A 113,449-nucleotide genomic window follows, 5' to 3' on the forward strand; every position below is an offset into this window, starting at 1 on the left:
CCACCGCTGCCCCCGCCCAGGCGCCCGCGCCCGTGGCGACGTACGACACGGCTCGCGAGACCCGTGTCCCGGTCAAGGGGGTGCGCAAGGCGACGGCCGCGGCGATGGTCGGCTCGGCGTTCACCGCGCCGCACGTCACGGAGTTCGTGACGGTCGACGTCACCCGCACGATGAAGCTCGTCGAGGAACTCAAGCAGGACAAGGAGATGCAGGGGCTGCGGGTCAACCCGCTGCTGCTCATCGCCAAGGCCCTGCTGGTCGCCATCAAGCGCAACCCGGACGTCAACGCGTCCTGGGACGAGGCGAACCAGGAGATCGTCCAGAAGCACTACGTGAACCTGGGCATCGCCGCGGCCACCCCGCGCGGTCTGATCGTGCCGAACATCAAGGACGCGCACGCCAAGACCCTGCCGCAACTGGCCCGGGCGCTGGGCGAGTTGGTGACCACGGCGAAGGAGGGCAAGACCTCCCCCGCCGCCATGCAGGGCGGCACGGTCACCATCACCAACGTCGGCGTCTTCGGCGTCGACACCGGTACGCCGATCCTCAACCCCGGCGAGTCCGCGATCCTCGCGGTCGGCGCGATCAAGCTCCAGCCGTGGGTCCACAAGGGCAAGGTGAAGCCGCGTCAGGTCACCACGCTGGCCCTCAGCTTCGACCACCGCCTGGTCGACGGTGAGCTGGGCTCCAAGGTGCTGGCGGACGTGGCGGCGATCCTGGAACAGCCCAAGAGGCTGATCACCTGGGCGTGAGACATGGGGAAGGGGCCGGCGAGATCGCCGGCCCCTTTCTTTGTCGGTACGGGACGGGTTTCACGGGGTGGGGCGGCGGCCTGACGGGCAGGGCCCCGGGGGGCCGTGCGGTCAGGGCCGGGCGGCCTCGCAGGTGGGGCCGGGCGGCCTTGCGGTAGGGCTGGGGCCCTTTACAGGTACGGTCCGCCCGAGCGGCCGGCCGCGGGGCCCTCCTCGCCGTCCTGGCCGACGCCCGGGGGCAGGGCCCGGCGCATCTGCTCCAACTGCGCCCGCGCGGCCATCTGCTGGGCGAACAGGGTGGTCTGGATCCCGTGGAAGAGACCCTCCAGCCAGCCGACCAACTGAGCCTGTGCGATGCGCAGTTCGGCATCGCTCGGGGTCGCCCCGTCCGAGAACGGCAGTGAGAGCCGCTCCAGTTCCTCGACGAGCTCCGGCGCCAGACCGTCCTCCAGCTCCTTCACCGAACTGCGGTGGATCTCCTTGAGCCGGACGCGGCTCGCCTCGTCCAGAGGAGCGGCACGCACTTCCTCCAGAAGCTGCTTGATCATGCTGCCGATCCGCATGACCTTGGCGGGCTGCTCCACCATCTCCGTCACCGGGACCTCGCGGGAGTCGTCGTCCCCGGTGCCGCCGAGCGCCATTCCGTCCTGGCCCACGACCAGGATCTGGGGTTGCTCGGACGACCGTTCGTTCCTCGGCATCTCCATGCAGCCATTCTCTCGTACCGGTACACCTCACCACTGAGGTGCCCCCGGTGGAGGGTGATCCACCGTGCACGACGGGGTTGTCTCCGTCGGGGTGGAGGGTTCCGCGACCGGGACGGGGGCGGAAGGTTCGGCATTGGGCCAGACGCATGACACGGGGTCGAGCCCCGTTCACAGGCCCTGTTCAGCCCCGGATCACCGGCCCGGGCTGGGGCCCTCGCCCTCCGGGTCGGTGTTTCGGCGGCGCCCGGAATGCCGGAATCCGGGACCGGTGTGACGCTGGTTCCGTGACGCGATGGCTACGTGCGGTAGGCACTACGGGACTGCTGGTCGCCCTGGGGGCGGCGGGGACGTCGTGGGGCGCCGGGGGCTCATACGGCGCGGAGTCCGCGCCGAGTGGCCGACGGATCGTGGCGCTGGACACCGTGTCCCCCAGCGCCGAGCCGTCCCGTGCCGGGAGCCGGGCCGGTGAGGGGCGGGAGCGCCCCGGCCGCCGGGTGGACGCGGGTGCCGAGGAGGTGGGTGCCGAGGAGGTGGGTGCCGAGGCCGAGGCCGGGCGGCCTCCCGAGGGGGTCCCCACCGCCGTACCGCCCCCGACGCGGCAGGCCGTGCCCGCCGACGCCGTGCCGACCGGGCCCGTGTCCCGGGCCCAGCGGCCAGCCGAGCCCGTCCTGCGCATCCTCCCGCTGGGCAGCGGGCTGGTCCTGATCGGCCTGGGCCTGGGACTCGCGTTCATCGGCCTGCGGGTACGGCGGGGGTAGGAAGCTGCTCGGCCCGGCGTCCGGCGTGCCGGAGGCCGGGCTCGCGCCGCTACTCCACGACCAGCAGCACCTTCCCCACGTGCCCGCTCTCCTCCACCACCCGGTGGGCCGTCGCCGCGTCGCTCATCGGGATCTCCCGGTCGACGACCGGGCGGATGTGACCGCCGTCCAGGAGCGGCCAGACATGCTCGCGGACCGCCGCGACGATCGTCGTCTTCTCGGTCAGCGGGCGGGCGCGCAGCGAGGTCGCGCTGATCGCGGCCCGCTTGGTCAGCAGGGTCGAGATGTTCAGTTCGCCCTTGACGCCGCCCTGCATGCCGATGATCGCCAGGCGCCCGTTGACGGCGAGGGCCCGCACATTGCGGTCAAGGTATTTCGCGCCCATGTTGTCGAGGATGACGTCGGCCCCGGCACCGCCCGTGGCCTGCTTCACCTCGGCCACGAAGTCCTGCTCCCGGTAGTTGATCAGCACGTCCGCGCCCAGGTCCGCGCAGTGCGCCAGCTTCTCCTTGGTGCCCGCCGTGACCGCGACCTTCGCGCCGACGGCCTTGGCGAGCTGGATCGCCATCGTGCCGATGCCGCTGGAGCCGCCGTGCACCAGCAGGGTCTCGCCGGGGCGCAGGTGGGAGATCATGAAGACGTTCGACCAGACCGTGCAGGTGACCTCGGGCAGTGCGGCCGCCTGCCTCAGGTCGACCCCCTTGGGCACCGGCAGCAGCTGACCGGCCGGCACGACGACCTTCTCGGCGTACCCCCCGCCGGACAGCAGCGCGCACACCTCGTCGCCGACGGCCCAGCCGGAGACCCCGGGCCCGATCTCGGCGACGCGGCCGGAGCACTCCAGGCCGGGATACGGGCTGGAGCCGGGCGGCGGGTCGTAGAAGCCCTGGCGTTGCAGGATGTCGGCCCGGTTGACCGCACTGGCCACCACCTCGACCAGCACCTCGCCCTCGCCGGGCACCGGATCGGGGACCTCGCTCCACACCAGCGACTCGGGCCCACCAGGTTCGGGAATCGTGATCGCACGCATGAGGCGACGCTACTCCTCCGTCCCCGGTCGCGGCCCCCTCGGTCGTCGGACGGAGCGGACGCCGGTCAGGGGGCGGATCCACTCGGAAATCCCTGTGCGGAACCGATGAGTTCGAGCGACGGCAAAGGTCTCACCCTACGTAGCCCATGCACGCGTAGGCCCCAGCACGCGGAAGGAAACCCGACCATGAGCCAGCACACCTCCGGCCTGGCCATCGAGACGGCGGGACTGGTGAAGACGTTCGGCGAGACCCGGGCCGTCGACGGAGTGGACCTCTCCGTCCCGGCCGGCACGGTCTACGGCGTCCTCGGCCCGAACGGCGCCGGCAAGACGACCACCGTGAAGATGCTCGCCACCCTCCTGCGCCCCGACGCCGGCCAGGCTCATGTCTTCGGCCACGACGTCGTCCGAGAGGCCGACGAGGTGCGCGGCCGGGTGAGTCTGACCGGTCAGTACGCCTCCGTCGACGAGGACCTCACCGGCGCCGAGAACCTGATCCTGCTTGCCCGTCTCCTCGGCCACCACAAGAAGCCCGCACGCGAACGCGCCGCACAGCTCCTGGAGGCCTTCGGGCTCACGGACGCGGCGGCCAAGCAGGTCAAGCACTACTCGGGCGGCATGCGGCGCCGTATCGACATCGCCGCCTCCATCCTCAACACGCCCGACCTGCTGTTCCTCGACGAGCCGACGACCGGCCTGGACCCGCGCAGCCGCAACCAGGTCTGGGACATCGTGCGCGCGGTCGTCGCCCAGGGCACCACCGTGCTGCTGACCACGCAGTACCTGGACGAGGCCGACCAGCTCGCGTCCCGGATCGCCGTCATCGACCGCGGCAAGGTGATCGCCGAGGGCACCAAGGGCGAGCTGAAGGCGTCCGTCGGCGCCGGGTCCGTCCATCTGCGGCTGCGCGACCCGGCGCGGCGGCCCGAGGCCGAACAGGTACTGCGCCTGGCCCTCGACACGGACGTACAGCTGGAGCCCGACCCGGTCGCGCTGACCGCCCGGCTCGGCGGCACGACCAGCGACTCCGCGGCCGAGCAGGCCTCCCGCGCGCTCGCCGAGCTGTCCCGCAGCGGCATCACGGTCGACAACTTCTCGCTGGGCCAGCCCAGCCTGGACGAGGTGTTCCTCGCCCTCACCGGACATGACACGCGCGACGACACGACCGACACGCAGCACGCGAAGGACGAGGTGACGGCATGAGCACCGTGACACAGACCGAGGCCAAGGACCTCGCCCCCGTCAGCGCCGAGTCACTCGCCGCGCTGCTCGTCACCGGGGAGCGGCCGCCGCGGCCCAGCGCCCTGTCGGCCTCGCTGACCTTCGGCTGGCGGGCCGTCCTGAAGATCAAGCACGTGCCGGAGCAGCTCTTCGACGTCACGGCGTTCCCGATCATGATGGTGCTGATGTACACGTACCTGTTCGGGGGCGCCCTGGCCGGGTCCCCTAAGGAGTACATCCAGTTCCTGCTGCCGGGCATCCTGGTGATGTCGGTCGTGATGATCACGATGTACACCGGCGTCTCGGTGAACACCGACATCGAGAAGGGCGTCTTCGACCGCTTCCGGTCCCTGCCCATCTGGCGGCCGTCGACCATGGTCGGCTATCTGCTGGGCGACGCCCTGCGCTACACCATCGCGTCCGTCGTGATGCTCACCGTCGGCATGATCCTCGGGTACCGCCCCCACGGCGGGGTCGGCGGCGTCCTCGCCGGGATCGCGCTGCTGGTGGTGTTTTCGTTCGCGTTCTCGTGGATCTGGACCATGTTCGGGCTGATGCTGCGCACCGAGAAGTCGGTGATGGGCGTCAGCATGATGGTGATCTTCCCGCTGACCTTCCTGTCCAACGTCTTCGTCGACCCGAGGACCATGCCGGGATGGCTCCAGGCCTTCGTCAACAACAGTCCGATCACCCATCTGTCCTCGGCCGTCCGCGGGCTCATGGCCGGTGACTGGCCCGCCGACGAGATCGCCTGGTCGTTGGGGTGGTCGGGCCTGTTCGTCGCGGTCTTCGGGCCGATCACGATGCGGCTCTACAACCGCAAGTAGCGCTCAGTCCTGCGGCAGCGGGCGCACGTCGGGCGCGATCTGCGAGCCCGGCGTCGCCCGCACGATGGTGATCAGCCGGTCCGTCAACTCCAGTGATCCGACGGCCGGATCGTCGTAGCCGAGCACCCGGTGTCCGCGGACGATGCTCACCACCAGGTCCTCCGTGTCCCGCGGCCTCCTGCCCACCTCGGCCTTTATGACCGGCCGTTCGACGATGTCGAGCCCGCTGCCCTGCTGGATGAGGTCCTCCATCACCATGCCGGCGGCGGGACTCAGCACCGACAGTCCGAGGAGCCGGCCGGCCGCGCTGGCACTCGTGATGACCGCGTCCGCGCCGGACTGCTTCAGCAGCGGCGCGTTCTCCTCCTCACGCACCGCGGCCACGATCTTGGCGCTCTTGTTGAGCTGCCGGGCCGTCAGCGTCACCAGGACCGCCGTGTCGTCGCGCTGCGTCGCGATGATGATCTTCCGGGCCTTGTGCACCTCGGCCCGCTTGAGCACCTCGCTGCGCGTGGCGTCCCCGACGATCCCCGCGTACCCCTCGGCCGTGGCCGCGTCGATCACCTTGGAGCTGGGGTCGACCACCACGACCTGCTCCTTCTTCAGCCCCGTCGCACACACGGTCTGGATGGCCGAACGCCCCTTCGTGCCGAACCCGATGACGACGGTGTGCTCGCGCAAGGCGGACCTCCAGCGGTTCAGGCGCCATTCCTCCCGGGTGCGTTCGGTGAGGACCTCGAGCGTGGTGCCGACCAGGATGATCAGGAACAGCACTCGCATGGGCGTGATGACGAAGATGTTGATGAACCGGGCGGCGTCGCTGACCGGGGTGATGTCGCCGTAGCCGGTGGTCGAAAGGGTGACGGTCGCGTAGTAGAACGCGTCGAGAAGGTCGACCGAACCGTCGGAGTTGTCGTTGTAGCCACGGCGATCGGCATAGACGATCAGCGCGGTGCCGACCAGCAGCATCAGCGCCATGATGACCCGCCTGGCCACCTGCCGGAACGGGTGCTCCACGACCTTCCGCGGGAGTTTCACCCGATGGGTCACGAGATGTTCGTCCGCCTGACGGGCGATCGCGTCATGGCCCGGAAGTTTCACGTGAAACACACCTCGATTCCCGCCGACGCCCAGGGCAGGTCGAGCAGTTCGAGCTCCTGACCGGCCCGGGCGCCACCGGGGGGTACGACCGCCAGCGCGTCCGCCGCCGCGATCCCGCGCAGCATCGCCGGGCCGTTGTAGCGCAGCGGGAGGGCACTGTCACCGCGCAGGGCGACGGGGATGAGCCGGGTGTCGTACGGATGCCCGTGCGCTTCCTCCCGCAGGGGGAGGGTGTACGGCTCCAGGGCGGGGCGGGCCGCGAGCGTCCGCAGCAGCGGTTCGGCGAGCGTCAGCAGACCGGAGACGGCGGCGAGGGGGTTGCCCGGCAGTCCGACGAGGTGCTGGTTGTCCTTGACGCGGGCCAGCAGCATGGGGTGGCCGGGGCGCACCTTGACGCCGTTGACGAGGAGTTCGGCACCGATCCGCTTCAGGGTGGGGTGGACATGGTCGACGGGGCCCGCCGCCGTGCCGCCGGTGGTGACGATCAGGTCGGCGTCGGAGGCGGTGATCGCCTTGTGCAGGGCCTGGGCATCGTCCCCGAGCCGCCGGACGGCGATCACCTCGGCGCCCAGTGCGCGCAGCCAGGGCGGCAGCATCGGGCCGAGCGCGTCACGGATGAGCCCGTCGTGCGGGCGGCCCTCGGTGAGCAACTCGTCACCGAGGACGAGGACGTCCACGCGGGGCCGGGGGACCGCGGTGAGCGTGTCGTACCCGGCGGCCGCGGCGAGCCCGAGGGCGGCCGGGGTCACGAGGGTGCCGACGGGCAGGAGCTGGTCACCGCTGCGGCACTCTTGCCCCCGGGGGCGGATGTCCTGGCCGTGCCTGGTCTCGCGGGTGGCGTGCAGCCGGCCCTGGGTGTCCGTACGGCCGTGCTCACTGCGCAGGACCGCGGTGGTGTCCAGGGGGATCCTGGCGCCGGTGGCGATCCGCACGGCCTCACCGTCACTGAGCGGCCGCGGTTCCGCGTGCCCGGCCAGCACACCCTCCTCCCGGACGTCCCAGGGACCCGGCCCGGCGACCGCCCAGCCGTCCATCGCGGAGGTGTCGAAGGAGGGCAGGTCGGTGAGGGCGGTGAGAGGGGCGGCCAGGGTGAGGCCGAGGGCGGCGTCCAGGGGGACGGAGACGGGGGCCCGGCGCGCCCCGCCGCGGGCGGCACGTCCGGCGAGGTCGCGGGCCTCGGGCCAGGCGGTCGCCTGGTGGTCGGCAGCGGGTCGGGGGGCGCCGGGGGGTGGGGCGGGCGCGCGGTCGGCGGGTGCGTGGTTGGCGGAGGCGCGGTCGGCGGAGGCGCGGCCGTTGTCGCCGTTCACGAGGGCGAGCACCTCCTCTACGTCCAGATCCTCGGCGCCCCTGGCGATCCTGACGTCCCTGGCGTCCTCGGCGTCCTTGGCGTCCGCACCGGTCCGGGGGGTCATCCGGCGTCCGTACCGGGCTTGGCGCCGGGGACGTCCGGGGCCTCGGGGGCGACGGGGGCGGCGGCAGCCTCGGGGGCGGCGGGGGCGTCCGGTGCGGACTCCTCGGACCAGCCGAGCGCGAGGGCGGCCGCCCTGCGGGCGAGTTCGGCCACCTGCTCCGGACCTCCCCCGGCCTGTGCGGCCGCGTAACCGACAAGGAACGTGGTCAGCGGGGCCGCCGGCCTGGCCACGTTGTGGGCGGCGTCGCGCGCGAGGTCGAGCAAGGCGCCGGTGTCGACGTCGAGATCGATGCCCAGCTCGTCCTTGACTGCGGAAATCCATTCATCCAACACGTGCCCATGCTCCCTGATACGTGCCCTGGCGGTGGCGATGTCGTCCCAGGTGTCGCAGTCGAAGGACGCGACGGGGTCCGGGACCCGAGTGAGGTGCAGGCTTGCGGTGAGGCGACGGAGGGGGAGGCCGGAGAGACCTGTGTGATCGGGGACCCTGGCCGGAGAGGCGGCGGATGTGGGATCCGTTCCGACGACCGCGTGGCGGCCCGATTCGGGGGCGGGGGTTTCTGGGGTGGTGCGTGCCGTGGCCTGGTCGGCCGGTGCCGCGGCCTGCCCGGCGGTGAGCGCGGCCAGCTCGCGGCGCAGGGCGGACGCACGGTACGCCGCCACGAGCGGCTGGTCGCGGCCCTCGGCATCGGCGAGCAGCGCCCCTTCGGCGCCGGTCGTGCGCAGGGCGGTCAGCAGGTGCCGGACGGTGTCCGCCGCGAGGAAGGGCAGGTCGGCGGAGAGTACGACGACGTCCGGTGCCGTGGTGTGGTCGAGCCCGGCGCCCAGCGCGGCCAACGGACCACCGCCGGGCGGGTCCTCACGCGCCCAGGTCACGGGGCGCGCGGTGGGCCGGGGGTCGGCGACGACGACGGTCGTCCGGGCGTCGGCACAGGCCGCCAGCACCCGGTCCAGCAGCGCCCGGCCGCCCACCCGCACCCCGGGTTTGTCCGCACCGCCGAGCCGCCGGGCGGCCCCCCCGGCGAGCACGACGACGTCGTAAGCGGTCACCCCCCGAGTATGCGTGCCGTGGCGATCACAGGGAACGCAGGGGAGGGGGTGCGATCAGAGGGCGAGGCCACGCGGGGCGGCCGTGCGCTCAGAGCGCCCGAATCGCCCGACCGGACAGGCCCTTCACCCGAGTCCGACCCGTTGGCGGGGCCAGGACCTTGCCGGAGCCAGGACCTTGCCGGGGCCCGGCATCCGGCCCATCCCCGGAGACCGGCCCTTCCCCGGGCCAACCGTCGGCCCCGCCCGTACCCCCGGGGGACCGGCCCCTCTAACGGACCCTGACCACCCGCTCTCCCGGCAGCGGACCAGCGCCGAAACCCGCCCCACGCACCCGCACCCGCCCCCGCGCCGAAGCCCTTCCCCTCGATTCACCGGAACCGGAACCGGAACCGGAACCGGTACCGGACCCGGCCGCGCATGCCCAGGGTCCGGTCCGCTCTCACAGCGTCCGCAGCAGCACCGCCGGCTGTTCCACGCAGTCCGCCACGTACCGCAGGAAGCCACCCGCCGTACCACCGTCGCAGACCCGGTGGTCGAAGGTGAGCGACAGCTGGACCACCTGCCGCACCGCCAGCTCGCCCTCGTGCACCCACGGCTTGGGGATGATGCGGCCGACGCCGAGCATCGCGGCCTCGGGGTGGTTGATGATCGGCGTGGAGCCGTCGACGCCGAAAACCCCGTAGTTGTTCAGCGTGAAGGTCCCCCCGGTGAGGTCACCCGGCGTCAGGCTCCCGGTGCGGGCCGCCTCGGTCAGCCGCGCGAACTCCGCGGTCAGCGCCTCGGCGTCACGCGCGTGCGCGTCCCGGACCACCGGCACCACGAGCCCCCGCTCGGTCTGCGCGGCGAACCCGATGTGCACCTGGTCGAACTGGACGACCTCCCTGGCCGCCAGGTCCACCGTGGAGTTGAGCTCGGGGAAGCGGGCGAGGGCGGCCGTGCAGATACGGGCCAGAAGGGCGAGCAGGGAGATCTTCGGACCGCCGGCCGCGTTCATCGCGGTCCGCGCGCGCATGAGCTCCGTCGCGTCGGCGTCCACCCAGCAGGTCGCGTCGGGAATCTCGCGCCGGCTGCGCGAGAGCTTGTCGGCGACGGCACCGCGGATGCCCTTGAGGGGGGTCCGCACACCCCCGGCGGCCACGGCGGCGGCGGTCTCGGTGACGGCCGGCACGGGTGTGGTGCGCTCCTGGGCGGCGGCCGCGCGCAGCGCGTACTCGACGTCGGCCCGCAGGATCAGCCCGTCCGGCCCTGATCCGGTCAGCTCCCGCAGATCGAGGCCGTTCTCGCGGGCCAGCCTGCGCACCAGGGGCGAGATCACGGGGACCGGCCCCTCCACGATCTCGCGGACCACGGACCGCCCGTTCGCAGCGGGTGCCGGGGCCTCGGGGGACGCGGAGGGCGCCGCGGGCTTCCCCTGCGCCGGGCGCACCCTGCGCCGCCGCGCGGGCGCCTCGGACGTGCCGTACCCCACCAGGACGTTCCCGGAGCCCTCGCTCTTCCCTACGGCGCCTTCAGCGGAACCGGCGGCACCTTCAGCGGAGGCCGCACCCCCCGCGGACCCGCTCGCGACCGGCGCCCCGACCGCCACCGTGATCAACGGCGCCCCCACGGGCAGTTCCGTGCCCTCCTCGCCGTACCGGGCCGTGACGACACCGCCGTAGGGACACGGCACCTCGACCATCGCCTTGGCCGTCTCGACCTCGACGACCGGCTGGTCCACGGCGACCACGTCGCCGACCTCCACCAGCCAGCGCACGATCTCCGCCTCGGTGAGCCCCTCCCCGAGGTCGGGGAGCTTGAACTCCAGCACCTGTGCCATCAGCCCTCGGCCTCCCACTGAAGTCGCCCCACGGCGTCCAGGATCCGGTCCACGCCGGGCAGGTGGTGACGCTCCAGCATCGGCGGCGGGTAGGGGATGTCGAACCCGGCCACGCGCAGCACCGGCGCCTCCAGGTGATGGAAGCAGCGCTCCGTGACACGGGCCGCGATCTCCCCGCCCGGCCCGCCGAACCCGCCCGACTCGTGCACGACGACCGCGCGCCCGGTCCGTCGTACCGACGCGCAGACCGTCTCGTCGTCGAACGGCACCAGCGAGCGCAGGTCGACGACCTCGAGGTCCCAGCCCTCCGCCTGCGCCGCCTCGGCGGCTTCGAGGCAGACGGGTACGGACGGCCCGTACGTGATGAGGGTGGCGCTCCGCCCCGAGCGGCGCACCACCGCACGGCCGATCGGCTCCACGTCGGTGGGGTGCTCCGGGTTCCAGGAGTCCTTCGACCAGTACAGCCGCTTGGGTTCGAGGAACACCACCGGGTCGTCGGAGGCGATGGAGGCGCGCAGCAGGCCGTACGCGTCGGCGACGGTCGCGGGCGTGACGACATGGAGGCCCGGGGTCGCCATGTAGTACGCCTCGGAGGAGTCGCTGTGGTGCTCGACGCCGCCGATGCCGCCGCCGTAGGGGACGCGGACGGTGATCGGCAGCGGCATCGCGCCGCGCGTGCGGTTGCGCATCCGCGCGACATGGCTGATGAGCTGCTCGAACGCGGGGTAGGCGAACGCGTCGAACTGCATCTCCACGACCGGCCGCAGTCCGTACATCGCCATGCCGACCGCGGTGCCGAGGATGCCTGCCTCGGCGAGCGGGGTGTCGGTGCAGCGGTCCTCGCCGAACTCCTTGGCGAGGCCGTCGGTGACGCGGAAGACGCCGCCGAGGGTGCCGACGTCCTCGCCCATGACGTGCACGGTCGGGTCGGCGGCCATCGCGTCGCGCATCGCGCGCGTGAGGGCCTGCGCCATGGTGGCGGGCTTCACCGCGACGGTGGTCATGGAGTCTCCCCCTCGGCTTCGAGCTCCGCCTGCAACTGGGCCCGCTGCTCGCGCAGTTGCTCGGTCTGCTCGGCGTAGACGTGGTCGAACAGGTCCATCGGGTCGAGCGCCGGGTCCTGGTTCATGTGCGCGCGCAGGTCGGCGGCCATGGCCTCGGCGGCGTCCCGGGCGGCCTGGATGCCGTCCTCGTCGAGGAGCCCGCGCGCGGTGAGCTCGTGCTCCAGGAGCGTGATCGGGTCGTGCTGCCGCCAGGTCTCGACCTCCGCGTCACCGCGGTAGCGGGTCGCGTCGTCGGCGTTGGTGTGGGCCTCGACGCGGTAGGTGATGGCCTCGACCAGGGTGGGACCACCGCCCTCACGGGCGCGTCGTACGGCGTCGGCGAGGACCTCGTGCACGGCGGCCGCGTCGTTGCCGTCGACCAGGCGGCCCGGCATCCCGTAGCCGACGGCCTTGTGGGCCAGCGACGGTGCCGCGGTCTGCTTGGCGAGCGGGACGGAGATCGCGAAGCCGTTGTTCTGAACCAGGAAGACCACCGGCGCCTGCCACACCGCGGCGAAGTTCAGTGCCTCGTGGAAGTCGCCCTCGCTGGTGCCGCCGTCGCCGACCATGGCGAGCGCGACCACGTCGTCGCCCTTGAGGCGGGCGGCGTGCGCGAGGCCCACGGCGTGCGGGAGCTGGGTGGCGAGCGGGGTGCACAGGGGGGCCACGCGGTGCTCGCGCGGGTCGTACCCGGTGTGCCAGTCCCCGCGCAGCAGGGTCAGCGCCTGGACGGGATCCAGGCCCCGGGCGACGGCGGCGAGGGTGTCGCGGTAGCTGGGGAAGAGCCAGTCGCGCTCCTCGAGCACCAGCGCGGCGGCAATCTCGCACGCCTCCTGGCCGGTGCTGGAGGGGTAGACGGCGAGCCGGCCCTGCTTGGTCAGTGCGGTGGCCTGCGCGTTGTACCGACGGCCGCGCACCAGTTCGGCGTAGAGGCGGCGCAGCAGGCCGGGGTCGGCCTTGCCCGCGGCCTCCGTGCCGAGGACGCGGTACGGCTCCGCGTCGGGCAGCAGCGGCGCGGGGTCGGTACGGGGCTGCCAGGCGGGCGGCGGCGATGGCCGGTACGCGCCCCGCTGCTCCATGACCGTCATGACGGCACCTCCTCGTGGGAGCGGCTTCCGACGCGTCACGGGTTGTGATGCGCCTCACCTACCGATTGTTCGGTCGTCGGCACATTTTGGCTACAGGCACCCTCAGGCTGTGGACAAACGGTTCTGCACAGCCTGCAATGAACGCAGTACGTCCATGGTAGGGAGGCGGGGGGACATGGCACCTGAACAAATGGCCGAAAGCCGGGAGGGCGGCACCCCTCTGCCGCCACCGCGCCCGCTCGACGCCATCGATCAGGACATCCTGCAGATGCTCCAGGTGGACGGCCGCGCGTCGATACGGTCCGTCGCCGAACGCGTCCACGTCTCCCGGGCGAACGCCTACGCCCGCATCAACCGTCTCATCGAGGACGGCGTCATCCGCGGTTTCGGCGCCCGCGTCAACCACGAACGCGCGGGTCAGGGCACCTCGGCGTACATCACCCTGAAGATCGTCCAGAACTCCTGGCGCACCGTCCGCGAGCAGCTCAGACAGCTCCCCGGCGCCTCCCACATCGCCCTGGTGGGCGGTGACTTCGACGTGCTGCTCCTGGTCCACACCCCGGACAACCGGTCCCTGCGCGAACTGGTCCTCACCCGCCTCCAGGCGATCCCGGAGGTCCTCAGCTCCCGCACCCTGCTGGTGTTCGAGGAGGAGGACGTGAAGCCGCAGGGGTGAAGGGGCCCCGAGGGGGCGACGGCCGAGCGGACCGGCGGCACCGGCGGGAGCCGAACGGGAGCCGGCGGGCCGCAGGGGCCGGACCTCAGTCGGCCGGACCCTTCCTGCGCAAGCCCGAGAACACCAACTGCGCCACCGCGTCCGCCACCTCGCGCTCGCTCATCCCGCGCGCGTCCGGCCGGTACCACTCCACGATCGAGTTGATCATCCCGAAGACCAGCCGGGTCGCGAGCCGCACCTCCACGTCCCCGCGCACGTCCCCCTCGGCGGCCGCCGCCTTCAGCAGCTCGGCTACCCGGTGGTCGAAGTCGCGGCGCCGTTCCAGGGCCCAGCGCTCGGTGCCGGTGTTGCCGCGCACCCGCAGCAGCAGGGTGACGTAGGGCAGCTCGGCGATGAGGACCTCGACCATGCGGCGCACGACGTACTCCAGGCGCCCGGCGGCGTTCCCCACGCGCGCGTGCTCCTCGTCGAGGATGCCGAAGAGGCCGTCGAGGGCACGGCTGACGGCCCGGCGCAGCAGTTCCTCCTTGCCCGTCACATGGTGGTAGATCGAGGACTTGGAGATGCCGGCCGCCTTGGACAGGTGCTCCATGGACGTGCCGTCGTAGCCGCGCTCGATGAAGACCTGGACGGCGACGGACAGCAGCGTCTCGGGGGTGTACGTGTCGCGCTTGGCGGTGGTCATGAGGTGCTGCCCTCCCTCTTGTCGGTGGCGTACGCGTGGCGGTACAGCGCGAGGGAGGGCGCGTACCGCCCGGAGGGGTCGCGCAGGTGGAGATCGTCGAGGAGCGAGTAGGCCCAGTTGCGGCCGAGCTTGCGGCTCCACTCGAAGGGCCCCAGCGGGTAGTTGACGCCGAGCCGCATCGCGGTGTCGACGTCCTCCTCCGTGGCCACGCCCTTGGCGACCGCGTCGTGCGCGAGGTCGATGATCCGGGCGACCGTGCGGGCGACGATCATGCCGGGCACGTCGCCGATGACGCTGACGTCCTTGCCGAGCGCCTGGAAGAGGCCGATCGCCTCGCTGAGGGTCTGCGGGGCGGTGTCCTGGGAGGCGGACAGGGCGATCCGGGTCGCGCGCCGGTAGTCGAGCGCGAGGTCGAAGTAGACGACGTCACGGAACTCCACCGAGGTCTGGCCGTCGGCGAGCGCCAGCTGGCCGCCGCTCGGCAGCACCAGCCGGGTGCCGTGGTCCTCGTCGTCCTCGCGCACCGGGATGCCCGCCTCGCGGATCAGGGCGAGCAGCTCGGAGGCGGGGCCCAGGTCGCCCTCGGTGACGACGTACGCGGGCGCCTGCGCCGGTTCCGCGGTGTGCGGCTCGGCGGCCTCGGCGTCGGGGCCGTGGTCGTACCAGCCGTGTCCGCTCTTGCGGCCGAGGCGGCCCGACTCCACCAGCCGCCGCTGGGCGAGCGAGGGCGCGAAGCGGACGTCCTGGAAGAAGGACTGCCAGACCGAGTGCGTCACGGACTCGTTGACGTCCTGCCCGATCAGGTCGGTGAGTTCGAAGGCGCCCATCTTGAAGCCACCGGACTCGCGCAGCACCGCGTCGATGGTCGCGGGGTCGGCGCCCTGGGCCTCGTAGACCGCGAACGCCTCGGCGTAGAAGGGGCGGGCGATGCGGTTGACGATGAAACCGGGGGTGTCGGCGCAGGCGACCGGGGTCTTGCCCCAGGCGCGTGCCGTCTCGTACGCGCGCGTGGCCGAGGTGACGTCGCTGGCGAACCCGGAGACGACCTCGACCAGCGGCAGCAGCGGGGCGGGGTTGAAGAAGTGCAGGCCCACGAAGCGGCCCGGGTTGCGCAGGGCGCCGCCGATGGCGGTCACCGACAGCGAGGAGGTGTTGGTGGCGAGGAGACAGTCCTCGTCCACGACGTCCTCCAGCTCCCGGAACAGCTCCTGCTTGACGTCCAGCCGCTCCAGGACGGCCTCGACCACCAGGGCGCAGTCCGCGAGGTCGGCGAGGCTCTCGGCGGCCGTCAGACGCGCGCGCGCCGCGTCCCGGTCGGCGCGGGTGAGGCGGTCCTTCTCGACGAGCCGGTCGAGCCGGGCGCCGATCGCGTCGGCCGCGTCCCGGGCCCGCCCGGGGACGGCGTCGTAGAGCCGTACGGGGTGCCCGGCGACCAGAGCGACCTGGGCGATGCCCTGACCCATGGTGCCGGTGCCGACGACGGCCACGGGGCTGCTGAGGTCGAGTGCTGTCATGTGCGCGATCCTCCCGCACGGGGTTTTCCACAGATGCGGCGGACCCCCTTGTCCCGACCGATCGTTCGGTTACTCTAACTCCGACTGCCTGTTTCTGCCCATGTTTCGCCCAGGTCATGAGCTCGACGAAGAGTTCACAAGACGAGGAGTTGGTCCCGCATGGCCGCCGCCGAACTGACCGCACACGAGCTGATCGCCCAGCACCGGCCCACCCTCGACCAGGCGCTGGAAGCGATCCGTACGCGCGCGTACTGGTCGCCGCACCCGGAGCACCCGAAGGCCTACGGCGAGAACGGCAGCCTGGACGCGGCCGCGGGCAAGGCGGCCTTCGACGCCCTGCTGGGCACCCGCCTCGACCTCGGCCAGCCCGGCACGGACGGCTGGGTGGGCGGCGAGACGTCGCCGTACGGCATCGAACTGGGCGTCGAGTACCCGCACGCGGACGTCGACGTGCTCCTGCCCGCCATGAAGGCGGGCCAGAAGGCCTGGCGGGACGCGGGCGCGGAGATGCGCGCGGTGGTCTGCCTGGAGATCCTCAAGCGGATCAGCGACCGGACCCACGAGTTCGCGCACGCGGTCATGCACACCTCCGGCCAGGCCTTCATGATGGCGTTCCAGGCCGGCGGCCCGCACGCGCAGGACCGCGGCCTGGAGGCGGTGGCGTACGCGTACGTGGAGCAGGCCCGCACCCCCGACACCGCGGAGTGGACCAAGCCGCAGGGCAAGCGCGACCCGCTGGCGCTCACCAAGCAGTTCACGCCCGTCCCGCGCGGGATCGGCCTGGTCATCGGCTGCAACACCTTCCCGACCTGGAACGGCTACCCGGGCCTGTTCGCCTCCCTGGCCACCGGCAACGCCGTCCTGGTCAAGCCCCACCCGCGCGCGGCGCTGCCGCTCGCGCTCACCGTCCAGGTGGCGCGCGAGGTCCTCGGCCAGGCCGGCTTCGACCCCAACCTGGTCGCGCTGGCCGCCGAGCGCCCGGGCGAGGGCATCGCCAAGACCCTCGCCACCCGCCCGGAGATCCGGATCATCGACTACACCGGCTCCACGGAGTTCGGTGACTGGCTCGAGGCCAACGCCCGCCAGGCGCAGGTCTACACCGAGAAGGCCGGCGTCAACACGGTGCTCGTGGACTCGACGTCGAACTACAAGGGCATGCTCTCCAACCTGGCCTTCTCGCTGTCGCTGTACAGCGGCCAGATGTGCACGACCCCGCAGAACCTCCTGATCCCCCGTGACGGCATCCGCACCGAGGACGGCCCCCGCACCTTCGACGAGGTCGTCACCGACCTCGCCCGCTCGGTCGACGGCCTGCTCGGCGACGACGCGCGCGCGAACGCCCTGCTCGGCGCGATCGTCAACCCGGACGTCAAGGCCCGCCTGGAGGCCGCCTCCGGGCTCGGCGAAGTCGCCCTCGCGTCCCGGGAGATCGCCAACCCGGAGTTCCCGGACGCGGTCGTGCGCACCCCGGTCATCGTCAAGCTCGACGGGGCCAAGCCGGACGCCGAGGCCGCCTACATGAGCGAGTGCTTCGGCCCGGTCTCCTTCGCGGTCGCCGTCGACTCCTCGGCCGACGCCGTGGAGCTGCTGCGGCGCACCATCCGTGAGAAGGGCGCGATGACCGTCGGCGCGTACACCACCGACGAGGACGTCGAGCGCCTGGTGCAGGAGGCCTGCCTGGAGGAGGCGGCCCAGTTGTCGCTGAACCTCACGGGCGGGGTGTACGTCAACCAGACGGCCGCCTTCTCCGACTTCCACGGCTCGGGCGGCAACCCGGCGGCGAACGCCGCGCTGTGCGACGGGGCGTTCGTGGCGAACCGCTTCCGGGTGGTCGAGGTACGCCGGGAGTCCTAGGAGCGAGGGCCGGCCCCGAGCGGGCCGGCCCGACGCACGGTGGCCGTCCCAGAGGCCGCCCGTGGCGCAGGGCGGCCGCCCTGGAAGCCCGTCGCGCTCCAGTGGTACAGCGTCATCGCCACGCTCGTGGCGAGGTTGTAGCTGGAGACCTGGGGGCGCATCGGCAGGGACAGCAGATGGTCGGCCCGCGCGCGCAGGTCGGCGGAGAGCCCGCTGCGTTCCGACCCGAAGGCGAGGACGGCGTCGTCCGGGAGCTCGACGGCCCGGATGTCGTCGCCCTCCGCGTCGAAGGCGAACACCGGACCCGGCGGCAGCTCGTCGACGGACAGCCGCTCCACGGCGGTCGCGAAGTGCAGTCCGGCCCCGCCGCGCACGACCGTCGGGTGCCAGGGGTCGAGCGTGCCGGTGGTGACCACACCGGTCGCCCCGAAGCCCGCCGCCAGCCGGATCACGGCCCCGGCGTTGCCGAGGTTGCGCGGCTGGTCCAGGACGACGACCGGGGCGGTGCGCGGCATCCGGGCCAGCCGCTCCAGATGGTCCGCGCGGGAGGGCCGTACGGCCAGCGCGGCGACCGCGGTCGGGTGCGGGCGCGGCACCAGCGAGGCGTACGTCGGCTCCGGGACCTGCCTCAGCAGCGCGTCCAGGGCCGCGGTGACGTCCGGGGCGAGTTCGGCGGCCAGGGCGAGGGCGGCGGCCCGGTCGGTGGTGACCGCGACCGGGATCTCGGCCCCGAAGCGCACCGCGTGCTTGAGGGCGTGGAAGCCGTCGAGCAGGACGCAGCGGTCGGCGAGCCGGTGCCACGGTCCGGCGGGGTCGTTCATGCGGTGAAGCCTACGTGCGTCTCCTCGGCGCTCTCGGCTGCGCGCGGCTCCGGGACCGGCACCCGGTCCCCCCGCCCCCGCCTGAGGCGGCCACGCACGCGTGCGGCTCGTTCGCCGAGGCGGCGCAGGAACGGCGTCGGCAGGAAGACCGCGTCGGCGGCGATCATGGCCAGCGAGAAGAAGGGCAGCCCGAGCACGACCGCGATCACCGCGTGCTCGGTCATCATGACCGCCAGCAGGACGTTCTTGACCCGCCGGTTGAACAGGGCGAACGGGAAGGCGACCTGGACGAGGACCGTCCCGTAGGTCACCAGCAGCACCATGGTGGCGCCGGCGGACAGCGCGTCGGCGAGCGCGGGCCACGGCGAGAAGTAGTCCAGGTGCAGGGGGTAGTAGACGGCGGTGCCGTCCTGCCAGCGCGAGCCCTGGATCTTGTACCAGCCGGCCGTCGCGTAGATCAGACAGGCCTCGGCCATGATCACCAGCAGCGCGCCGTTGTGCACGATGTCGGTGATCACGTCGAGCAGGATCCGCGGCTGGTCCGAGCGCGCGAACCGCCCCACCGCCCACCGCACGCCGAGGGCCGACCACACGCCCCACAGCAGCGCGGGGACGAACACATCGCCCTCCAGCAGCCGGCCCGAGCCCGTCACCGCGACGAGCGCCAGGCCGAGCACGACCCACAGCACGGGCCCGGTCCGGTCCGTGACCCACTCCCCACGCGCGCGTGCCTCCCGCTCGCGCCGCTGCCTGCGGGCGTCCAGCGACCAGACCTGGCCGCAGCGCGTGAAGACGAGGTACACGCACATCAGGTGCAGGACGTTGTCGCCCCCGTCGCCCATGAAGATGGAGCGGTTCTGCAACGAGAGCACGCCGACCATGAAGAGCACCGACAGCGTCCGGGTCCGCCAGCCCAGCAGCAGCAGGGCACTGGACAGGACGGCGAGAGCGTAGACGATCTCGAACCACACCCGGCCGTCGGACCACATCAGCGCCGTGAAGGCGCCGTTGCCCGCGATCAGCTGCTCGGCGAGGTCCCAGCTCCACGGTCCGTCGGGCCCGTACAGCTCGTGGCGGTGCGGCAGCTCGCGCAACAGGAACAGCAGCCAGGTGGCGCTGAAGCCGATCCGGACCACGGCGCTCTGGTACGGGCCGAGCGCCGAACCGGTGACCCGGGCGATACCGGTCGACAGGGACAGGGCCAAGCGGTTCACCGGCCACCTCCGGGCAGGTCGGCCGGCGTGACCGACCACCAGGGCAGTTCGCGGTGGACCGGCTTGTCGGAGACCTGCTCCTGGCTCCATCTCGGCGGCGGCACGTTGGTGGTGCTGGAGCGCACCTGCACCCGCTCGACGCTGCCGTCGGACCCGGCGGCGCCGTCCCGGTCCAGCCGCATCATCACGATGCGGCGCAGATACGTCTCGGACAGGGCGCCGCGCAGCCCCACGGGGCGGTTGTCGGAGCCGTGGGTGGCGACGAAGAAGTCCCACGCGCGGCGCAGCTCGTTCTGCTGGGTGTGGCTGGGCAGCGGATTGCCGTCGATGGCCCGGCCGTCCTCGGCGGACAGGTCGTACCACCCGGTGGTGCGCACCGTGCCGTCCGCGGCAAGCACCTGGGCGCGCACCTGGACGGCGATGTTCTGCTGCAACGGGTTCGGCGCGAACAGCTTCCAGTTCTGCTCGAACTCCGGGTAGATCCAGTCGTCGATGGCCCGGCCGTGCTGCTTGGTGACCGCGTTGGCCGGCGCGACGTGCAGGAACGTCATGCCGAGATGGACGCAGACGGTGACCGCCACGATCGCCAGCGCGAGCGCGGCCACGATCTGATAGCCCAGCGAGAGCGCGGCCACCCCGGTGCGGGGTTCGGCGCCGGGGTCGTGGGGCGGCCGCGGGGGAGTCGGGGTCGAGAGGCGCTCGTACGACGGTGGAACCGCGCCGGTCGGTGGCTCGGGCGCTGGCAGGCCGGAGCGCGACCCGGCGCCGCCCTCCGGCGCCGCCGGTCCGTCGGCCGGCCCCTGCCGACCGCCCGAACCTGTGTCGTTCGCGTCCATTCCGCCCCGTTTCCCGATGTCCCGGCCGCTGCGCCGGCCGCGGGTGCCACCCCGCCCGCACGCGTCTTGCGGCGTTCGCACGGGAACGGTACTCACGCCCTCCCCGCCGCACACCCCGTCGGCGGGTTATCCACAGCGGTTGACACCTTACGGCGCCCGGCACACCATGGGATCGACGAACCGAACGATCGGTCGGGAGCCTGCTCCGGCAGGGCACAGGGTCGAGGGGGCCACATGGCAACAGCAGCACAGGCGTACGACCGCCAGGACGCCGTCGACCAGGACGCCCACGAGCGCGCCTTCGACGCCGCCGTCGCCGCCGACGAGCGCATCGAGCCACGGGACTGGATGCCGGACGCCTACCGCGCGACCCTGGTCCGCCAGATCGCCCAGCACGCCCACTCCGAGATCATCGGCATGCAGCCCGAGGCGAACTGGATCACCCGCGCGCCCTCGTTGCGCCGCAAGGCCATCCTCATGGCCAAGGTCCAGGACGAGGCGGGGCACGGCCTGTATCTCTACAGCGCCGCCGAGACCCTCGGCACCGGCCGCGACGAGCTGCTCGACAAGCTGCACTCCGGCCGCCAGAAGTACTCCTCGATCTTCAACTACCCCACCCTCACCTGGGCCGACGTCGGCGCGATCGGCTGGTTGGTGGACGGCGCCGCCATCACCAACCAGGTCCCCCTGTGCCGCTGCTCCTACGGCCCGTACGCGCGCGCCATGGTCCGCATCTGCAAGGAGGAGTCCTTCCACCAGCGCCAGGGCTACGAGCTGCTGCTGGCCCTGAGCCGGGGCACCCCCGCCCAGCACGCGATGGCCCAGGACGCCGTGGACCGCTGGTGGTGGCCCTCGCTGATGATGTTCGGCCCGCCCGACGACGAGTCCTCGCACTCCGCGCAGTCGATGGCCTGGAAGATCAAGCGGCACTCCAACGACGAGCTGCGCCAGCGCTTCGTCGACATCTGCGTCCCCCAGGCCGAGTCCCTGGGCCTCACCCTCCCCGACCCGGACCTGAAGTGGAACGAGGAACGGGGTCACCACGACTTCGGCCCGATCGACTGGACCGAGTTCTGGAACGTGCTCAAGGGCAACGGACCCTGCAACGAACAGCGGATCACCCAGCGCAGGCGCGCCCACGAGGAGGGCGCCTGGGTCCGCGAGGCCGCCGCGGCCTACGCCTCCAAGCACAGCGGCAAGCACACCGAGACGGGAGCGGCACACGCATGACGAACTCCGACTGGCCTCTGTGGGAGGTCTTCGTACGCTCCCGCCGCGGTCTCTCGCACACCCACGCCGGCAGCCTGCACGCGCCGGACGCGGAGCTCGCCCTGCGCAACGCGCGTGACCTGTACACCCGCCGCGGCGAGGGCATCTCGATCTGGGTCGTCCCGTCCGCCGCGATCACGGCCTCCTCGCCGGACGAGAAGGACCCGTTCTTCGAGCCGTCCGCCGACAAGCCCTACCGCCATCCGACGTTCTACGAGATCCCGGACGGGGTGAAGCACCTGTGAGCGTCGACCTGACCACGAACGCCGCCGCCCTGGCCCTCGGCGACGACGCCCTGGTGCTCTCCCACCGCCTCGGCGAATGGGCCGGCCACGCGCCCGTGCTGGAGGAGGAGGTCGCCCTCGCCAACATCGCCCTCGACCTGCTGGGCCAGGCCCGCGTCCTGCTGTCGATGGCCGGCGACGAGGACGAACTGGCATATCTGCGCGAGGAGCGCGCCTTCCGCAACCTCCAGCTCGTGGAGCAGCCCAACGGCGACTTCGCCCACACCATCGCCCGCCAGCTGTACTTCTCCACCTACCAGCACCTCCTGCACGCCGAACTGGCCGCGGGGGACGGCCCGTTCGCGCCGCTCGCCGCGAAGGCCGTCAAGGAGGTCGCCTACCACCGCGACCACGCCGAGCAGTGGACCCTGCGGCTCGGCGACGGCACCGACCTCAGCCGGGAGCGGATGCGGGCGGCCTGCGAGGCGCTGTGGCGGTTCACCGGCGAGATGTTCCGGCCGGTGGAGGGCGTCGACGTCGACTGGGCCGCGCTCGAGACGGCGTGGCTGGAGTCCGTCACGGACGTCCTGGGCCGGGCCTGCCTGACCGTCCCCGAAGGCCCCCGCACGGGCGCGTGGGCGGCCGGCGCGGGTCGCGAGGGCCTGCACACCGAGTCCTTCGGGCGGATGCTCGCCGAGATGCAGCACCTGCACCGCAGCCACCCGGGGGCGTCATGGTGACCGTGACCCCGCTGGAGGCGGAGCTCCTGGAGGTGGCGGGCTCGGTCCCCGACCCCGAACTGCCCGTGCTCACCCTGCGGGAGCTGGGAGTCGTCCGCGCGGTGCGCGTGCACGGCGCGGACACGGGCGAGACCGCCGCCGAGGTCGAACTGACCCCGACGTACACCGGCTGCCCGGCGATCGAGGCCATGTCCGTGGACATCGAGCGGGTGCTGCACGCGCACGGCGTCCGCGAGGTCACCGTCCGCACGGTACTGAGCCCCGCCTGGTCGACGGACGACATCTCGGCCGAAGGGCGCCGCAAGCTGCGGGAGTTCGGCATCGCGCCCCCGCGCGCGCAGCAGGCGGCGGGACCGGTGGCCGTGGCCCTGGGCCCCACCCGGACGCTCGACCCCGTCCGCTGCCCGCACTGCGACTCCGCCGACACCGAACTGCTCAGCCGTTTCTCCTCCACGGCCTGCAAGGCGCTGCGGCGCTGTCTCGCCTGCCGTGAACCGTTCGACCACTTCAAGGAGTTGTGATGGCCCGCTTCCACGCGCTCCCGGTGGCGGCGGTCGACCGGCTCACCGACGACTCCGTGGCGCTCACCTTCGCCGTGCCGCCGGCCCTGCGCGAGGCGTACCGGTTCGCGCCCGGTCAGCACCTCGCCCTGCGCCGCGCGGCCGACGGCGAGGAGATCCGCCGCACCTACTCGATCTGCTCCCCGGCGCCCGACGGCGCAGCACCGAGCGAACTACGGGTCGGCGTACGGCTGGTCGAGGGCGGCTCCTTCTCGACGTACGCGCTCAAGGAGATCGCCGTCGGCGACGAGCTGGAGGTGATGACCCCGGCCGGCCGTTTCACGCTGACGCCCGCGCCCGGGCTGTACGCGGCGATCGTCGGCGGCAGCGGCATCACCCCGGTGCTGTCGATCGTGTCGACCCTCCTGGCGCGCGAACCGCGGGCCCGGTTCTGCCTGATCCGCAGCGACCGTACGGCCGCCTCGACGATGTTCCTGGACGAGGTCGCCGACCTGAAGGACCGCTACCCCGAGCGCCTCCAGCTGGTGACGGTCCTGTCCAGGGAGGAGCAGCAGGCGGGGCTGCCGTCCGGGCGGCTCGACCAGGAGCGGCTGACCGGACTGCTGCCGGCGCTGCTGCCGGTGCCGGACGTGGCGGGCTGGTTCCTGTGCGGCCCGTACGGGCTGGTGCAGGGCGCGGAGCGCACCCTGCGGGAGCTCGGCGTCCCCCGGGCCCGGGTCCATGAGGAGATCTTCCACGTGGACGAGGGAGCGGCTCCGGCCTCCAGGCCCCCCGCGCCCGCGCACAGCACGGTGACCGCCCGTCTGGACGGCCGCGGTGGCACCTGGCCGGTCCAGGACGGTGAGTCCCTCCTGGACACCGTCCTGCGCAACCGCCCCGACGCGCCCTACGCCTGCAAGGGCGGTGTGTGCGGCACCTGCCGGGCCTTCCTGGTCTCGGGCGAGGTCCGCATGGACCGCAACTTCGCGCTGGAGCCGGAGGAGACGGACGCGGGGTACGTACTGGCCTGCCAGTCCCATCCGGCGACGGAGCGGGTGGAGCTGGACTTCGACCGGTGACCACGAGGAGCGGGGCGCACGCGCCCCGTTCCCTTCTTCTAGAACCTGTTCTATCTTGACGGTCCGTCAGATCGGCTCCCCGGCCGGTCTGCCGACCCGTCGGGAGGACAGGGACCGTGGACTTCACCTTCACCGAGGAGCAGCAGGCCGCGGCCGAGGCGGCGCGGGGTGTCTTCGCCGGGGTCGCGCCGGACGGGGTGCCCAGTCCGGCGCTCTCCGCGGGCGCCGTCGCCGACCACTTCGACCGCGCCCTGTGGGACAGGCTCGCCGACGCGGACCTGCTCAGCCTGCTGCTGGAGGAGGAGTACGCCGGGGCCGGTCTGGACACGGTCGCGCTGTGCCTGGTGCTGGCCGAGTCGGCGCGGGTGCTGGCCCGGGTGCCGTTGCTGGAGAGCAGCGCGGCCGCCGCACTCCTCCAGGCCTACGGCACCGAGGAGGTGCGGTCGGCCCTGCTCACCCGGGCGGGCCGCGGCGAGGTCGTCCTGACCGTCGCCGCGAGCGGCCGCACCGGCCACGATCCCGCCGAACTCGCCGTGACCGCCCGGCAGGAGGGCACCGACTGGATCCTGGACGGGGTGCAGACGGCGGTGCCCTGGGCGTACGACGCGGACTTCGTCCTCGTCCCCGCGCACACGGCCGGCGGGCGCACCGTGCTCGCGCTCGTCGCCCCGGCCTGCGACGGCGCCACCCTCGCCGAGCAGGTCTCCACCACGGGCGAGCGGCTCGGCGAGCTACGGCTGGAGTCCGCGCGCGTCACGGCCCGGGACGTCGTCGACGCGGACGGCGCCTGGGAGTGGCTGCGGCATCTGCTGACCGTCGGCACCTGCGCGCAGGCGCTCGGCCTCGGCCGTCAGGTCCTGCGGATGACCAGTGCGTACACCGCCGAGCGGGAGCAGTTCGGCTTCCCGATCGCCACGTTCCAGGCGGTCGCCGTGCAGGCCGCCGACCGCTACATCGACCTGAAGGCGATGGAGGCCACACTGTGGCAGGCCGCCTGGCGCACCGGATGCGGGACGCACGGGGCGCTGCCGGTCTCCGGCGAGGTCGCCGTCGCGAAGATCTGGGCCTCGGAGGGGGTACGCCGGGTCGTGCAGACGGCACAGCACCTGCACGGCGGATTCGGCGCCGACGTCGACTACCCGCTGCACCGGTACCACGCCTGGGCCAAGCACCTGGAGCTGTCACTCGGCCCGGCGGCGGCCCACGAGGAGGCCCTCGGCGACCTGCTGGCCGCCCACCCCCTGGCCTGACGCCCGGAGGCGGGGCCTACGGCACCGCTCGACTCAGAGGACGAACGCCGGCGAACCGTCGTCCGTCACCATGGGGCGGCCGGCGCCGTCCCAGGCCAGCATGCCGCCATCGACGTTCACCGCGTCGATGCCCTGCTGGACCAGATACTGGGTGACCTGCGCGGAGCGGCCTCCGACACGGCACATCACATAGGCGCGCCGCCCGTCCGCCACCGCCTCGGTCACCTCACCGAACCGGGCCACGAACTCACTCATGGGCACATGCAGCGCACCCTCGACATGCCCCGCGGCCCATTCGTCGGCCTCACGCACGTCCACAACGAGACCGTCGGCGGGTACACCGGCGACATCGACCGAGGGCAAGCCAGCTCCAAAACTCATGGCCAGAGGCTACCTGAGCGACCCCCGACCCCGACGCCCCACAGCCACCGGACCGGGCTGCCCCGCCCACCGGTGACGCCCGGACGGGCGTCCACCGCTGACGGGCTACGCAGCCCCCGGGCACCGGCTCACCGCAGCCACCGGCACGGGCCGACGCAACCACCGAAACGGGCTGTCGGGGCTGCCGGTGACGGCCGCCTGCCGCGCCCGCCGGTGACGAGCGTCCGCGTCCGCCCCTGACGAGCTACCGCAGCCACCAGCAACCGGCTCCCACCACGACCGCAGGGAACCGGCCCACCGCAGCCACCGACACGGGCCGACACAACCGCCGAACGGGCCGTCCCGTTCGCCGGAAACGGGCGACGGCGTCCGCCGGTGACGGCCCACCACGCCCGCCGATGACGAGCTTCCGCGGACGCCGCTGACGGCCCACCGCAGCCACCGGCACGGGCCAACGCAGCCCGCCACCAGCACAGGCCGCCGCAGCTACCGGCACGGACTGTCGCCCCTCCCGTGCCCCGGGCTACTGCGCGAGCAGCTCCGCCAACTCCCGCTCTCGCTCGGCAACCTGCGTCAGCAGTTGCTCGGCGATCTCCTCCAGGAGCTGGTCGGGGTCGTCCGGGGCCAGCTTGAGCATCGCCCCGATCGCGCTCTCCTCCAGCTCCCGCGCGACCACGCTCAGCAGTTCCTTGCGCCGGGCGAGCCACTCGAGGCGGGCGTAGAGCTCCTCGCTCGGCGTCGGCCCCAGCTCCGGCGGCTTCGGCCCCGCGGCCCACTCCCCGGCCAGCTCCCGCAGCAGCGGCTCGTCCCCCCGGGCGTACGCGGCGTTGACGCGGGTGATGAACTCCTCGCGCCGGGCCCGCTCGGTCTCGTCCTGCGCCAGGTCGGGGTGGACCTTGCGGACCAGTTCGCGGTAGAGCTTGCGGGCCTCGTCGCTGGGCCGCACCCGCTGCGGGGGCCGCACCGGCTGGTCGGTGAGCATCGCCGCGGCCTCCGGGAACAGCCCGTCCCCGTCCATCCAGCCATGGAACAACTCCTCCACGGCCGGCATCGGCATCACCCGGGCCCGGGCCTCGTCCGCCTTCCGACGGTCCTCGGGATCGCCGGTGCGCGCGGCGGTGATCTCGGCGATCTGCGCGTCCAGCTCGTCGAGCCGGGTGTACATCGGGCCGAGCTTCTGGTGGTGCAACCGGGAGAAGTTCTCCACCTCGACCCGGAAGGTCTCCACCGCGATCTCGTACTCGATCAGCGCCTGCTCGGCGGCCCGCACGGCCCGCTCCAGCCGCTCCTCGGGCCGGGGCGCGCCGTCCTCGGGCACCGCCCGCGTCGCGTCGGCGGCACCCCCCTGCTCAGCTTCCGGGGTCGTCACCCGACCAGCCTAGGCCACGGCCGCGGCGCCCTCTCGAACCCGGCGTACGTCGACCCCCGCGCACGTCCGGCCCGTCCGCCGGCACCCACCGCGCCACGAGGTCCCGGCAGGCGACAACCAGCGCCCCCGGCCGCAGTCGCCGTCGACATCGACCAACCCGCCTCCCACCGCAGCCCCCCTACGAGCCCCCGTCGAGCCCCACCTCTCACCGCAAGCCCCGAGCGCCCCCTCACCCCTCGCCCCTCACGCCCCCGTCTCCCCCGCGAGCCGCCCCGACCGCACCGCGGCCACCAGCTCCGCGTGATCGGCCTCCGTGCGGTCGGCGTAGGACACGGCGAACGCGGCCATCGCCTCGTCCAGTTCCTCGTTCTTGCCGCAGTACCCGGCGACGAGACGCGGGTCGACGCTGTGGGAGTGGGCGCGTGCCAGGAGCGCCCCCGTCATACGGCCGTAGTCGTCCATCTGGTCGGGAGCGAGCGCGGCGGGGTCGACGCTGCCCTTGCGGTTGCGGAACTGCCGCACCTGGAAGGGCCGCCCCTGCACCGACGTCCAGCCCAGCAACATGTCGCTGACGACCTGCATCCGCTTCTGCCCGATGACCACCCGGCGACCCTCGTGCTCGACCATGGGCGCCTCGAACCCGGCGGTCACCAGGTGGGGCAGCAGCGCCGAGGGACGGGCCTCCTTGACCTGAAGGATCAGGGGTTCACCGCGGTGGTCCAGGAGCAGCACGACGTAGGACCGGGTACCGACGCTGCCCGTGCCGACGACCCGGAACGCCACGTCCTGCACCGCGTGCCGGGACAGCAGTGGCAGACGGTCCTCGGAGAGCGAGTCGAGGTACTCCTCCAGTGCCCCGGCCACCGCCGCGGCCTCCTCGTCGGGGACGCGCCGCAGCACCGGCGGGGCGTCCACGAAACGGCGCCCGCCGTCCTCGGTCGCCTCCGTCGACTTCGCCGCGAACCGCCCGCTGGTGTTGGCCCGCGCCTTCTCCGAGACCCGCTCCAGCGTGCCGACCAGGTCATGGGCATCGGTGTGCGAGACGAGCTCCTCGTCCGCGATCGCGTTCCACGCGTCCAGTACCGGCAGCTTGGCCAGCAGTCGCATGGTGCGGCGGTACGCGCCCACCGCGCCGTGCGCCGCGGCGCGGCAGGTGTCCTCGTCCGCGCCCGCCTCCCGGCCGGCGAGCACCAGGGAGGCGGCGAGCCTCTTGAGGTCCCACTCCCAGGGACCGTGCACCGTCTCGTCGAAGTCGTTGAGGTCGATGACCAGGCCGCCGCGCGCGTCCCCGTACAGCCCGAAGTTGGCGGCGTGGGCGTCGCCGCAGATCTGCGCCCGTATCCGGGTCATGGGGGTGCGCGCCAGGTCGTAGGCCATGAGGCCCGCCGAGCCGCGCAGGAACGCGAAGGGGGTGGCCGCCATGCGCCCGACGCGCAGCGGGGTGAGTTCGGGCAGTCGGTCGCGGCTGGACTCCTCCACCGCGGTCACCGCGTCGGGCCGGGACCCGTCCAGGTCGAGCACCGCGTGCGCGCTGCGGGGGACACGGTCGCGCAGGGCCTTGCCCTCCCGCTTGGGCGAGCCCTCCACCGGCCACTCGGCGAAGCCGCGCGTCCGCGGCAGCCTGCGCACCGCGCCCACAGCGGCTTCGGCGGACATACCGCCCGAAAGTTCCGCACCGACCTCGGTCATACCGACCGCCTCCCCCGAACACCCACGAACCCGCACATCAACTCGTGCAGACCGTACAGCCGGTGGCCGAAACACGTCAGACCCTGTGGACAACTCCGCGGCTGTGAAAACCCCACCTCACGCCGGGCCGCCGCGGCACGCGCCCACCACCAGACCGGTCAACCGAGCCCACACCGACCCCCCGGACCGAGCCGATACCGACCGCCCCACCCCCGGACCGAGCCCGCACAGACCGCCCCAGCGCGCACCCCGCACCCCCCGCACCCACACCCCGCACCAACGCCCCCCAGGCCGCAGCCCGTCAGCACCCGCCCCCCTCCGGCAGATACCGCGCGGCCCACTCCTTCAGCTCCGCGAAGGCCGGCTCCAGTGCCGCCCCCGTGTCCGTCAGCCGGTACGACACCCGCAGCGGAGGGCCCTCGTCGACCTCGCGCACCACGAGCCCCGCCGCGGCGAGCTCGGTGAGGCGGTCGGAAAGCATCCGCTCGCTGATGCCGGGGATCGCCCGGCGCAGGTCGACGAAGTACGCCGGTCCCGGCGTCAGGACGGCCACGATCGGCCCGGTCCAGCGCTTTCCCAGCAGCTGGAAGACCCGGGTGATCCCGTCGTCCACCCGCTTGCACGCCTCTGTCCCGTGTCTCTCCTCGGCCGTCATGCCCTCAGGGTACTGCGCTCCCGTATGGGGATGAAAAAAAGTAAGTCGCTGTGTTATCAATAGTCGAGTACGAAGTCTTAGCAACACACCACTCCTCAGGAGACCCCCATGGCCACCCTTCTGCACATCGACTCCTCCGTGTTCCCCGAGGGCGCCTCCGCCTCGCGCTCGGTCACGGGCGCCTTCCGCAGGACCTGGGAGGAGCAGCACCCCGGGGGCACGGTGATCTACCGCGACCTCTCCGCCAACCCCGTGCCGCACATCACCGCCGACGCCCACACCGCCGCCTTCTCCGATCCGGCCACCCACACCCCGGAGCAGACCGCCGCCCTCCACGCGCGCGTGCGGCTCGTCGAGGAGCTGGAGGCGGCGGACGCCGTGCTGATCGGCGCCCCGATGTACAACTACGGGATCCCCTCGACCCTCAAGGCCTGGCTGGACAACGTGATCGTCATGGGCCGCACCGCGATGGCCGAGGACTCGAAGATCCAGGGCACTCCGGTCACCGTGGTCGCCAGCCGCGGCGGCTCCTACGCGCCCGGCACGCCGCGCGAGGCCAACGAGTACGTGCAGAACTACCTGGCGTCGGTCCTCGGCGAGACCCTCGCCCTGGACGTCGACTTCATCGTCCCGGAGCTGACCATGGCCCCGCACAACCCGGCGATGACCGAGCTGATCCCCCTCTACGAGGCCTCCCGCGCCCGCGCCCACCAAGAGGCGGAGACCAAGGCGAAGAACCTCGCCCAGCGCCTGGCCGCGTAAGCCCACCCCCAACCCGGCCACCCCACCTCGGACAGGCCGACCTCACGCGGTGTGATTGTCCTCACGGCCGACGCGCCGCGCGCCCCGCGCACTGCGCCCCGCAGTCCACAGCCCCCCACCGCCGCCATCGCCCCAGGCAACGCAAAAGCCCCGCAGGTCGAAGACCTGCGGGGCTTTCAGCTGTGCGCGAGGGGGGAGTTGAACCCCCACGCCCTTTCGGGCACTGGAACCTGAATCCAGCGCGTCTGCCTATTCCGCCACCCGCGCATTGGGTGTGTCCTCGGGCTCCGTTCCCCTTGGGGCCGGCGCCTTCCGACACCCAGAACATTAGCACGCTGGTGGGGGTGGGTTCACATCCCTTGTCGAGGGGCAGCCGCAGGGACAACCCCCCACCGGGGACGCGGACATCCCGCACCGAACCGCCCGCCCGACGGCCACGTATCGACGAGTGTCTGTTCACGTATCAACCTCGTACCGGTACCGCCCCTGTCCCCGGGAGCCGGTCGGGGTCCACAGCCGGGTGCGGGACACTTGTCTGCGGCCGCCTCTACGATCCTTGGCAGGACGAGTCGGCCGGGGGAGTTCGAAGAGGGACTCCACAGGGAACTTCGGAGGCGTCGACACCCGTCGACGAGGCCGACAGGGGGAACCAGCCGATCGACCGGCGCGTGGATACGATCAGTAAGCAGTACCAGGTAAGGCAGTACCCGCTCTGCGGGGTGCAGGACGGCAGCAGCTACGGAGGAGGTGCCCCATGGGAGTCCTGAAGAAGTTCGAGCAGCGTCTCGAAGGTCTGGTCAACGGCACCTTCGCGAAGGTGTTCAAGTCCGAGGTGCAGCCCGTGGAGATCGCGGGAGCGCTCCAGCGCGAGTGTGACAACAACGCCACCATCTGGAACCGCGACCGCACGGTCGTCCCCAACGACTTCATCGTGGAGCTGAGCACACCGGACTTCGAGCGGCTGAGCCCGTACTCCGGCCAGCTCGGCGACGAACTCGCCGGCATGGTGCGCGACTACGCCAAGCAGCAGCGCTACACCTTCATGGGCCCCATCAAGGTCCACCTGGAGAAGGCCGAGGACCTCGACACCGGCCTGTACCGGGTGCGCAGCCGCACGCTCGCCTCCTCCACCGACCAGCAGGCCTCCGCGCCCGCCGCCCCGGCCGGCCGCCCCGCGGCCCCCGGCGGCTACGGCTACCCGCCGGCCGTCGCTCCCGCCGGAGCACCGGGCGCCCCTCCCATGCCGGCCACGCCGCCGCCCGGCGGCCGCCCCGGCGGTTACGGATACCCGCAGCCCGCGAACGGTGCCCGGCCCCCGGCCGCGCCCGCTCCCGCGGCGGCCGGCGGCAGAACCCGCCACTGGATCGAGATCAACGGCGCCCGCCATCAGATCTCCCGCGCGACGCTCGTGCTGGGCCGCAGCACCGAGGCCGACGTGCGGATCGACGACCCCGGCGTCTCCCGCCGGCACTGCGAGATCCGGACCGGAACGCCCTCGACGATCCAGGATCTCGGCTCCACCAACGGCATCGTGGTGGACGGGCAGCACACCACCCGCGCTACGCTCCGCGACGGCTCGCGGATCGTCGTGGGCAGCACCACCATCATTTACCGGCAAGCCGAAGGGTGAAGCGGGGGCAATGTCAGAGCTGACCCTCACGGTCATGCGGCTGGGTTTCCTGGCCGTACTGTGGCTGTTCGTGATCGTGGCCGTGCAGGTCATCCGCAGCGACCTGTTCGGAACGCGCGTCACTCAGCGCGGCGCCCGGCGCGAGGCGGCCCGGCCTCAGCAGGCCCAGCGGCAGCAGGCGCCCCCGCAGCAGCGCCAGCAGCCCTCGGGCGGCCGCCGCGGCCGTAACGCCCCCAGCAAGCTGGTCGTCAGCGAGGGCACCCTCACCGGCACCACCGTCGCGCTGCAGGGCCAGACCATCACGCTGGGCCGCGCGCACGACAGCACCATCGTGCTGGACGACGACTACGCCTCCAGCAGGCACGCCAGGATCTACCCGGACCGGGACGGTCAGTGGATCGTCGAGGACCTCGGCTCCACCAACGGCACCTACCTGGACCGGAACCGGCTGACGACCCCCACACCGATTCCGCTGGGCGCGCCGATCCGCATCGGCAAGACCGTCATCGAGCTGCGGAAGTAGTGCTACATCATGAATAGGCGCGAGCGGAGCGAGCACGCGGCGTGGGCCCCCACCCCGGGCCCCGGCGCGCTCCCGACCGGAGGGTGGGCACCGTGCGGATGTACCCGGAGCCGACGGGCGAGGTGCGCATGAGTCTGTCACTGCGCTTCGCCGCCGGATCGCACAAAGGCATGATCCGGGAGGGGAACGAGGACTCCGGATACGCCGGTCCCCGCCTGCTCGCCATCGCCGACGGCATGGGCGGCGCCGCCGCCGGTGAGGTCGCCTCCTCCGAGGCCATCTCCACCATCGTCGCCCTCGACGACGACGTGCCCGGCTCCGACGTCCTCACCTCCCTCGGCACCGCCGTCCAGCGCGCCAACGACCAGTTGCGCGCCCTGGTCGAGGAGGACCCCCAGCTGGAGGGCATGGGCACCACGCTCACCGCCCTGCTGTGGACCGGACAGCGCCTCGGCCTCGTGCACGTCGGCGACTCGCGCGCGTACCTGCTGCGCGACGGCGTCCTCACCCAGATCACCCAGGACCACACCTGGGTGCAGCGCCTGGTCGACGAGGGCCGGATCACCGAGGAAGAGGCCACCACCCACCCGCAGCGCTCCCTGCTGATGCGCGCGCTGGGCAGCGGTGAGCATGTCGAGCCGGACCTGTCGATCCGTGAGGTCCGCGCCGGCGACCGGTACCTGATCTGCTCCGACGGCCTCTCCGGCGTCGTCTCGCACCAGACGCTGGAAGACACCCTCGCCAGCTACCAGGGCCCCCAGGAGACCGTGCAGGAGCTGATTCAGCTCGCGCTGCGCGGGGGCGGCCCCGACAACATCACGGTCATCGTCGCCGACGTCCTCGACCTCGACACCGGCGACACCCTCGCGGGCCAGCTCTCCGACGTCCCCGTGGTGGTCGGCGCGGTCGCCGAGAACCAGAACCACCTGCACGACCCGGGCCTGATGCAGACCCCGGCCGGCCGCGCCTCCGGGCTCGGCCGTCAGGTGCCCGGACAGGGCGGCGGCGAGTTCGGTCCGCCCGGCTCCGGCGACGTGACCGGGTTCATCCCGACCGACGGCTTCGGCGACTACAGCGACGAGGACTTCGTCAAGCCGCGCAAGGGCCGTAGGTGGCTGAAGAGATCCTTCTACATCGCGCTCGCCCTCGGCGTCGTCGGCGGCGGCCTCTACGGAGGCTGGCGCTGGACGCAGACCCAGTACTACGTGGGCGCCAACGGTGAGCACGTGGCCCTGTACCGCGGCATCAGCCAGGACCTGGCGTGGGTGTCGTTGTCGAAGGTCTCCAAGGACCACCCCGAGATCGAACTCAAGTACCTGCCGCCGTACCAGCAGAAGCTCGTCGAGGGCACCATCGCCGAGGGCGATCTCAAGACCGCCCAGAAGAAGATCGACGAACTCTCGGTGCAGGCCGCCGCGTGCCAGAAGCGCGCCGAGCAGCAGGCCGCCGAGAGCGAGCAGAACTCCAAGACCGGCGAGGGCGAGGCCGGAGGCACCACGGGAACCACCCGGACCTCCCTCACGTCCAAGGCGTCACCGACCCCGTCCACCTCTTCCTCACCGTCCCCGACCGCTTCCGCCACCCCGACCGCTCCCACTCCCAGCCCCGGCCCCACTCTCTCGGAGGAAGAGCAGAAGGTCGTCTCGCAGTGCGGAACGCAGTAGGCAAGCCGTGAGAGGCCCCGTCACACGATGAGCAGTACTTCCCACACGTCGACGCACCACACGTCCACGATCGGCTCCATCGGCACCCCGAGCCGACGCAACACCGAGCTCGCGCTGCTGGTGTTCGCCGTGGTCATCCCGGTCTTCGCCTACGCCAACGTCGGGCTGGCCATCAACGACCAGGTGCCGCCCGGACTGCTGGGCTACGGCCTAGGCCTCGGCCTGCTCGCCGGCGTCGGCCACCTCGTCGTCCGGAAGTTCGCGCCCTACGCCGACCCGCTGATGCTCCCGCTGGCCACCCTGCTGAACGGGCTGGGCCTCGTCATCATCTGGCGCCTGGACCAGTCCAAGCGCCTGCAGCGGAGCAACACCTTCGTCGAGGCGGCACCACGCCAGCTGCTGTACTCGGCGATGGGCGTCGCCCTGCTGGTGGTCGTACTGATCTTCCTCAAGGACCACCGCGTCCTGCAGCGCTACACGTACATCTCCATGGCCGGAGCCATGCTCCTCCTGGTGCTGCCGCTGATCCCCGGCATCAGCGCCCCCACCTACGGCGCCAAGATCTGGATCAAGATCCCCGGCCTCGGCACGCTCCAGCCCGGTGAGTTCGCGAAGATCGCCCTCGCGGTGTTCTTCGCCGGCTATCTCATGGTCAAAAGAGACGCCCTGGCCCTGGCCAGCCGTCGCTTCATGGGCCTGTACCTGCCGCGAGGCCGCGACCTCGGTCCGATCCTCGTCGTCTGGGTGATGTCGATCCTCATCCTGGTCTTCGAGACCGACCTCGGTACATCCCTGCTGTTCTTCGGGATGTTCATCATCATGCTGTACGTCGCCACCGAGCGGACCAGCTGGATCGTCTTCGGTCTGCTGATGTCCGCGGTCGGCGCGGTCGGCGTGGCGAGCTTCGAGCCGCACATCCAGACCCGTGTGCAGGCCTGGCTCGACCCGATGCACGAGTTCGAGCTCAGCCGCTCCGGCGTCCAGGACGGCATTGTCCACTCCGAGCAGGCCATGCAGGCCCTGTGGGCCTTCGGCTCCGGCGGCACCCTCGGCACCGGTCTCGGGCAGGGCAACTCCGACCTCATCGGCTTCGCCGCCAACTCCGACTTCATCCTCGCCACGTTCGGCGAGGAGCTGGGCCTCGCGGGCGTCATGGCGATCCTGCTGCTCTACGGGCTGATCGTCGAGCGCGGTGTCCGCACGGCCCTCGCGGCCCGCGACCCGTTCGGCAAGCTGCTGGCCATCGGCCTGTCCGGCGCCTTCGCGCTCCAGGTCTTCGTGGTGGCCGGCGGTGTCATGGGCCTCATCCCGCTGACCGGCATGACGCTGCCGTTCGTGGCCTACGGCGGTTCGTCCGTGATCGCCAACTGGGCCCTCATCGGCATTCTGTTGCGCATCAGCGACACCGCCCGCCGCCCCGCGCCGGCCCCCGCACCCAACCCCGACGCCGAGATGACCCAGGTGGTCCGCCCGTCATGAACAAGCCCCTGCGCCGGATCGCGATCTTCTGCGGGCTCCTCGTCCTGGCCCTGCTCGTCCGGGACAACTGGCTCCAGTACGTCAAGGCCGACGAGCTGCGGACCGACACCGACAACCGCCGGGTCGCCATCGAGCGGTACGCCAGCCCGCGCGGCGACATCATCGTCGACGGCAAGGCCATCACCGGCCACAGCGAGACCTCGGGCGACTTCAAGTACAAGCGCACCTACAAGGACGGCCCCATGTGGGCGCCCGTCACCGGCTTCGTCTCCCAGGCGTACGGCGCCAACCAGCTGGAGTACCTCGAGGACGGCATCCTCACCGGCAACGACGACCGGCTGTTCTTCCGCAACACCCTCGACATGATCACGGGCAAGGCGAAGGAGGGCGGCAACGTCGTCACCACCCTCAACGGCGCAGCCCAGAAGGCCGCGTACGACGGCCTCAAGGAGCGCGGCAAGGGTGCCGTCGTCGCCCTCGAACCGGCCACCGGCAAGATCCTGGCGCTGGCCTCCTACCCGTCGTACGACCCCGGCAAGATCGCCGGCGGCGGCGAGTCGGACGAGAAGACCTGGAAGTCGCTGGACAAGAAGAACAACCCCGACGACCCCATGCTCAACCGCGCGCTGCGCGAGGTCTACCCGCCCGGCTCCACCTTCAAGGTCCTCACCGCGGCCGCCGCCCTGGAGAACGGCCTGTACGACTCGGCCGACGAGAAGACCAAGTCGCCGCTGCCCTGGACGCTGCCCGGCACCCGGACCGAACTGAAGAACGAGGGCACGATCCCCTGCGAGAACGCCACTCTCCGGGTCGCCCTCCAGTACTCGTGCAACACCGTCTTCGGCAAGGTCGGCTACGACCTCGGCAACGAGAAGATGCTGGACGAGGCGAAGAAGTTCGGCTTCACCGAGGAGCAGTTCACGCCGGTGCGCTCCAGCGCCTCCGTCTTCTCCGACGACATGGAGGACTCGCAGGTCGCGCTCTCCTCCATCGGCCAGTTCAACACCGCCGCGACCCCGCTCCAGATGGCCATGGTCGCCTCCGCGGTCGCCAACAACGGCACCCTCATGAAGCCGTACATGGTGGACGAGCTCCAGGCCAGCAACGTCGACGTCATCGAGAAGACCGACCCGGAGACGTACAGCGAGCCGCTGTCCGCGAAGAACGCGCAGATCCTGCAGTCGATGATGGAGACCGTCGTCAAGGACGGCACCGGCAAGGCCGCCCAGATCGACAACGTCACGGTGGGCGGCAAGACCGGTACCGCCCAGCACGGCGAGAACAACAGCAAGAACCCCTACGCGTGGTTCATCTCGTACGCCAAGCTCAGCGACGGCAGCTCCCCGGTCGCCGTGGCCGTGGTCGTCGAGGACGAGGACGCCGTCCGCGAGAACATCTCCGGTGGCGGCCTCGCGGCCCCGATCGCGAAGAGCGTGATGGAGGCGGTCATCAACTCCAAGAAGTGACCCCGCTCACGTCCCCCTCACATCGGTGCACGTTGCGATACCGGTCCTGTATCGGGTGACGGGCTTGGCCAGGTCACACAAAGCCAGCCGGGTACGGTAGGCCCGGACGGCAGCCTCCGACCGCACACCAGTGCCGGTCGGGACCGACGGAGAGGGCTGGTAGGTAGCTATGGAAGAGCCGCGTCGCCTCGGCGGCCGGTACGAGCTGGGCCAGGTGCTCGGTCGTGGTGGCATGGCGGAGGTATACCTCGCGCATGACACCCGCCTCGGCCGCACCGTGGCGGTGAAGACGCTGCGCGCGGACCTCGCGCGCGACCCGTCCTTCCAGGCCCGGTTCCGCCGGGAGGCCCAGTCGGCCGCCTCGCTCAACCATCCCGCGATCGTCGCGGTCTACGACACGGGCGAGGACTACATCGACGGGGTCTCGATCCCGTACATCGTCATGGAGTACGTCGACGGCTCCACGCTCCGTGAACTGCTGCACTCCGGCCGCCGGCTGCTGCCGGAGCGCACGCTGGAGATGACGATCGGCATCCTCCAGGCCCTGGAGTACTCGCACCGGGCCGGCATCGTCCACCGCGACATCAAGCCGGCCAACGTCATGCTCACGCGCAACGGCCAGGTCAAGGTCATGGACTTCGGCATCGCCCGCGCCATGGGCGACTCCGGCATGACGATGACCCAGACGTCGGCGGTCATCGGCACGGCCCAGTACCTCTCGCCGGAACAGGCGAAGGGCGAGCAGGTCGACCAGCGCTCCGACCTCTACTCGACGGGCTGCCTCCTCTACGAGCTGCTGACGGTACGCCCGCCCTTCGTGGGCGACTCCCCCGTGGCCGTGGCCTACCAGCACGTCCGCGAGGAGCCGCAGCCCCCGTCGGTCTTCGACCCCGAGCTCACGCCCGAGATGGACGCCATCGTCCTCAAGGCCCTGGTCAAGGACCCCAACTACCGCTACCAGTCCGCCGACGAGATGCGCGCCGACATCGAGGCGTGCCTGGACGGCCAGCCGGTGGCGGCCACCGCGGCGATGGGTTCGGTCGGCTACGGCGCCTACCCCGACGACCAGGCGACCACCGCCCTGCGTTCCACGGACGCCGGCGCCACGTCCATGCTCCCGCCCATGAACCCGGACGACGGGGGCTACGGCTACGACGACCGCCCGGACCGCCGCCGCCAGCCGAAGAAGAACAACACCTCGACGATCCTGTTGGTCGTCGCGGCCGTGCTGGTCCTGATCGGCGCGATCCTGATCGGCAAGTGGGCGTTCAGCGGGAACGACAGCGCGGACGACCAGGTGGCGGTGCCCGTCTTCATCGGTGAGACCAAGGACAACGCCGAGCGGATGGCGACGAACAGCGACCTGAAGCTGTCCTTCACCAGCAAGCCCTGCGAGGAGCAGCCCAAGGGCAAGATCTGCGACCAGGACCCCAAGGACGGCCTGAAGGTCGACAAGCAGTCCACCGTCAACCTGGTGGTCTCCACCGGCGCCCCGAAGGTCTCCGTCCCCAGCGTCATCGGCGACCAGTTCGACGAGGCCAAGGAGAAGCTGGAGGGCGACGACTTCGGGCTCGTCGTCAAGAAGAAGTCGAAGGAGTCCACGGAGCCCGCAGGGTCCGTCCTCGACCAGAACCCCGTCTTCGGCAAGGAAGTCGAGAAGGGAACGACGATCACCCTGACCGTCGCCACGGAGATCCAGAAGTCCACGGTCCCGGACGTCAGCAAGCTCAGCTGTGACGAGGCCAAGGCCCGGATGACGGAGAGCAACCTCACCGGCAACTGCGTGACCGACACGGAGACCGACGACGGCAACCTGGTCGACAAGGTCATCAGCACCGACCCGCAGATCGGCGCCTCGGTCGACAAGGGTTCGACGGTGACGATCCACCTGGGCAAGAAGAAGGCCGAGGAGCAGGTCCAGGTGCCGTCGGTGATCCAGCAGACGCTGAAGGACGCCCGCAAGACCCTCGAGGATCTCGGTCTGTCGGTCAACGTCACCGGCTCCCAGGACGAGAACGCCATCGTCCTGGCCCAGAATCCGCAGCCCGGCGCCACGGTGCCCAAGGGCACCACGGTCAACCTGACCGCCATCGCCCAGCAGAACAACAACGGTGGCAACAACGGCGGCGACGACGGCGGCGGCTTCTTCGGCGGCGTGACCGGAACCGCGGCCCGCACCGAGGACTGATCCGACGCTCCTGAGCGACTGAGCCCCGGTACCCGTGAGGGTGCCGGGGCTCAGCCCTTTCCTGACGTCAGGTGTCGTAGATCACAGGCGATCATGGGGGCCTCGCCTGCTTTTCCACCGAGTTGACGATCTTGCCGCCCCCGGGGGCCCCACATATCTTCACGGTGCATTTGTCGTGCACACCCCCCTCATCTCCAGGAGATCCGGCATGCGCAAGACCATCTCTACGATGCTCGCCGCCTTGGCGCTGTTCATCGGCGGACTCGTCATGGCCCCCACAGCGAGCGCCGCAGGCTACGGCTGCTCCGGCAACCTGATCGACACCTACGACGTCAAGACCAGCAACGGCGTGAAGTACGGCGTGGTCTACCTCTACTACAGCACCGCGGACGGGGGCACCAACTGTGCCGTCACCGTGGACACCTACTTCGGTACCCGCAAGCACATGGCCATCTTCATCGACCGCTGCGCCGCCGGCAGCGTGGCCGGCCGGTCCTGCGCCTCGGACCAGTACGACTCCGACTCCGGCAACTACATCACGTACGCCGGACCCCGCCAGGTCACGGGCTCCGCGAACCGCTGCATCAAGCTGAACGGGGTCATCCACAACCCGTCCGGCTCCTCGCTGGCCCAGCTGGTCACGCTCGCGGTCCACTGCTGACCGTCTGATCCCCCGCAGACCGTGCCCCCGGTGCCGAACCGGGGGCACGACGGCGTCAGCGCAGTTCCCGCGGCGGCGTCCGCTCGCTGTCCACCTTCTCCACCCGCACCAGCTCCCCCCACACCACGTACCGGTACCGGCTCGTGTACACCGGCGTGCAGGTGGTCAGGGTGATGTACTTGCCGGCCTTCTTCTTCCCCGACTCCTTGGGGATCGCGCCGAGCACCTTGACGTTGTACTTCGAGGTCTCCGGAAGGATCGCGTACGTCTTGTAGACGTACCACTTGTCCTTCGTCTCGAAGACGATCGGGTCGCCCTTCTCGATCTTGTCGATGTTGTGGAACTGGGCGCCGTGGCCGTCACGGTGGGCCGCGAGGGAGAAGTTGCCGTCCTTGCCGGACATCGGCAGGGTCGCCTTGACCGGGTCGGTGTAGTAACCGGCGACACCGTCGTTGAGCTGCTTGGCCGACGTGCCCTTCTCGACCAGGACCTCGCCGTTCCTCATCGCGGGGACGTGCAGGAAGCCGATGCCGTTCTTCGTGTCCAGCGCACCCGGCCCGGTGTCCTGGGCCCAGGTGTCGCGGACCTTGTCGGCCTGCTTGCCCGCCGCGCGGTCGGCGATGACGTTCGTCCACCACAGCGAGTAGACGACGAACAGGCCGAGGATCAGCCCCGCCGTGATGAGGAGTTCACCGAAGACGCTGACGGCCATGGCGATCCGGCCCATACGGCGCCGGCGCGGGGCGGGGGCCGGTTCGGTGACCTCGTGCTGCTCCGTGGTCGCTGCCACTGTCTCATCTGCCTTACTGGACGAGCGCATCCGGCTTGCCCTTGCTGCGCGGCCGTTCCTCGACCATCTTGCCCCAGACGATCAGCCGGTACTTGCTGGTGAACTCCGGCGTGCACGTCGTCAGGGTGATGTAACGGCCCGGTTCGGTGAACCCGGACTGCGGCGGAACCGGGTTCAGCACGCTCGTGTTGCTCGGCGGCGTCACCGGCAGCGACGACGTCATCTTGTAGACGAAGTAGTCGTCCTGCGTCTCCACGACGATCTCGTCGCCCTTGGTGAGCCGGTTGATGTACCGGAACGGTTCACCATGGGTGTTCCGATGCCCCGCGAGCCCGAAGTTCCCGGTCTTCGCGCTCGGCATCGCCGTCTTGAGCGGTCCCTCGGAGTAGTGCCCGACCATGCCCCGGTCGAGCACCTTCTTGTTGCTGATGCCCTCCGCTATCGGCACGACCACGTCCAGCTTGGGAATGTGCAGCAGCGCGAACCCCTGCCCCGGCTCGAACTCGCCCGGCGCCCGCTGCCCGCTCGCCCACTCGTTCTGAAGGCTGCTCGCCTCCTTGCCGGCCTGCGCGTGCGCCCGCACGTTGGTCCACCACAGCTGGTAGGTGACGAACAGCAGCATCAGCACACCGGTGGTGATGAACACCTCGCCGATCGCACGGCTCGCCAGCACACCCGCGCTGGGTTTGCGCGCGCGGGCCTGCCGCCGGGCCTCGACCCGGGAGAGCGGCGCGGACGACTTCCCCTCCTCCGACGGCTCGGCCGCCTCGGCGGAGGGCCGCGCATGACCTCCATGACGCCCGCCACGCCGCTTGGCGGCCTTTCTCCGGGCCGCACGACCGCCGGTAGGGGTTCCGGTGGCTCTCGTGGCGGATGAGGCGTCAGAGGCCGTTCCCGGCCCCTCTATTCGGGTCGGCGGCGGCTCCGGTATCCGCAGAGCCACCGTCTCCTCGTCCACGGGCGGGACAAAGGGCTCGCCGGAGCCGGAGTACGACTGACCCGCGTACCACTCCCCAAGCGCACCGGTGTCCTCGTACGACTGCTTCCCGTACGAGGTCCCGGACTCGCGCTCGGGGCGCAGCGCGGTCACGCCGAGGCCCTGCCCACCACCGGGGCCAGCCCCGCGCTCCGCGCCACCGCACCCTGGTCGCCGCACTCCACCAGCCAGTTGGCCAGCATCCGATGACCGTGCTCCGTCAACACCGACTCGGGGTGGAACTGCACGCCCTCGACACGCAGTTCACGGTGACGCAGACCCATGATGATCCCGTCGTGCGTCCGCGCGGTCACCTCCAGCTCGGCCGGCACCGTCCCCGGCTCGGCCGCGAGCGAGTGGTAACGCGTCGCCGTGAAGGGCGTCGGCAGCCCCGCGAACACACCCTTGCTCTCGTGCTCGACCAGCGAGGTCTTGCCGTGCAGCAGCTCCGGCGCACGGTCCACGACACCGCCGTAGGCCACCTGCATGGACTGCATGCCGAGGCACACGCCGAAGACCGGCACACCGGTGGACGCGCAGTGGCGGACCATCTCGATGCAGACGCCCGCCTCCTCCGGCGTCCCCGGGCCCGGCGACAGCAGCACGCCGTCGAAGCCGTCCTGGGCATGCGCCGTCGACACCTCGTCGTTGCGCAGCACCTCGCACTCGGCGCCCAGCTGGTACAGGTACTGCACCAGGTTGAAGACGAAGCTGTCGTAGTTGTCGACGACGAGAATCCGCGCACTCACTGGTTGTCCACCGTCACATCGTTGAAAGGCAGCAGCGGTTCGGCCCACGGGAAGACGTACTGGAAGAGGACATAGACCACTGCGAGCACCAGCACGAGTGAGATCAGAGCCCTCACCCACGCGTTACCCGGCAGATGCCGCCAGATCCAGCCGTACATGCCGTCCCTTCCGTCGCACCACGGCACCAGACTCACGCCGTACAGCCACCAGACTAACGGCGCAGCGCCTGGGGCTTGCCTTCCTCCACAGGCTGTGTGGAGTCCAGATGCGCCCAGACGATCAGCCGGTGGCTGTGGCCCCATTCCGGATCGCACGTGGTCAGCGTGAGGTAGCGGCCCGACCCCGTGTACCCCGACTTACGTGGCACAGGATCGATCACCTCAACGTCCGTGGGCACGGTTTTGTAGGGCCCTTTGTCGATCCGATACGTGAACCAGGTCGTCCCGTCCGTGAGCACCACCGCGTCCCCGCGCCGCAGCCGCGGAAAGTCCTTGAAGGGATCGCCGTACGTGCGCCGGTGACCGGCCACCGAGAAGTTGCCCGTCTCCCCGAGCCGCGCGGTGCGCGCGTAGTGCCCGAGCCCCTTCTTGAGGGTGCCGACCGCCGTGCCCTCCAGCACGGGCTTGTTCCACGTGAAACCAAGCCGCGGGATGTACATGATCGCGAAGGGCTTCCCGCTCCGGTACGCCGCCGGCTCCCGCGCACCCGCGGAAGCGCCCGCCGACGGCTGCACGCTCCCCCTGGCCCACTGGTCCTGCAACTGGTCGATCTGCTCGCCCATGACGTCGTCGGCCTTCACGCCGGTCCAGAAGAGCACGTAGGCCACGAACAGCACGATGAGGGCCCCGGCGGTGATGCACAGTTCGCTGACGGTCCTGACGACGACACGCACCGGCGGCTCCAGAAGAGGCCTACTCCACAGGCTTGGCGTACTGCAGATCCACTGTGCCCGAGTAGCCGGGCAGAGTCACCGCTCCTTCGTCCTCGACTTTCCATCCGAGGCCGTAGACGTTGACGTAGACCATGTAGTTCTGGATGGCCTTGCTGGCCGCGAGCGATGTCTTGAGCCGCTCCGGGTCCCCGATGGCCGTGATCTTGTACGGCGGCGAGTAGACCCGGCCCTGGAGGATGAGCGTGTTGCCCACGCAGCGCACCGCGCTGGTGGAGATCAACCGCTGGTCCATGACCTTGATCCCCTTGGCGCCGCCCTGCCACATCGCGTTCACCACGGCCTGGAGGTCCTGCTGGTGGATGACCAGGTAGTCCGGCTGCGGCTCGGGATAGCCGGGGAGCTTGGCGGTGGCGTCCGGCGGGGCGTCGTTGAGCGTGACGCTGATCGCCTGGCCCTTCAGCTGCTGCGTGCCCGCCTGCTTCTCCAGCGCCGCCAGCTTGTCGTCCTCGGCCTTGGTGCTGCCGTCGTCCCGCTCGGCCAGTGCCTCCACGTCGTCCCGGAGGGCGCCGTTGGTCTCGTCCAGCTGCCCGTTCTTGTGACTGCGCTCCAGGATCAGGTCGGAGAGCTTGAGCAGCGAGGCGTCCGTGCGGATGTTGGTGCCCTTGGCCGTGTTGAAGCTGGTGAAGAAGATGAGTCCGGCGAGAGCGAAGACGGCCACCGTGAGCAGCCGCACGGGCCGGAAACCTCGCCTGCGGGCAGGGCTGGATCCCGTCCCGGGAGAGTCGGCAGAATTGCTCAACGTACCCTTATCTCCTTCGGCGCCGCGGAAGCACTACGCTAACGGACGCCCGGGGGAGCACCACGTGTCCCCTTGTACGCTGCCCCGAGCCCGACCTAGTTACCTGCGCGGCCACGCAGCGCATCGACAGGAGAGACCCTCGTGCCGAAGTCACGTATCCGCAAGAAGGCCGATTACACGCCGCCGCCGGCGAAGCAGGCGACCAGCATCAAGCTGAACAGCCGCGCCTGGGTCGCGCCCGTCATGCTCGCCCTGTTCGTCATCGGGCTGGCATGGATCGTCGTCTTCTATGTGACGGACGGGTCGCTGCCCATCGACGCGCTGGACAACTGGAACATCGTCGTGGGCTTCGGCTTCATCGCCGCCGGGTTCGGCGTCTCCACCCAGTGGAAGTAGCTCTGCCCCAAGCTATCCACTGAGTTATCCACAGCGTTATCCACACTGGGGAAAAGACAGACGATCTGTGGATAACCCTTCTGCTGTTGACGCCGGTACGACTGACACACCGGCGCTCGAAAGCTCGTTCGCCCCCCTGCCTGACCTGCGGAAACTCCGGTCAGTGACAGGGGGCACAGCTGTTCCCGCACCGTACGCACAGGCTTCGCCACCCACTGTGGACAACCGCAGCTCAGGTGAGCTGTGCGGTCCTCACCAGCGTCAGTACGACGACCACGGCGAGCACCAGGGCGCAGGTGCCGTACTGGACCAGGGAGCGGCGCTCGCGCGGGGCGTGCACCATGGCGTAGCCGATGACCAGGCCGCCCGCGAGGCCGCCGACGTGGGCCTGCCAGGAGATGCTGACCATGGGGTTGAAGGTGAAGAGCAGGTTGATCACCAACAGCGCGATGATCGGCCGCAGGTCGTGGTTGAGCCGGCGCATCAGGACGGCGGTGGCCCCGAAGAGGCCGAAGATGGCGCCCGAGGCGCCGAGGGTGGCCGTGGTGGGGGATTCCAGGAGGTAGGACAGGACGCTGCCGGTGAGTCCCGAGACCAGGTAGAGCGCGAGGTAGCGGGCCCGGCCGAGGGCGGCTTCCAGGGGGCCGCCGAGCCACCACAGGCTCAGCATGTTGAAGGCGATGTGCCAGTACTCCTGGTGCGTGAACATCGAGGTGACCAGGCGGTACCACTGCCCCTCGGCGACACCCTCGGTGGGCGTGAAGGGTGCCGGGGGCCAGACGCCGATCAGGACCAGGTCGCTCAGCAGTGACGTGGAAGCCTGGACGGCGATGAAGACGGCGAGGTTGATCCCGACGAGGATCTTGGTGACCCGCCGGGGGTCCGCCGCGATCATGCCGCCTGCCAGGGTGCGGGGCATGGCGGCGTCAGGGCGGTGACCGGTGCCGGAGCCGCCGCGGACACAGTCGGGGCACTGGAAGCCGACGGAGGCGCTGACCATGCACTCCGGGCAGATCGGGCGCTCGCAGCGGGTGCAGCGGATGCCGGTCTCACGGTCGGGGTGGCGGTAACAGCCCGGCAGACCCTGGGCGGGCTGGGTGCCCTGGTCCTCCGGGCCCTGCGGGCTGCCTGGCGCCTGGTCCATGGGGTCCCCTAAGTCGTCGTATGCAGTGAAACCGCCCCGCCCATCCTTACGGACGAGCGGGGCGTTTGGTTCCCTGTGCGGGGCCCGGTGCCGACGGGAGCCGGACCGCCCGGCCGACGGCTCGGGGACTCGGCGGTCTCGGCGGGTTAGGCGGACTCGGCGGTCGGTGGGAGCCGGTGATCAGCCTTGGCGGGTCTCGACGACGACCGACTCGATGACGACATCGTTGAGCGGGCGGTCGGTGCGCGGGTTGGTCTGCGTGCCCGCGATGGCGTCGACGACCTTCTGGCTGGCTTCGTCGGCGACCTCGCCGAAGATGGTGTGCTTGCGGTTCAGCCACGTCGTGGGACCGAGGGTGATGAAGAACTGCGAGCCGTTCGTGCCCGGCCCGGCGTTGGCCATGGCCAGCAGGTAGGGCCGGTCGAAGGAGAGGTCCGGGTGGAACTCGTCCTTGAACTGGTAGCCGGGGCCGCCGGTGCCGTTGCCCAGCGGGTCACCGCCCTGGATCATGAAGCCGCTGATCACCCGGTGGAAGACCGTGCCGTCGTAGAGCTTGGCCGCGGACTTCTCGCCGGTGGCGGGGTTCGTCCACTCACGCTCACCCTTGGCGAGCTCGACGAAGTTCTTGACCGTCATCGGCGCGTGGTTCGGCAGGAGCCGGAGCTCGATGTCGCCGTGGTTGGTCTTCAGGGTGGCGTAGAGCTGCTCAGCCACGTTCTGCCTTCCGTTGTCTTCCTGTGACCCCCCGATCCTCGCACGGGCCGCGCATCCCGGCGCCCGGCGCCCGTCCGCGAGGGCTGTCTCGGCGCGCACGTGCAGAAATCCGGTCGAGTAGTCCCGGGCCGGGAGCGCTTGGCGACGATCCGTGGCATTGTCGACGACAAGCTCCTGTTGCCCTGTATTCATCTGCTATTGCATGTGAACGCTCTTCAGCAATGCTTGATCGGAGAGGGGTTCGGCGTCAGCGTCCGTGACCCGGATGCCCGTCCGCGCATGCCCGACACGCGGTTGACAGGCATGATCCGTAAAAGGGTGGAAAGTCGAAATACCGTACGCCACCGAGGAGGAGGATTCCCGTGACCCGCATTGACAGCGTGCGCGCCGCGACCGGTTCGGCGAAGGACAGCGTGCTGCACGCCGCGGAAGTGGTGGCGCCCTACGCCGACACGGCCAAGGACAGGGCCGCCCACTACGCACACGAGGCACGCGTACGGCTCGCGCCGAAGGTGTCGCTGGCAGCCGAACAGGCCCGCGTCCAGTACGGCGCGTATGTCGCGCCGCGCGTGGAGCAGGCCCTGACGCATGTGCCGCCGAAGGTCGACCACGCCGCCCATGAAGCTGCCGTGCGCACCCGCAAGGCCGCCCGGCAGGCCGCCGACTATTCCCGTCCGAGGATCGAGCAGGCCGTGGCCGCGGCCACGCCGGTCAAGGACGAAGCCGCAGCCCGCGGCGCGGCCGCGCTGCTCGCACTGCGCGGTCAGGTCTCGCCCAAGGAGATCGAGAAGCTGGTCCGCAAGCACAACCGCCGGGCGCGGGCCGGCCGCCTCGCCAAGGCGCTGGCGGTCGCCGGTGTCGTCGCGGGTGGTGCTTACGCCGCCTGGAAGTGGTGGGACAAGCAGGCCAACCCCGACTGGTTGGTCGAGCCGCCCGCCGCGACGGAGGTCCCGGAGTCGCCCCGGCTGACGTCGGTGGACGGCAGCGGCCAGTCCGTGCTCGACCCCGAGGTCCAGGTCAAGGAGGCCGAGGAGGAGGCTGCCGACCGCGACGATCGTCGGTGACGTCCGACGCTCCGAACATCGCTGTGGGGCAGGAGACTTGAGGGTCTCCTGCCCCACAGCGATGTTTCACGTGGAACGGGGCGCGGGAACGGCGCATGCTTGCCGTGTGCACTGGGCGGATGCTTGCCGTGTGCACTCACGATGACGTTTGCAACGCTCCGGGTGGGCACGTTCCACGCGAGCCGGGTTGACGGAGAGCGTCACACCGGTGACAAGTGCGTGCTGACACCAGTCCCCACAAGGCCTCCACCAGCGGAATACCGTCCTCCGCCGACTCCTCACACATAGACGCGGCGGCCCGGTGCGCTACGCGCGCTTCTGCGTTTGCGCAAATAACTGCAACGCGCCCACGGGCCCGGAGTGAGCCACGTCACCTCCGGAGCCCTCTTTCGTCCACACCTGCCCCAGGGGCGCGTCCGGCGCGTGAAAAACCGGCACATGCGAGGACCGGCCGGCCGCCACGAGGGCGACCGGCCGGTCCGAGGTGTGGAGCCTAGGGGAGTCGAACCCCTGACATCTGCCATGCAAAGACAGCGCTCTACCAACTGAGCTAAGGCCCCGGAAGAGGAACGTCCGACCGGAAGCGACTCATACCGGCGGGCGTCGCAGACCAGAGTACCGGGTCGCCCCCGGTATCTCGCAAAAAGATTGGGGGTCCCGATGCACGACCACTCTCCGTAAGATGCTCGGCGTGGTTCGCTACAGCGAACCGCGGTATTTGGGGAAGCGATGGGGAGACGCAATGGACGCCGCACAGCAGGAAGCGACCGCGAGAGCGCGGGAACTGCAGCGGAACTGGTACGGGGAGCCGCTGGGGGCGCTCTTCCGTAAGCTCATCGACGATCTTGGTCTCAACCAGGCTCGTCTCGCGGGGGTGCTGGGACTGTCCGCGCCGATGCTGTCGCAGCTGATGAGCGGGCAGCGGGCGAAGATCGGCAACCCGGCCGTGGTCCAGCGGGTGCAGTTGCTCCAGGACCTGGCGGGGCAGGTCGCGGACGGCAGCGTCAGCGCGGCCGAGGCGACCGAGCGGATGGACGAGATCAAGAAGTCCCAGGGGGGCTCGGTGCTCAGCAACGCCACGACCACGACGAGCAGTTCGGGAGCGCCGACGGTCAAGCGGGTCGTCCGCGAGATCCAGTCGCTGCTGCGCTCGGTCGCCGCCGCGGGGGACATCATCGACGCGGCGGACACCCTCGCCCCGACCCATCCGGAACTGGCAGAGTTCCTCCGGGTCTATGGCGCGGGCCGCACCTCCGACGCGGTCACGCACTACCAGTCCCACCAGAGCTGACCCGCGGCCCGGTCACCGAAGGGGGTTCGGCAGCCGGGCCGACGGCCGTGAGCGGGACGCGGGGCGCGCGAGCTCTTCGCGGCACCGGTACGGACACGGGGGCCGTGACTCGTCCGGCGGGGCACGTGGGGGCGTGTCACCCGCCGGTCCGGGAAACGGGCCGTGCCGCCCGCCGGGAAGTGGGGCCAGCGGAACCGGGGGTGCCGCTCGCCGGGAGCGGAGCCGGGGGCGTCGCTCGCCGGCATCGGAGCCAGGGGTGTCGCTCGTCCCACCCGTCCCGACACAGCACGGCGGGAGTCGTACCGCGCGTGGCGGGGGAGGCAAGGGACGAGACCGAAGGGGGAGGAGCGACGCACAGCCATGGGTGAGGTCTTCGCCGGCCGGTACGAACTCGTCGACCCGATCGGACGCGGCGGTGTGGGCGCGGTCTGGCGCGCCTGGGACCACCGCCGCCGTCGCTATGTCGCCGCCAAGGTGCTTCAGCAGAGCGACGCGCACTCGTTGCTGCGCTTCGTACGAGAGCAGGCGCTTCGGATCGACCACCCCCATGTCCTCGCCCCCGCCAGCTGGGCCGCCGACGACGACAAGGTCCTGTTCACCATGGACCTGGTCGGCGGTGGCTCGCTGGTCCATCTGGTCGGGGACTACGGGCCTCTGCCGCCCTCCTTCGTCTGCACGCTGCTCGACCAGCTCCTGTCGGGGCTGGCCGCGGTGCACGCGGAGGATGTCGTGCACCGGGACGTCAAGCCCGCCAACGTGCTGCTGGAGGCGACCGGTACGGGCCGGCCGAGGCTGCGGCTGTCCGACTTCGGCATCGCGATGCGGCTGGGCGAGCCGCGGCTGACGGAGACCAACCTCGTGGTGGGGACGCCGGGTTACATCTCGCCCGAGCAGCTGATGGGCTCCGAACCGGACTTCCCCGCCGATCTGTTCGCCGTCGGGCTGGTCGCGCTGTATCTCCTGCAGGGCGCCAAGCCGGACGCCAAGGCACTCGTGCAGTACTTCGCAGCGCACGGGACGCCACGCGCCCCCCAGGGCATTCCCGAGCCGCTGTGGCAGGTCGTGGCCACGCTGGTGCAGCCGGATCCGCAGGCGCGGTTCCGCACCGCCACGGGGGCGCGCAAGGCGCTCGCCGCGGCCGTGGAACTGCTGCCGGAGCCCGGCCCCGACGACGAGTTGATCGAGATCTTCGACCAACTGGGGCCACTGCCACCGGGATACGGACCGCAGGGACCGCTCAAACCCGCTCCGGGGGTGCGGACGGAGTCCACCGGCGCGGTGGCGGGGTGGGGAGACGCGGGGTCGGGTACGGGCTCCCCGACACCGCCCGGACCCGCCGGGCACCTCGGCTCCCCCGGCGCGTCCAGAGCCCCCGGGCCCCCCGGACCGGGACCCTCGGCGCCACCGGGGCCCCCGGCACCGGCCCGGCCGTCCGGGCCCTTCAGGCAGGCCGGCGACTCCGGCTCCGGGTGGCCCGGCACCGGTTCCGTGCCAACAGATCCGCGTCGGGATCGCGCTCCCGGGGTCGTACCGCCTGATGAACCCCGCAGGGGTGAGCAGCCCCGCCCGTCGGCCTCTCCTGCCGAGGCCTCGGGCACCCCGCAGCCGCCCAGCATGTCGGACACCGGCAGCTTCCCCCTGCCGCCCCCACAGTCCACCGGCTCCTCCTCCCGGGCTCAGCGGCCACGCCCCCAGGCACCGCCCCAGACACAGCAAGGCGCGCTGCACGAGCCCGCCCACGGCTCCCCTCACGTCTCCCCGCATGACCCCACGCATGTCCTGCCCTCCCCCCGTCCGCTGGCGCCGCCCTACCCGAGCCCGCCCGTCGCGCCCCCGGCGCCCCAGCGCGCCGATGCCTCTACTGCTTCGTACACCGCTCAGGTCCCGCAGGTTCCGCCTCCGGGCCAGGAAAGTGCGCGACACGCCACCGGGAGAGCGGCGGCGCGCAGGGCACGGCGCCGACCCGGCCCTCCGGCCAAGGTGGTCGTGCCCCTGCTGCTGCTCGCGCTGGCCTGTTACGTCATGGGTTTCTGGGCTCTGACACGCATCTGAGCGTTGGCCGACGCCGCACGCCCGAGGAAAACCCCGGGACCCCGCCCGTCGTCCGTCCCCGGCCGGGTGGGAGCGGGTTCACCACCCGCCATGCGAGGCCGGGGATACGGCCCTACCCGGCGGCCGTGCCGACAGGGACCAGGTACACCGCCCCCTACCCGGCGGCCCCGGCCCCCCTCCGCCGAGCCGCCACCGTCCAGGCCCCCAGCACCACCAGCACCAGACTCCCGCCGCCGATCCCCCCGACAGCGAGCGCCTTCATCGCTGCGTCACCCCCCGCGCCCGCGGCCCCGCCTCCGGACGCCCCCTCCCCGCCCCGCGCCGCCACGTCGAAGAGGCCCCGCGGCTCGGGCTCCCCCGCGTATGCGGGCGCCGCCCCGGCCGTGCCGTCGAGGCGCACCCGCAGGGTCACGCCGTACGGCTGGTCGCCGTACTTCTCGGCCATCCGCGCGGAGAGGTGGACGGCGAGGACGTACGAGCCGGCGAACCGCATCGCGCTCACTTGCCGGGAGTGGGCGTAGCGGTTGGTGTACTCGGCCGGAGGCAGGGGGGCGAGGGAGCCCGTCTTCTGCGTGCCGCTGTAGCCGAGGGACACGTCGTCGACGGGCACGCGCGCGGGGTTGTACAGCGACGTGGTGAGGGCTCCGGCCACGAAGCCGCCGCGTGTCGTGCTGCCGAGTTCTGCGGTGACGTGGAGCTGCTGCCCCCAGCCGACCGGCACCGCGTAGAAGAGGGTCTGTCCGGGGCGGACGTCGGTGCTCCAGACCCCGTGTCCCAAGGGGGCGGCCTCGTCGAATCCGGCGCCGCCCGGGCGTCGTACGGCGGCGTTCGTCGGGGGCTGCGGGGGCGCGGAGTCCCATTCCTCGGGGGCTCTCGTGCCGGCGGCCCGCTCCAGGCGGGGTTCCGAGACCGGCGCCAGTTCCAGTTCCCACGCGTCCGGCGACGCGTCCGCCCCGTCGAGACGCTCGACGAGCACGTAGTACGCGCCGCCGCCCCGGCACGAGGTCCGCGGGGAGAAGCTCTCACGCGCTCCCCAGGCGACGATCGGCCGGGGGCTGCGACTCATCCCGAAGGAGGCGCTCTCGATGGAGCAGGAGCGGCTGTCGGCGTTCTGGAGGGACACCCTGATGCCCGCGGTGGGGGAAACCGTCGCGTCCGCGCGCGGGACGGCGGTGATGGAGACGTATGCGTCGGACGTCTCGTCGAGTGCGAGGGCGTAGTAGAGCTTGCCGCCCGCCGGGAGGGTGCTGCGGTACGTCTCGCCCAGGTCGAGGCGCCGGGCGTCCGTGGTGGTCGCGGCGCCGGTCACCGTGCGGGTGTCGGGGGCGAACGCGTAGGGAGGGGGCGTGTCCGCAGCCAGCGCGGCCCGCCCCGGCACCAGCACGGCGAGGGCCGTTCCCACGACGGCCGCGCACACGCCGCGCCACCGCGCCGTACGCCGCCGCCCCCGCACGCGTACCGTACGCCGCCCCATCACGCGCCCCCTCGCCGTCGCCTGGCCGTGGCTCATCCTGCCCGGCCGCGTCTCACGCAACACAAAACCCCGACCGCGAGGGCGGCCGGGGTCTGCTCAGAACCGTATGTCGGTGCTCACGAACCCGTGGGCACGGAGTCAGTCGCCTCCGTCCACAGATCCTGCTCGGCGCGATCCGCCTGGATCTGGCGGTACACGAGGAGCCCGCCGATGGCGGCCAGTGCGACCAGCAGAAGCTTCTTCACCGTGCGACCTCGTCTTTCCTTGACGTAGGGGACCTCTGGCGCCCGACTATACACACCGGCCGATACCGATCGGTGACCTGCGTCAGCCCCCTCAACTACCGCCCTGAGTACCGCAGTAGAAGCGGATGACACCGTTCCGATCGAAGGGTGATCACACCCACACGAACGGTGAATTCGAGGCTTCTCCTCCACTTTCCTCCGCTTTTCTGGCTCCTTGCACCCATCCGAGTGGTGTTCATCTGAAGATCGACGCGCCATGGGCGTCGGTCCGTGATTTCGCGGCGCTCATACACATCATGAGGAAAGTACGCAAATCGCCCAACCCGAAAGTGAGGGGCCATGGCCCAGAACAAGGTCATGAAGCTGTGGATCGCCGTCGTCACCGCCTTCCTGGCGCTGTGCACGACGCTCGGACTCATCACCACCACCGCCGCCGCGGCGGTACCGCAGACCGAGCAGACCCGCAACAGCACGGCGGAGGCCACGACACCGGCACCCGCCCTGTGGTCCTGGACCTTCACCAGGGCCCTGCCCCCCACGATGAAACAGCGCATCCGGGCCGAGGCCCACGGCAAGACCCCCAGCTGCCGCCACCGCCCGCCCGCGGACACGGACGCGGACATGGAACTCTCCGACGCCTCCTGCGAGGAGAACGCCGACACCACTCCCGCCGAGCCGGCCACGCCTCTCCAGCGCTGACGGCGCGCCGTCACCTCCACTCCACGACGTACAGGCGAACTTGCGTACACGCTGACTACGGCCGCAGCACGAACGCCCCTGGTCTGATCGACCGGGGGCGTTCGTGCTGCAAGAGTTTCCGGGACCTACTCGATGAGCGCGGGCTCAGGCGTGCTTGGCTGAGAGGCGCACGTCTTCTGGGGCAGCCCCCGACGGCTGGTGTCAACGGTTGGTGTCACCCGTTGATGTCACCCCTTGATGTCAAAAGACCCCCGGTCCTGGTGGACCGGGGGTCTTCTCGCTGGTGGGGCTAACAGGATTTGAACCTGTGGCCTCATCCTTATCAGGGATGCGCTCTAACCAACTGAGCTATAGCCCCGCCGCGCTTTGCGGTGTGTGTCCCGCGCGCTGACTCCTGAAGATTAGCGCACGACATGGGCAGTCCCAAAATCGGTTCTCGAAGGGGTCCACACCGCAGGTTTGAGCCGACGATCGCAGCTAATGGGGCGCGCTCGTCACTCGTCCTCGGCGAGCGTCAGCTCGACGCCGCCGACGAAGCCGGCGGAGAGGTTGTAGATGAACGCGCCGAGGGTCGCCAGCGCCGTCGCGAGGACGACGTCGATGACCGCGATGATCGTCGTGAACATCAGGACGTTCGGCAGCGACAGGAAGGACTGCAGGTCGAAGCCGTTCGACTCGTTGGAGCCGGTCGCCTCGGAGATCGTGCCGCCGACGGTCGAGAAGACGCCCATCGCGTCCATGACCATCCACAGCACCGCGGCCGCCACGATCGTGCAGATGCCCAGCGCGATGGAGAGCAGGAAGCTGACCTTCATCACCGACCACGGGTCGGCCTTGGCCACCCGCAGCCGCGCCTTGCGGGTGCGCGGCGTGGTGCGCGCGCCGGTGCGCGGGCGGCGTACGGCGCCCGGGGAGGCGGCGGCCTGCGCCGGGTAGGCCTGCGGCGGGTGGTAGGGCCCGGAGGCCTGCTGCGGCCCGCGCTCCCCCGGCAACGGGGACGGCGCCGGCTCCTCGCCCGCAGGCTGCTGGTGCGGCTGTGCGCCCGGAGCAGCCGAGCCCGCGCCGGCCGCGTACTGCTGGGTCTGCGGGCCTCGGGTGTCCGTCACAGTTCCCCCCTGTGATCCAGGTGTGTCGCGCGAGGGAGCGTCCTTCGCGGGCGACTTGATCGCTTTGAGCTGGGTCGTGTGCGAATCTGTCGCCCGCGCGGCGGAGCCACGGCCGCCGCCGTCCGTGTCCGTACCGGTAGGGGTACTGGACGGTCCGGCGCCCGTGGCTCCGCTCACGTGACTCACTCCTCGTGCTACTCGGCCGAGGGCGCCTCACCCTCGTCCGTGCCGGTGGTCGCGGCACTCTCGACGGTCTCGTCGAGGGCGTCGCCGCCCTCGACCTCCTCCGCCTCGCGTCCCGCCTCGGCGTTACGTGCGATACCGACGACGGCATCGCGCTTGCCCAGGTTGATCAGTTGGACGCCCATGGTGTCACGGCCCGTCTCCCTGACCTCGCTGACTCGCGTACGAATCACACCGCCGCCCAGCGTGATGGCGAGGATCTCGTCGCTCTCCTCGACCACCAGCGCGCCGACGAGAGAACCACGGTCCTCCACGATCTTGGCGGCCTTGATGCCGAGGCCGCCGCGACCCTGGACGCGGTATTCGTCGACGGCGGTCCGCTTCGCGTACCCGCCGTCTGTGGCAGTGAACACGAACGTACCGGGTCGAACAACATTCATCGAGAGCAGCTGGTCCCCCTCACGGAAACTCATGCCCTTGACACCCGAGGTCGCACGGCCCATGGGGCGCAGTGCTTCGTCCGTAGCGGTGAACCTGATCGATTGGGCCTTCTTGCTGATCAGAAGCAGATCGTCCTCGGCGGAGACGAGTTCGGCTCCGATCAGTTCGTCGTCCGAACCGTCCTCCGTCTCACGGAGGTTGATCGCGATGACACCACCGGAACGCGGCGAATCGTAATCCTTCAGAGGCGTCTTCTTCACCAGACCGCCCTTGGTCGCCAGCACCAGGTACGGCGCCACGTCATAGGTGCGGATCGCCAGGATCTCGGCGATCGCCTCGTCCGGCTGGAAGGCCAGCAGGTTCGCGACGTGCTGTCCGCGCGCGTCGCGCCCGGCGTCGGGGAGCTCGTACGCCTTCGCCCGGTAGACCCGGCCCTTGTTGGTGAAGAACAGCAGCCAGTGGTGCGTGGTGGACACGAAGAAGTGGTCGACGATGTCGTCTTCCTTGAGCTTCGTGCCGCGCACGCCCTTGCCGCCGCGCTTCTGGGCGCGGTAGTCGACGGTCTTCGTGCGCTTGACGTAACCGCCGCGCGTGACCGTGACGACGATGTCCTCCTCGGCGATGAGGTCCTCGATGGACATGTCACCGTCGTAGGGCACCAGCATGGTCTTGCGGTCGTCGCCGTACTTCTCGACGATCGCGGCGAGTTCCGCGCTGACGATGCCGCGCTGGCGGACCGGGGAGGCGAGGATCTCGTTGTACTCGCGGATCTTGGCCTGGAGTTCGTCGTGCTCCTGGATGATCTTCTGGCGTTCCAGGGCGGCGAGGCGGCGCAGCTGCATCTCGAGGATGGCGTTGGCCTGGATCTCGTCGATCTCCAGGAGCTCCATCAGGCCCGTGCGCGCGATGTCGACGGTGTCGCTGCGCCGGATCAGCGCGATGACCTCGTCGATGGCGTCCAGGGCCTTCAGCAGGCCGCGCAGGATGTGCGCCCGCTCCTCCGCCTTGCGCAGCCGGAACTTCGTACGGCGGACGATGACCTCGATCTGGTGCGTCACCCAGTGGCGGATGAACGCGTCCAGGGAGAGGGTGCGCGGGACGCCGTCGACGAGCGCCAGCATGTTGGCGCTGAAGTTCGACTGGAGGTCGGTGTGCTTGTAGAGGTTGTTCAGCACCACCTTGGCGACCGCGTCCCGCTTCAGCACGATGACCAGGCGCTGGCCGGTGCGGGAGGAGGTCTCGTCGCGGACGTCCGCGATGCCGCCGATCTTGCCGTCCTTCACCAGGTCGGCGATCTTCTGCGCGAGGTTGTCGGGGTTGGTCTGGTACGGCAGTTCCGTGACCACCAGGCACTGGCGGTTCTGGATCTCCTCGACCTCGACGACCGCCCGCATGGTGATCGAGCCACGGCCCGTGCGGTACGCCTCCTCGATGCCCTTGCGGCCGACCACCAGGGCGCCGGTCGGGAAGTCGGGGCCCTTGATGCGCTCCATGAGGGCGTCCAGGAGCTCCTCGTGCGAGGCCTCCGGGTTCTCCAGGTACCACTGGGCGCCGGCGGCGACCTCGCGCAGGTTGTGCGGCGGAATGTTGGTCGCCATGCCGACCGCGATACCGGCCGAGCCGTTGATCAGCAGGTTCGGGAAGCGGGCGGGCAGGACGGTCGGCTCCTGGGAGCGGCCGTCGTAGTTGTCCGTGAAGTCGACGGTCTCCTCGTCGATGTCGCGGACCATCTCCATCGACAGCGGCGCCATCTTGCACTCGGTGTAGCGCATGGCGGCCGCCGGGTCGTTGCCCGGGGAGCCGAAGTTGCCGTTGGAGTCGACGAGCGGCATGCGCATCGACCAGGGCTGGGCGAGGCGCACCAGGGCGTCGTAGATCGAGCTGTCGCCGTGGGGGTGGTAGTTGCCCATCACGTCGCCGACGACGCGCGCGCACTTGTAGAAGCCGCGCTCGGGGCGGTAGCCGCCGTCGTACATCGCGTACAGGACGCGGCGGTGGACGGGCTTGAGGCCGTCCCGGACGTCCGGCAGCGCACGGGACACGATGACGGACATCGCGTAGTCCAGGTACGAGCGCTGCATCTCCGTCTCGAGCCCGACGGGCTCGACACGCTGGGCGATGACGCCGCCCTCTTCAGGGGTGACGGGGGTGTTCTCGTCGGCCATTGCTGGTGAAGATCCTTCCTGGTGCGGTCAGCTGAGACCGACTCAGATGTCGAGGAAGCGGACGTCCTTGGCGTTGCGCTGGATGAAGGCGCGGCGGGCCTCGACGTCCTCGCCCATGAGGACCGAGAACAGGTCGTCGGCCTGGGCGGCGTCGTCCAGGGTGACCTGGCCGAGGACGCGGTGCTCCTGGTCCATCGTCGTGATGCGCAGCTCCTCGGCGTTCATCTCGCCGAGACCCTTGAAGCGCTGGATGGAGTCCTCGCGGACGCGCTTGCCGCGCTGGCGGCCCATCTCGATCAGCGCGTCCCGCTCGCGGTCGGAGTAGGCGTACTCGACGTCGTCCCGGCCCCACTTGATCTTGTACAGCGGGGGACGGGAGAGGTACACGTGCCCGGCCTCGACCAGCGGCCGCATGAAGCGGAACAGGAAGGTCAGCAGCAGGGTGGAGATGTGCTGGCCGTCGACGTCGGCGTCCGCCATCAGGATGATCTTGTGATAGCGGAGCTTCTCGATGTCGAAGTCCTCGTGCACACCCGTGCCGAAGGCCGAGATCAGCGCCTGGATCTCCTGGTTCTGGAGGATCTTGTCGATCCGCGCCTTCTCGACGTTGAGGATCTTGCCTCGGATCGGGAGGATCGCCTGGTACTGCGGGTTGCGGCCGGACTTGGCCGAACCGCCGGCGGAGTCACCCTCGACGATGAAGATCTCGCACTTGGTGGGGTCGTTCGACTGGCAGTCGGAGAGCTTGCCCGGCAGCGACGCCGACTCCAGCAGGCCCTTGCGACGCGTCAGGTCACGCGCCTTGCGGGCCGCCACGCGCGCGGTGGCCGCCTGGATGCCCTTGCGGACGATGTCCGCGGCCTCCAGCGGGTTGCGGTCCAGCCAGTCGTTGAGGTGCTCGTAGACGGCCTTCTGCACGAAGGTCTTCGCCTCCGTGTTGCCCAGCTTGGTCTTCGTCTGGCCCTCGAACTGCGGCTCGCTCAGCTTGATCGAGATGATCGCCGTCAGACCCTCGCGGATGTCGTCACCCGTGAGGTTGTCGTCCTTCTCCCGCAGCAGCTTCTTGTCGCGCGCGTACTTGTTGATCAGGTTGGTGAGCGCCGCGCGGAAGCCCTCTTCGTGCGTACCGCCCTCGTGCGTGTGGATGATGTTGGCGAACGAGTACACGCCCTCGGTGTAGCCGCTGTTCCACTGCATCGCGACCTCGAGCGAGAGGTTGCGCTCCTTGTCCTCGGCCTCGAGGTCGATGATCGAGGGGTGCACCACGTCTCCCTTGCGGGAGTTGAGGTACTTCACGAAGTCGACGATGCCGCCCTCGTAGTAGTACGAGACGGTCTTGACCTCGAACTTCTCGTCCTCGCCCGCCTCGTCGGCACCCGCGGTGGCCTTCGCCGACTCACGCTCGTCGGTGAGGTTGATGCGCAGGCCCTTGTTGAGGAACGCCATCTCCTGGAAGCGCCGCGAGAGCGTCTCGAAGGAGTAGACGGTCGTCTCGAAGATGTCCGGGTCGGCCCAGAAGGTGACCGTGGTGCCGGTCTCGGTGGTGGCCTCGTGGCGCTCCAGCGGAGCGGTCGGGGCACCGCTCTTGTAGTCCTGCGTCCAGCGGTAGCCGTCGGTCCTGATGTCGACGGACAGCTTGGTGGACAGCGCGTTCACCACGGAGACGCCGACGCCGTGCAGACCACCGGAGACGGCGTAGCCGCCGCCGCCGAACTTGCCGCCCGCGTGCAGCACGGTCAGCACGACCTCGACGGCCGGCTTCTTCTCGACGGGGTGGATGCCCACCGGGATGCCACGGCCGTTGTCCACGACGCGCACACCGCCGTCGGCGAGGATCGTCACGTCGATGGTGTCCGCGTGCCCGGCCAGCGCCTCGTCGACGGAGTTGTCGACGACCTCCTGCACGAGGTGGTGCAGGCCGCGCTCGCCGGTCGAGCCGATGTACATACCGGGTCGCTTGCGAACCGCGTCCAGGCCCTCGAGGACGGTGATGGCGCTGGCGTCGTACGAGGCGGTGACCTCGTGCTTCCTGCCGGCGTCGGTGGACGGGATGTTCTCGTTGGGGTTGCCGGAATCGGCCACGAAGCGCCCTTTCTGGCACAGCACGAGCCAAGCTCTTCGGCGGATTGCCGGAGCGGCTGCGGCATGTTGCGTTGGTAAGCCTTGATCAGCGTTGCTCAGCTTGTCCCGGACGGTCCCCACGAGTGGGGCGGGATTGGCTTCCAGTCTACCGGTAGCGCCGACAGTGATGGGGGTTTGCCGGTACCTGAGTCCTCATGTGCCGCCCTGAATCCTCCTCCGCCGGGTCCCCATATACGGAGCGGGGCTCCAAGAGGCTCACGGAGGCACTCAGCGCTTCGGACTGTCAACCCTTGGCTACTTGGGAGTCAGGTAGGTGTTCGCGACCGCGCGCGGTGCCACGACACGGCGGCCGCCGAGGGTCCCGAAGGACCGCCGACGGCCGCCGATGTGATGTCTGTCACCTGGTGGTTCCCGGGTCACCCGTAGGTGTCCCCAGGGCCCGTGCTGCCCGGGGCGCGCAGCGGCCCGTAGCGCCGCGGGGGGCCGCCGGGGTTGAGCACTTTGATCATCCGCACGGTGCCGTGTCCCAGGTCCTCGTTGAGGCGCGCGACCAGCGCGGGCGCGAGGTGACGCAGCTGGGTCGCCCACGCCGTGGAGTCGCACTGCACGACCAGCACCCGCTCGTCCTCGTCGTACTTCTGCGGCACACAGTGCTTGGCCAGGTCGTCGCCGACGATCTCCGGCCAGCGCCCCATCACACCGCCCACCGCCGCCGGCGCCTCCCAGCCCCGCTCGCTGATCAGCCGGTTGATCGCCGGGCCCAGCGCCATCGGGTCGCGCCCGTCCGCGCGCGCGCCGGAGCGCAGGCCGCCGCGCCGCGCCTGCTTCTTCTGCTGCGCCGCGTCCCCACGCGCGCGTGCGGCCTCCTTGGCCGCCCTGAGCGCCACGCGCGCGAGGTCGACCCCGGACGGCTCCTTGCCGGCAGCGGGCTCCTCGGTCGTCATGCGCGCTCCACCTCCCCGTCGGCCACGGAGTACCGCGCCCCCGCCAGCAGATGCGGTACGTCGTCGTCGACCGCGGCCGTCACCAGCACCTGCTCGCCGGGCGCCACCAGCTCCGCCAGCCGCTCGCGCCGCCGGGTGTCCAGCTCGGCGAAGACGTCGTCGAGGACCAGCACCGGCTCGTTGCCCTCCGCCCGCAGCAGGTCGTAGGAGGCCAGCCGCAGCGCCAGCGCGTACGACCAGGACTCGCCGTGCGAGGCGTACCCCTTGGCGGGCAGCTGACCGAGTTTGAACAGCAGATCGTCCCGATGCGGGCCCACGAGGGTGACGCCCCGCTCGATCTCCTGCTTGCGGGCCTGAGCCAGCGCCTCCATCAACTGCTCATGGAGATCCTCGCGCGTGTGCGCCTCGCCGGGCGCCGACGGCTTGTACTCCAGGGCGATCGGGCCGCCGCCGGGAGCGAGTTGCTCGTACGCCTTGTCGGCCAGCGGCTGGATCGCGGCGATCAGGTCCAGGCGCTGGGCGAGCAGCTCGGCGCCCGCGCGCGCGAGGTGCTGGTCCCAGACGTCCAGGGTGGACAGGTCCATCGAGCGTCCGCCGTGCCGCCGGGCCAGCGCGGCCGACTTCAGCAGGGTGTTGCGCTGCTTGAGAACCCGCTCGTAGTCCGAGCGCACCCCGGCCATGCGCGGGGAGCGCGCGGTGATCAGCTCGTCGAGGAAACGCCGCCGCTCACCGGGGTCGCCCTTCACCAGTGCGAGGTCCTCCGGGGCGAACAGCACGGTCCGTACGATGCCGAGCACGTCACGCGGTCTGACCTGCGAGGACCTGTTGATGCGGGCGCGGTTGGACTTGCCCGGGTTCAGCTCCAGCTCGACCAGCTGCTGCCGCTCGCCCTGCCGGACCTGCGCCCGGATCACCGCGCGGTCGGCGCCCATGCGGACCAGGGGGGCGTCGGAGGCGACCCGGTGGCTGCCGAGGGTGGCGAGATAGCCGACGGCCTCGACCAGGTTCGTCTTGCCCTGCCCGTTGGGGCCGACGAACGCCGTGACGCCCGGGTCGAGCGGGACTTCAACCCGGGCGTAGGAGCGGAAGTCGGCCAGCGACAGATGCGTGACGTGCATGGTCGGGCGCCGACCTCCCCCGGCTCGTGGGCTGTGGTGCACAGCCCTGTGGATTACTTCTTCTCGACCGCGTGGCCGCCGAACTGGTTGCGCAGCGCCGCGATCATCTTCATCTGCGGCGAGTCGTCCTGACGGGACGCGAACCGCGCGAACAGGGAGGCGGTGATCGCCGGCAGCGGCACCGCGTTGTCGATGGCGGCCTCCACGGTCCAGCGGCCCTCGCCGGAGTCCTGTGCGTAACCGCGCAGCTTGTCCAGGTGCTCGTCCTCGTCGAGGGCGTTGACCGCGAGGTCCAGCAGCCAGGACCGGATGACGGTGCCCTCCTGCCAGGAGCGGAAGACCTCCCGGACGTCGGTCACCGAGTCGACCTTCTCCAGCAGCTCCCAGCCCTCGGCGTAGGCCTGCATCATCGCGTACTCGATGCCGTTGTGGACCATCTTCGCGAAGTGGCCCGCGCCCACCTTGCCGGCGTGCACCGAGCCGAACTCGCCCTCGGGCTTGAGGGCGTCGAAGACCGGCTGCACCTTGGCGACGTTCTCCGCGTCGCCGCCGTACATCAGCGCGTAGCCGTTCTCCAGGCCCCAGACGCCGCCGGAGACACCGCAGTCCACGAACCCGATGCCCTTGGCCGCGAGCTCCTCGGCGTGCTTCTCGTCGTCCGTCCAGCGGGAGTTGCCGCCGTCCACGACGACGTCACCCGGCTCCAGCAGCTCGGCCAGCTCGTCGACCGTCGCCTGGGTGGGGGCACCGGCGGGGACCATCACCCAGACCACGCGCGGGCCCTTGAGCTTGCCCACCAGCTCTTCCAGGCTGTGGACATCGGCGAGGTCCGGGTTGCGGTCGTATCCGATCACGGTGTGGCCTGCGCGGCGGATCCGCTCGCGCATGTTGCCGCCCATCTTGCCGAGGCCGACGAGACCGAGCTCCATCAGTGGTTCCTTAGGTTGCTGTGGCGTGAGTGGCACCTTCGTACCTACGTCCGAGCCTAAACCCGGACGCTCACGCACACCTGTGGGCATACGCGCTCAGACGTACGCCCCGACCTGCGGGTTTCCCCACAGGCCGGGATCACTTGTCCACCGGCCTGTGGACAGCGCCGCGGGCTCAGCCGCTCAGCCGCACCGGCATGATCAGGTACTTGTACGCGTCGTCCGCCTCGGCGTCCAGCGCGGGCTTGCCGCTGAGCAGCGCGGGCTTCGTGGACGTCGTGAAGGACAGCTGCGCGACCGGGGAGTCGATGGCGCTCAGGCCGTCCAGCAGGAAGGTCGGGTTGAAGGCGATCGAGACGTCGTCGCCCTCGAGCTGGGCGTCGACCCTCTCCACAGCCTGTGCGTCGTCGCTGGAACCGGCCTCCAGGATCAGCACACCCTGCTCGAAGCTCAGCCGCACCGGGGTGTTGCGCTCGGCGACCAGGGCCACACGCTTGACGGCCTCCACGAAGGGGGCGGTCTCGATCACGGCCACGGAGTTGAACTCCGTCGGGAACAGCGAGCGGTACTTCGGCAGGTCGCCTTCGAGCAGACGCGTGGTCGTGCGGCGGCCCGCGCCCTCGAAACCGATCAGGCCCTCGCCCGCGCCCGAGCCGGACAGGGCCAGGATGACGCTGTCGCCGCTCGTGAGCGCCTTGGCGGTGTCCAGGAGCGTCTTGGCGGGCACCAGGGCCACCGCGGACGCCTCCGGGTTCTCCGGCTTCCACAGGAACTCGCGGACCGCGAAGCGGTAGCGGTCGGTGGAGGCCAGCGTGACGGTGTCGCCCTCGATCTCGATGCGCACACCGGTCAGCACGGGCAGCGTGTCGTCACGGCCGGCCGCGATGGCGACCTGGGCGGCGGCGGCGGCGAAGACCTCACCGGGGACGGTGCCGGTCGCGGTGGGCATCTGCGGCAGCGCCGGGTACTCCTCCACAGGCAGGGTGTGGAGGGTGAAGCGGGAGGACCCGCAGACCACGGTCGCCCGTACACCGTCTGTGGAAATCTCCACCGGCCGGTTGGGCAGCGCACGGCAGATGTCGGCGAGGAGACGGCCCGACACCAGGACGGTGCCCTCCTCCTCGATCTCCGCCTCGACGCCGACCCGCGCCGAGACCTCGTAGTCGAAGCTGGACAGGCTCAGCTGGCCGTCCTCGGCCTTCAGCAGAAGGCCGGCGAGGACAGGCGCCGGCGGACGGGCCGGGAGGCTGCGTGCCGCCCAGGCCACTGCCTCCGCGAGTACGTCGCGTTCCACCCGGATCTTCACTGTTGCCGCCTCCTGCTGTTGCCGGCGCTTCGCTCTGCCTGGCCCTCGTCGTCTGTCTCGGTGTCGTCAGCCCGAGTGAGGGGAAGGACACCGGGGAACAGTCTGACGCACCCCACTGACAGTAGGTGCCGCTCGGGGTCAAGTCGTGACGAGGGGCAGCAGGGCGCCGGACAGCGAGTTGTGCACAGGACCCCCTTCTAAACGGATTCCCAGCTCTCTCTAGTTGGGAGTAGTAGTAGGGGCTGTGGATACGGTGGATAACCGCGTTTTCCCAGGTCAGGTGGCAAATTTTATCCACCGACCCTGTGGGCGACACCGGTGGACAACCGGGCCCGTCTGTGGAGAACAAAAAGTTCTGCACACTCCGTACACAGGTTGAGGCGAGTTCTCCCCAGCGCCGTCCCCAGCTTTCGCCCTGTTTCCCACAGGGCTCCTCGGCACCTTCGTGTGACGCCTTTCACTCGACCCGGTGAGCAGGCGCGTCGCGTTGCCGAACAGTGGACAACGGTGTGGAGAAACTGGTGATCGCTGGGGACAACGGGCCTCAGCCTGTGGGTTGCCGGTGGAAAACTCCGTGCACAGCCTGTGGATCATTTCTTTGTCCACAGCCTGTGGAGATCCTTCGTCCACCAATCCACAGCCAGGTGACCAGCCCTGATGGTCTTTCACCAGGAGCACCTGTGGACACAGTCTGGACAACTTTCCGGTCCCCAGGGTGTGGACGGGAGAAAGTCACCAAATCTGTGGAGGGAGGCCGTAACCCCGCAGGTATTCGAACAGTCGGCTACGGCGTCGTGAAGCGCGGACGTCCCCGGACCATGCGGAAGGCGCCCTCGGGACCTCGTCCCGGGGCGCCCTCAGCGACGTACGAGCGGCGTGCTCAGCCGTTCTTGATGCGGTTCGTGAGCTCCGTGACCTGGTTGTAGATGGAGCGCCGCTCGGCCATCAGATTGCGGATCTTGCGGTCCGCGTGCATGACCGTGGTGTGGTCGCGGCCGCCGAACAGCGCGCCGATCTTCGGCAGCGAGAGGTCCGTGAGCTCCCGGCACAGGTACATGGCGATCTGGCGGGCGGTCACCAGCGCGCGGCCGCGGGAGGTGCCGCACAGGTCCTCGACGGTGAGGCCGAAGTAGTCCGCGGTCGCGCTCATGATGGCCGTCGAGGTGATCTCGGGCGCCCCGTCGTCACCGCCGGGGATGAGGTCCTTGAGGACGATCTCCGTCAGGCCCAGGTCCACCGGCTGCCGGTTCAGCGAGGCGAAGGCCGTCACCCGGATCAGCGCGCCCTCCAGCTCACGGATGTTGCGCGAGATCCGCGAGGCGATGAACTCCAGCACCTCCGGCGGGGCGTTGAGCTGCTCCTGCACCGCCTTCTTGCGCAGGATCGCGATCCGGGTCTCCAGCTCGGGCGGCTGGACGTCGGTGATCAGGCCCCACTCGAAACGGTTCCGGAGCCGGTCCTCCAGCGTCACCAGCTGCTTGGGCGGCCGGTCGCTGGAGAGCACGATCTGCTTGTTGGCGTTGTGGAGCGTGTTGAAGGTGTGGAAGAACTCCTCCTGCGTCGACTCCTTGTCCGCGAGGAACTGGATGTCGTCGACGAGCAGGATGTCCATCTCGCGGTAGCGCTTGCGGAAGCTGTCGCCCTTGCCGTCGCGGATGGAGTTGATGAACTCGTTGGTGAACTCCTCCGAGCTCACGTAGCGCACGCGCGTGCCGGGGTACAGGCTGCGCGCGTAGTGCCCGATCGCGTGCAGCAGGTGCGTCTTGCCGAGCCCGGACTCCCCGTAGATGAACAGGGGGTTGTACGCCTTCGCCGGCGCCTCGGCGACCGCCACCGCGGCCGCGTGCGCGAACCGGTTGGAGGCGCCGATGACGAAGGTGTCGAAGAGGTACTTCGGGTTCAGCCGCGCGGTCGGCTCACCGGGACCCGTCGCGGGCGCCGGCTTCGCCGCCAGCGGGCTCGGGGCGCCGCTGGAGGGGGGCACCGCCGGGCCGCCGCGGTGCACGTGGCCGCCGCCGGAGGGCGGCTCGGGCAGGTCGCGGCGCGGGCCGGACTGGTCGTAGTCGGAGGCGGGGCGCGGCTTGTCGTAGTCCGGCCGCTGGTCGTCGTAGGAGTGCCGCTGCTGGTCGTAGTCGCGCTGGCCGTCGTAGGGCGAGCGGTCCATCGGCTGGGGGCGGTAGTCCTGCGACGGCGAGGTGTAGGAGTCCTGCCCGTACGCGTCCTGCGAGGGCGGCGTCGCGTACGGGTCCCGCTCGGGGAAGCCGAGGCGCGGCTGCTGCCAGCTGTACTCGTCCTGCTGCGGGCGCGGCCAGGCGCCGGGTTCCGGGCGCTGGTACTCGCTCGGATAAGCGGGGCGCGCGGTGGGCAGCTGGTCGTTCTGTTCGGCGCGGCCGGGCCGGTTGTCGTCGGCGCGGTGGCGGCCGTAGCCGTCGTACTTCCGGTCGGCCGGGGGCTCGTACGGGCCGTTGTCGTACTGCCGGTCGGGCTGTCGGTCAGGCTGCCTGTCCGGCTGGCCGTCGTACTGGCCGGCGGGGAGCTCGGGCTCCTCGTAGCGCGACGGGGGGCGGGCGGCCGGGGGTGGCGAGGGCTCGCCGGCGGAGTCGTCGACGGTGATCGCGATCCGGATCGGTCGGCCGCACTCACGGCTCAGGGTCTCGCTGACGACAGGGGCGAGGCGGCCTTCGAGCACGCCCTTCGCGAATTCGTTCGGTACGGCGAGCAGGGCGGTGTCGGCCACCAGGGCGAGGGGCTGGCAGCGGCGGATCCAGTGCTCGTCCTTGGTCTCCACCCCCTGCCCGCGCCCCCCGTCGAGGAGCTGCTCGAGTACTCGTGGCCACACTGCGGCAAGATCGGCAGGTACGTCAGCCACAGGGCACGCTCTCTCACGGGGTCCCACGAACGTGTGGTTGTGGGACGAGTCGGGGTTCAACCGGGGTGGGGCAGATACATGGGAACGAATCGGAGTTCAGCCACGGTAGTCAGGGCGACGGGTACGGTTCAAGTTGTTGTCCCCAGCCTGTGGATAGTGTCTCCCGGTGGCCGCTGGTTTGACCGGATGGCGTAGCCGCGCGTACCGTAACCAGGTCGAGTTGTCGATGGCTGCTGCCGCCTGCCTCCGATGGGCCAAGATCGCGTGAGGTGATCGGGAAGCGGTGCACTCGGGCGTAACGAGAGCTACTCGTGGGCGCACGGTGACAGCCAGGACGGCACCCGCCACCACCGATTGATTTCTGGAGCCCCCGAGTGAGCAAGCGCACCTTCCAGCCGAACAACCGTCGTCGCGCCAAGACCCACGGCTTCCGTCTGCGGATGCGTACCCGTGCCGGTCGCGCGATTCTCGCGAACCGCCGTGCCAAGGGTCGCGCCAGCCTGTCCGCCTGATTCCGGTCAGGTCATGCCATCGTGCTGCCCACCGAGAACCGGCTGAGGCGGCGCGAGGACTTCGCGACCGCGGTACGACGAGGGCGCCGGGCCGGACGCCCGTCCCTCGTCGTCCACCTTCGTAGCGGTGCCACGGACCCGCACGCGCCTGGGGAGAGCGCTCCCCCGACGCGTGCGGGTTTCGTCGTGAGCAAAGCCGTGGGCGGCGCGGTGGTACGCAACAAGGTGAAGCGCAGGCTTCGCCACCTGATGCGTGACCGGGTCGACCTGTTTCCCCCCGGTAGCCTGGTAGTCGTACGAGCGCTGCCCGGTGCGGGTGACGCCGACCATGCACAGCTGGCCCGAGACCTGGATGCCGCCATCGAGCGGTTGCTGGGAGGGGGCGCGCGATGAAGTACCCGCTGCTGGCTCTGATCAAGCTGTACCAGTGGACGATCAGTCCGCTGCTGGGGCCTGTCTGCAAGTACTACCCGTCGTGCTCCCACTACGGCTACACGGCCATCGACCGGCACGGTGCGATCAAGGGCACGGCGCTCACCGCCTGGCGCATTCTGCGGTGCAATCCGTGGTCGCTGGGCGGTGTGGACCATGTTCCGCCCCGCAAGCGCCCGCGGTGGCACGAAATGCTGCGTAACGCCTGGCGTGCACGCAGGGGCGGGCCCTCCGCCGCCGAAACGGCCCTTGAAGGACAGACGCCTTCGAGCCCGGCCGCAGAGACACCGTCCCATGCCCAAGGAGCATGATTAGTGGACACGATTGCCAGCCTCTTCAGCTTCATCACGACACCTGTCTCCTGGGTCATCGTCCAGTTCCACAAGGTGTACGGCGCCATCTTCGGCCCTGACACCGGGTGGGCCTGGGGCCTGTCGATCGTGTCCCTGGTGATCCTGATCCGTATCTGCCTGATCCCGCTGTTCGTGAAGCAGATCAAGGCGACCCGGGCCATGCAGACGCTGCAGCCCGAGATGAAGAAGATCCAGGAGCGCTACAAGAACGACAAGCAGCGCCAGTCCGAAGAGATGATGAAGCTGTACAAGGAGACGGGTACCAACCCGCTCTCCTCGTGCCTTCCCATCCTGGCGCAGTCGCCGTTCTTCTTCGCGCTGTACCACGTGCTCAACGCCATCGCGAACAACGACACCATCGGCTCGATCAACCAGAGCCTGCTGGACAGCGCGCAGAAGGCGCACATCTTCGGTGCCCCGCTGGCCGCGAAGTTCACCGACAGCTCCTCGGACGTCGCCGCGCTCGACGCCTCGCTGACCACGGTCCGCATCGTCACCGCGGTCATGATCGTCATGATGTCGGCGTCGCAGTTCTACACGCAGCGCCAGCTGATGACGAAGAACGTCGACACCACGGTGAAGACGCCGTTCATGCAGCAGCAGAAGATGCTGATGTACGTCTTCCCCGTCATGTTCGCCGTCTTCGGCATCAACTTCCCCGTCGGTGTCCTCGTCTACTGGCTGACCACCAACGTGTGGACCATGGGCCAGCAGATGTACGTCATCCGCAACAACCCGACCCCGGGTTCCAAGGCCCAGGCCGCGTACCTGGAGCGCCTGTACAAGCACGTCACGCACCATGGCAAGACCCGTGGACGTGGTGAGAAGGCCATCGTCAAGGCCATCGTCGCCAAGGGCCGCGACCGCAACGAGTTCGAGCGCAAGTTCATCAACGGCCTGAACAAGGCGGGCCTCGCGGCCCAGCCCGACGGCACCGTGGTGAAGAGCGACACCCAGGTCGTCGCCCAGACCGAGGACGGTACGCCGACGACGGCCGCCGGCACTCCCAAGCGCCAGCAGCCGAAGCGGCAGTCCAAGTCCCGTCGTCAGTCCGGGACCGGCTCGGCCGCCCCGAAGGCGGCCGGTGAGCCGACCTCGCTGGAGAAGACCGACCAGCCCGAGGACGCCAAGCCCGCCGCCGCTCCCGCCAAGAAGCAGCCCGGCGGCAGCACCCGCAGCAAGGCCCAGTCCGGACAGCGCAAGGGTCCGCAGCGGCCCAAGTCCCCGTCCAAGAAGTAAGAAGGAGTCCATCCCGTGACGGAAGGCACCACCTCCGCCGCTGCCGAGGGTGTAGACACCCTGTCCCGCCTGGAGCAGGAAGGCGAGATCGCGGCGGACTACCTCGAGGGTCTGCTCGACATCGCCGACCTCGACGGCGACATCGACATGGACGTCGAGGCCGACCGCGCCGCTGTGTCGATCATCAGCGATGCCGGCAGCCGCGACCTTCAGAAGCTGGTCGGCCGGGACGGCGAGGTGCTGGAGGCGCTCCAGGAGCTCACGCGCCTGGCCGTGCACCGGGAGACCGGGGACCGCAGCCGGCTGATGCTGGACATCGCGGGCTACCGCGCCAAGAAGCGTGCCGAGCTCTCCGAGCTGGGCGCCAAGACCGCCGCCGAGGTCAAGAGCACCGGCGAGCCCGTCAAGATGAAGCCGATGTCGCCGTTCGAGCGCAAGGTCGTGCACGACGCGATCAAGGCCGCCGGTCTGCGCAGCGAGTCCGAGGGCGAGGAGCCGCAGCGCTTCGTCGTCGTGCTTCCCGCCTGATCGGTCCGTACGTTCCTCCGGCCCCGTCTGTAGCGCAGACGGGGCCGACCTTTGTCAGCCTGATAGTTCTGGTGGTTGTGGCGACGGGCGCACGGTGCGCCCATCGCGGTACGGAAGGACGGTCCCCGTGACGGAGGCAGCGGAGCTTCCCCCCGCGCCCGAACAGGCGCGCGAGGTGTTTGGCGATCGCTTCGCGGATGCGGTCCGATACGCCGAGCTGCTCGCCCAGGCGGGCGTGCAGCGTGGTCTGATCGGCCCGCGGGAGGTACCCCGGCTGTGGGAGCGGCACCTGCTGAACTGCGCGGTGCTCTCGGAGGTCGTTCCCGAGGGCGTGACGGTGTGTGACGTGGGCTCGGGGGCCGGTCTGCCCGGCATTCCGCTGGCGCTCGTCCGGGAGGACCTGAAGATCACGCTGCTGGAGCCGCTGCTGCGGCGCACGACCTTCCTGACCGAGGTCGTGGAACTGCTGGGCCTCGACCATGTCACGGTCATGCGCGGCCGGGCCGAGGAGGTCATGGGCAAGCTGCCGCCGGTGCATGTGGTGACGGCGCGGGCCGTGGCCCCGCTGGACCGCCTGGCGACCTGGGGTGTTCCGCTGCTGCGTCCCTACGGCGAGATGCTCGCCCTCAAGGGCGACACGGCCGAGGAGGAGCTCAAGGCGGCGGGTACGGCCCTGAGCAAGCTGGGTGCCGTCGAGACCTCGGTCCTGCACGTCGGTCAGGGGGTCGTGGATCCCTTGTCCACGGTGGTGCGGGTCGAGGTCGGCGAGAGCCCCGGCGGTGTGCGCTTCGCCGCGAAGCGGGCGAAGGCGGCACGTACGGGGCGGGCTCGTAGGCGGCGGGGGTAGTTCCGTCGGGGGTGGTCCGAAGGCGGTCCGGGGGCGGTGTCGGGGTCTGTGATCGGGGGCTGCTGATCCGGGCCGTGCGGGGGGCCGGGGCTGGCGCCGCGGTCGGCACCGCGGTCGGCGTCGTTGATCCGTCCTGACGAAGAGACGTACTCCACACAAGCTGCCAAACCTACCCATGCCGGAGTGTCGCGACAGTTCGGCCGCTCGTGCTGTGCATCGTGTTTCACGTGAAACGTCGCTCCCTGCTGCACGGCATCATCAGCCGTGGTCGCGCCGCGGCCGAACCTCGTGACCGAAAGCCTCTCGGATCACTCGGAGAGGTGCCGGAGTTGTCCACAGAGGTGGATTTCTCCACAGAACCCCAGGCCTCACTGGTTCACGACCCCGAAGACATGGGAGGCTCTGTTCATTGCGAGCCTGAAGTCGAGGAGAGTGAATCGTTGCGGTCCGACGCCAACATCGCGGGACCGATGACCGATCCGGTCCCCGGTCCCCGTACCGAATCGATGGGGGAGGATGTTTCACGTGAAACACCGCCCCCGATGGACGACACTCCCATCGGTCGTGCTGCCCAGCTGGCAGTAGAGGCTCTGGGCCGTGCCGGCGAGGGCCTGCCGCGACCCGAGCAGACCCGTGTCATCGTGGTCGCCAACCAGAAGGGTGGCGTAGGGAAAACGACGACAACGGTCAACCTCGCTGCTTCGCTGGCGGTGCACGGTGGCCGGGTCCTCGTGATCGACCTCGACCCACAGGGCAACGCATCCACGGCCCTGGGTATCGACCACCACGCTGAGGTGCCGTCCATCTACGACGTGCTGATCGACAGCAGGCCGCTGGCCGAAGTCGTCCAGCCCGTCCCGGACGTAGAGGGCCTCTTCTGCGCTCCCGCCACGATCGACCTTGCCGGCGCGGAGATCGAGCTGGTGTCCCTGGTGGCACGTGAGAGTCGGCTTCAGCGGGCGATCCAGTCCTACGACCACCCGCTGGACTACATCCTGATCGACTGCCCGCCCTCGCTGGGGCTGCTGACGGTCAACGCCCTGGTGGCCGGTGCCGAGGTCCTCATCCCGATCCAGTGCGAGTACTACGCGCTGGAGGGCCTGGGGCAGCTGCTGCGCAACGTCGATCTGGTGCGGGGGCACCTCAACCCCACCCTGCATGTCTCGACGATCCTGCTCACCATGTACGACGGCCGGACGCGGCTCGCGTCCCAGGTCGCGGACGAGGTGCGCACCCACTTCGGCGACGAGGTGCTGCGGACGAGCATTCCCCGCTCGGTCCGTATCTCCGAGGCACCGAGCTATGGGCAGACGGTGCTGACCTACGATCCAGGATCGAGCGGTGCCCTCTCCTACCTTGAGGCGGCACGAGAAATCGCGCTGAAGGGCGTGGGCGTCGCCTATGACCCGACGCAGGCCCATATCGGCAACCAGAGCAACCCGAGCATGGTGGAGGGCATTCAGTGAGTGAGCGACGGAGGGGTTTGGGCCGTGGGCTCGGCGCACTGATCCCTGCTGCCCCGACAGAGAAGACGCCGGTCCCGGCCGCGGTGGGAGGCGCGGGCTCCGCGTCCCCGAGTGCCGTACCGGTACTGACGACCGACCGCGGAGTGGCCGCGGCGAAGGTGGCCACGCTGCCGCCTGTTTCACATGAAACCGAGGACCCGTCGCTGAACGGTGCCGCGGAGCCGTTTACGGCCCCTGTCGGTGCCCACTTCGCCGAGCTGCCCCTGGACTCCATCACGCCGAACCCGCGCCAGCCGCGTGAGGTCTTCGACGAGGACGCCCTCCAGGAACTCGTCACCTCCATCAAGGAGGTCGGTCTCCTCCAGCCGGTCGTCGTACGACAGGCCGGTCCTGGACGCTACGAGCTCATCATGGGTGAGCGGCGTTGGCGGGCCAGCCGCGAGGCGGGCCTGGAAGCGATCCCCGCGATCGTGCGGGCCACGGAGGACGACAAGCTCCTCCTGGACGCCCTCCTGGAGAACCTGCACCGGGCTCAGCTGAACCCGTTGGAAGAGGCCGCCGCCTACGACCAGTTGCTCAGGGACTTCAACTGCACGCACGACCAGCTGGCGGACCGCATCGGCCGTTCCCGCCCGCAGGTCTCCAACACCCTGCGTCTGCTGAGGCTCTCCCCGGCTGTCCAGCGTCGTGTGGCGGCCGGAGTCCTGTCCGCCGGCCACGCGCGGGCGCTGCTCTCCGTCGAGGACTCTGAGGAGCAGGACCGCCTGGCTCACCGGATCGTCGCCGAGGGCCTCTCGGTACGCGCCGTCGAGGAGATCGTGACCCTGATGGGATCGCGTCCCCAGACCCCGCAGCGCGCCAAGGGGCCGCGGGCCGGCACTCGGGTCTCCCCGGCGCTGACCGACCTGGCAGGCCGTCTCTCGGACCGCTTCGAGACCCGGGTGAAGGTCGACCTGGGGCAGAAGAAGGGCAAGATCACGGTCGAGTTCGCCTCCATGGAGGACCTCGAGCGCATCCTCAGCACGCTCGCCCCCGGCGAGGGACCCGTCCTGCAGAAGAGCCTCCTGGACGGCGACGCCGAGGAGTCCGAGGACTGAGCCTTCGGCCGGGCGAGGAGTGGTGCCTCGGTGGTCGACGGAGCGGGCTGTGTCCGGTGGGTACCGGACACAGCCCGCTCTTTGCTTTCGTGCGGTGTCGAGGGAATCCCATCGTGGATACGATGCATTGGGGGTATGGCGCAACCACCCAGCAGCACCTTCAGGGGAGGACAGGTGTCATGCGAACGGTGAGCCGCGGTGGACTGGTGAGCGCGGGCCTGGGGCTGGGCGCGGTCGGCGGCTTCGTCGGCAGCCTGCTTCGGGAACGGAACGCTCTGACTGCCGCCCGTGATGCCGCGGGCGAGGGAAGCGAGGAACAGCCTTCATGGGGCGTCGGCTCGTACCGCTCACGCTGGACAACCTTCAGGACGTTCCCCAGCGCTGTCGCTCGTGCGTCTTCTGGGAGTTGGACCCAGTCAGCGGCGAAGCCGCGGTAAAGGGGGGCACGGCCGACCTGGAGAAGGAAGCCTGGATCTCCGCGGTTCTGCTGGACTGGGGATCGTGCGGACGGGTCGTGTACATCGACGAGGTGCCGGTGGGCTTCGTTCTCTACGCGCCCCCGGCCTATGTCCCCCGGTCGACGGCGTTTCCCACAAGCCCGGTCTCACCCGATGCCGTGCAGTTGATGACGGCGTTCATCATGCCCGGCTATCAGGGACAGGGACTGGGCAGAGTGATGGTCCAGACGGTGGCCAAGGATCTGCTGCGCCGGGGCTTCAAGGCGATCGAGGCGTTCGGGGACGCCCGCTGGAAGGAACCGGCCTGTCTGCTGCCCGCCGATCACCTTCTGTCTGTCGGCTTCAAGACGGTCCGCCCGCACCCTGTGCATCCACGTCTGAGGCTGGAGCTGCGGACGACCCTCTCCTGGAAGGAAGACGTGGAGATGGCACTGGACCGGCTGTTGGGAGCCGTGCAGAAGGAGCCGGCGCTGCGGCCGCTCTGAACGAGAAGGGGCCGACCCTGCTGGATCGGCCCCTTCATGTTTCACGTGAAACGTCACTCGGCTCTTCGCCGGGAACGCCACTCCCCTTCTGCGGGGAGCGTCACTCGGCGATGAAGTCCTCGAGGTCGCGGACGATCGCGGCCTTCGGCTTCGCGCCGACGATGGTCTTGGCGACCTCGCCACCCTGGTAGACGTTCAGGGTCGGGATAGACATGACGCCGTACTTGGCGGCCGTACCCGGGTTCTCGTCGATGTTGAGCTTGACGACCTCGATCTTGTCGCCGTACTCGGCGGCGATCGCCTCGAGGGACGGAGCGATCTGACGGCACGGACCGCACCAGGCGGCCCAGAAGTCCACCAGGACGGGCTTGTCGCTCTTGAGGACGTCCTGCTCGAAGGTGTCGTCGGTCACGTTCTTCAGGGTGCCGGCCACGGCGGGCTCCTTAACTGGGTTGTGCGGGGGTGGGGTGGGAGGGGGGTCAGACAGCGGTCTTCTCGGGCTCGGCCGGCTCCCCGTCCGCGAGGGCGGCGAGGAACCGCTCGGCGTCGAGTGCGGCGGAGCAGCCGGTGCCGGCCGCGGTGATCGCCTGGCGGTAGGTGTGGTCGACGACGTCGCCGGCGGCGAAGACACCCGTCAGGTTGGTCCGCGTGGAGGGGGCTTCCACCTTCAGGTAGCCCTCCTCGTCCAGCTCCAGCTGGCCCTTGAAGAGTTCGGTGCGCGGGTCGTGGCCGATCGCGATGAACAGCCCGGTCACCGCGAGGTCCGAGAGCTCGCCGGTCTTGAGGTTGCGCAGCTTCAGCCCGGCCAGCTTCGGGTCACCCTGGATCTCGGCGACCTCGCTGTCCCACACGAACTTGATCTTCGGGTCGGCGAAGGCGCGCTCCTGCATCGCCTTGGAGGCGCGCAGGGTGTCCCGGCGATGGACGATGGTCACGGACTTGGCGAAGCGCGAGAGGAAGGTGGCCTCCTCCATCGCGGTGTCACCGCCGCCGATCACGGCGATGTCCTGATCCTTGAAGAAGAAGCCGTCACAGGTGGCACACCAGGAGACGCCACGGCCGGAGAGAGCGTCCTCGTTGGGCAGGCCGAGCTTGCGGTGCTGCGAGCCGGTGGTGACGATGACGGCCTTCGCCTTGTGGACCGTGCCCGCGGTGTCGGTGACGGTCTTGATGTCACCGGTCAGGTCGACGCTGACGACATCGTCCGGGATGAGCTCGGCACCGAAGCGCTCGGCCTGGGCCCGCATGTTGTCCATGAGCTCGGGGCCCATGATGCCGTCCTGGAAGCCAGGGAAGTTCTCCACCTCGGTGGTGTTCATCAGCGCACCACCTGCGGTGACGGCGCCCTCGAACACCAGCGGCTTCAGCGACGCGCGCGCGGTGTAGAGCGCCGCCGTGTAGCCGGCGGGCCCGGAGCCGATGATGATCACGTTTCGGACGTCGCTCACGGCTTGGTTCCTCGTCTCTGGACTGCGTCAGTACGACCGGTGGGAGCCCCTCTCAGGACTCTCACCCCACCCAACGGATCCTAAGGGGCGCGCATTCCCGGTGTGGCCGGGCACACGGAGAGGCGCCACCGTACGAGATACCACGCTGGGTGGAGACGAAGCGTCAGCCTGTGGGACGCGCGTAGGACTGCGTCAGCAGAACCTCCGCCGAGGACGAGGAATCGGTCTCGCAGGCCGCATCGACCACGTAGGCATCGACGCGGTCGTCGTTCTTCGGATTGAGCATCACCACGAGATACGCCGGCTCGCCCGCGTAGGTGCCCTCCTTGGCGGCCAGCGCTTCGTCTTCCCGGCCGATGCCCTGCAAGACGCAAGGGGGAACCTGAGGGAGGGTCCTGTTCTTGAGACTGTTCTCGGGGACGTTGTTCGTGCCGAAACTGCGGGGCGGGCGGGACGTGTCGCCGGAACTGTGTGACAGAAGCGCGGAGACCTCGGTCTCGACCTTCTTCCCGGAGAAGGCACCGGCCTGTGTGGTCGGCTCGGACGGCCGCCCGTCGTCGAGGGACGACAGCAACACGGAACCCAACCCCAGGGCGGCGACGGTGAACACCGTGCCGAGAACGGCGATCCTGCGGCGCCCGCCGCGGGAGCGGTCCTTGCGCCCGGGGCCGGTGCTGGACGTACGCGCGTGGCCGGCGGGGCGGTCTGCCGACACCGATGTTTCACGTGAAACATGCGACACGGTGGGCACGGGCGGGTCCGCGGGCTCGGGCGCTGTGGAGTTGAGGAGGGCTTCGGCGGCCAGGGCGGCGTCGATACGACCGGCGACGTCGTCGGGCATGCGCGGCGGTCCCGGGATCGAACCGAGCAGCCCGCGGATCTCCTCCAGGGAGGCGTGGATGTCGGCGCAGAGCTCGCATGCGTCCAGATGCCGTCGTACGTCGGCGGTCCGCGACGGGGGGAGGAGGCCCTCGGTGAGGTCGGAGATCTCCGCGACATCCGGGTGCCCGGCCGTGTCTGTCGATGTCATGCTCGCCCACCTCCGCCCTTCACAGCAGCTGAATCGCCTGGACCTGTCTCGCGGGGGCCTCTGTCATGAGGTTCCGCTGCGGGTGGGACGGATGTCTCCTGCATCCGGTTCCGTTCCTGGCCCGGTTCTCTGCCGTCACCGTTTTTCTCCGGCCGCAGATGGGCGAGGAGGGGGAGGAGTTTGGCTCTGCCGCGGGCGCAGCGGCTCTTCACCGTGCCGGTCGGGACGTCGAGCACGTGGGCGGCCTCGGCGACCGGGTAGCCCTGCATGTCCACCAGGACGAGGGCGGCTCGCTGGTCGGGGGGTAGGGTGCCGAGGGCTTCCAGGAGCTGGCGGTGGACGTCGTTGCGCTCCGCGGGCGCCGCGGCGGACTCGTGCGGCTCCAGGAGCTGCTCCAGGCGCTCGGTGTCGTCGACCGGTGAGGTCTTGCGGGAGGCGGCCTTGCGGGCACGGTCGAGGCAGGCGTTCACCGTGATGCGGTGCAGCCAGGTCGTGACGGCCGACTGGCCGCGGAAGGTGTGGGCGGCCCGGTAGGCGGAGACCAAGGCGTCCTGGACGGCGTCAGCGGCCTCCTCGCGGTCCCCGAGCGTCCGCAGGGCCACGGCCCACAGCCGGTCCCGGTGGCGTCTTACGATCTCGCCGAACGCGTCGGGGTCGCCGTCCACGTGACGGGCGAGGAGGTCCTGATCGCTGGTGTCGCCGTATGCGGTGTCATCTGCCATCGGACCCCCTCCCCTGGGATGCGGTGCCTTGTCAGCCGGTGAACTGCACGTTGGTGATGGCCTGCTTGTAGCCGGGCTGACTGTAGTTGGCGGCGTCGGCGCCGGAGTACGGCATCGCGGTCATCCACACCAGCACGTAGCGGCTCTTGACCGGCTTGCCGACGCTCACCTTCGCCGAGGTTCCGCTTGTCGTCACCTCGCCCAGCTTCTTCATGGCACTCAGCGGCGTGGACGAGCCCAGCGAGTCGGTGGCGTACAGCTTGATGGTGGTGTGGTTGCCGCCGTAGCGGAAGGCGAGGGCCGCGGCCGACACCTCCTGCTCGGAACCGAGGTCGTAGACGATGCCGACACCGGGCTTGATCACTATTTCCGGACCGTCGTTGTAGCTGTTGGTCCGCCAGCCGGTCGTGGCGCTCGTGTCATACGTCAGGCCGACGTCGTCGGGATGCTGGGCGTCGCCCCCGGCCACGTACTCCTGGGCACCCTTGACGGCGAGCGTCTTGGGCGCCTTGATCTTTTCGGCGCCCTTGTCGTTGTCGTCCGTGGTCTGGGTCTGGTTGGTGTCGTCGGACTGGTTGCCCTGATCCATGAGGGCGTCCGCGAGCTGCCAGCTGCCGAGGCCCAGCGCGGCGATCAGCAGCGCGGAGACGGCCCACTTCAGGGCCCGGCCGGTGCGGCTCTGCAGCGGCGGCGGAGGGGCCGCCAGCGGCTGCGTGACGCCCGGGTGCGGCGCCGGACGGCCGTACGTGCCCTGCTGGTACGTCGTGCGCTGGTACTCGGGCGGCGCGGTGAACGCCGGCTCCGGCGGGCGGATGCGGGGCATCTCGCCGATCGCCTTCACCAGTTCCTCCGGCGTGGTGCACGCGGACTCGTGGCGGGAGGCGGTCGCGCCGTCGTTGACCAGGGCGCGCATCGACAGTTCGGACAGCCCGCGGTGGACGCCCGCGCGCACCTGGTCGGGGGCGATCAGGCCGACGTCCTTGGGCAACCCGGACAGGCCATAGGCGTCGTTCTCGTACGGCCAGCGCTGGGTGAGTCCCGCGTACAGCAGGGCGCCGATGGCCTCGGTGTCCGTGCGCTGCGGGGTGTCGGAGGTGATGCCGCGCAGCGCCGCGTTCACGGCGAGGCCGCGGATGCGCCACTGGCCGCTGGAGGTGCGCAGGACCGCGTTGGGGTTCAGGCGCAGATGCGCCAGGCCCTCGCGGTGCGCCGCCGCCATGGCCGCGGCGATCTGGCTGACCATCTGGTAGGCGTCGTGCGGCTCCAGCGGCCCGGGGGCCAGGAGCGCGGTCAGCTCGGTGGCGTCGGGCAGCCACTCGTGGACGACGTAGACGACGTCGTTCTCCTCGACGGCGTCCAGCACCTGGACGAAGCGCGGGTCGCCGAGCAGCGCGGACGAGCGGGCGGCGGCCAGGACGGAACGGGCTCGTGAGTGGTCCGCGGGCAGAATGTGCACGCCGACGGCGCGACGGAGTTTCTCGTCGACCGCACGCCAGCTGCTGAACCCGTCCAGACGGGTGACGCACTCCTCCAGCCGGTAGCGCCTGGCGAGCTTGTGGCCGCTGTGCAGCTCGGGCGGTGAGGCCTTTTCGGGACGCCCGGTCCCGCCACTCCCCTGTGCCTCGTTGTTTTCCGTGTCCCGCTCCCGGTTCTGGGCCTCCCCGTCGGCCGTGGACTGGTCCGCCTGTGCGGTCAGCGGCTCATCGCCGCTGTCTGCCACGTCGACGGCAGCCGTGCTCCGTTCCGCCACCGTCGTTCCTGCCTCCCCATTCGTTGCGCGCCGACCGACCTACGTGCGCGCCGTCCGACGCCGAACCCAATTGTGCCCACAGTCCGCCGCTATGCACGACACACGGTGGCGGGCGATGGTTGTGCGCGTACCCCCTTATCAGCGCCCCAGCCGCCCGCGCACCATGCCGACCAGGGAGTTCAGCTCCTCGATACGCATCTTGCGAGCCGCCACGAAGAAGATCCCGAGCAGGACCACACCACCGACGAGCAGGGCGGCGAAGGAGCCGACGACGCCCTGGCCGAGCGTGTGGCCGATGCCGTAGCAGGCCGCACCGCTGAGGACGGCCGCCGGCACCGAGGCGATGCACAGTCTGGCGTACGTCCGCATGACACGGGCGCCGTCCAGGTCACCACCGAGCCGCTTGCGCAGACGGCTCCAGGCGACACCGACGCCGATCATGTAGGCGAGGCCGTACGAGGCGGCCATACCGACGACCGCCCAGCGTGCCGGCAGTACGAAGTAACAGGCGGCGGACGCGGCGGCGTTGACGGCCGCCACGATGACCGTGTTGTAGAAGGGCGTCCGGGTGTCCTCGTACGCGTAGAACGCGCGCAGGACGACGTACTGCACGGAGTACGGGATCAGGCCGAGGCCGAAGGCCATCAGCATGAAGCCCATGTTCGTGGCCTGGTCGGCGCCCGAGGAGCCGAAGATCAGGGTGCACATCGGGATGCCGAGAGCGACGAACCCGAAGGCGAGCGGCACGATCGCCACCGCTGTCGTGCGCAGGCCCTGGGAGATGTCGTCGCGCACGGCACCCGCGTCGTCCTCGGCGGCCGAGCGGGAGATACGGGGCAGCAGGGCGGCCATCAGGGAGACGGTGATGATGGCCTGCGGCAGGCCCCAGATGAGCTGGGCGTTGGCGTAAGCGCTGAAGCCGGTGCCGGGGACGCCGGAGTCCGTGATGGCCGCGGTGGCCAGCTGGGTGACGACAAGGGCACCGGCCTGGTTGGCGAGGACGAAGAAGATCGTCCACTTGGCGAGCATCGCGGCCTTGCCGAGGCCGTGACCCTTCCAGTCGAAGCGGAGACGCACCTTGAAGCCGGTCTCACGCAGGTAAGGGATCATCGCGAGGGCCTGCACGACGAGGCCGAGCAGGACGCCAACACCGAGCAGTCGGACGCCCTCGGGCGGGATGTTCTGGACCGTCATCCCGGAGCGCTCGGACGTGCCGTACACCCACAGGAACGCGCCGAGCGTCACGATGATGACGATGTTGTTCAGGACCGGCGTCCACATCATGGCGCCGAACCGGCCGCGGGCGTTGAGGATCTGGCCCATCACCACGTGGACGCCCATGAAGAAGATCGAGGGCAGGAAGTACCGGGTGAAGGTGACGGCGGTCTCGTTGGCCGCGGGATTACTGGCCAGCGGGTTCGACAGAGCCCGCACCAGGAGCGGCGCGGCGAACATGACGAGCACCGTGAGCACGCCGAGGATGACCATGACGAGCGTCAGCAGCCGGTTGGCGTACGCCTCGCCTCCGTCCTCGTCGTCCTTCATGGAACGCACCAGCTGAGGGACGAACACGGAGTTGAGGCCGCCGCCCACGGTCAGGATGTAGATCATCGTCGGCAGTTGGTAGGCCACCTGGAAGGACTCACCCAGCAGGCCCAGACCGAGCGCCGAGACGATCATCGCCGAGCGGACGAATCCGGTGAGCCTCGACACCATGGTGCCCGCCGCCATCACCGCGCTCGACTTCAGCAGGCCCGCGGCCTTCCCGCCCTTGCTCGACGGAGCCGACGGGACCTGCGCGGCCGGAGGCGGCACGGGCGCGGTACCCAGGTTCATCGTGCTGTCCGCGGAGGGCGGCATGGGCGGCTCGGCGCCCGGCACCGGCGCCGGGGAGGGGCCGGGGACCGACGGTGACCGGTAGGGCGAGCGGCCGTCCCGGAACCCGCCTTCCTGCTGGTCCCGGAAGAGGTGGGCGAAGGCGTCCGGCTCGTGCCGCTCCTCGGCGGAGTGCGTGACGAGGTCGTCGACACCGACGTACTGGGTGGTGCGGGGGTCGTCGCCGTACGGCAGGTACTGGGTCGGACCGGACGGCTCGGGCGCCGGGGTCTGGGCCCACACATGCGGGTCGGGGGCGTACGGGGACTGCTGGGGCTGCGCGTACAGCGGCTGCTGCGGCGGGTACGTGCCCGGGGGCGGCGGGGGGTGCGCGGCGCGGTCGTAGAGCGCCTCGGCGACCGGGTCCTGGGCGGAGAGGTCCTGCGCCCGGTAGGGGTCCTGCTCGTAGGCGTCCTGGAGGTACATGTCCGCGGGGGGCTGCGGCGGTACCTGGCCGTGGTCGGGCGGCGGACCCTCGGGGTGGCCCGGGCTGTCCGCGGCCTGGCCGCGGTCACCGTCGTACGGCGCGTTCATGGTTACCCCACCTCATCGTCCCGGGCCCATCGGCGGCCTCGACATCCTCAACGGTCCACTCTCTCACCCGTGCCGGACGGGTCGGCGCTTTCCGCTGCGGTGTCCGGTGCAGGGTCACTCGGCTGCTGCGGGTCGTCCGCGTCGAGCCGGGTACCGGACTCCTCCGCGGGACGGTCCTCGGGGGCCTCGGGGTTCTCCGTGGCGTCCGCGACCTCGTCGGCCTCGTCCGGGCCGCCCTCCTCGGCTTCCCGCGCGGCGGCGCGTTTGCGCTGCGTGTACATCCGGAAGCCGGCGAGGACGAGCAGGAGGAAGCCGCCCCCGATGACCAGCATGACCGTGGCCGTGAACTCGGTGACCCTGACGTCGAACTGGACCGGATCGCCGTAGGCCTGGCCGTCCTCCGTGTACAGCTGCGCGGTGACCGTCGCCCGACCGTTGGCCTGGGCCGAGGTGGTGAACTTCACCGACTGGCTGTGCCCGCCGGAAACCTCGACCTGCTGTTCCTGGTAGTCGCCGTCGCCGATCTTGAGACGGTTGGGGCTCGTGGAGGTGAGCCGCAGCACGAGGTGCTCGACGCCCTGCACCAGGTTGTTCTGCACGGTCACCGGGATCGTGGCACTGCGTCCGGAGAGCTTGGTCTCCGACTTGTCGATCAGCTTGACCTGGTCGGTGAGGGAGTCGAGGTAGACCTTCACGCTGGTGCGGTAGCGCTGCGCCTCGGCGGCACGCCCGCGCCACGACGTGGACATCTCACGGTTCATGGCCCGCCCGAAGGGGGTCACCACCCGCGACTGGTCACTGAGGATGACCTTGAACTTGTTGAGCTCGGCCTGCGTGGTCGCGATCTCCTCGAAGGCGGCCTTGGACAGTTCCCGCTTGCGCAGCACGGACGGGTAGGCGGACGCCGCAGGCACCCTGGTGGTGGCACTCGTGTCCGGCTTCGCGGCGGCCGCCGCCGTGAGGTCCTGGGACCGTGACCAGTCCCCGTCCTGGAGGGCGGACACGGCATCGGCCATCGCCCGCGCCTGGCTCGCCGTCGGCATCCGCTGCGGGGCGACGACGATGCTGCGCTGCTTGTCGGTCTGCACGTTGAGCGCAAGGCTCGAGGCGAGGAACTTCTGTACGGCGAGCGTGGCCGTGGACGCCTTCGTCAGGTCGCCCTGGAAGGCCGTGGACAGCCGGGCGTCCGCGACCACCGCGGTGGTTCCGCCGCCGATGGGGCGGGCCGCGGAGGGCGTGTAGGTCAGCCCGCCCAGCTCCTGCAGGCTGTCGCTGCGGGCGATCACCTTGTCGGCGCCCGCGGAGGTGGCGACCTTGACGATCGACGGGTCCACGGCGCCCTCGACGGGCCAGGCGAAGTCGGTGTTCGGCGTCACGTGCAGCACCGTCCTCACCGTGGTGATGGCGGCGTCGGTGGCTTCCTTGAGGTGGTTGAGCGAGCCGGTGACGGAGGTTCCGTTGTGGGCGAGGGAGGCCAGGTCGGGGTCGGAGAAGGGGAGGGCGACGATCTCCTTGTCCGCGACCGCTTCCTGGAGTTCGGCCAGCCAGTCCATGGCGACCCGCTGATGCGTCCCGGCCACGGTGCCGCCGCCCGACTCGACGCGGTAGGCGCGCGTCATCGCGTCGACGGACGCCAGCAGGTCCGGGTCGATCACCCAGGTGACGTCCAGCTGCTTGCCCAGCGACAGCATCTGCTCCAGACGGCCGCCCGGGGCGATCTCCTTGGCGAGGTCGTCGTCGAGGAAGACCGGCGTCTGCTGCTCGTTGGACCCCGTCTCCGCCGTCATGTGGGCCGTGGAGACCAGCGGCCACAGGACCGTCGTCTTCGTCTTGCTGTCGGCGTCCTCGGGCTGCCAGGGCAGGAACGTCCGCTGGATGCCGAGCACCTGCTGCCACTGCTGTGCGGCGGTCTCACCGGTCAGGGAGACGCCGAGCTGGTAGACGCCGTCCGAACCGAGGTCCAGCTCGTCGACCGGCACGGAGATGCTGAAGTTCTGGGCGACCCCAGGGGTGAGCTTGGCGAACTTCTCGGCGTACTTGCCGCCGACGATGTCCCCGTCGAGCCCCGGCTGGAAGTCGGTGCGCCCGGAGATGGTGTCGATCGCCGAACGCGTATTCACCTCGGGCCCCACGCGCAGGTCCACCTGGGCGTCGGTGACCGCCTGCTTGCCCTGGTTGGTGACGGTGCCGGACACGGTCAGCGTGTCGCCGTCCGTGGGGACGCTGGGGGTGAGCGAGTCCAGGGAGACGGCCACCGTGCCGGTGCCGGACGCGGCTTCCGCGGGCGCGGCGGGCAGCTGAAGCAGGCCGGCCAGCAGGGGTGTCCCGGCGAGCAGGGCTCCGGTGCGCCGCAGCCAGCGACGGGCAGGTGAGGGACTCGTTCCCTGGAAGTCTGCCGCCTCGGCCACGCGCTCGCCCGTCCCTCGTCGTCGTCAGTGGTCGTCGGAATGTGCGTCCACGCATCGTAACGATGCCCGCTGAGGGGAAGTGCCGCGGACTGCTCCACAAGATCGGGGGAAGGGCCGGGGGCGTCCCGTATGTGGGCGTATAAAGGGGAGCGATTCCGTACGTCCGGGGCGACGGCGCCGCGTACCCGTCTGTGCAGATTTAATGGAGGCGCTCGGGATCGCCGGGGCCACGTACCCTCTTCTGTTGTGCCGAACGCCAACGAACACACCTCCAGCGCCCTGAGCCAGGTGCAGTCCCGCGCGGTCAGTGAACTGCTGCGGGTCGCTCCTGTCGCCGACGACCTTGCCCGCCGTTTCCAGGAGGCCGGGTTCTCTCTCGCCCTGGTCGGCGGCTCGGTCCGGGACGCGCTGCTCGGCCGGCTCGGCAACGACCTGGACTTCACGACCGACGCCCGTCCCGAGGACGTACTGAAGATCGTGCGCCCGTGGGCGGACGCCGTGTGGGAGGTCGGGATCGCCTTCGGCACGGTCGGGGTGCAGAAGGACGCCCGCGTCGGAGACGCCGTCAGAAGCTTCCAGATCGAGGTGACCACCTATCGGTCGGAGGCGTACGACCGGACCTCGCGCAAGCCCGAGGTGTCGTACGGCGACTCCATCGAGGAGGACCTCGCCCGCCGGGACTTCACGGTGAACGCGATGGCGGTCGCGCTGCCGGAGAAGGAGTTCATCGACCCGCACGGCGGCCTGGACGACCTCGCGGAGCGTGTCCTGCGCACCCCGGGTACGCCTGAGGCGTCCTTCTCGGACGACCCGCTGCGGATGATGCGGGCCGCGCGCTTCGCCGCCCAGCTCGACTTCGAGGTGGCCCCCGAGGTCGTCACGGCGATGAAGGAGATGTCCGGGCGGATCGAGATCGTCTCGGCCGAGCGGGTGCGGGACGAGCTGAACAAGCTGGTCCTGTCCGCACACCCCCGCAAGGGCCTCACGCTGCTGGTCGACACCGGCCTCGCCGACCATGTCCTGCCCGAGCTCCCGGCTCTGCGTCTGGAGAGCGACGAGCACCACCGGCACAAGGACGTCTACGAGCACACGTTGATCGTCCTGGAGCAGGCGATGGCGCTGGAGGAGGACGGTCCCGACCTGGTACTGCGCCTGTCCGCCCTGCTGCACGACATCGGCAAGCCGCGCACGCGTCGCTTCGAGAAGGACGGCCGGGTCTCGTTCCACCACCACGAGGTGGTCGGCGCGAAGATGACCAAGAAGCGCATGACGGCGCTGAAGTACTCCAACGAGTTGGTGAAGGACGTCTCACGTCTGGTCGAACTCCACCTGCGCTTTCACGGCTATGGCATGGGCGAGTGGACGGACTCCGCGGTCCGCCGCTACGTCCGTGACGCCGGCCACCTCCTCGACCGTCTCCACAAGCTGACCCGCTCGGACTGCACCACGCGCAACAAGCGCAAGGCGGCCGCACTGTCCCGTGCGTACGACGGTCTGGAGGAGCGGATCGCCCAGCTCCAGGAGCAGGAGGAGCTCGACGCGATCCGCCCGGACCTGGACGGCAACCAGATCATGGAGATCCTCGGCGTGGGGCCTGGTCCCGCCGTGGGTCGTGCCTACAAGCACATGCTGGAACTGCGCCTGGAGAACGGGCCGATGGGCGAAGAGGCCGCGGCCAAGGCGCTCAAGGAGTGGTGGACCGAGCAAGGCTGAGGCGGTGAAAGCGGGGCATGTTTCACGTGAAACATGCCCCGCTGCCGTCAAGCCTTCTCCAGGCAACGCTTGAGGGGTGATGTTTCACGTGAAACATCACCCCTCAAAGCGAAGGTGCGCGTTACTTGACTTCCTTCAGGCAGAGAACCACGTCGTGGCCGTCGCCCGTCTGGTAGTACGAGATCTCCGCAGTCTTGACGGCCTCACACTTGCTGTCGTCGCTGGTGTCGTCGAACTTCTCGACGACCTTGTACTCAGCGTCGGACGAGGTGCAGTCAACCGTCTTCAGGTCCGGGCTGATCTGCGTGCCCTCGTTGTGCATGCAGCTGCCGACGGACGTGGTCTCCGCGTCGGTCTTGCTGAAGAACCACTTGCCGCCGGCGATGAGTATCGCGACGACGATGAAGCCGACGATACGCAAGGCCTTCTTGCCGAAGCGGCGGGAGGGAGGAGCCGGCGGAACCGGCGCGTACGGCGCGGTGCCCTGCGGGGGGACGCCCGGCTGGCCCTGAGCGAAGGGGTTGCCGCCCTGGGGCGGGTACGGGGCCTGGGGCTGCTGGCCCTGGGCGTACGGGTTCTGGCCCTGGGGCGGCGGAGTGGACATGCGGGGATCCCCCTAGAACATGGGTATGTGACGCACCTAAGGAGCGCGTAAGACGCACGTAAGTTACCGGGCTCCACTGACACTCCAGCAATCCAGGGGGGCTCTGTGGCATTGATGTGACACTTACGGACGTTCAAAGCGGAACATAGCCGCCCCAATCGCTCCGTAGATAACGGCCACCGTGACCACCAGCACGACGGAGCGACCGTCGGGCGGGAGTATCAGGGCGGCCACGGCGGCGGCACCGACGAAGGCGACGTTGAAGAGCACGTCGTAGACGGAGAAGATCCGGCCCCGGAAGCCGTCGTCGACCGAGGACTGCACGATGGTGTCGGTCGCGATCTTCGCTCCCTGGGTGGTCAGGCCCAGGACGAACGCCGCTGCCAGCATGGGCGCGACGGTGAAGGGGAGACCGAGAGCCGGTTCCAGGACCGCCGCGGACACCGCGCACACGGCGATCCAGCGGCCGGGGCGCAGCCGTCCCGTCGCCCACGGGGTCACCACGGCAGCCACGAAGAAGCCCGCACCGGAGATGCCCAACGCCAGCCCCAGCAGGGCCAGGCCGTCGTCGGTGGTCGAGGAGAGCGCGTACCGGCAGAGCATCAGCAGCATGACCAGCAGGGCCCCGTAGCAGAACCGCATCAGCGTCATCGCGCCGAGCGCCTGGGCGGCCCGTCGGCGGGGCGGGGAGGCCAGGTGGCGGACGCCCGCCACCAGGTCGCGGGCGGTGCCGGAGAGCGCCGCCGAGAGGTGCGGGCGCACCAACTCCCGGTCGGGACCGAGAAGCTCGCGTGACATGCGCAGCGATGCGAGCGCGGCGCACAGGTAGAGGGCGGCGCCCAGCAGGACCACGGCAGCGTCGGAGTCGGCGACCACCAGGCGTACGAGGAAGGCCAGTCCGCCCCCGGCGGTCGCGGCGAGGGTGCCTGCCGTCGGGGACAGGGAGTTGGCGAGGACCAGGCGTTCGTCGTCGACCACGCGGGGCAGGGCGGCGGACAGGCCCGACAGGACGAAGCGGTTGACGGCGGTGACGCACAGGGCGGAGGCGTAGAAGAGCCAGTCCGGGGCGTGGCTGACCATCAGGACGGCGGTCGCCGCGGCCATCAGGGCGCGGACGAGATTGCCGTAGAGGAAGACCTGGCGGCGGCGCCAGCGGTCCAGCAGGACGCCGGCGAAGGGGCCCACCAGGGAGTAGGGGAGCAGCAGGACGGCCATGGCGGAGGCGATGGCCGTGGCCGAGGTCTGTTTCTCCGGGGAGAAGACGACGTAGGCGGCGAGTGCGACCTGGTAGACGCCGTCGGCGCCCTGGGAGAGCAGACGTACGGCGAGCAGGCGCCTGAAGCCTTGGAAGCGCAGCAGGACGCGCAGGTCACGTACGACGGCCATGGCGCACAGCCTCACATAAGGACAGGGTCCCCGGGCGATACCACCCGGGGACCCTCGACACAGCCCTGGCAGGAGCGATTTTCAATGAGCCGCGGCGCCTTTAGCGCTCGACTTCACCCTTGATGAACTTCTCGACGTTGGCGTAGGCCTCGTCGTCGAAGTACTGGACCGGCGGGGACTTCATGAAGTACGAGGACGCCGACAGGATCGGGCCACCGATGCCGCGGTCCTTGGCGATCTTCGCGGCGCGCAGGGCGTCGATGATGACACCCGCGGAGTTCGGGGAGTCCCAGACCTCGAGCTTGTACTCCAGGTTCAGCGGGACGTCGCCGAAGGCACGGCCCTCGAGGCGGACGTAGGCCCACTTGCGGTCGTCGAGCCAGGCCACGTAGTCCGAGGGACCGATGTGGACGTTCTTGGCGCCCATGTCACGGTCGGGGATCTGCGAGGTGACGGCCTGCGTCTTCGAGATCTTCTTGGACTCGAGGCGGTCGCGCTCCAGCATGTTCTTGAAGTCCATGTTGCCGCCGACGTTGAGCTGCATGGTGCGCTCGAGACGGACACCGCGGTCCTCGAACAGCTTGGCCATCACACGGTGCGTGATGGTGGCGCCGACCTGCGACTTGATGTCGTCGCCGACGATCGGGACGCCCGCCTCGGTGAACTTGTCCGCCCACTCCTTGGTGCCGGCGATGAAGACCGGAAGGGCGTTGACGAAGGCGACCTTGGCGTCGATGGCGCACTGGGCGTAGAACTTCGCCGCGTCCTCGGAACCGACCGGCAGGTAGCAGACGAGAACGTCGACCTGCTTGTCCTTGAGGACCTGGACGACGTCGACCGGGGCCTCGGCGGACTCCTCGATGGTCTCGCGGTAGTACTTGCCGAGACCGTCGAGGGTGTGGCCGCGCTGGACCGTGACGCCCTTGTTCGGGACGTCGCAGATCTTGATGGTGTTGTTCTCGCTGGCACCGATGGCGTCCGAGAGGTCGAGGCCGACCTTCTTCGCGTCGACGTCGAAGGCGGCGACGAACTCGACGTCACCGACGTGGTAGTCGCCGAACTGGACGTGCATGAGGCCGGGGACCTTGGACGCCGGGTCGGCGTCCTTGTAGTACTCGACTCCCTGGACCAGCGACGCGGCGCAGTTGCCCACGCCAACGATGGCTACGCGGACCGAACCCATTCCGGTTGCTCCCTGTGTGTATGAGTGAGGCCCTGACTGGGCGCTCACGTGGTGGTGTCGTCGGGCGTATCGGGCCGGGGGGTGTCCCCGGACCGTGGCAGGTTGCCCGGCGCTCCAGATGTGTTGTTCTGCTGAGAGGGCTGAGCGGACCCCCCGGAAGCGGACCCCTTGAGGTCCCGTCCGGCCCGCTCGCTCTCGATGAGCTCGTTCAGCCAGCGCACTTCGCGCTCCACGGACTCCATTCCGTGGCGCTGGAGCTCAAGCGTGTAGTCGTCGAGGCGCTCCCGGGTGCGCGCGAAGGAGACGCGCATCTTGTCCAGCCGGTCCTCCAACCGGCTGCGGCGGCCCTCCAGCACGCGTACGCGTACGTCGCGCGACGTCTGCCCGAAGAAGGCGAAACGCGCGGCGAAGTGCTCGTCCTCGTAGGAATCGGGGCCGGTCTGCGAGAGCAGGTCCTCGAAGTGCTCCTTACCTTCCGCCGTCAACCGATAGACGATCTTGGCGCGACGTCCTGCCAGCGATGCGGCGAGGGCGTCCTCAGGAGCGTTCCCCGGTTCCTCGATCAACCAGCCGTTGGCGACCAGCGTCTTGAGGCAGGGGTAGAGCGTGCCGTAGCTGAACGCACGGAACACGCCCAGCGACGTATTGAGTCGTTTGCGCAGCTCGTAGCCGTGCATCGGGGACTCGCGGAGGAGACCGAGTACGGCGAACTCGAGGATCCCGGAACGCCGGCTCATGATCGCCTCCTCTCGGCCTTCGGCCCGCTTATGTCGCTCTGATGTATCGACTCGATACATCCAGACGATAGAACGACCTTCCGGATGCGACAAGTGGGGGGACGGTGAACGGGATCACATCACCGTTTCGTTGGAGGCGAGTTGCCTGATTTGGGGTGACCTTCAGGACTCGGCGGGTTTTGACGGTGCGTAGTCTGTGCGGCATGCACACCACCGGGAACCAAGTGACGCCTGGGGGCGTCGTCGTCCCCGGTGCAGTACGGGTGAATGCGCAAGCGTCGCCATCCGTACTTCGGGGGGACCGGAAACCAGCCGCTGTTTCCAGGCGCGCACGGGTGCGCCTGCCCGAGGAGTAGTCGTTCGATGAGCGAGCACCGTCGCAAACCGCCGCAGCCGCAGGGAGGCGGACGTGCCGCGGCCCGACGCGGCCAGTCCGGCTCGTCCTCCGGCCGCCGTGCGGCACCGCGTGGCGCCACCGGGTCTCCATCCGACGCGTACGGGTCGGATTCCTACGGGCCGGGCGGCGAGGAGCGGCCGTACAGCAGCCGGGCCGAGGCCCGACGCGCGGCACAGAGATCCGGGGGCAGCCGACGCAGAGCGCCCGAGCCCACCGGCCGTGGCGCCCGGCGAGGGGCCCCGGGCGGCCCGAGCGGACCTGGACGGGGCCGAGCCTCCGCCTCGAGCGAGAAGCGGTTCGTCGACTACCCGCGGGCCGGCAAGTACGGCTGGCAGCGCTGGGTGCCGTCCTGGCGGCTCGTGTCCGGACTGTGTCTGACGTTCCTCGGCGGTCTGGTCGCGATCGCGGGGATCGGGTACGCCATGGTCGGCATCCCCGACGAGAACGCCGCCGCCAAGTCGGAGAACAACGTCTACTACTGGGCGGACGGCTCCCGGATGGTCGCCACCGGCAGTGGCGTGAACCGGCAGAACGTCGACATCTCCAAGATTCCCTCGGCCATGCAGTGGGCCGTGATCTCGGCCGAGAACAAGAGCTTCTACTCCGACTCGGGCGTCGACCCCATGGGCATCGCGCGAGCACTGGCCAACATGGCCCGGGGCGGCGACACCCAGGGTGGCTCGACGATCACCCAGCAGTACGTGAAGAACACGTACCTGAGCCAGGAGCAGACGGTCTCCCGGAAGTTCAAGGAGATGTTCATCTCCATAAAGGTGGGCACGAAGCTCACCAAGCAGGACATCCTCCAGGGCTACCTGAACACCTCGTACTACGGCCGTAGCGCCTACGGCATCCAGGCCGCCGCGCAGACCTACTTCGGCAAGGACGCCGAGGACCTCTCGGTCTCCGAGTGCGCCTTCCTCGCCGCGCTGCTCAAGGGTCCGACGTACTACGACCCGGTGGACAACACGAGCTTCGACCCGTCGGCGACCAAGGAGGCCAACACCAAGCGCTCCAAGGAGCGCTGGGCCTGGATCCTGGAGCAGATGCACGACGACAAGCGCATCACGGAGGCCGAGTATCAGAAGGCCATCAAGAAGTGGCCCACGCCCCAGGGCCTCAAGGCGACCAAGGGCATGACCGGCCAGGTCAGCTACCTCGTCGACACGGCCAAGAAGTACGTGCTCTCCCACTCGAAGATCTCGCAGACCGAGTTCGACAAGGGCGGCTACCAGATCTACACGACCTTCGAGAAGCCCAAGGTCGACGCCCTCTCGGCAGCCGTCAAGAAGATCGAGAAAGAGAAGATCGACCCGAAGAAGCGCGACCTGGACAAGCACGTCCAGTTCGGTGCGGCGTCGGTGCGGCCCAAGGACGGTGCCATCGTCGCGCTGTACGGCGGCGCTGGTTACGAGAACGGCCACTTCAACAACAACGCGAACACCTCGGGCGTGCCCGTCGGTTCGACATGGAAGCCGTTCGTGCTCGCCGCCGCGATGGAGTACGGCACCTACAAGGATCCGAACGTCGGTGTCTCGCCGCTGAGCAAGTACAACGGCAACGACCATCTGAAGATCCGGAACAACGACGGCAGCTACGTCCTGAAGAAGGACAACTCGGTCTTCTACCAGGAGAACGAGAGCGACTATCCCTGGGGTTACATCTCCCTGCGCAAGGCCATGGAGCAGTCCGTCAACACGCCGTTCGTGCAGCTCGGCATGGACGTGGGACTCAGCAAGGTGCGGAACGTCGCGGAGAAGTCCGGGATCCTGGACGAGAGCATGCCGCAGACCCCCAACGCCTCCTTCTCCCTCGGTACGTCGACCCCCAGCGCGATTCGCATGGCGGACGCCTACGCCACCTTCGCGGCCTCGGGCAAGCACGCCGACCCGTACTCCGTGACCCAGGTCAAGAAGGACGGCCAGGAGCTGCCGGGCTTCGAGAAGCCGAAGGTCACGCTGGCGATGCCCGAGAACGTGGCGCACAACGTCACGGACGTACTCGAGAACGTCATCGAGAACGGAACGGGTAAGAACGCGAGGGCGCTGGGCCGTACGGCGGCCGGCAAGACCGGTACCACGGACGAGAACAAGTCCGCCTGGTTCGTCGGTTACACCCAGCAGCTGTCGACGTCGATCGCGATGTTCCGGGAGGACCCGAAGAGCAGCAGGCTGCTCTCCATGAACGGCACGGCGGGTGAGGACTCCATCCACGGTGGTGACATCCCGACGTCCATCTGGACCGAGTACATGAAGGCCGCCTTGAAGGGGGCCAGTGACCCTGGCTTCCCGGACGCTGAGCAGATCGGCGAGATCCAGGACGAGCAGGGCGCCCCGTCCCCGACTCCCACCGTCTCCGAGACGCCCAGTCCGACGCCCAGTGAGACGCCGAGCGAGACGCCCAGCCCGAGCATCAGTGCTCCCTCGCCCTCGGTGTCGGAGAGCTGCTTCGGCTTCCAGTGCGAGGACACCGGCGGGGCGAACTCCGGCGGCACCACGGACGGAGGCGTGAGCTCCACTCCGACGGCCACGGAGTCGGACACCACCCGGGGCAACAGCAATGGCAATGGGGGCATCTTCGGAGGTTCGACCGGTTAGCCGCCCTATCGTCCGTCGAGGGTGTTTCACGTGAAACATGGGCCGCCGCATCCACCAGGTGCGGCGGCCCTCGGCGTGTTCCTAGGCGCGTACGGCAGGATGTGCCCCATGCCCAGCGCAGAATCGACGCAAGCGAGCGTGCACGAGCCGGACTCGGTGCGGCCGACCAAGGACGACGAGATCGCCGCGAGCGGTAGTGAGTTGATCGGTGGTCCGATCGGGCGGCGTGCGCTGCTCGGGACGTCCTGGTGGACTCCCGTGCGGGTGATCGCGCTCGTGGCGATCGGGATGTTCGCCCTCGGCCTGATCCAGAAGGCGCCCTGCTACAACGGCGACTGGTTCTTCGGCGCCAGCTCGCAGTACACCCACGCCTGCTACTCGGACATCCCGCACCTCTACGCGGGGCGCGGTTTCGCCGATGGGCTCGTGCCGTACTTCGACAAGCTCGACGGCGACATGGAGTACCTCGAATACCCGGTGCTGACCGGTGTGTTCATGGAGGTCGCCTCCTGGCTCACGCCGGGCAGCGGCAGCATCCAGGACCAGGAGCAGTGGTACTGGATGGTCAACGCGGGGATGCTGATGGCCTGTGCGGCCGTCATCGCCGTCTGCGTGACCCGTACGCACGCCCGGCGTCCCTGGGACGGTCTGCTGGTCGCCCTGGCGCCCGCCTTCGCGCTGACCGCCACCATCAACTGGGACCTCTTGGCGGTCTCCCTGACGGCCGCCGCGATGCTGATGTGGTCCCGGGGCCGCGCGCTCGCCTTCGGTGTCCTGCTGGGCCTCGCCACGGCCGCCAAGCTCTATCCCGTCTTCCTGCTCGGCCCGCTGTTCGTGCTCTGCTGGCGCGCGGGCAAGTGGCGGGACTTCGGGAAGGCTCTGGGGGGTGCCGCCGTCTCCTGGCTGGTCGTGAACCTTCCGGTGATGCTCCTCGCCTGGGACGGCTGGTCGAAGTTCTACGAGTTCAGCCAGGAGCGCGGCGTCGACTTCGGCTCCTTCTGGCTGATCCTCGCCCAGAACTCCTCCGACCCGCTGGAGACCGATACGGTCAACACGCTGGCCACGCTGCTGGTGCTGCTGTCCTGCGCAGGCATCGCGGCGATCACGCTGACCGCCCCGCGCCGGCCGCGCTTCGCCCAGCTGGCCTTCCTGATCGTCGCGGCGTTCATCCTCACCAACAAGGTCTACTCGCCGCAGTACGTCCTGTGGCTGGTCCCCCTCGCCGTGCTGGCCCGCCCCAGGTGGCGGGACTTCCTGATCTGGCAGGCCTGCGAGGTGGCGTACTTCCTGGGGATCTGGATGTATCTCGCGTACACGACCAGCGGGGACGCCCACAAGGGCCTTCCCCAGGACGGCTACCACTGGGCCATCGCCCTGCATCTGCTCGGAACGCTGTACCTGTGTGCCGTGGTGGTGCGTGACATCTGGATGCCGGAACGGGACGTGGTGCGCCGGGCCGGCGACGACGACCCTTCGGGGGGCGTGCTCGACGGCGCGGAGGACGTGTTCGTCCTCGGCCCCGCGGCCCATCCCCCGCGCCACGCCGCTCACTTCGGCGGTACGCCGGTGGAGTGGGGCGAGCGGGAGGCGGACTCCTCCAAGGACAGTTCGCTCTGAGCGAACACGGCGTAGGGAGTCCACGCGAAAGGCCGTGCACGGGATTCCGTGCACGGCCTTTGTGCTGGTTGCGTACGGCTGCTCAGCCGGTCCTTACGGTCCTCAGCGGTCGACGATCCGGTCGAACTGCGTGGTGGTGTGCCGCAGATGGGCCACCAGTTCCTCGCCCACCGTCGGCTCGGGGGCGTCGGAGGGGACGAACAGGATCGAGACCTGCATGTGCGGCGGTTCGGCGAACCAGCGCTGCTTGCCGCCCCAGACGAACGGAGAAAGGTTCCGGTTCACCGTGGCCAGGCCGGCGCGGGCGACGCCCTTGGCGCGCGGCATGACGCCGTGGAGCGCCTTGGGGGCCTCCAGACCCACGCCGTGCGACGTACCGCCCGCCACGACGACCAGGAAGCCGTCCGAGGCCGCCTTCTGCTGGCGGTAGCCGAACCGGTCGCCCTTGCTGACGCGGGTGACGTCCAGGACCGCGCCGCGGTACTCGGTGGCCTCGTGGTCCCCCAGCCACAGCCGCGTGCCGATGCGGGCGCGGAAGCGGGTCTGCGGGAACTGCTGCTGCAGGCGCGCGAGATCCTCGGCCTTGAGATGGCTGACGAACATCGTGTGCAGCGGCAGCCGGGCCGCGCGCAGGCGGTCCATCCAGCCGATGACCTCCTCGACGGCATCCGAGCCGTCGGTGCGGTCCAGCGGCAGGTGGATGGCGAAGCCCTCCAGGCGGACGTTCTCTATGGCGGCGTGCAGCTGCGGCAGGTCCTGCTCGCTGATGCCGTGCCGCTTCATCGAGGACATCACCTCGATGACCACCCGGGCGCCCACGAGACCGTAGACCCCGTCGATGGACGAGACCGAGCGGATGACCCGGTCGGGCAGCGGTACAGGCTCCTCGCCGCGCCGGTACGGCGTCAGCACCAGCAGGTCACCGCCGAACCAGTCCTTGATGCGCGCGGCCTCGTACGTCGTGCCGACCGCGAGGACGTCCGAACCGAGCCGGGTGGCCTCCTCCGCCAGCCGCTCGTGCCCGAAGCCGTAGCCGTTGCCCTTGCAGACCGGGACGAGCCCTGGGAACTGGTCCTGCACGTGCTTGTGGTGCGCACGCCAGCGCGCGGTGTCGACGTAGAGCGTGAGCGCCATGGCCGGACCTGGAACCTTTCTCGTGGCTGCGGTGTATCAGAGGTATGGAAGCGAACGAACGAGTCGAAGCCCCCGAAGCTATGGAAGCAAACGGGCGGGGTTCAGCGGCGCGACATGTAGATGTCGAGCGCCTTGTGGAGCAGCTTGTTGAGCGGGAAGTCCCACTCGCCGAGGTACTCGGCCGCCTGCCCGCCGGTGCCGACCTTGAACTGGATCAGGCCGAACAGGTGGTCGGTCTCGTCCAGCGAGTCGGAGATGCCGCGCAGGTCGTAGACGGTCGCGCCGAGCGCGTAGGCGTCGCGCAGCATCCGCCACTGCATCGCGTTCGAGGGCCGGACCTCGCGGCCGATGTTGTCGGAGGCGCCGTAGGAGTACCAGACGTGCCCGCCGACGATCAGCATGGTCGCCGCCGACAGGTTCACGCCGTTGTGGCGGGCGAAGTACAGCCGCATGCGGTTGGGGTCCTCGGTGTTGAGGGCCGTCCACATGCGCTGGAAGTACGACAGCGGGCGGGGCCGGAAGTGGTCGCGCACGGCCGTGATCTCGTACAGCCGCTGCCATTCCTCGAGGTCGTGGTAGCCACCCTGGACGACCTCGACGCCGGCCTTCTCGGCCTTCTTGATGTTGCGGCGCCACAGCTGGTTGAAGTTCTTGTGGACCTCTTCCAGGGATCGGTTCGCCAGCGGCACCTGGTAGACGTAGCGGGGCTGGACGTCGCCGAATCCGGCGCCGCCGTCCTCGCCCTGCTGCCAACCCATTCGGCGGAGCTTGTCGGCGACCTCGAAGGCGCGCGGCTCGATGAAGTCGGCCTCGATGTCGCGCAGCCGCTTCACGTCCGGGTTCTGGATGCCGGCCTTGATCGACGTGGCCTCCCAGCGCCGGATGATGACCGGCGGGCCCATCTTCACCGAGAACGCGCCCTGGTGCTTGAGGTGGGCGAGCATCGGTTCCAGCCAGTCGGTCAGGTTCGGTGCGAACCAGTTGATGACCGGGCCCTCGGGCAGATAGGCGAGATAGCGCTTGATCTTGGGCAGCTGACGGTAGAGAACCAGCCCTGCGCCCACCATCTCGCCGGTCTTGTCGTCGAACCAGCCGAGGCTCTCGGAGCGCCACTCCGCCTTGACGTCTGCCCAGGCCGGAACCTGCATGTGGCTCGCCGCCGGCAGGCTCTGGATGTATGCCAGATGCTGCTCGCGGCTGATCGTCCTCAGGGTCAGGCTCATTCGGGGCGCTCCTCGGGCTGGTGTGTCCCCATGGGTACAGGGGCTCCGGCTCTCGCGCCGAAGCCTACTGCGCCTGACGAGCGCCCCGACTGGGCGTACGGCACCTGCGCCCCGGCTCATGGGCCGCCGGGGCGTTCCGTGGTGCTTTGTGTGGTGTCAGAGGGACGGTGCCCTGGGCGTCAACCGAAGAGGCCGCCGTGCGCCATGCCGAGGAAGAAGCCGATCGCCGAGGCGCCGAGACCGAGGATCAGTCCGAAGCGCTCACGGGTCGTCTCCGAGATCCACTGGCCGTAGGCGCCGGTGAGGATTCCCACCAGCCCGGCCCAGGAACTGAGCAGATGCAGGTTGTGGAACATCGCCGTGACGAACGATGTGATCCCCAGGACCAGGGTCACCGCGAGCAGGGTGTCCTGGAGGGGGTGGGATTTGCCGTCCGTGGCGAACAGGCCTCCGACGGTGTTGGGTCGCAATGCTTGTGCCATAGGGCACCTCCTGCGAAAGGCGGCGCATCGTAGCGCCATACACACCCGATGTGTACAGATTGTCGGTCCTGGCGGCCGGATTTCAACCGGAAGCCAGGGTGCGGGTACTCTGTACCCTCTGCACCGGTGTCTGCCCATGTCACGACCGGGACTACCGCGAGGAAGCCCCGATTGTCAGTGGCGGCCGATACCGTTGCTTACGCATCACGACCCTCCTGCCACGGAACGACCGTGGCCGCTGAGTCCAAAGGAGGTGGGTTCCACATGCGTCACTACGAGGTGATGGTCATCCTCGACCCCGATCTGGAGGAGCGCGCTGTCGCCCCCCTGATCGAGAACTTCCTCTCCGTCGTCCGTGAGGGCAACGGAAAGGTCGAGAAGGTCGACACCTGGGGCCGTCGTCGTCTCTCGTACGAGATCAAGAAGAAGCCTGAGGGCATCTACTCGGTCATCGACCTGCAGGCCGAGCCTGCGGTCGTCAAGGAGCTCGACCGCCAGATGAACCTGAACGAGTCGGTCCTCCGGACCAAGGTCCTCCGTCCCGAGACCCACTGAGCTTCCCCGCTCAGCTGATCTCGGGATTCGAGTAGCAGCAACCAAGCAGCCAGAGCAGCAAACCCGCCGAGAGGTTCCCCATGGCAGGCGAGACCGTCATCACGGTCGTCGGCAATCTTGTCGACGACCCCGAGCTGCGCTTCACCCCCTCCGGTGCGGCGGTCGCGAAGTTCCGTGTCGCGTCCACCCCCCGCACCTTCGACCGTCAGACCAACGAGTGGAAGGACGGCGAGAGCCTGTTCCTGACCTGCTCGGTCTGGCGTCAGGCGGCGGAGAACGTCGCCGAGTCGCTCCAGCGAGGCATGCGCGTCATCGTGCAGGGCCGGCTGAAGCAGCGGTCCTACGAGGACCGTGAGGGCGTCAAGCGCACGGTCTACGAGCTGGACGTCGAGGAAGTCGGCGCCAGCCTGCGCAATGCCACGGCCAAGGTCACCAAGACGGCCGGCGGTGCCGGGCGTGGTGGCCAGGGCGGTTACGGCGGCGGCGGTGGCGGCCAGGGTGGCGGCGGCTGGGGTGGAAACTCTGGCGGCGGCCAGCAGGGCGGCGGCGCTCCCGCTGACGACCCGTGGGCCAGCGGCGCTCCCGCCGGTGGCCAGCAGGGCGGCGGCGGTGGCGGCGGCTGGGGTGGAAACTCCGGCGGCGGCAGCGCCGGCGGCGGCTACTCGGACGAGCCCCCCTTCTAGGGGCTCACTCCCACTTCTTGATCACACAGGAGAAACACCATGGCGAAGCCGCCTGTGCGCAAGCCTAAGAAGAAGGTCTGCGCTTTCTGCAAGGACAAGGTCACGTACGTGGACTACAAGGACACGAACATGCTGCGGAAGTTCATTTCCGACCGCGGCAAGATCCGTGCCCGCCGCGTGACCGGCAACTGCACGCAGCACCAGCGTGACGTCGCCACGGCTGTCAAGAACAGCCGTGAGATGGCGATGCTGCCCTACACCTCCACCGCGCGATAAGGGAAGGGTGACCGACTCATGAAGATCATCCTCACCCACGAGGTCTCCGGCCTCGGTGCCGCGGGCGACGTCGTTGACGTCAAGGACGGTTACGCTCGCAACTACCTGATCCCGCGGAAGTTCGCTATCCGCTGGACCAAGGGTGGCGAGAAGGACGTCGAGCAGATCCGTCGTGCTCGCAAGATCCACGAGATCCAGACCATCGAGCAGGCCAACCAGATCAAGGGCCAGCTCGAGGCCGTCAAGGTCCGTCTGGCTGTTCGCTCCGGCGACGCCGGTCGTCTCTTCGGTTCCGTCACCCCGGCCGACATCGCCTCGGCGATCAAGGCTTCCGGTGGCCCCGAGGTCGACAAGCGCCGCATCGAGCTCGGCGCGCCGATCAAGACCCTCGGCGCTCACGAGACGTCCGTGCGTCTGCACCCCGAGGTTGCCGCCAAGGTCAACATCGAGGTCGTCGCGGCCTGATCGCTGCGTTCGGCTTGAGCAGTTGTGAGAGGGGCCGTATCCCGTCGGATACGGCCCCTCTTGCATGCCCAACAGTTGGAGGAGGCTCGTGATGTTTCACGTGAAACGTGGCGGGCCCTGGTGTTTCACGTGAAACGTGGCAGGACTGGTGTTTCACGTGAAACGGTCAGCGGGTCGCGCCGGTCACGATCCAGCGGCCTGACCGGGAACGGAGCCACAGCGTCAGCAGCCGTACCGCCATCATCAGCGTCATCGCTGCCCAGACCGCGGTGAGACCTCCGCCGAGGGCGGGGATGAGCAGAGCCACCGGGGCGAAGACCGCCAGGGTCAGCACCATGGCCCAGGCGAGGTACGGTCCATCGCCCGCGCCCATGAGGACACCGTCCAGTACGAAGACGATCCCGCAGATCGGTTGGGCGAGCGCCACCACGAGCAGGGCGGGCAGTGCTGCTCCCTTCACCACGGAGTCGCTGGTGAACAGCGGAAGGAAGACAGGCCGGGCCAGTACGACCGCGATACCGAGCAGCACGCCGACCGCGATCCCCCACTGCACCATGCGACGGCAGGCCTCGCGGGCGCCTTGGGCGTCGCCCGCACCGAGATAGCGCCCGATGATGGCCTGTCCCGCGATGGCGATGGCATCCAGGGCGAAGGCGAGCAGGCTCCACAGGGACAGGATGATCTGGTGGGCCGCGATGTCGGCGTCGCCGAGGCGGGCTGCCACAGCCGTGGCGATCATGAGGATGGCCCGGAGGGAGAGCGTACGGACGAGCAGCGGGACGCCGGCTTGTGCCGAGGCCCGGATACCTGCGGCATCGGGGCGCAGCGAGGCACCGTGGGCGATGGCTCCGCGGACGACCACGACAAGGTAGACGGCGGCCATCCCGCACTGGGCGATGACCGTGCCCCAGGCAGAGCCGGCGATGCCGAGGTCGGCGCCGTAGACGAGGCCGACGTTGAGGGCGGCGTTGGCGACGAAGCCGCCCACGGCTACATACAGAGGGGTCCTGGTGTCCTGGAGGCCGCGGAGGACTCCGGTCGCGGCGAGGACGACGAGCATGGCCGGGATGCCCAGGGACGAGATGCGCAGATAGGTGATCGCGTAGGGGGCGGCGGTGTCGGAGGCGCCGAACAGTTCGACCAGGGCCGGTGCGGTGGGCAGGACGATGGCGACGACAGTGGCACCGAGCAGGAGCGCCAGCCAGATACCGTCCATACCCTGGCGGATGGCGGCCGGGAGATCGTCGGCGCCGACACGTCGGGCTACGGCCGCGGTGGTGGCGTACGCGAGGAAGACGAAGATGCTGACGCCGGTCATGAGGAGGGCTGAGGCGACTCCCAGGCCCGCGAGTTGCGCTGTGCCGAGGTGGCCCACGATTGCGCTGTCGGCCATGACGAAGAGAGGCTCGGCGACGAGCGCGCCGAAGGCCGGAACGGCCAGGGCGACGATCTCGCGGTCGTGCTGTCGCCGTAGGGCGCGCGGGGTCGCGGGAGCGTGTGTCATGAGCACCAATCTAATCGTCCACAGGTAAGCGACGCAATTGACTTGTGACCCTTACTTGCAGTCTTGCGGCGCGTGTGTGCGCGTGTCGATCGATGTGATCTTGGTCCGACTGGGAAAGTTTTTCTTCTGCACAGCCGGTGGACGGGAAGTTCGCAGGTCAGGGTGGTTCCGGTGGGAGAGGCGCGAGCTTGTTCACAGGCCTGTCCACCGTGTCGTGCACAGGTTTCGCGGAGTTCTCCACAGCATCTGGGCCGTCGTCCACATGGCCTGTGGATAACCAGATTGGCTGACGGTGCCGAGGGGCCTACCGTGGTCCGGCGCCCGCTCCGTCCGTCGGCCTGGAAACCATCACAAAACCGACGCGCCCGAACCGGAGTTGGGCCTCTTATTTGTCAGTGCCGTGCCGTAGAACAGAGGGCACGGCGAGGTCCGCTCGGCGGACGGGAGGAGGTGGCTCGGTGAGCATTTCCGAGCCCTTGGACGATCCGTGGGCCGACAGCGGTCCCAGTGATCGCCTGCCCGCCTCGCGTCGCCGCGGCGACGGTGGCCGGGGCCGAGACGAGCAGCACGACCGCGGCCGGGAGAACGGCGAATGGGACGGCGGGGGCACGTCCTTCGAGCGCGTGCCGCCGCAGGATCTCGACGCCGAGCAGTCCGTGCTCGGCGGCATGCTGCTGTCCAAGGACGCGATCGCCGACGTCGTGGAGGTCATCAAGGGCCACGACTTCTACAAGCCGGCGCACGAGACCATCTTCCAGGCGATCCTCGATGTCTACGCCAAGGGCGAGCCGGCCGACCCGATCACCATCGCGGCCGAACTCACCAAGCGCGGCGAGATCAACAAGGTCGGCGGAGCATCGTATCTGCACACCCTCGTCCAGACGGTGCCCACGGCAGCGAACGCCGAGTACTACGCGGAGATCGTGCACGAGCGCGCGGTCCTGCGCCGACTCGTCGAGGCCGGCACCCGCATCACCCAGATGGGATACGCGGCCGACGACGACGTCGACGAGATCGTCAACCGCGCCCAGGCCGAGATCTACGCGGTCACCGAGCAGCGCACCAGCGAGGACTACCTCCCTCTCGGCGACATCATGGAGGGCGCGCTCGACGAGATCGAGGCGATCGGCTCCCGCACCGGCGAGATGACCGGCGTGCCCACGGGCTTCACCGACCTCGACTCCCTCACCAACGGGCTCCACCCGGGGCAGATGATCGTCATCGCGGCCCGTCCCGCCATGGGTAAGTCCACGCTCGCGCTGGACTTCGCCCGGGCCGCGTCGATCAAGAACAACCTGCCGAGCGTCATCTTCTCCCTCGAAATGGGGCGCAACGAGATCGCGATGCGTCTGCTGTCCGCCGAGGCGCGCGTGGCCCTGCACCACATGCGCTCCGGGACCATGACGGACGACGACTGGACCCGTCTGGCGCGCCGTATGCCCGAAGTCTCGGCCGCGCCGCTCTACATCGACGACTCCCCGAACCTGTCGATGATGGAGATCCGCGCCAAGTGCCGTCGGCTGAAGCAGCGCAACGACATCAAGCTCGTGATCATCGACTATCTCCAGCTGATGCAGTCCGGCAAGCGCTCCGAGAGCCGTCAGCAGGAGGTCTCGGACATGTCCCGTAACCTCAAGCTCCTCGCCAAGGAGCTGGAGGTCCCGGTCATCGCGCTCTCCCAGCTCAACCGTGGCCCGGAGCAGCGCACGGACAAGAAGCCGCAGGTGTCCGACCTGCGTGAGTCCGGCTCCATCGAGCAGGACGCGGACATGGTCATCCTGCTGCACCGTGAGGACGCCTACGAGAAGGAGTCACCGCGCGCGGGCGAGGCGGACATCATCGTGGGCAAGCACCGTAACGGCCCGACGGCGACGATCACGGTCGCCTTCCAGGGCCACTACTCGCGCTTCGTGGACATGGCGCAGACCTGAGCCGGCCGGCCGCGGCGGCCTCCTGAGTTCGACGTCCGGGCGTGCCGCGGGGTGGACTGGGTCCATGACGACATCTCAGGAGGAGCTGCTCCCGGGCACGCGCCGGGCGTTGCTGCACCGTATCGCCGTGGCCCAGTCCGAGGGGCGCGCGCCGTCGCTGGTCGCGGCGGTCGTACGGGACGGAAGAGCGGTGTGGCACGGCTCGCGGACCTCGGTGGACGGGCACGGGCCGGACGAGAACGTGCAGTACCGGATCGGCTCGATCACCAAGACCTTCACCGCCGTGCTCGTACTGCGGCTGCGCGACGAGGGATTGCTCGACCTCGGTGACGCCCTGGAGAAGCATCTGCCGGGCACCGGCGCGGGGGAGGCCACCATCGCCGAACTGCTCGCCCACACAGCCGGGTTGGCGGCCGAGTCACCGGGGCCGTGGTGGGAGCGCAGTCCGGGCTCCCTGCGTCCCGAACTGACCGATGTGCTCGGTCAGCAGCCCTTCCTGCATCCGATCGGCCGCCGCTTCCACTACTCCAACCCCGGCTACACCCTGCTCGGCGCGCTGGTGGAGAAGCTGCGCGGAGCCCCGTGGGAGGACGTACTGCGGCGCGAGGTGCTCGAACCCCTCGGCCTGGACCGCACGAGCACCCAGCCACGGGCGCCGCACGCGGGCGGCTGGGCGGTGCACCCCTGGGCCGACGTGATGCTTCCGGAACCTACCGAGGACCTCGGGCGGATGGCCCCGGCCGGCCAACTCTGGTCCACCACCGACGACCTGGCGAACTTCGCCGCATTCCTGGCCAGGGGCGACGATCGGGTGCTGCGTCCGGAGACGGTGCGGGAGATGCGGACGCCCGCTGCGCCTGCCGAGGCGGCGGATGTCCTGGACGGCACGGCCTACGGGCTCGGGATGCAGGTGCAGAGCCGGGACGGTCGGCTGCTGGTCGGGCACTCGGGGTCCCTGCCGGGCTTCCTGGCGAACCTCACCATCAGCGTGGCGGACGACGTCGCCGCGGTGGTGCTGGCCAACTGCACCTCCGGGCCGCTCCTCGGCTCCGTGGGCGCCGATCTCGTCCGGATCGTCGCTGAGGCCGAGCCGCGGATGCCCGAGCCGTGGCGTCCGTTGCCCGAAGTCGACTCGGCTGTGCTGGAGTTGGCGGGTCAGTGGTACTGGGGGACACACGCGTTCGCTCTGCGGTTGACGACCGAGGGCGGTGTCTCCCTGGCCCCCTTGAGTGGCGCCGGCCGTGGTTCGCGGTTCCGGGCGAACGGGGACGGCACGTGGACGGGACTGGAGGGCTACTTCGCCGGAGAGCCGCTGAGGGCCGTACGGCGGCCTGACGGCAGCGTGAGCCACCTGGACCTCGGCTCGTTCGTTTTCACGCGTCAGCCGTACGACGAGGGGGCGCCTGTGCCGGGTGGGGTGGACCCGGAGGGGTGGCGCGGGATGGGGTGAGGCGTGGGGGCCTGTTTCACGTGAAACAGGCCCCTCGGTGCCCGGGTGAACCGAGCGGCCCGTCTGGCAGAGAGCCCGATGGCCCCGTCAGGGGGCCCGAGCGGCCCAGCTGCCCTGGTGGCGATCGGCCTGATCGCGGCCACCCGCTCCCGCTGGCGACCGCTGTGGCTGCTGCAGAGGGCCCCGGCGTCGAAGGCATGCACGTCGCAGCCGTGCAGAGCGGCCCGGCCGAGCCTGTCCGGCGTAGGGCTCCCGAGGTCAGAGCGCCATCTTGAAGCCCACGTGTGAGGCCTCGAACCCCAGCCGCTCGTAGAAGCGGTGCGCGTCGGTGCGGGTGGCGTCGGAGGTCAGCTGCACCAACTGGCAGTCCTGGCGCCGGGATTCGTCGATCGCCCACTCGATGAGCTGCGTCCCCAGGCCGCTGCCGCGCTCGTCGGCATGAATGCGGACGCCCTCGATGATCGACCGGGTCGAACCGCGGCGGGAGAGCCCGGGAATGATCGTCAGCTGGAGTGTGCCGACCACCCGGCCCTCGCGGACGGCGACCACCAGGTGCTGGTGGGGGTCGGCGGCGAGCCGCTCCAGCGCCGCCAGGTAGGGGGCGAGGTCGTCCGGTGACTCGCGCTGGGCGCCGAGGGGGTCGTCGGCGAGCATGGCGACGATCGCGGCGACATCGGCAGGGACAGCGGGCCGTATTTCAAGATCTCCCATGGCCGCAGCCTATGCGGGCACCTTCAGCGACTCCACGGCCCGGACCAGAGGGGCCAGTTCGGGGTTCTGGGCCGCTGCGTCAAGGGCCTCACGCAGGGCCGAGTCGTTCGTCGGCCGTGCCTCGTCGAGGAGCCTGAGGCCGGCCTCTGTGACGTTGGTGTAGATGCCCCGACGGTCGGTCGGGCAGAGGTAGCGGGTGAGCAGGCCTCGGTCCTCGAGCCGGGTGACCAGTCGGGTGGTGGCGCTCTGGCTCAGGACGACGGCGTCGGCGACCTGCTTCATCTGCAGATGCCCGCCCTCCCCGTCGTGCTGTCGGCTGAGTACGTCGAGCAGGGAGTACTCGCGGACGCTGAGGTCGTGCTGCGCCTGGAGGGCCCGCTCGATGTGGGCCTCGATCCTCCCGTGGAGCAGGGAGAGGGCGCACCAGCCCTGGGCGAGGGCGGTGAGTGCGGGGTCCGTCGCTGTCATCGGTGCTTCCTTCGTCCCGGAGCGGCTGAGACCAGGATAGAGCACCTCCGCAATAGTCGTCGCTTGCAAATATCAGGCGTCTGCAAGTATTGTCTGGGGTTGTAAAGCGCTCGTGCAATTACTGGAAGGGTGCAGACCCCATGCCTCTCGCGCTCCTCGCCCTCGCGATCGGGGCCTTCGGAATCGGGACCACCGAGTTTGTGATCATGGGCTTGCTGCCCGAGGTCGCCGACGACTTCGGGGTCTCCATTCCCACGGCCGGCTTCCTGGTGACGGGCTATGCGCTCGGCGTCGTGTTCGGTGCCCCGCTGATGACGGCGCTCGGCACCAAGGTCTCCCGCAAGCGGATGCTGATGGTCCTCATGGGCCTGTTCATCGCGGGCAACCTGGTGTCCGCCCTGGCCCCCGCCTTCAGCGTCATGCTGATCGGCCGGGTGGTGGCCTCACTCGCGCACGGCGCCTTCTTCGGTATCGGGTCGGTCGTCGCGGCCGAGTTGGTCGTCCCGGAACGGAAGGCCGGAGCCATCGCGACCATGTTCACCGGTCTCACCGTCGCGAACGTGGTGGGCGTCCCGCTCGGCACACTCGTGGGGCAGAGCGTCGGCTGGAGGGTCACCTTCACCGTCGTCGCCGCGCTGGGCGTCGTAGGGCTGATCGGCATCGCCAAGCTCGTCCCCGACCTGCCCAGGCCGGAGGGCGTGCGTCTGCGCCATGAACTGGCCGCCTTCAAGAACACCCAGGTCCTGCTCGCGATGGCGATGACCGTCCTCGGCTTCGGCGGCGTCTTCGCGGCCATCACCTACATCGCGCCGATGATGACGCACGTCGCCGGGTTCGCCGACGGCTCCGTCACCTGGCTGCTCGTCCTGTTCGGCCTCGGCATGGTCGGCGGCAACCTCGTCGGTGGCAGGTACGCGGACCGCGCCCTGATGCCCCTGCTGTACGTGTCCCTGGGCGCCCTGGCGGTCGTCCTCGCGCTTTTCACGCTCACCGCGCACCACAAGGTCCTCGCGGCCGTCACGATCGTGCTCATCGGTGCCCTCGGCTTCGCCACGGTCCCGCCGCTGCAGAAGCGCGTCCTCGACCAGGCGCATGGCGCCCCCACCCTCGCGTCGGCCGTGAACATCGGCGCGTTCAACCTGGGCAACGCGCTGTCCGCCTGGCTCGGCGGCCTCGTCATCGGCGCCGGCTTCGGCTACACCGCCCCCAACTGGGTGGGGGCCGCTCTCGCCGCAGCCGCTCTGGGGCTGGCCCTTGTCTCCGCCGCTCTTGAGCGTCGCGACCAGGTGGCCAGCCAGGTCATCACGGGTGCCGTACCCGCTGAGCGGAAAGCCACCGTCCCTCACTGAACCACACGCGGCACGACGGCGATGCCGGGATCCGAAAGGACCCGGCATCGCCGTGCGGGCGTTTCTCAGCCCGCCGCCGTCACCATGCGGGCGAGCCTCGGCCGGTCGTCACCATCGAGGCACTCTCCCCTGGACGCACCATCCCCGCCGCGGTCCTCTCCTCCGCTGCGACGTTCCTCACCCCGCTGCGACCGTCACCGGCGCGAACCGTCGGCTCCAGTCGCCAGGCAGATCCGAAATGCCGTAGGTCATGACCGAGTTGAAGGCGACGGACTCCAGTCCCCGGTCCTTCACCCACGTCAGCAGCTCTTCGTGCCGCACGTCGATGTCGGTACGCAGGGAGCGGTCGGTGTGGGCGGCGAGGGAGGCGATGAGCGCCTTCGCCGTCTCGGTGTCCCGGGCGACCAGTGGACCCACGACGTGCGTGTCCTGATTGGGCCACGCACCCGCGTACCCGATGATCCGGCCGTTCTCCTCGGCGACCCGCAGCTGGTCGGCGAAGGCGGGCAGGCGCGTGACGATGTGGGTGCGGTCGGAGCCGAAGACCTCCTCGTCGAGGCGGAGGATGGCGGTGAGGTCCTCGGCGGTGGCCGCGCGGGTGGCGACCGTGGGCCGGTAACCACCGTCCCTGAGACGGCCCCGGACCATTTCCGCCCGCCCGGTGACCTTGAAGCCGAGTTCCTCGTACAGCGGGCGTCCGTTCGGCGTCGCGTGCAGCGTCAGCGGGGTGGTGCCCATCGCCGCGAGCACGTGACGCATCAGTCGGCGGCCGATGCCCTGGCGTGCGTGCCGCTCGGCGACCAGGACCATGCCGATCGCTCCCAGATCGGGGCGGTCGTGGGGGCCGTACTCCGTGACGGCGCAGGCGGTGACAAGGCCTCCGGCGGGGTCGTCGATGCCGTATCCCTTTCCGGCTGTGAGGAGGAAGCCCCACTTGTGCTCCTCGCGCGGCCACCCCCGGTCTTCGGACAAGTCGGCGCAGGCGGTGAGATCGCGCCGGGTCAGTCGGCGGATGGGCAGATCGGCGAGGGAAGGTGTCGACACGCAGGTCAGGCTGTCTGACGGGTGCCCTCGGCGTCCACCTGTTTCCGATGAGACGTACGAGGTTTTGGCCACGCCGACGCCGCCCGTACAGCGTCCCGACAACGCGTTCATGTTTCACGTGAAACATGGGCGAGCGGATGGCAACGGATGACCCGAATCGGGGCCCCGTCCAGAGAGTGCGGCGTCCTCGAGTGACGTGCTGAAAGCCGGCCCGGTTAGCCTCGGCACCATGGCCAGACTTCATCTCTTCGATCTCGACGGCACGTTGCTGTACGGCACTTCCTCGCCCGTGGAGATCTCTCGGCAACTAGGGCTGGAAGCTGAGGCAGTGGCGCTCGACCAGGCGATCGCGGCGGGGCTGATAGACCCGCCCGAGTATGCGCTGCGGGTACGCGAACTGTGGGCGGAGCTCACCGAGGCTCATGTGGCCGCTGCTTTCGAGGGTGCTCCCTGGCTGGCCCGCATTCGTGACGTCTGGGAGGCGATCCGGGAAGACGGTGACTACTGCGCCGTCGTGTCGCTCTCGCCGTCCTTCTTCGTCGAGCGGCTGACCACGTGGGGTGCGCACGCGGCCCACGGATCACGTTTCCCCGCTGTGCCGTTCACCGAGCCCGTCGACCCGTCCGGAATTCTCAGTGCCGCGGCCAAGGTCCTGATCGCCGACCGGCTCTGCGCGGAGTTCGGAGTGACTCGTGCCGACTGTGTCGCTTATGGGGACTCGTCCTCGGACAAGGACCTCTTCGGCGTTGTCTCCCTCTCCGTGGCGGTCAATGCGGACAGTCATCTGTCTGCTCTCGCGACCCATGCCTACACGGGCAGAGATCTGTGGGCCGCCTATGAATTGGTGCGCCACGCCCGGTGATCGGGGCGATCGACGGTTCGCCTCTCGCTCCTTTCATGGGTGCACGAGAGGGACGCGTGGGCGGCACGACGATCGGTAGGGTCGACTTCGGCACTTGTTCGGCGAGATGCGCACATCCCCGTACAGCGCGGTGTCCAGACCGACAACAAGGCAGAACAGCGTAACGGGATGCGGAGATCAAAGACCCGCGTTCTCGGTTATGCGGCCAGTGCGCTCCCGCGCGATGGGATGCTGCGGTGAGGGTCTGCGGCCCATGTCATCACTCTCGCCTTGCCTGTCCGTGTGGAGCGCGAAATACGGGGTGATTGCGGGCCGCATCGGCCATGAGCACGAACGGGGAAAGCGAACCGTCTGCGGGGGAAAGCAGGCACATTCCGACCGAGGAAGTGCGCAGACCGACCGAAAGATGTTCGAGGCGAGGCACATCATGGACGCTCCGACCACCACGTCGGCCGACAACGGCACTTGCGGCGGCGGGGACGGCTGGTTCACGCCACACAAGCAGCCGGCGTCGGCACCCGGCAACGGACAGGAGACCACCGAGGGAAGCCGCCTCGCGGCACTGCGTCCGGTCGGCAGGACCACATCGGGCTTCGGCACGGATTCATCGGCTGCCGACGCGGCTGCACCGGGCTCCGACACGGACATGCCGGCTTCCGACACGAGCGCATCGGGCTTCGACACCGACGCACCGGGGTCCAGGACGAGCGCGTCGGCACCACTGGACATCGCACCGCCCGCCCAGGGCGAACCGACGCCGCTGACACCGGCATCCGCCTCCCACGACGTACCCCGACCCGCTCCGGCGCGCCTTCCCCTGCCCGAGCACCGCGCGTCTTCGCAGCGCTCCACCCCGGCGCGGGTCCAGCAAGCCTCACCGGACGCGGTCCTCATCCGCCGGACCATGGCGGAGATCGCCCCCGTGGCCGACAAGGTCACCTCGTACTTCTACGCGCTGCTCTTCGTCCGCCACCCCGGCCTGCGCTCGCTCTTCCCGGCCGCCATGGACACCCAGCGGGACCGGCTGCTCAGGGCGCTGCTCACCGCGGCCGAGCACATCGACAACACCCCCGTGCTCGTCGACTACCTCCAGAACCTCGGCCGCGGCCACCGCAAGTACGGCACCCGCCCCGAGCACTACCCGGCCGTGGGTGAGTGCCTCATCGGTGCCCTCAGCAAGTACGCCGAGCGGATCTGGGACCCGGAGCTGGAGGCCGCCTGGGTCCGGGCGTACACGACGATCTCGCAGGTGATGATCGACGCGGCGGCCGTCGACGAACTGCGCGCCCCGGCCTGGTGGTACGCGGAGGTCGTCTCGCACGACCTGAGGACACCGGACGTCGCTGTCGTCACCGTACGGCCGGACCAGCCCTACCCCTTCCTCGCAGGCCAGTACACCAGCCTGGAGACGCCCTGGTGGCCGCGGATCTGGCGGCACTACTCCTTCGCCTCGGCGCCGCGCTCGGACGGCCTGCTGTCGTTCCACGTGAAGGCCGTCCCGGCGGGCTGGGTCTCCAACGCCCTGGTGCACCGCGCCCGGCCCGGTGACATCCTCCGGCTCGGCCCGCCCACCGGTTCCATGACCGTGGACCACACCACCGACAGCGGACTGCTCTGCCTGGGCGGCGGCACCGGCATAGCGCCCATCAAGGCCCTGGTCGAGGATGTCGCCGAACGCGGAGAGCGACGGCAGGTCGAGGTCTTCTACGGCGCCCGCACCGACCACGACCTGTACGACATCGACACGCTGCTCAGGCTCCAGCAGTCGCACCCGTGGCTCTCTGTCCGCGCGGTCATCGACCAGCAGGCCCGCGTTCAGCTTCCCGAGGCCATCCGCAGGTACGGGCCCTGGAACGAGGTCGACGCCTTCCTCTCGGGCCCGCCCGGAATGATCCGCAGCGGCGTGGACGCCCTGAGGGACATCGGTATCCCGTCGGAGCGCATACGCCATGACTCGGTCGAGGAACTCGCCGTCGTCGGGGACTGACCTCGGCCCGGCCAAGACTTGGCGAAGGCCACCGCCCCCAGCCCGGCCAAGGACGCCGTCCCCGGCTCAGCTCGGTCCGCCCCAAGGCTCAGTCGAGGCCTCAGCCCAGGTCAGGCGCGTGCATGGCGCGAACGCCCTCGATGTTCCCGTCCAGATAGTGCCGCAGCGACAGCGGTACGAGGTGGACGGAGGCGATCCCGACACGAGTGAACGGCACCCGCACGATCTCGTACTCCCCGACGGGTTCGTCGACTTCAGGGCCGTGCCGCAGCGAGGTGTCCATGGACTCCATGTGGCAGACGAAAAAGTGCTGGACCTTCACTCCCGTCGCGCCCCCGTCCTCGCCGATGTGCTCCACGGTGTCGACGAAGCAGGGCACCACGTCGGTGATCTTGGCGCCGAGCTCCTCGTACACCTCGCGGTGCAGAGCGTGGACCACGGTCGGGTCCTCCGGTTCGACCCCGCCACCGGGCGTGATCCAGTAGGGATCCAGACCAGGTTTGCTGCGCTTGATCAGGATCAGGTCGTCGCCGTCCAGAAGGACGGCGCGGGCGGTGCGCTTGACCACGGGTCGGACGGTCATGGGTGAAATGTGGCCCCGTTGGTTCCACGTGAAACATCGCGCATCGTGATCAGCCGAGTTCACCGGGTGATACGAAGAAAGCCGCAGGTCAGCACCAGTCCGCAGCGGCCTGCAGCAGCCATTCGTGAGCGCGTGCGACATGTGGCATCGCCAGGGTGCCCGTCCGGACCACCAGGAAGTACGTGCGCAGGGGTGGTACCGCCGGATGGTGCAGGGCCACGACGTCACCACGCTCCAGGGCGGGCGCGCACAGGTAGCTGGGCAGCACCGCGAGCCCGGCACCCGCCACCGCGCAGGCGAGCGCCGCGCGCAGATCGGGAACGATGACCGTGCCCGGCATGGCCGGACGGCAATCGAAGACCGAGGCCCAGTAGCGGGAGACGAACGGCAGTGACTCGTGCACCTCGATCACCGGAAGGCCCTTGAGGGCGGGGGCGCCGGTGCGTCGCAGGGTCCCGGTGTCGATCCGTTTCGTCCAGTGCGGGGCGGCGACCAGGACGTGCACTTCGTCGCAGAGCGCAGTCGCCGTGAGCAGAGCACCGCGCGGACGGGCCGTCGTGATGGCCAGATCGTGGTGCCCGGCGGCCAGACCTTCCAGGGTCTCCTCGGCATTCCCGAAGGAGGCGCGCAGTGCGAACCCCTGACCGTCCTCGCCGGTCAGCTCCGTGAGGGCAGGCAGGGCTCGCTCGGCGGTGAACTCGGGTGGCCCGGCGAGATGGAGGGTGCGCAGGGAGGACTCGTCGGCCAGGCCGGTCTCGGTGATCTCGACCAGGGCGTCGAGGTGCGGCGCGGCCTTGTGGGCGAGTTCGTCGCCGATGCTGGTCGGGGTCACCCCGCGGGCCTGCCGTAGAAAGAGCGGGCGCCCCAACTGCCGCTCCAGCGTGCGGATCTGCGAGGTCACGGCCGGCTGCGAGAGGCCGAGGAGCGCGGCGGCGCGAGTGAAGGAGCCGGCCCGGTGCACGGTCACGAAGGTCCGCAGCAAGGCCAGATCCATACCAGGCCCTCCCCTTCGTCGCCCTGCCCCGGCCCCGAACCCGCCCAACTATAAATATGTCGATAGGCGGCTGTCGCTACTGTGATTGGACACTGACACAGAGTCAACTAGCCTTGTTGGCGCGGTTCTTCGCGCGCGGAACCGAGGACGGTCCGAGCCACGAGGGGGGAGGCTCGGACCGTTCACTGTCGTAGCCGGACAGTGATCGACGCACAGCGTCCGGCGGACATCGATCGACGGACAGGGATCGCCAGGCGATGATCGCCTGGCGGCGCGGCGGTCAGTGCGCGGACTCGTCCAGCGCGCGCAGCACGTCCGCCACCAGGTCCTCGGGGTCCTCGGCGCCGACGGAGAAGCGGATGAAGCCGTCCGGCACGTCGTCCCCGCCCCAGCGCCCCCGCCGCTCGGCCGTGGAACGCACCCCGCCGAAGCTCGTCGCGTCGTCCACGAGCCGCAGCGCGTCGAGGAAACGGTCGGCACGCGCGCGCGTGGGCAGCGTGAAGGAGACCACGCACCCGTAACGCCGCATCTGCTGCGAGGCGACCTTGTGCGAGGGGTCGTCGGGCAGCCCTGGATAGCGCAGTTCGGAGATCTCCGGGCGCGCCTTCAAGGCCTCGGCGAGCCGAAGCGCGGTCGCGTTCTGCCGGTCCACCCGCAGCTGGAGCGTCGCGATCGAACGGTGCGCGAGCCAGGCCTCCATGGGACCCGGGATCGCTCCGACGATCTTCCGCCAGCGTCGTACGGCCGTCATCGCCTCGCCCTCACGGCCGACGACGTACCCCAGCAGGACGTCTCCGTGCCCCGTGAGCTGCTTGGTCCCGCTCGCCACGGAGAAGTCGGCGCCGAGCTCCAGAGGCCGCTGCCCGAGCGGGGTCGCGAGGGTGTTGTCGACCGCGACGAGGGCGCCACGCGCGTGTGCCGCCTCGACGAGCCGCCGGATGTCGCACACGTCGAGCCCCGGGTTCGAGGGCGTCTCGATCCACAGCAGCTTCGCGCCGTCCAGGACCTCCAGCTGCGCGTCACCGCCGGTGGGGGCGGTCCGCACCTCGATGCCGTACGCCTCCAGCTGCGCGCGCACCAGGGGCAGCACCTGGTAGCCGTCGGCGGGCAGCACGACCGCGTCCCCGGCGCGCAGCTGCGAGAAGAGGACGGAGGAGATGGCGGCCATGCCCGAGGCGAAGACGAGCGTCTGCACGCTGTCCTGTCCGGGTGCCTCCAGTTCGCCGATGGCGCTCTCCAGGAGCGTCCAGGTCGGGTTCTCGTCCCGGCCGTAGGTGTACGGACCGCTGACCTCGCCCGGCAGATGGAAGTGCGCGGCGAACACCGGGCCGGGCAGCGTGGGTTCGTTCCTGACCGGCTCGGGCAGTCCAGCCCGCACCGCGCGCGTGCCGTCGCCGGCGTGCTCCGTCGCTCCCGCGCGTGTGCCGTCGTCGGTGTTCCCCGGCGCTACCGCGCGCGTGTCGTCGCCGGTGTTCTCCGTCGAATCGCTCATGCCACCCGTCCTCGTCCTTCCACGTCCTCGCGTACCGCGGCGAGCAGGCCCTCGCTCGCCGCCTCCACCATCTCAAGGCACTCCTCGAAGCCGTCCATGCCCCCGTAGTACGGGTCCGGGACGTCGAGGTCCGCGCTCGCGGACGGGTCGTAGGAGCGCAGCAGCCGCACCTTCGCGGCGTCCTCCTCGGTGGGGGCGAGGCGGCGCAGGGCCTTGAGATGACCGTGGTCCAGGGCGATGACCAGGTCGAGGCGCTCGAACCACGACGGCTGGAACTGGCGGGCCGTGTGGGCGCTGTCGTAACCGTGCTCCTCGAGGACGGACACCGTGCGCGGGTCGGCGCCGTCGCCCTCGTGCCAGCCGCCCGTGCCGGCGCTGTCGACCTCGACCCGGTCACCGAGCCCGGCCTCCGCGACGCGCGCGCGGAAGACGGACTCGGCCATCGGTGAACGGCAGATGTTGCCGGTGCACACGAAG

103 protein-coding genes and 3 tRNA genes (2 of these 106 cut by a window edge) are annotated in these 113,449 nt (G+C 69.9%); 46 read left to right on the forward strand and 60 right to left on the reverse strand.

Going from position 1 to position 113,449, the window contains the following annotated elements; all coding sequences use genetic code 11:
* On the forward strand, positions 1 to 752 hold the 3' portion of the coding sequence (locus ACH41F_RS20725; protein ID WP_391233363.1) for a 2-oxo acid dehydrogenase subunit E2. Its footprint begins 658 nt before the window's first position; 752 of the gene's 1,410 nt are visible here — the last part of the coding sequence; its start codon lies beyond the left edge, outside the window; its stop codon occupies positions 750 to 752.
* 170 nt (positions 753 to 922) lie between these two features.
* Here ACH41F_RS20725 and ACH41F_RS20730 read toward each other — a convergent pair whose 3' ends face one another.
* On the reverse strand, positions 923 to 1,459 hold the full coding sequence (locus ACH41F_RS20730) for a proteasome activator (RefSeq protein ID WP_391233365.1): 537 nt from the start codon (positions 1,457 to 1,459) through the stop codon (positions 923 to 925).
* Between the two features lie 284 nt (positions 1,460 to 1,743).
* On the opposite strand from ACH41F_RS20730, the gene ACH41F_RS20735 reads away from it, so the two are divergent.
* Positions 1,744 to 2,217: a hypothetical protein gene (locus tag ACH41F_RS20735; RefSeq protein WP_391233367.1), complete on the forward strand. Its 474-nt coding sequence runs from the start codon at positions 1,744 to 1,746 to the stop codon at positions 2,215 to 2,217.
* A 49-nt stretch (positions 2,218 to 2,266) separates the two neighbouring features.
* Here the strand turns inward: ACH41F_RS20735 and ACH41F_RS20740 are convergent, their stop codons facing one another.
* Positions 2,267 to 3,247 carry a zinc-binding dehydrogenase gene (locus tag ACH41F_RS20740; protein ID WP_391233369.1) on the reverse strand — a complete coding sequence of 327 codons (981 nt, stop codon included), beginning with the start codon at positions 3,245 to 3,247 and terminating at the stop codon, positions 2,267 to 2,269.
* 186 nt (positions 3,248 to 3,433) lie between these two features.
* Here ACH41F_RS20740 and ACH41F_RS20745 point away from each other — a divergent pair, with 186 nt between their 5' ends.
* Both ACH41F_RS20745 and ACH41F_RS20750 read left to right on the forward strand, forming a co-directional pair.
* Positions 3,434 to 4,450 (forward strand): ATP-binding cassette domain-containing protein, encoded by a 1,017-nt coding sequence (locus tag ACH41F_RS20745; protein ID WP_391233371.1) that lies wholly within the window; start codon positions 3,434 to 3,436, stop codon positions 4,448 to 4,450.
* On the forward strand, positions 4,447 to 5,295 hold the full coding sequence (locus tag ACH41F_RS20750) for an ABC transporter permease (protein WP_391233373.1): 849 nt from the start codon (positions 4,447 to 4,449) through the stop codon (positions 5,293 to 5,295). The genes ACH41F_RS20745 and ACH41F_RS20750 overlap by 4 nt, the downstream gene beginning before the upstream one ends.
* A 3-nt stretch (positions 5,296 to 5,298) precedes the next feature.
* Here ACH41F_RS20750 and ACH41F_RS20755 read toward each other — a convergent pair whose 3' ends face one another.
* From ACH41F_RS20755 to pdhA, 6 genes are all read right to left on the reverse strand, one after another.
* On the reverse strand, positions 5,299 to 6,396 hold the full coding sequence (locus ACH41F_RS20755) for an NAD-binding protein (RefSeq protein WP_391233375.1): 1,098 nt from the start codon (positions 6,394 to 6,396) through the stop codon (positions 5,299 to 5,301).
* Entirely contained in the window at positions 6,393 to 7,808 is a 1,416-nt protein-coding gene (locus ACH41F_RS20760) for a molybdopterin molybdotransferase MoeA (RefSeq protein WP_398836866.1), read from the reverse strand. The genes ACH41F_RS20755 and ACH41F_RS20760 overlap by 4 nt, the downstream gene beginning before the upstream one ends.
* Positions 7,805 to 8,857 carry an NTP transferase domain-containing protein gene (locus ACH41F_RS20765; protein ID WP_391233379.1) on the reverse strand — a complete coding sequence of 351 codons (1,053 nt, stop codon included), beginning with the start codon at positions 8,855 to 8,857 and terminating at the stop codon, positions 7,805 to 7,807. The genes ACH41F_RS20760 and ACH41F_RS20765 overlap by 4 nt, the downstream gene beginning before the upstream one ends.
* 439 nt (positions 8,858 to 9,296) lie before the next feature.
* Positions 9,297 to 10,673 (reverse strand): 2-oxo acid dehydrogenase subunit E2, encoded by a 1,377-nt coding sequence (locus ACH41F_RS20770; RefSeq protein ID WP_391233381.1) that lies wholly within the window; start codon positions 10,671 to 10,673, stop codon positions 9,297 to 9,299.
* Positions 10,673 to 11,677, reverse strand: coding sequence for a transketolase C-terminal domain-containing protein (locus ACH41F_RS20775; protein WP_391233383.1), 1,005 nt, complete (start codon positions 11,675 to 11,677; stop codon positions 10,673 to 10,675). The genes ACH41F_RS20770 and ACH41F_RS20775 overlap by 1 nt, the downstream gene beginning before the upstream one ends.
* The gene (gene pdhA, locus ACH41F_RS20780) at positions 11,674 to 12,804 is read right to left on the reverse strand and encodes a pyruvate dehydrogenase (acetyl-transferring) E1 component subunit alpha (RefSeq protein WP_391233385.1); all 1,131 of its coding nucleotides are present in this window, start codon (positions 12,802 to 12,804) and stop codon (positions 11,674 to 11,676) included. Before pdhA ends, ACH41F_RS20775 begins: the two co-directional genes overlap by 4 nt.
* 190 nt (positions 12,805 to 12,994) lie before the next feature.
* On the opposite strand from pdhA, the gene ACH41F_RS20785 reads away from it, so the two are divergent.
* Positions 12,995 to 13,480 (forward strand): Lrp/AsnC family transcriptional regulator, encoded by a 486-nt coding sequence (locus ACH41F_RS20785; RefSeq protein WP_398837046.1) that lies wholly within the window; start codon positions 12,995 to 12,997, stop codon positions 13,478 to 13,480.
* Between the two features lie 85 nt (positions 13,481 to 13,565).
* Here the strand turns inward: ACH41F_RS20785 and ACH41F_RS20790 are convergent, their stop codons facing one another.
* Together ACH41F_RS20790 and ACH41F_RS20795 are read right to left on the reverse strand one after the other, a co-directional pair.
* Complete coding sequence (locus ACH41F_RS20790) at positions 13,566 to 14,165, reverse strand: TetR family transcriptional regulator (RefSeq protein ID WP_391233387.1); 600 nt, start codon at positions 14,163 to 14,165, stop codon at positions 13,566 to 13,568.
* Entirely contained in the window at positions 14,162 to 15,679 is a 1,518-nt protein-coding gene (locus ACH41F_RS20795; protein WP_391233389.1) for a 3-hydroxyacyl-CoA dehydrogenase, read from the reverse strand. The genes ACH41F_RS20790 and ACH41F_RS20795 overlap by 4 nt, the downstream gene beginning before the upstream one ends.
* Positions 15,680 to 15,838: 159 nt before the next feature.
* Between ACH41F_RS20795 and paaN the strand changes: the two genes are divergently transcribed.
* Positions 15,839 to 17,533 (forward strand): phenylacetic acid degradation protein PaaN, encoded by a 1,695-nt coding sequence (gene paaN, locus ACH41F_RS20800; RefSeq protein WP_391233391.1) that lies wholly within the window; start codon positions 15,839 to 15,841, stop codon positions 17,531 to 17,533.
* Here paaN and ACH41F_RS20805 read toward each other — a convergent pair.
* The 3 genes from ACH41F_RS20805 to ACH41F_RS20815 are packed head-to-tail and all read right to left on the reverse strand — an operon-like array spanning position 17,530 to position 20,404.
* Entirely contained in the window at positions 17,530 to 18,354 is an 825-nt protein-coding gene (locus ACH41F_RS20805; RefSeq protein ID WP_391233394.1) for a TrmH family RNA methyltransferase, read from the reverse strand. The two genes, paaN and ACH41F_RS20805, sit on opposite strands and share 4 nt — an antisense overlap.
* A complete protein-coding gene (locus ACH41F_RS20810) occupies positions 18,351 to 19,568 on the reverse strand; it encodes an HTTM domain-containing protein (protein WP_391233396.1) in 1,218 nt (405 codons plus the stop codon). Before ACH41F_RS20810 ends, ACH41F_RS20805 begins: the two co-directional genes overlap by 4 nt.
* A complete protein-coding gene (locus ACH41F_RS20815) occupies positions 19,565 to 20,404 on the reverse strand; it encodes a DUF5819 family protein (RefSeq protein ID WP_391233398.1) in 840 nt (279 codons plus the stop codon). Before ACH41F_RS20815 ends, ACH41F_RS20810 begins: the two co-directional genes overlap by 4 nt.
* A gap of 234 nt (positions 20,405 to 20,638) precedes the next feature.
* On the opposite strand from ACH41F_RS20815, the gene paaA reads away from it, so the two are divergent.
* The 6 genes from paaA (at position 20,639) to ACH41F_RS20845 (ending at position 25,466) form a co-directional block, all read left to right on the forward strand.
* A complete protein-coding gene (paaA, locus tag ACH41F_RS20820) occupies positions 20,639 to 21,634 on the forward strand; it encodes a 1,2-phenylacetyl-CoA epoxidase subunit PaaA (protein WP_391233400.1) in 996 nt (331 codons plus the stop codon).
* Positions 21,631 to 21,918 (forward strand): 1,2-phenylacetyl-CoA epoxidase subunit PaaB, encoded by a 288-nt coding sequence (paaB, locus tag ACH41F_RS20825; protein WP_391233402.1) that lies wholly within the window; start codon positions 21,631 to 21,633, stop codon positions 21,916 to 21,918. The genes paaA and paaB overlap by 4 nt, the downstream gene beginning before the upstream one ends.
* Positions 21,915 to 22,637 (forward strand): 1,2-phenylacetyl-CoA epoxidase subunit PaaC, encoded by a 723-nt coding sequence (gene paaC / locus ACH41F_RS20830; RefSeq protein WP_398836871.1) that lies wholly within the window; start codon positions 21,915 to 21,917, stop codon positions 22,635 to 22,637. The genes paaB and paaC overlap by 4 nt, the downstream gene beginning before the upstream one ends.
* The gene (gene paaD / locus ACH41F_RS20835; protein ID WP_391233406.1) at positions 22,631 to 23,158 is read left to right on the forward strand and encodes a 1,2-phenylacetyl-CoA epoxidase subunit PaaD; all 528 of its coding nucleotides are present in this window, start codon (positions 22,631 to 22,633) and stop codon (positions 23,156 to 23,158) included. Before paaC ends, paaD begins: the two co-directional genes overlap by 7 nt.
* A complete protein-coding gene (locus tag ACH41F_RS20840) occupies positions 23,158 to 24,216 on the forward strand; it encodes a 2Fe-2S iron-sulfur cluster-binding protein (RefSeq protein ID WP_391233408.1) in 1,059 nt (352 codons plus the stop codon). Before paaD ends, ACH41F_RS20840 begins: the two co-directional genes overlap by 1 nt.
* A 116-nt stretch (positions 24,217 to 24,332) precedes the next feature.
* Positions 24,333 to 25,466: an acyl-CoA dehydrogenase family protein gene (locus tag ACH41F_RS20845; protein ID WP_391233410.1), complete on the forward strand. Its 1,134-nt coding sequence runs from the start codon at positions 24,333 to 24,335 to the stop codon at positions 25,464 to 25,466.
* Positions 25,467 to 25,499: 33 nt separating this feature from the next.
* On the opposite strand, the gene ACH41F_RS20850 is transcribed toward ACH41F_RS20845, so the two are convergent.
* From ACH41F_RS20850 to ACH41F_RS20865, 4 genes are all read right to left on the reverse strand, one after another.
* On the reverse strand, positions 25,500 to 25,847 hold the full coding sequence (locus ACH41F_RS20850; protein ID WP_391233411.1) for a rhodanese-like domain-containing protein: 348 nt from the start codon (positions 25,845 to 25,847) through the stop codon (positions 25,500 to 25,502).
* Between the two features lie 523 nt (positions 25,848 to 26,370).
* Positions 26,371 to 27,216: a J domain-containing protein gene (locus ACH41F_RS20855; protein ID WP_398836874.1), complete on the reverse strand. Its 846-nt coding sequence runs from the start codon at positions 27,214 to 27,216 to the stop codon at positions 26,371 to 26,373.
* Positions 27,217 to 27,459: 243 nt separating this feature from the next.
* Positions 27,460 to 28,905, reverse strand: a complete 1,446-nt coding sequence (locus ACH41F_RS20860) for a DUF2252 family protein (protein ID WP_391233416.1) — start codon at positions 28,903 to 28,905, stop codon at positions 27,460 to 27,462.
* Positions 28,906 to 29,206: 301 nt separating this feature from the next.
* The gene (locus ACH41F_RS20865) at positions 29,207 to 29,560 is read right to left on the reverse strand and encodes a winged helix-turn-helix transcriptional regulator (protein WP_391233418.1); all 354 of its coding nucleotides are present in this window, start codon (positions 29,558 to 29,560) and stop codon (positions 29,207 to 29,209) included.
* 108 nt (positions 29,561 to 29,668) lie between these two features.
* Between ACH41F_RS20865 and ACH41F_RS20870 the strand changes: the two genes are divergently transcribed.
* Positions 29,669 to 30,322, forward strand: coding sequence for an FMN-dependent NADH-azoreductase (locus tag ACH41F_RS20870; protein ID WP_398836876.1), 654 nt, complete (start codon positions 29,669 to 29,671; stop codon positions 30,320 to 30,322).
* Positions 30,323 to 30,505: 183 nt separating this feature from the next.
* Here ACH41F_RS20870 and ACH41F_RS20875 read toward each other — a convergent pair.
* A tRNA-Leu gene (locus ACH41F_RS20875) sits at positions 30,506 to 30,589 on the reverse strand.
* 487 nt (positions 30,590 to 31,076) lie between these two features.
* On the opposite strand from ACH41F_RS20875, the gene ACH41F_RS20880 reads away from it, so the two are divergent.
* The 7 genes from ACH41F_RS20880 (at position 31,077) to ACH41F_RS20910 (ending at position 39,933) form a co-directional block, all read left to right on the forward strand.
* Positions 31,077 to 31,952 carry an FhaA domain-containing protein gene (locus ACH41F_RS20880; protein WP_398836878.1) on the forward strand — a complete coding sequence of 292 codons (876 nt, stop codon included), beginning with the start codon at positions 31,077 to 31,079 and terminating at the stop codon, positions 31,950 to 31,952.
* Positions 31,953 to 31,962: 10 nt separating this feature from the next.
* Positions 31,963 to 32,475, forward strand: coding sequence for an FHA domain-containing protein (locus ACH41F_RS20885; RefSeq protein WP_391233424.1), 513 nt, complete (start codon positions 31,963 to 31,965; stop codon positions 32,473 to 32,475).
* 98 nt (positions 32,476 to 32,573) lie between these two features.
* Positions 32,574 to 34,139 (forward strand): Stp1/IreP family PP2C-type Ser/Thr phosphatase, encoded by a 1,566-nt coding sequence (locus tag ACH41F_RS20890; protein ID WP_391233662.1) that lies wholly within the window; start codon positions 32,574 to 32,576, stop codon positions 34,137 to 34,139.
* Between the two features lie 27 nt (positions 34,140 to 34,166).
* Positions 34,167 to 35,618 carry an FtsW/RodA/SpoVE family cell cycle protein gene (locus tag ACH41F_RS20895; protein WP_391233426.1) on the forward strand — a complete coding sequence of 484 codons (1,452 nt, stop codon included), beginning with the start codon at positions 34,167 to 34,169 and terminating at the stop codon, positions 35,616 to 35,618.
* Positions 35,615 to 37,084 carry a peptidoglycan D,D-transpeptidase FtsI family protein gene (locus ACH41F_RS20900; RefSeq protein WP_398836880.1) on the forward strand — a complete coding sequence of 490 codons (1,470 nt, stop codon included), beginning with the start codon at positions 35,615 to 35,617 and terminating at the stop codon, positions 37,082 to 37,084. The genes ACH41F_RS20895 and ACH41F_RS20900 overlap by 4 nt, the downstream gene beginning before the upstream one ends.
* Positions 37,085 to 37,253: 169 nt before the next feature.
* Positions 37,254 to 39,272 (forward strand): Stk1 family PASTA domain-containing Ser/Thr kinase, encoded by a 2,019-nt coding sequence (gene pknB, locus ACH41F_RS20905; RefSeq protein ID WP_398836882.1) that lies wholly within the window; start codon positions 37,254 to 37,256, stop codon positions 39,270 to 39,272.
* 208 nt (positions 39,273 to 39,480) lie between these two features.
* Positions 39,481 to 39,933: a hypothetical protein gene (locus tag ACH41F_RS20910; RefSeq protein WP_391233432.1), complete on the forward strand. Its 453-nt coding sequence runs from the start codon at positions 39,481 to 39,483 to the stop codon at positions 39,931 to 39,933.
* A 55-nt stretch (positions 39,934 to 39,988) separates the two neighbouring features.
* On the opposite strand, the gene ACH41F_RS20915 is transcribed toward ACH41F_RS20910, so the two are convergent.
* From ACH41F_RS20915 to ACH41F_RS20940, 6 genes are read right to left on the reverse strand one after another with little or no spacing between them, the layout of a single operon-like run.
* The gene (locus tag ACH41F_RS20915) at positions 39,989 to 40,723 is read right to left on the reverse strand and encodes a class E sortase (RefSeq protein ID WP_391233433.1); all 735 of its coding nucleotides are present in this window, start codon (positions 40,721 to 40,723) and stop codon (positions 39,989 to 39,991) included.
* Positions 40,724 to 40,736: 13 nt separating this feature from the next.
* Positions 40,737 to 41,813: a class E sortase gene (locus ACH41F_RS20920; RefSeq protein WP_398836885.1), complete on the reverse strand. Its 1,077-nt coding sequence runs from the start codon at positions 41,811 to 41,813 to the stop codon at positions 40,737 to 40,739.
* Complete coding sequence (locus ACH41F_RS20925; RefSeq protein ID WP_391233437.1) at positions 41,810 to 42,448, reverse strand: aminodeoxychorismate/anthranilate synthase component II; 639 nt, start codon at positions 42,446 to 42,448, stop codon at positions 41,810 to 41,812. Before ACH41F_RS20925 ends, ACH41F_RS20920 begins: the two co-directional genes overlap by 4 nt.
* A complete protein-coding gene (locus ACH41F_RS20930; RefSeq protein WP_171060312.1) occupies positions 42,445 to 42,606 on the reverse strand; it encodes a hypothetical protein in 162 nt (53 codons plus the stop codon). Before ACH41F_RS20930 ends, ACH41F_RS20925 begins: the two co-directional genes overlap by 4 nt.
* 53 nt (positions 42,607 to 42,659) lie before the next feature.
* Entirely contained in the window at positions 42,660 to 43,340 is a 681-nt protein-coding gene (locus tag ACH41F_RS20935; RefSeq protein ID WP_391233439.1) for a class E sortase, read from the reverse strand.
* A gap of 19 nt (positions 43,341 to 43,359) precedes the next feature.
* Positions 43,360 to 44,139: a DUF881 domain-containing protein gene (locus ACH41F_RS20940; protein ID WP_391233441.1), complete on the reverse strand. Its 780-nt coding sequence runs from the start codon at positions 44,137 to 44,139 to the stop codon at positions 43,360 to 43,362.
* A gap of 141 nt (positions 44,140 to 44,280) precedes the next feature.
* Here ACH41F_RS20940 and crgA point away from each other — a divergent pair, with 141 nt between their 5' ends.
* Entirely contained in the window at positions 44,281 to 44,535 is a 255-nt protein-coding gene (crgA, locus tag ACH41F_RS20945; protein ID WP_059194346.1) for a cell division protein CrgA, read from the forward strand.
* Between the two features lie 232 nt (positions 44,536 to 44,767).
* Here the strand turns inward: crgA and ACH41F_RS20950 are convergent, their stop codons facing one another.
* Complete coding sequence (locus ACH41F_RS20950; protein ID WP_391233444.1) at positions 44,768 to 45,679, reverse strand: rhomboid family intramembrane serine protease; 912 nt, start codon at positions 45,677 to 45,679, stop codon at positions 44,768 to 44,770.
* Between the two features lie 180 nt (positions 45,680 to 45,859).
* Entirely contained in the window at positions 45,860 to 46,393 is a 534-nt protein-coding gene (locus ACH41F_RS20955) for a peptidylprolyl isomerase (protein ID WP_391233446.1), read from the reverse strand.
* Positions 46,394 to 46,755: 362 nt separating this feature from the next.
* Between ACH41F_RS20955 and ACH41F_RS20960 the strand changes: the two genes are divergently transcribed.
* Positions 46,756 to 47,457: a DUF5324 family protein gene (locus tag ACH41F_RS20960; protein WP_391233448.1), complete on the forward strand. Its 702-nt coding sequence runs from the start codon at positions 46,756 to 46,758 to the stop codon at positions 47,455 to 47,457.
* Positions 47,458 to 47,944: 487 nt separating this feature from the next.
* Here ACH41F_RS20960 and ACH41F_RS20965 read toward each other — a convergent pair.
* Positions 47,945 to 48,017, reverse strand: a tRNA-Ala gene (locus ACH41F_RS20965).
* A 182-nt stretch (positions 48,018 to 48,199) separates the two neighbouring features.
* On the opposite strand from ACH41F_RS20965, the gene ACH41F_RS20970 reads away from it, so the two are divergent.
* Complete coding sequence (locus tag ACH41F_RS20970) at positions 48,200 to 48,748, forward strand: DNA-binding protein (protein ID WP_109497163.1); 549 nt, start codon at positions 48,200 to 48,202, stop codon at positions 48,746 to 48,748.
* 360 nt (positions 48,749 to 49,108) lie between these two features.
* Positions 49,109 to 50,800, forward strand: coding sequence for a protein kinase (locus ACH41F_RS20975; protein ID WP_398836889.1), 1,692 nt, complete (start codon positions 49,109 to 49,111; stop codon positions 50,798 to 50,800).
* Positions 50,801 to 50,954: 154 nt separating this feature from the next.
* On the opposite strand, the gene ACH41F_RS20980 is transcribed toward ACH41F_RS20975, so the two are convergent.
* Together ACH41F_RS20980 and ACH41F_RS20985 are read right to left on the reverse strand one after the other, a co-directional pair.
* A complete protein-coding gene (locus ACH41F_RS20980; RefSeq protein ID WP_398836891.1) occupies positions 50,955 to 52,274 on the reverse strand; it encodes a hypothetical protein in 1,320 nt (439 codons plus the stop codon).
* Positions 52,275 to 52,390: 116 nt separating this feature from the next.
* Entirely contained in the window at positions 52,391 to 52,519 is a 129-nt protein-coding gene (locus ACH41F_RS20985; protein ID WP_003999697.1) for a DLW-39 family protein, read from the reverse strand.
* Between the two features lie 339 nt (positions 52,520 to 52,858).
* Here ACH41F_RS20985 and ACH41F_RS20990 point away from each other — a divergent pair, with 339 nt between their 5' ends.
* Positions 52,859 to 53,218: a DUF6344 domain-containing protein gene (locus tag ACH41F_RS20990; protein WP_391233454.1), complete on the forward strand. Its 360-nt coding sequence runs from the start codon at positions 52,859 to 52,861 to the stop codon at positions 53,216 to 53,218.
* 281 nt (positions 53,219 to 53,499) lie between these two features.
* Here the strand turns inward: ACH41F_RS20990 and ACH41F_RS20995 are convergent.
* The 9 genes from ACH41F_RS20995 to dnaA all read right to left on the reverse strand — a co-directional run bounded on the left by ACH41F_RS20995 (position 53,500) and on the right by dnaA (position 66,361).
* Positions 53,500 to 53,576: transfer RNA gene (locus tag ACH41F_RS20995), tRNA-Ile, on the reverse strand.
* A gap of 136 nt (positions 53,577 to 53,712) precedes the next feature.
* Complete coding sequence (locus tag ACH41F_RS21000) at positions 53,713 to 54,501, reverse strand: DUF3566 domain-containing protein (RefSeq protein ID WP_398836892.1); 789 nt, start codon at positions 54,499 to 54,501, stop codon at positions 53,713 to 53,715.
* A gap of 17 nt (positions 54,502 to 54,518) precedes the next feature.
* The gene (gyrA, locus tag ACH41F_RS21005; RefSeq protein WP_391233457.1) at positions 54,519 to 57,113 is read right to left on the reverse strand and encodes a DNA gyrase subunit A; all 2,595 of its coding nucleotides are present in this window, start codon (positions 57,111 to 57,113) and stop codon (positions 54,519 to 54,521) included.
* A gap of 42 nt (positions 57,114 to 57,155) precedes the next feature.
* Entirely contained in the window at positions 57,156 to 59,219 is a 2,064-nt protein-coding gene (gyrB, locus tag ACH41F_RS21010; protein WP_391233458.1) for a DNA topoisomerase (ATP-hydrolyzing) subunit B, read from the reverse strand.
* A gap of 392 nt (positions 59,220 to 59,611) precedes the next feature.
* Entirely contained in the window at positions 59,612 to 60,139 is a 528-nt protein-coding gene (locus ACH41F_RS21015; protein ID WP_391233459.1) for a DciA family protein, read from the reverse strand.
* Positions 60,136 to 61,257 (reverse strand): DNA replication/repair protein RecF, encoded by a 1,122-nt coding sequence (gene recF, locus ACH41F_RS21020; protein WP_398836894.1) that lies wholly within the window; start codon positions 61,255 to 61,257, stop codon positions 60,136 to 60,138. Before recF ends, ACH41F_RS21015 begins: the two co-directional genes overlap by 4 nt.
* A gap of 53 nt (positions 61,258 to 61,310) precedes the next feature.
* Complete coding sequence (gene gnd, locus ACH41F_RS21025; RefSeq protein ID WP_391233461.1) at positions 61,311 to 62,186, reverse strand: phosphogluconate dehydrogenase (NAD(+)-dependent, decarboxylating); 876 nt, start codon at positions 62,184 to 62,186, stop codon at positions 61,311 to 61,313.
* Positions 62,187 to 62,361: 175 nt separating this feature from the next.
* Entirely contained in the window at positions 62,362 to 63,492 is a 1,131-nt protein-coding gene (gene dnaN, locus ACH41F_RS21030; RefSeq protein WP_391233463.1) for a DNA polymerase III subunit beta, read from the reverse strand.
* Positions 63,493 to 64,372: 880 nt separating this feature from the next.
* Complete coding sequence (gene dnaA / locus ACH41F_RS21035; protein WP_398836896.1) at positions 64,373 to 66,361, reverse strand: chromosomal replication initiator protein DnaA; 1,989 nt, start codon at positions 66,359 to 66,361, stop codon at positions 64,373 to 64,375.
* A gap of 374 nt (positions 66,362 to 66,735) precedes the next feature.
* Here dnaA and rpmH point away from each other — a divergent pair, with 374 nt between their 5' ends.
* The 9 genes from rpmH (at position 66,736) to ACH41F_RS21080 (ending at position 73,778) form a co-directional block, all read left to right on the forward strand.
* Positions 66,736 to 66,873: a 50S ribosomal protein L34 gene (gene rpmH / locus ACH41F_RS21040; protein WP_015659252.1), complete on the forward strand. Its 138-nt coding sequence runs from the start codon at positions 66,736 to 66,738 to the stop codon at positions 66,871 to 66,873.
* Positions 66,874 to 66,894: 21 nt separating this feature from the next.
* A complete protein-coding gene (gene rnpA / locus ACH41F_RS21045) occupies positions 66,895 to 67,266 on the forward strand; it encodes a ribonuclease P protein component (protein ID WP_391233466.1) in 372 nt (123 codons plus the stop codon).
* The gene (gene yidD, locus ACH41F_RS21050; RefSeq protein ID WP_391233467.1) at positions 67,263 to 67,616 is read left to right on the forward strand and encodes a membrane protein insertion efficiency factor YidD; all 354 of its coding nucleotides are present in this window, start codon (positions 67,263 to 67,265) and stop codon (positions 67,614 to 67,616) included. The genes rnpA and yidD overlap by 4 nt, the downstream gene beginning before the upstream one ends.
* Positions 67,617 to 67,619: 3 nt before the next feature.
* The gene (gene yidC / locus ACH41F_RS21055; RefSeq protein WP_398836899.1) at positions 67,620 to 68,897 is read left to right on the forward strand and encodes a membrane protein insertase YidC; all 1,278 of its coding nucleotides are present in this window, start codon (positions 67,620 to 67,622) and stop codon (positions 68,895 to 68,897) included.
* A 15-nt stretch (positions 68,898 to 68,912) separates the two neighbouring features.
* Complete coding sequence (locus tag ACH41F_RS21060; protein ID WP_391233469.1) at positions 68,913 to 69,425, forward strand: R3H domain-containing nucleic acid-binding protein; 513 nt, start codon at positions 68,913 to 68,915, stop codon at positions 69,423 to 69,425.
* A gap of 127 nt (positions 69,426 to 69,552) precedes the next feature.
* Positions 69,553 to 70,272, forward strand: a complete 720-nt coding sequence (rsmG, locus tag ACH41F_RS21065) for a 16S rRNA (guanine(527)-N(7))-methyltransferase RsmG (RefSeq protein ID WP_398836900.1) — start codon at positions 69,553 to 69,555, stop codon at positions 70,270 to 70,272.
* 392 nt (positions 70,273 to 70,664) lie between these two features.
* Positions 70,665 to 71,738, forward strand: a complete 1,074-nt coding sequence (locus ACH41F_RS21070; protein WP_391233663.1) for an AAA family ATPase — start codon at positions 70,665 to 70,667, stop codon at positions 71,736 to 71,738.
* Complete coding sequence (locus ACH41F_RS21075) at positions 71,735 to 72,835, forward strand: ParB/RepB/Spo0J family partition protein (RefSeq protein WP_391233471.1); 1,101 nt, start codon at positions 71,735 to 71,737, stop codon at positions 72,833 to 72,835. The genes ACH41F_RS21070 and ACH41F_RS21075 overlap by 4 nt, the downstream gene beginning before the upstream one ends.
* Before the next feature lie 325 nt (positions 72,836 to 73,160).
* Positions 73,161 to 73,778, forward strand: a complete 618-nt coding sequence (locus tag ACH41F_RS21080; protein ID WP_391233472.1) for a GNAT family N-acetyltransferase — start codon at positions 73,161 to 73,163, stop codon at positions 73,776 to 73,778.
* 100 nt (positions 73,779 to 73,878) lie between these two features.
* Here the strand turns inward: ACH41F_RS21080 and trxA are convergent, their stop codons facing one another.
* The 7 genes from trxA to ACH41F_RS21115 all read right to left on the reverse strand — a co-directional run bounded on the left by trxA (position 73,879) and on the right by ACH41F_RS21115 (position 83,545).
* The gene (trxA, locus tag ACH41F_RS21085) at positions 73,879 to 74,211 is read right to left on the reverse strand and encodes a thioredoxin (protein WP_391233474.1); all 333 of its coding nucleotides are present in this window, start codon (positions 74,209 to 74,211) and stop codon (positions 73,879 to 73,881) included.
* A gap of 46 nt (positions 74,212 to 74,257) precedes the next feature.
* The gene (trxB, locus tag ACH41F_RS21090; protein ID WP_391233475.1) at positions 74,258 to 75,226 is read right to left on the reverse strand and encodes a thioredoxin-disulfide reductase; all 969 of its coding nucleotides are present in this window, start codon (positions 75,224 to 75,226) and stop codon (positions 74,258 to 74,260) included.
* 163 nt (positions 75,227 to 75,389) lie between these two features.
* Positions 75,390 to 76,256 (reverse strand): anti-sigma factor family protein, encoded by an 867-nt coding sequence (locus ACH41F_RS21095; RefSeq protein WP_398836903.1) that lies wholly within the window; start codon positions 76,254 to 76,256, stop codon positions 75,390 to 75,392.
* Complete coding sequence (gene sigM / locus ACH41F_RS21100; protein ID WP_391233477.1) at positions 76,253 to 76,978, reverse strand: RNA polymerase sigma factor SigM; 726 nt, start codon at positions 76,976 to 76,978, stop codon at positions 76,253 to 76,255. The genes ACH41F_RS21095 and sigM overlap by 4 nt, the downstream gene beginning before the upstream one ends.
* Before the next feature lie 31 nt (positions 76,979 to 77,009).
* Complete coding sequence (locus ACH41F_RS21105; protein ID WP_398836905.1) at positions 77,010 to 78,728, reverse strand: protein kinase family protein; 1,719 nt, start codon at positions 78,726 to 78,728, stop codon at positions 77,010 to 77,012.
* 138 nt (positions 78,729 to 78,866) lie between these two features.
* Complete coding sequence (murJ, locus tag ACH41F_RS21110; protein WP_398836907.1) at positions 78,867 to 81,137, reverse strand: murein biosynthesis integral membrane protein MurJ; 2,271 nt, start codon at positions 81,135 to 81,137, stop codon at positions 78,867 to 78,869.
* A gap of 47 nt (positions 81,138 to 81,184) precedes the next feature.
* Positions 81,185 to 83,545, reverse strand: coding sequence for a DUF6049 family protein (locus tag ACH41F_RS21115; RefSeq protein ID WP_398836909.1), 2,361 nt, complete (start codon positions 83,543 to 83,545; stop codon positions 81,185 to 81,187).
* Positions 83,546 to 83,791: 246 nt separating this feature from the next.
* Here ACH41F_RS21115 and ACH41F_RS21120 point away from each other — a divergent pair, with 246 nt between their 5' ends.
* The gene (locus tag ACH41F_RS21120) at positions 83,792 to 85,258 is read left to right on the forward strand and encodes a CCA tRNA nucleotidyltransferase (protein ID WP_398836911.1); all 1,467 of its coding nucleotides are present in this window, start codon (positions 83,792 to 83,794) and stop codon (positions 85,256 to 85,258) included.
* A gap of 121 nt (positions 85,259 to 85,379) precedes the next feature.
* On the opposite strand, the gene ACH41F_RS21125 is transcribed toward ACH41F_RS21120, so the two are convergent.
* From ACH41F_RS21125 to ACH41F_RS21140, 4 genes are all read right to left on the reverse strand, one after another.
* The gene (locus ACH41F_RS21125) at positions 85,380 to 85,862 is read right to left on the reverse strand and encodes a hypothetical protein (protein WP_391233484.1); all 483 of its coding nucleotides are present in this window, start codon (positions 85,860 to 85,862) and stop codon (positions 85,380 to 85,382) included.
* A gap of 123 nt (positions 85,863 to 85,985) precedes the next feature.
* Positions 85,986 to 87,248: an MFS transporter gene (locus tag ACH41F_RS21130; RefSeq protein ID WP_398836913.1), complete on the reverse strand. Its 1,263-nt coding sequence runs from the start codon at positions 87,246 to 87,248 to the stop codon at positions 85,986 to 85,988.
* Between the two features lie 100 nt (positions 87,249 to 87,348).
* Positions 87,349 to 88,431, reverse strand: coding sequence for an inositol-3-phosphate synthase (locus tag ACH41F_RS21135; protein ID WP_391233486.1), 1,083 nt, complete (start codon positions 88,429 to 88,431; stop codon positions 87,349 to 87,351).
* 44 nt (positions 88,432 to 88,475) lie between these two features.
* Complete coding sequence (locus ACH41F_RS21140) at positions 88,476 to 89,168, reverse strand: helix-turn-helix transcriptional regulator (RefSeq protein WP_391233487.1); 693 nt, start codon at positions 89,166 to 89,168, stop codon at positions 88,476 to 88,478.
* Positions 89,169 to 89,531: 363 nt separating this feature from the next.
* Between ACH41F_RS21140 and ACH41F_RS21145 the strand changes: the two genes are divergently transcribed.
* Entirely contained in the window at positions 89,532 to 92,162 is a 2,631-nt protein-coding gene (locus ACH41F_RS21145; protein ID WP_398836915.1) for a transglycosylase domain-containing protein, read from the forward strand.
* Positions 92,163 to 92,270: 108 nt separating this feature from the next.
* Positions 92,271 to 93,779, forward strand: a complete 1,509-nt coding sequence (locus ACH41F_RS21150; protein ID WP_398836916.1) for a glycosyltransferase family 87 protein — start codon at positions 92,271 to 92,273, stop codon at positions 93,777 to 93,779.
* Positions 93,780 to 93,881: 102 nt separating this feature from the next.
* Here ACH41F_RS21150 and ACH41F_RS21155 read toward each other — a convergent pair whose 3' ends face one another.
* From ACH41F_RS21155 to ACH41F_RS21165, 3 genes are all read right to left on the reverse strand, one after another.
* Positions 93,882 to 94,913, reverse strand: a complete 1,032-nt coding sequence (locus ACH41F_RS21155; protein WP_391233490.1) for an alanine racemase — start codon at positions 94,911 to 94,913, stop codon at positions 93,882 to 93,884.
* A 101-nt stretch (positions 94,914 to 95,014) separates the two neighbouring features.
* Positions 95,015 to 96,136, reverse strand: a complete 1,122-nt coding sequence (femX, locus tag ACH41F_RS21160; RefSeq protein WP_391233491.1) for a peptidoglycan bridge formation glycyltransferase FemX — start codon at positions 96,134 to 96,136, stop codon at positions 95,015 to 95,017.
* A 179-nt stretch (positions 96,137 to 96,315) separates the two neighbouring features.
* Positions 96,316 to 96,618, reverse strand: coding sequence for a hypothetical protein (locus ACH41F_RS21165; protein WP_391233492.1), 303 nt, complete (start codon positions 96,616 to 96,618; stop codon positions 96,316 to 96,318).
* A gap of 264 nt (positions 96,619 to 96,882) precedes the next feature.
* On the opposite strand from ACH41F_RS21165, the gene rpsF reads away from it, so the two are divergent.
* The 4 genes from rpsF to rplI all read left to right on the forward strand — a co-directional run bounded on the left by rpsF (position 96,883) and on the right by rplI (position 98,597).
* Positions 96,883 to 97,173 carry a 30S ribosomal protein S6 gene (gene rpsF / locus ACH41F_RS21170; RefSeq protein WP_005482942.1) on the forward strand — a complete coding sequence of 97 codons (291 nt, stop codon included), beginning with the start codon at positions 96,883 to 96,885 and terminating at the stop codon, positions 97,171 to 97,173.
* 80 nt (positions 97,174 to 97,253) lie between these two features.
* On the forward strand, positions 97,254 to 97,856 hold the full coding sequence (locus ACH41F_RS21175) for a single-stranded DNA-binding protein (RefSeq protein ID WP_391233493.1): 603 nt from the start codon (positions 97,254 to 97,256) through the stop codon (positions 97,854 to 97,856).
* Positions 97,857 to 97,895: 39 nt separating this feature from the next.
* Positions 97,896 to 98,132, forward strand: a complete 237-nt coding sequence (rpsR, locus tag ACH41F_RS21180; protein WP_398836918.1) for a 30S ribosomal protein S18 — start codon at positions 97,896 to 97,898, stop codon at positions 98,130 to 98,132.
* Positions 98,133 to 98,150: 18 nt separating this feature from the next.
* Entirely contained in the window at positions 98,151 to 98,597 is a 447-nt protein-coding gene (rplI, locus tag ACH41F_RS21185; RefSeq protein WP_391233494.1) for a 50S ribosomal protein L9, read from the forward strand.
* A 166-nt stretch (positions 98,598 to 98,763) separates the two neighbouring features.
* Here the strand turns inward: rplI and ACH41F_RS21190 are convergent, their stop codons facing one another.
* Positions 98,764 to 100,101: an MATE family efflux transporter gene (locus tag ACH41F_RS21190; protein WP_398836920.1), complete on the reverse strand. Its 1,338-nt coding sequence runs from the start codon at positions 100,099 to 100,101 to the stop codon at positions 98,764 to 98,766.
* Between the two features lie 458 nt (positions 100,102 to 100,559).
* On the opposite strand from ACH41F_RS21190, the gene dnaB reads away from it, so the two are divergent.
* Both dnaB and ACH41F_RS21200 read left to right on the forward strand, forming a co-directional pair.
* Positions 100,560 to 102,032, forward strand: coding sequence for a replicative DNA helicase (gene dnaB / locus ACH41F_RS21195; protein WP_398836922.1), 1,473 nt, complete (start codon positions 100,560 to 100,562; stop codon positions 102,030 to 102,032).
* 64 nt (positions 102,033 to 102,096) lie between these two features.
* On the forward strand, positions 102,097 to 103,482 hold the full coding sequence (locus ACH41F_RS21200; RefSeq protein WP_398836924.1) for a serine hydrolase domain-containing protein: 1,386 nt from the start codon (positions 102,097 to 102,099) through the stop codon (positions 103,480 to 103,482).
* A gap of 258 nt (positions 103,483 to 103,740) precedes the next feature.
* Here ACH41F_RS21200 and ACH41F_RS21205 read toward each other — a convergent pair whose 3' ends face one another.
* The gene (locus ACH41F_RS21205) at positions 103,741 to 104,193 is read right to left on the reverse strand and encodes a GNAT family N-acetyltransferase (RefSeq protein ID WP_398836926.1); all 453 of its coding nucleotides are present in this window, start codon (positions 104,191 to 104,193) and stop codon (positions 103,741 to 103,743) included.
* 9 nt (positions 104,194 to 104,202) lie between these two features.
* Positions 104,203 to 104,661, reverse strand: a complete 459-nt coding sequence (locus ACH41F_RS21210; protein ID WP_391233499.1) for a MarR family transcriptional regulator — start codon at positions 104,659 to 104,661, stop codon at positions 104,203 to 104,205.
* Between the two features lie 140 nt (positions 104,662 to 104,801).
* Between ACH41F_RS21210 and ACH41F_RS21215 the strand changes: the two genes are divergently transcribed.
* Entirely contained in the window at positions 104,802 to 106,010 is a 1,209-nt protein-coding gene (locus tag ACH41F_RS21215; protein WP_398836928.1) for an MFS transporter, read from the forward strand.
* Between the two features lie 177 nt (positions 106,011 to 106,187).
* On the opposite strand, the gene ACH41F_RS21220 is transcribed toward ACH41F_RS21215, so the two are convergent.
* Entirely contained in the window at positions 106,188 to 107,054 is an 867-nt protein-coding gene (locus ACH41F_RS21220) for a GNAT family N-acetyltransferase (RefSeq protein WP_398836930.1), read from the reverse strand.
* 229 nt (positions 107,055 to 107,283) lie between these two features.
* On the opposite strand from ACH41F_RS21220, the gene ACH41F_RS21225 reads away from it, so the two are divergent.
* Complete coding sequence (locus ACH41F_RS21225; protein ID WP_391233502.1) at positions 107,284 to 107,916, forward strand: HAD-IB family phosphatase; 633 nt, start codon at positions 107,284 to 107,286, stop codon at positions 107,914 to 107,916.
* A 427-nt stretch (positions 107,917 to 108,343) separates the two neighbouring features.
* The gene (locus ACH41F_RS21230) at positions 108,344 to 109,903 is read left to right on the forward strand and encodes a globin domain-containing protein (protein ID WP_398836931.1); all 1,560 of its coding nucleotides are present in this window, start codon (positions 108,344 to 108,346) and stop codon (positions 109,901 to 109,903) included.
* Between the two features lie 100 nt (positions 109,904 to 110,003).
* Here the strand turns inward: ACH41F_RS21230 and ACH41F_RS21235 are convergent, their stop codons facing one another.
* From ACH41F_RS21235 to ACH41F_RS21250, 4 genes are all read right to left on the reverse strand, one after another.
* A complete protein-coding gene (locus ACH41F_RS21235) occupies positions 110,004 to 110,486 on the reverse strand; it encodes an NUDIX domain-containing protein (RefSeq protein ID WP_391233504.1) in 483 nt (160 codons plus the stop codon).
* A gap of 88 nt (positions 110,487 to 110,574) precedes the next feature.
* Positions 110,575 to 111,480: a LysR family transcriptional regulator gene (locus ACH41F_RS21240; protein ID WP_398836933.1), complete on the reverse strand. Its 906-nt coding sequence runs from the start codon at positions 111,478 to 111,480 to the stop codon at positions 110,575 to 110,577.
* 280 nt (positions 111,481 to 111,760) lie between these two features.
* Positions 111,761 to 112,972 (reverse strand): cystathionine gamma-lyase, encoded by a 1,212-nt coding sequence (locus tag ACH41F_RS21245; RefSeq protein WP_398836934.1) that lies wholly within the window; start codon positions 112,970 to 112,972, stop codon positions 111,761 to 111,763.
* Positions 112,969 to 113,449, reverse strand: partial view of a low molecular weight protein-tyrosine-phosphatase gene (locus ACH41F_RS21250; RefSeq protein ID WP_391233507.1) — the 3' portion only. 17 nt of this gene lie beyond the right edge of the window; only the last 481 of its 498 coding nucleotides appear in the window; its start codon lies off the right edge, out of view; its stop codon occupies positions 112,969 to 112,971. The genes ACH41F_RS21245 and ACH41F_RS21250 overlap by 4 nt, the downstream gene beginning before the upstream one ends.

Origin of the sequence: Streptomyces sp. NPDC020489 (assembly GCF_044386545.1) — a bacterium.
Classification (GTDB): domain Bacteria; phylum Actinomycetota; class Actinomycetes; order Streptomycetales; family Streptomycetaceae; genus Streptomyces.

Coding starts and splice junctions, on each gene's coding strand:
- ACH41F_RS20730 (WP_391233365.1), bottom strand. CDS start 1,459: ATGGAGATGCCGAGGAACGAACGGTCGTCCGAGCAACCCCAGATCCTG.
- ACH41F_RS20740 (WP_391233369.1), bottom strand. CDS start 3,247: ATGCGTGCGATCACGATTCCCGAACCTGGTGGGCCCGAGTCGCTGGTG.
- ACH41F_RS20745 (WP_391233371.1), top strand. CDS start 3,434: ATGAGCCAGCACACCTCCGGCCTGGCCATCGAGACGGCGGGACTGGTG.
- ACH41F_RS20750 (WP_391233373.1), top strand. CDS start 4,447: ATGAGCACCGTGACACAGACCGAGGCCAAGGACCTCGCCCCCGTCAGC.
- ACH41F_RS20760 (WP_398836866.1), bottom strand. CDS start 7,808: ATGACCCCCCGGACCGGTGCGGACGCCAAGGACGCCGAGGACGCCAGG.
- ACH41F_RS20770 (WP_391233381.1), bottom strand. CDS start 10,673: ATGGCACAGGTGCTGGAGTTCAAGCTCCCCGACCTCGGGGAGGGGCTC.
- ACH41F_RS20775 (WP_391233383.1), bottom strand. CDS start 11,677: ATGACCACCGTCGCGGTGAAGCCCGCCACCATGGCGCAGGCCCTCACG.
- pdhA (WP_391233385.1), bottom strand. CDS start 12,804: ATGACGGTCATGGAGCAGCGGGGCGCGTACCGGCCATCGCCGCCGCCC.
- ACH41F_RS20785 (WP_398837046.1), top strand. CDS start 12,995: ATGGCCGAAAGCCGGGAGGGCGGCACCCCTCTGCCGCCACCGCGCCCG.
- ACH41F_RS20790 (WP_391233387.1), bottom strand. CDS start 14,165: ATGACCACCGCCAAGCGCGACACGTACACCCCCGAGACGCTGCTGTCC.
- ACH41F_RS20795 (WP_391233389.1), bottom strand. CDS start 15,679: ATGACAGCACTCGACCTCAGCAGCCCCGTGGCCGTCGTCGGCACCGGC.
- paaN (WP_391233391.1), top strand. CDS start 15,839: ATGGCCGCCGCCGAACTGACCGCACACGAGCTGATCGCCCAGCACCGG.
- ACH41F_RS20805 (WP_391233394.1), bottom strand. CDS start 18,354: ATGAACGACCCCGCCGGACCGTGGCACCGGCTCGCCGACCGCTGCGTC.
- ACH41F_RS20815 (WP_391233398.1), bottom strand. CDS start 20,404: ATGGACGCGAACGACACAGGTTCGGGCGGTCGGCAGGGGCCGGCCGAC.
- paaA (WP_391233400.1), top strand. CDS start 20,639: ATGGCAACAGCAGCACAGGCGTACGACCGCCAGGACGCCGTCGACCAG.
- paaB (WP_391233402.1), top strand. CDS start 21,631: ATGACGAACTCCGACTGGCCTCTGTGGGAGGTCTTCGTACGCTCCCGC.
- paaD (WP_391233406.1), top strand. CDS start 22,631: ATGGTGACCGTGACCCCGCTGGAGGCGGAGCTCCTGGAGGTGGCGGGC.
- ACH41F_RS20840 (WP_391233408.1), top strand. CDS start 23,158: ATGGCCCGCTTCCACGCGCTCCCGGTGGCGGCGGTCGACCGGCTCACC.
- ACH41F_RS20850 (WP_391233411.1), bottom strand. CDS start 25,847: ATGAGTTTTGGAGCTGGCTTGCCCTCGGTCGATGTCGCCGGTGTACCC.
- ACH41F_RS20860 (WP_391233416.1), bottom strand. CDS start 28,905: ATGACCGAGGTCGGTGCGGAACTTTCGGGCGGTATGTCCGCCGAAGCC.
- ACH41F_RS20865 (WP_391233418.1), bottom strand. CDS start 29,560: ATGACGGCCGAGGAGAGACACGGGACAGAGGCGTGCAAGCGGGTGGAC.
- ACH41F_RS20870 (WP_398836876.1), top strand. CDS start 29,669: ATGGCCACCCTTCTGCACATCGACTCCTCCGTGTTCCCCGAGGGCGCC.
- ACH41F_RS20880 (WP_398836878.1), top strand. CDS start 31,077: ATGGGAGTCCTGAAGAAGTTCGAGCAGCGTCTCGAAGGTCTGGTCAAC.
- ACH41F_RS20885 (WP_391233424.1), top strand. CDS start 31,963: ATGTCAGAGCTGACCCTCACGGTCATGCGGCTGGGTTTCCTGGCCGTA.
- ACH41F_RS20890 (WP_391233662.1), top strand. CDS start 32,574: ATGTACCCGGAGCCGACGGGCGAGGTGCGCATGAGTCTGTCACTGCGC.
- ACH41F_RS20895 (WP_391233426.1), top strand. CDS start 34,167: ATGAGCAGTACTTCCCACACGTCGACGCACCACACGTCCACGATCGGC.
- ACH41F_RS20900 (WP_398836880.1), top strand. CDS start 35,615: ATGAACAAGCCCCTGCGCCGGATCGCGATCTTCTGCGGGCTCCTCGTC.
- pknB (WP_398836882.1), top strand. CDS start 37,254: ATGGAAGAGCCGCGTCGCCTCGGCGGCCGGTACGAGCTGGGCCAGGTG.
- ACH41F_RS20910 (WP_391233432.1), top strand. CDS start 39,481: ATGCGCAAGACCATCTCTACGATGCTCGCCGCCTTGGCGCTGTTCATC.
- ACH41F_RS20930 (WP_171060312.1), bottom strand. CDS start 42,606: ATGTACGGCTGGATCTGGCGGCATCTGCCGGGTAACGCGTGGGTGAGG.
- ACH41F_RS20950 (WP_391233444.1), bottom strand. CDS start 45,679: ATGGACCAGGCGCCAGGCAGCCCGCAGGGCCCGGAGGACCAGGGCACC.
- ACH41F_RS20970 (WP_109497163.1), top strand. CDS start 48,200: ATGGACGCCGCACAGCAGGAAGCGACCGCGAGAGCGCGGGAACTGCAG.
- ACH41F_RS20975 (WP_398836889.1), top strand. CDS start 49,109: ATGGGTGAGGTCTTCGCCGGCCGGTACGAACTCGTCGACCCGATCGGA.
- ACH41F_RS20980 (WP_398836891.1), bottom strand. CDS start 52,274: ATGGGGCGGCGTACGGTACGCGTGCGGGGGCGGCGGCGTACGGCGCGG.
- ACH41F_RS20990 (WP_391233454.1), top strand. CDS start 52,859: ATGGCCCAGAACAAGGTCATGAAGCTGTGGATCGCCGTCGTCACCGCC.
- gyrA (WP_391233457.1), bottom strand. CDS start 57,113: ATGGCCGACGAGAACACCCCCGTCACCCCTGAAGAGGGCGGCGTCATC.
- ACH41F_RS21015 (WP_391233459.1), bottom strand. CDS start 60,139: ATGACGACCGAGGAGCCCGCTGCCGGCAAGGAGCCGTCCGGGGTCGAC.
- recF (WP_398836894.1), bottom strand. CDS start 61,257: ATGCACGTCACGCATCTGTCGCTGGCCGACTTCCGCTCCTACGCCCGG.
- gnd (WP_391233461.1), bottom strand. CDS start 62,186: ATGGAGCTCGGTCTCGTCGGCCTCGGCAAGATGGGCGGCAACATGCGC.
- yidD (WP_391233467.1), top strand. CDS start 67,263: ATGAAGTACCCGCTGCTGGCTCTGATCAAGCTGTACCAGTGGACGATC.
- ACH41F_RS21070 (WP_391233663.1), top strand. CDS start 70,665: ATGGGAGGCTCTGTTCATTGCGAGCCTGAAGTCGAGGAGAGTGAATCG.
- ACH41F_RS21080 (WP_391233472.1), top strand. CDS start 73,161: ATGGGGCGTCGGCTCGTACCGCTCACGCTGGACAACCTTCAGGACGTT.
- ACH41F_RS21095 (WP_398836903.1), bottom strand. CDS start 76,256: ATGACATCGACAGACACGGCCGGGCACCCGGATGTCGCGGAGATCTCC.
- sigM (WP_391233477.1), bottom strand. CDS start 76,978: ATGGCAGATGACACCGCATACGGCGACACCAGCGATCAGGACCTCCTC.
- murJ (WP_398836907.1), bottom strand. CDS start 81,137: ATGAACGCGCCGTACGACGGTGACCGCGGCCAGGCCGCGGACAGCCCG.
- ACH41F_RS21125 (WP_391233484.1), bottom strand. CDS start 85,862: ATGTCCACTCCGCCGCCCCAGGGCCAGAACCCGTACGCCCAGGGCCAG.
- ACH41F_RS21130 (WP_398836913.1), bottom strand. CDS start 87,248: ATGGCCGTCGTACGTGACCTGCGCGTCCTGCTGCGCTTCCAAGGCTTC.
- ACH41F_RS21135 (WP_391233486.1), bottom strand. CDS start 88,431: ATGGGTTCGGTCCGCGTAGCCATCGTTGGCGTGGGCAACTGCGCCGCG.
- ACH41F_RS21140 (WP_391233487.1), bottom strand. CDS start 89,168: ATGAGCCGGCGTTCCGGGATCCTCGAGTTCGCCGTACTCGGTCTCCTC.
- ACH41F_RS21145 (WP_398836915.1), top strand. CDS start 89,532: ATGAGCGAGCACCGTCGCAAACCGCCGCAGCCGCAGGGAGGCGGACGT.
- ACH41F_RS21150 (WP_398836916.1), top strand. CDS start 92,271: ATGCCCAGCGCAGAATCGACGCAAGCGAGCGTGCACGAGCCGGACTCG.
- ACH41F_RS21155 (WP_391233490.1), bottom strand. CDS start 94,913: ATGGCGCTCACGCTCTACGTCGACACCGCGCGCTGGCGTGCGCACCAC.
- femX (WP_391233491.1), bottom strand. CDS start 96,136: ATGAGCCTGACCCTGAGGACGATCAGCCGCGAGCAGCATCTGGCATAC.
- ACH41F_RS21165 (WP_391233492.1), bottom strand. CDS start 96,618: ATGGCACAAGCATTGCGACCCAACACCGTCGGAGGCCTGTTCGCCACG.
- rpsF (WP_005482942.1), top strand. CDS start 96,883: ATGCGTCACTACGAGGTGATGGTCATCCTCGACCCCGATCTGGAGGAG.
- ACH41F_RS21175 (WP_391233493.1), top strand. CDS start 97,254: ATGGCAGGCGAGACCGTCATCACGGTCGTCGGCAATCTTGTCGACGAC.
- rpsR (WP_398836918.1), top strand. CDS start 97,896: ATGGCGAAGCCGCCTGTGCGCAAGCCTAAGAAGAAGGTCTGCGCTTTC.
- rplI (WP_391233494.1), top strand. CDS start 98,151: ATGAAGATCATCCTCACCCACGAGGTCTCCGGCCTCGGTGCCGCGGGC.
- ACH41F_RS21190 (WP_398836920.1), bottom strand. CDS start 100,101: ATGACACACGCTCCCGCGACCCCGCGCGCCCTACGGCGACAGCACGAC.
- ACH41F_RS21200 (WP_398836924.1), top strand. CDS start 102,097: ATGACGACATCTCAGGAGGAGCTGCTCCCGGGCACGCGCCGGGCGTTG.
- ACH41F_RS21205 (WP_398836926.1), bottom strand. CDS start 104,193: ATGGGAGATCTTGAAATACGGCCCGCTGTCCCTGCCGATGTCGCCGCG.
- ACH41F_RS21210 (WP_391233499.1), bottom strand. CDS start 104,661: ATGACAGCGACGGACCCCGCACTCACCGCCCTCGCCCAGGGCTGGTGC.
- ACH41F_RS21215 (WP_398836928.1), top strand. CDS start 104,802: ATGCCTCTCGCGCTCCTCGCCCTCGCGATCGGGGCCTTCGGAATCGGG.
- ACH41F_RS21225 (WP_391233502.1), top strand. CDS start 107,284: ATGGCCAGACTTCATCTCTTCGATCTCGACGGCACGTTGCTGTACGGC.
- ACH41F_RS21230 (WP_398836931.1), top strand. CDS start 108,344: ATGGACGCTCCGACCACCACGTCGGCCGACAACGGCACTTGCGGCGGC.
- ACH41F_RS21235 (WP_391233504.1), bottom strand. CDS start 110,486: ATGACCGTCCGACCCGTGGTCAAGCGCACCGCCCGCGCCGTCCTTCTG.
- ACH41F_RS21240 (WP_398836933.1), bottom strand. CDS start 111,480: ATGGATCTGGCCTTGCTGCGGACCTTCGTGACCGTGCACCGGGCCGGC.
- ACH41F_RS21245 (WP_398836934.1), bottom strand. CDS start 112,972: ATGAGCGATTCGACGGAGAACACCGGCGACGACACGCGCGCGGTAGCG.